Origin of the sequence: Mesorhizobium sp. LNJC405B00 (assembly GCF_000502615.1) — a bacterium.
GTDB lineage: Bacteria > Pseudomonadota > Alphaproteobacteria > Rhizobiales > Rhizobiaceae > Mesorhizobium.
This window is the reverse complement of record NZ_AYWC01000001.1, coordinates 395,961-508,988: the sequence shown is the minus strand read 5'-3', so window position 1 is coordinate 508,988 and position 113,028 is coordinate 395,961. Positions and strand designations below refer to the sequence as shown.

Here is a 113,028-nt window from a genome sequence, read left to right as displayed (position 1 = left end):
CTTTGGTTGGTTGGGCGGCGGCTTTACCACAGATTTGCGGCTCCGACGATATCGACCGAACCGTCAGAGCACAGCGCCCAGGGCGCAAAACCGCAAAACGTATGTATTCGGCCCTGCTAAACATTGCCCGGCAGGCGAATGGGTCTAACTATCGCTAGGAAACGGGGGGAATCACGTGGCTGCCAATCGTCGAAACGACATCTCATCGTCCGAGCGAGGGCTAGGACGGATTCTTGCGGCAGGCAATGCCCATCCGCGCACAGCTCTGCCTACCGTGGCAACCATCGTCACGACAGTAGCTGCGCTGTATTTCGGTCGTGAGGTGTTCCTTCCCATTGCCATCGCGCTGCTTTTGACCTTTGCGCTGGTGCCGATGGTCTCCGCACTGAAGCGTGTCGGCTTGCCTCGGCTGCCCGCAGTGCTTCTGAGCGTGATTGGCGCATTCGCGGCTCTGGGCCTGTTCAGCTTCATTGTTGCGACCCAGGTAAGCGAGCTTGCTCAGAACATTTCCGTCTACCAGACAAACATTTTGACCAAGGTGCGTTCCCTCAAGGAGACGGGCGTTGGTGGCGGCATAATTGCCAGGCTGAGCGGGGTGATCGAGCGCGTCGGTCAGGAGATCGACAAGCAGGATGTGGCGCCGCCTGCGGCCGACAAGCCCCGGCGCGAGCCTGTTCCCGTCGAGATCGTCGCCCGCGAGAGACCTCTGGAGGTATTGCAGAACATCATCGGACCGTTGATCAGCCCGCTGGCATCAGCTGGCCTGATCATCATCGTCGTCATCTTCATGTTGCTTGAGCGCGAGGATCTGCGCGACCGGTTTATCCGCCTCGTCGGCTATGGCGACCTCCATCGCACAACGCAGGCATTGCAGGATGCCGGCAAACGGGTTGGCCGCTATCTGATCATGCAATTGGTGGTCAATATCGTCTACGCGATACCAATCGCGATTGGCCTTTGGGTGCTCGGCATTCCCAACGCGCTGCTGTGGGGGTTGCTGGCACTGGCGCTGCGCTTCGTTCCCTATATCGGCCCTGTTATCGGCATGCTGCTGCCCTTGTTTCTGGCCTTGGCGGTTGCGCCCGGCTGGTCGCTGGTGCTGTGGACCGCCGCACTGTTTGTCGTCATGGAATTGGTAACCGGCAACGTCATCGAACCGTGGCTCTATGGCTCGCGCACGGGACTTTCTCCTTTGGCAATCATCGTTGCGGCAATTTTCTGGACATGGTTGTGGGGGCCGCTCGGCCTGGTCCTTTCGACGCCGCTGACAGTTTGCCTCGTCGTCCTCGGGCGACATGTTCCGCAGTTCGAATTTCTCGACGTCCTGTTTGGCAACGAGCCCGTCCTTGAAGCTCACGCCCGGCTCTATCAACGGCTCCTGGCCGGCGATCCCGACGAGGCAACTGACCATGCCGAGGAGATCCTCGAGGAGAAGTACCTGATCGATTTCTACGACACTGTCGCCATTCCTGCTCTCCTGTTAGGCGAGCAGGACCGCATGCGTGGCGTGATGGGCGATCAACAGCGAAGGCAGGTGGCGGCGAGCGCCCAAATTCTTGTGGCAAATCTTGCCGACGATGCACAGGAAGAGGCAAGCGAGGAAGATGCGCCGACAACCACCGCGGAAGGGAGCGCGAGCAGGGAAACAGATGGCGTCGAAGAGGAAGAGATCGAGCTGCCCGACGGCAAGGACATGTCGGTGCTTTGTGCCGGCGGTCGCGGCGAACTCGACGATGCCGCTGCCGCCATGCTCGCTCAGGTGCTGGAGGTGCAAGGTGCGACGGTGGCGAAGGCCAGTTTTGTCGATATGGAGCCGGCAGGTATTCGTCGTCTCGAACTAGAGGCGATCGACACCGTCGTGGTCGGTTTCCTGAACCGGGATTCGCTCAAGCATGCCCGCTTTCTGGTCCGGAGACTGAAGCGCGCCAAGGCAGGTTTGAGAATTGGGATTGTGTTCTGGTCAGACGCGGAGCAGGGCGATGTCGGGCAAGAAAGGCAAGCTTTGGCCGCCGACATCAGCGCCGATTTCGTAGCGCACGGCATGGTCAACGCTGTGCTTGGCGCACTTTCTCCAGCGCCGGCCGTTCCCCTCAAAGTCGTTTCGAAACGCCGCGATCGACGCCGTCCGGCCCCTCGAAAACGGATCCCGGCCCAGGCAACGGCCGCAACAGCCTAGCCGCACCGCCATGTCTCAGATTGCCGCGCCGGCGCTGGAATGCCTGGTGAGACGGCAAGATCGTCCCCCACTCGCAAGCCATGGAACAATCTCGCGGCCTTGCGGTTCCTAACATCGAAGGAGACCCCCCATGCTTAGATTCCTTATCCGCCTTGGCGCGATCTATGCAGCGTTCCAGATCGGCAGGGAGTTCGGCCGCAAGGAGACCGAAGTCGTGCTCCTGCCGCCGCCCGTTGACTATGAGCGGCACCCGACGTCAAGAAACGAAACCGAGTTCGGAGAGACATAGGACTGCTCAATCTGCCTGGTCGATCTGGCCCATGCTGGCGCCGTCCCTGCGCGGGGCGCATTATCGTGCGAACGGACCGGCCTCTTGGCTGTGCCAGGATGGATCCGGGTAATGCAAATTGAGCCGCTATCTCCGCCGCTCAAACGCGGCACAAAGAGGTTGACCGTGCGTCGAGGAATGAGTCTCTCGCAGATCTTGGCGTTGAGCCGATGGAGAAGGCATGATCAGCACAGGCAAGGCACGACCCTAAGAATGTGGAAGGGAAGAAGCACTGGTGCTGTCAATTGCCAGGGAGACCGGCATCACCGAGGATCACGGGCGCGACCTTGTTCGCCTGATCGGCACCGGCCGCAATTCGCTGCTCCGTGAGGCGCGGCAGCTGCTCCGGCAGCGCCTGGCTAATTTAGACCAAAGGTGCTCAGAGCACGGCTATCCCGTCGCCTTCTGCTGCCCGGCGGTCATCGCTTTGAGAGCCCGGACCACCTCTGCAGGTCCGGCGGGTTTCATCACTCTTACGCCAGACGAGAACGCTTCGGGGGTTTCCTCGAGCCCCAGGCCGGAATAGACGATGAAAGGAACCGCCCGCCCTGCCAAGGTTTTTGCCGCGTCAACAGCCTCGCCGTCCGACAGCCTGACGTCCAGGATCGCTGCGGCGGGGGTATGGTCCGCAAGAAAACGTTTCGCCTGGGAACATGTCGCCGCCAATGCCACGGCAAAGCCCGCCTCCGAAAGAGTGGACTCCATATCCAGTGCTATCAAGGCTTCGTCGTCGACGACAAGGACCAAGGGTTTGCCCATGCGCGGATGATCGCACGTTTGTAGATGGAAGACGAGTCGAGGCTACGACCCTTTTAGGGTCCGGTTCCCGTACGCAGCGGGTCGAGATCCCGAGCGATGGGAACCAAGTGATCCAAGCCGCATTATATTTGGTTGGACTGAACAAGGTGTTTGGGATGCATGAAGCAACACAGGCGAATGTTGTCGCCTTCGAAAACCCGGGGGTGTCCAGCAATGACGGTCTGGATTTCGATTACAAGGATTTCTTCGAAAACGGCGCCGTTGCCCTGCATCTGGTGAACGCAGACGGCGTGATCGTGCATGCCAACCAGGCTGAGCTCAACCTTCTCGGCTATCCCGCAGAGGACTACCTCGGTTGCCACATCGCCGAGTTCTATCCCGACCGGGACGTCATAGAGGACATTTTGGGTCGCCTTGCCAATGGCGAGAAGATCGTAAGATATCCGGCGCGATTGAGGGCCAGCGATGGATCGATCAAGCACGTCGAAGTCACCTCAAGCGGACATTTCCGGGACGGCAAGCTGATCAACACCCGGTGCTTCACGGTCGATGTAACCGACTTGGTACACACCCGCTCGGAGCTCAGGCAGCATGACAGTACCTATCACCAGATACTCGACGGCCTACCCGTCGCCATCTACACGACCGATCAGGATGGGACGATCACCTACTACAACCGCGCCGCGGCCGATCTGGCAGGCAGGGAGCCTGAAATCGGCAAGGATAAATGGTGCGTGACGTTCAAGCTGTTCACTGCCGACGGCAAGGAATTGCCGCACGATGAATGCCCGATGGCCATCGCGCTCAAGGAGAATAGGCCGGTCCGCAATCAGCAAGCTGTTGCGCAGCGTCCCGATGGATCGTTTTTTCCGTTCCTGCCCTACCCGACACCGCTGCGGGACGAGCACGGCGCTCTGATCGGCGCCGTCAACATGCTGCTGGACCTGACGGACCGCCAACGCGCGGAAGAAACCAGGCAGCACCTTTCAGCGATCGTGGAATCCTCATTTGACGCTATCGTCAGCAAGGATCTCAACACCATCATAAAAAGCTGGAACCAGGGCGCCGAACGGCTTTTCGGCTACACCGCCGAGGAAGCGATTGGCCGGTCGGTGACCATGCTGATCCCCGAAGACCATCAGGACGAGGAACCCCGCATCCTCCAACGTATTCGCCGCGGCGAGCGCGTCGAACCATTCGAAACGACCCGCCAGCGCAAGGATGGCAGCCTGGTTCCGGTTTCACTGACGATATCGCCCGTGCGTAACGCAACCGGGCAGATCACCGGCGCATCGAAGATAGCGCGAGACATCACGTCGACGAAGGAGAATGAATATCGCATCCGCATGCTGATGCGCGAGGTCAACCACCGGGTGAAAAACCAGTATTCGGTCATCCTGTCGATGATCCGGGAGACCAACAAGCGATCGGAGACGCCAAAACAATTTGAAACCCAGGTGCGCGAGCGCATCATGGCGTTGTCACGATCTCACGACCTGCTTGTATCGGCGGATTGGAAGGGTGCCACGATCAGCGACCTTTTGGCGGCCCAGGTCGAGCCTTTCCCGCGGGGGGATGTGATCGAAATGTCGGGCCCATCATTGGTGCTCAGTCCCAACGCAGTTCAGTATCTCGGGATTGCCTTCCACGAACTGGCGACCAACTCGGCCAAATACGGGGTTCTCTCAGGGGACAAGGGCCGGATCTCGGTCACATGGGGCATCACCGGTTCCGGTGCTTCGAGGCTCTTTCACCTCACCTGGGTCGAAACCGATGGGCCGCAGGTTCAGACTGTCGGACAAGGTGGCTTTGGAACCGTGGTGCTGAAGCGGGTCGCGCCCGCAGCGGTCAGTGGGCAGGGAATTCTCGAACACGGTCCGCATGGCATAACATGGAGCCTGGAAGCGCCTTCGGTTTCCGTGGCAGCTTCTGTCGTCCAAGAAGCTTAGAAGCAGGAAGCAGCCCTGCAACGAGCATTCGTCAATTGGAAGCCCTTGATGCGGCCTTTGCCGAGCGAAAACCCCGTTTCCGCTAAAGATCGCCAGAGCCATTGCTAAAGTCGGCAGAGCAAATCACCGGCAGAGGGCGCATTTCGTTGCACGGAACGGGACAGGACCGGCGTAGCCAGAGGCGAGGTAACTATGGACATCGACGAGTTCCGTGCGACCCTTCAGGGTGTAGAGCCCCCGGCGAATCTTGGGATGGCGCTCCACGCTCTATGGTGGGATAGACAGGGCGATTGGGAGCGGGCGCATGAGTGTGTGCAGGCCAACGAATCTGATCCGGCCTCTGTATGGGTTCATGCCTATCTGCACCGCAAAGAAGGCGACCTTTCTAATGCAGCCTACTGGTACCGCCGCGCCGGGCAGCCTGTGGCAACTGGCAAGCTAGACGCAGAGTGGGAGTCGATTACAGAATCACTTCTTGCAGGATAGTGAGGGTCGCCCAAGGGGCAGCCTAGCGCCTCATCGCCCCCGTAGAGGCGAAACTCACCTCCGCCCGATGGGATCGGCTGGGCCCAGGAGGTCCGAACGTTTCCGCATAAATTCATGCAGCGAGATTGTTCTCGCGATTCCGTAAGGTCTCTGTTTAATAAGCTATATCTAATATTGGCTACTTTCTGTCGCTCAAAAGTCGCAGACTTCATTTTACTGATCACCGTTAGCTTCTTGGTAGCTCTCATGACTATAAACTTCTTGCGGGCGAATAGCTTTCATGCTGCCGTCGCGCACTCAGGAATCAGGGAGCTTAGGCATGGCGGAGCGGATTGCGCGTGATGGGTTTTGGGTTTTGCATCTCGCGCGCTTGCCGCAAGTCGTGTCGCTTCGCTCCAGCACTTCCGCCTTGACGATCCTAACTGTTGCCCTTGCGCTGAGCGCCGCGCCGGCTCGGGCCGATGGCGGCAATGGTAGCAGCGCAGGCGCTGGACAAGGTGGCGTTGACGGCGCGCTCGCGAGTGCCACGGGTCAGAATGCCGCCAATGGCGCGACCGCTGGTGGCGGTGGTGGCGGCATTGACCTCACGACGGGTGACGGGGCGCCAGGAGGATCGGGAGCGGTAAGTGGGACAGCCAACAACCCAAATGGCGTTGCCGGTGCCACTGGTGCTACGGGTCTGGTCATCTCGACAGACGGGACCATTGCAACCAGCACCAGCGGCGGGGCCGGCGGTTTGGGCTCCCCTGGCACGAATGGCGTCGTCAGGAGCGGCGGCGGTGGCGGTGGCGGTGTGGGCGTCAGTGCCACGGCCGACGTTACAGTCACTGGCACAGGATCGGTGAGTGGTGGCACTGGCGGCCGAGGTGGGACCAATGGCAACAGCGGCAGCGGTGGTGGCGGCGTCGGCATATTCTCGTCCGCAAACGTGTTTGTAGAGGCGGGCGGCAGCGTTACCGGCGGCACGAGTCTCTCCACAATTGGGGTCCAAGCAGGTGGTGGCGGCGGCGCAGCTGCCATCGTCCTGATGGGCGGCGGGACAATCCAGAACAGCGGGAATCTGCTCGGGGGTGCCGGTGGAAGAACAGTTCTCGGCGGCGGTGGGGACGGTGGCGCCGCTGTTCTGCTGCTTTCAGGTGGAACCGTCATCAACAAGCTAGGTGCGACGATCGTTGGCGGCAGTGGCGGTCAGGGCTCCTTGGCAGGCGGCGATGGCGCCGCAGGGATCAAGGGCGCCAACATCGCGGTCATCAATGCGGGTACGATCAGCGGCGGTGCCGTCGGCACCGGTGGCGGAACGCCGGCAGCCGGCAAAGCCATCCAGTTCACCGGCGGCGTCAATTCGCTGGAGATTCAGGCCGGCTCCACCATCACAGGCAATGTGGTCGCTTTCAGCGCCGCGGATACATTCAAGCTGGGTGGCGATATCAGCGCCAGTTTCGGTGTGTCGCAGATCGGCGCTGGCGCCAAATATGACGGGTTTGGGTTCTACGAGAAAACCGGAAACAGCACCTGGACCCTAACGGGGACGACAACTGCCGTCACGCCTTGGACCTTGTCCGGCGGGATCCTGCAGATTTCGAACAATGACAATCTGGGCGCCCTCTCGGGCGGCTTGACCTTCGACGGCGGCACGTTGCGCACGACCACCAGCTTCGCCACCAATCGCAATGTCCTGATCAATTCGACCGGCGGATTCGACACGGTGGCAGGCACGCAGTTGGACGTGTCAGGCCAGGTGACCGGCACCGGCACACTGGTCAAGAGCGGCGCCGGCACCCTCAACGTCACCAATTTGTCCAACAGCTATACGGGTGGCAACATCGTCAATGCAGGAACGCTTGCCGGCAACACCGTGGCGATCCGTGGCGACATCCTGGACAACGGCGCTGTCTCGTTTCTCGACCTCGGCCCCCACACCTTCGGCGGAAATATCTCCGGCTCGGGCAGCGTCGACATCGAAGGCTTCGGCACGCTGACGCTGACCGGTGCCAACACCCACAGCGGCGGCACGAAGGTCGGGACCGGCAAAAGCATCTCGGTCGCGTCGGACCAGAATCTGGGTGCCGCAACGGGCCTGCTGACACTCGACGGCGGCGAACTCGGCACGACAGCAAGCTTCGCCATGAGCCGCGATGTCAACCTCACTTCCGCCTATGGCTACTTCCGCGCGGCGGCGGGTACGACGCTGACCGCCAATGGCGAGCTGAGCGGCGTGGGCGGCGTCTACAAGGAGGGCGCCGGCACCCTGGTGCTCAAGGGCGACAGTACCTATTCCGGCCGCACCACCGTCGACAGCGGCAAGCTTATCGTCGAGGGCTCGCTCGGCAGCACCGAAACGACGGTCAACAGCGGCGGCACGCTGGGCGGCTCCGGCTCGATCGGCGGCGCGGTGATCGTCGCCGATGGCGGTGTGCTGGCGCCGGGGTCCAGCCCTGGCACGCTTACGGTCGGATCGCTCAGCCTGAGCTCCGGTTCTATGCTCGACTACGAGCTCGGCCAGGCGGGCATTGTCGGCGGCGGTGTCAACGACCTGATCGAGGTGACCGGCGCGCTGACGCTGGACGGCAGCCTCAACATCACCGATGTCGGCGGCTTCGGGCCTGGCGTCTACCGGCTAATCAATTATGGCGGCGCACTCACCGACAATGGTCTCGAGCTCGGCAATCTGCCGGCCGGTGTCACGGCCGCCGACCTGACGGTGCAGACCTCCGTCGCCAACCAGGTCAATCTCGTCAGCAGCGTCGGCACCGACTTGCTCTTCTGGGATGGTGACGCGGCCGGCAATGCCAACAATGATCTGGTCGACGGCGGCAACGGCACGTGGACGGCGACAAGCCTGAACTGGACGACGAGCACCGGCCTGGTAACTGGCGCGATGAAGCCGCAGCCCGGCTTCGCCATCTTCCAGACGCTCGGCGGCACCGTCATCGCCGACGGCAGCGCCGGCGCGCTTGCGATTACGGGCATGCAATTCGCCGCCGATGGCTACCGCATCGAAGGCGACGCCATCACGCTTGATGGCGCTGGCGGCGAGAGCATCATTCGGGTCGGCGACGGCACGGTGGCCGGAGCAGGTTACACCGCCACCATCGCCTCCGTGCTAACCGGGACCAGCAGCCTGACCAAGACCGATGCGGGCACGCTGGTGCTGTCCGGCGCCAACACCTACACGGGCGGCACCACCGTCCTGGGCGGCGTGCTATCTGTTTCAGCCGACAACAATCTCGGCGTTGCCGCTGGCGGCCTGACGCTCTCCGGCGGGACGCTGCGCAACACAGCGGCGTTCAGCTCGGCGCGCGACGTCACGCTTTCGTCGGCCGGCGGCACCTTCGACACTGTGGCCGACCTGACCTTGTCCGGTGCGATCTCTGGCGCTGGCAGCCTTGCCAAGACCGGCGCCGGCACGCTGACGCTTACGGGAACGAACAGCTATGGCGGCAACACGTTGGTCAGCGCTGGCACGCTGGTCGGCGATGCAACCTCGATTCGTGGCGACATCGGCAATTCCGGCACTGTCGTGTTCGACCAGGCGGCGGACGCCAGCTTCGCCGGCGATATCTCCGGCACCGGCGCAATGATGAAGGATGGCTCCGGCGTGCTGACGCTGTCAGGCACGTCGCTGCTGGACTGGACCGTCAATCAAGGCGGCCTCGTCTCGGCAGCCGAGCGCTTCGGTGGCGATGTCGCGATCGGCGCCGGCGCCTCCTTCACATTCGACCAAGTCGCCTCCGCCAGCTATGCCGGCGTGCTCTCGGGCGCCGGTACGTTCATCAAGGACGGCCAAGGCACGCTGCTGCTTGCGTTGGACAACTCAGGCTTTATCGGCGCCACTACGGTCAGCGGCGGCACGCTTGCCGCGGGCGCTGCGAACGCGTTCAGTTCCTCCTCGCAGTTTTCCGTCGCCTCGGGCGCCACGCTCGATCTTGCCGGCACGTCCCAGACGATTGCGGGGCTGAGCAACGCCGGAACGGTGCGCATCGCGGGTGGCGTCCCAGGCGACACACTTACCGTAAGCGGCGACTATGTCGGCAATAGCGGCGCCGTCGTTCTCAACGCTGCGCTCGGTGGTGACGGTTCGCCGACAGACATGCTGGTGATCGCCGGCAACACGTCAGGGACGGGTACCCTTCAGGTCGTCAATTTCGGCGGGTCGGGCGCCCAAACGGTCGGAGGCGTCAAGATCGTCGACGTCGGCGGCGTCTCGAACGGCAGCTTCTCGCTCGACGGCAATTATACCTTCGAAGGCGATGCAGCGGTCGTCGCGGGCGCCTATGCCTACAGGCTTTACCAAGGCGGCGTCAGCACACCGGCCGATGGCGATTGGTATCTGCGGTCGGCCCTGGTCAACGGCGATCCCGATCCGCAGCCGCTCTATTCGCCCGGCGTGCCGCTGTACGAGGCCTATGAAGGGGTGCTGCAGGCCTTCAATGAACTGGGCACCATGCAGCAACGCATCGGCAATCGGTCGTGGGGCGAGGGTGCTACGCCGCAAGGTGCGGACCTGCCAGGCCAGGGCGCGGTCGACGGCAAGGCGATATGGGCGCGCATCGAAGCTGCCCATGCCGAGATCAAGCCGGAGACGTCGACCTCCGGCACGAACTATGACGTGACCACCTGGAAGCTGCAGGCCGGCGTCGATGGCCTGCTGCACGAAAGCGAAGCCGGTACCCTGATCGGAGGGATTACGGCCCACTACGGAACCGCGTCGTCGGACGTGTCCTCGATCTTCGGGGCAGGGTCGATCGCTGCCACCGGCTACGGCGTCGGCAGCACGCTCACCTGGTTCGGCAGCGGTGGCTTCTACGTCGACGCGCAGGCTGAGGCGACATGGTATGACAGTGACATCCGGTCGGCCACGCTAGGCACCACGCTTGCGGACGGCAACAACGGTTTCGGCTACGGGCTGAGCATCGAGACCGGACAGAAGATCGCCCTCAACGGCAACTGGTCGCTGACTCCGCAGGCCCAGCTTGCCTATTCGTCGGTCGACTTCGACACGTTCACCGACCCGTTTGGCGCCGTCGTGTCGCCCGGCAGCAGCAACAGCCTCGTTGGCCGCCTCGGCCTCTCCGCGGACTATGAAGACCAGTGGGTGGACGATGCCGGGCAAGTAAGCCGCACCCACATTTACGGGCTCGGCAACCTTTACTACGACTTCCTCGACGGAAATGATGTCGATGTCTCTGGCACGAAGCTGGTCAGCGAAAATCAGGCGCTATGGGGCGGTGTCGGCCTTGGTGGCTCGTTGAGCTGGGCGGACGGCCGCTACGCAGTCTTCGGAGAAGGGACAGCGCGGACAAGCCTCAAGGATTTTGGCGACAGCCACGCCCTGGGCGCCAAGCTCGGGTTCGCTGTGAAATGGTAGCCGCGATCGAGATGGACATGTCAACCTTGGCTTGAGCGTCGTGTCCGGCAAGGCTGTGGAATCCGGACTTGCGGGCCACCCGGCTCGTCGGCCCTCGGACGTTTCCTTACCGGCTGCCGGCATCAAGTACCAGGCTCGAATCCGAAGCACCCTGGCGCTCGATCACAGGGATGCTAGCGCGCTGGACATGCGCTCCAACCCTTGGCGCAACAGAGGACGCGGGCAGCCGACATTCAGGCGGATGAAGCCTTCGCCGCCAGGCCCGTAGACGCGGCCATCGTAGAGATTAACCTTGGCCCAATCGACAAAGAACTTCTGAATTCCACCCACTCGGCCATCGAGCGCGCACGCGTCCAACCACACCAGAAACGATGCGTCGGGCCGCATGGGCGTGATGCCTGGAAGGTGTTTACCGGCGAACTCGCAAACCAGATCGATGTTGCCGGCGATGTAGCGCGTGAGTTGGTCGAGCCATGGCGCGCCGCTGCTGTAAGCAACCTCCAGGGCCAGGCGGCCGAAAAAGTTCGCATTCACCATGAATGACGCCTGCATTGCGGCAAGAAGCGCCTCGCGGCGCTTTTTGCTGGCTACCGAAATCGTTGCCGAAGGAACCCCGGCAAGATTGAAAGTCTTCGTTGGAGCGGTGCAGATGAACGATTTCTCCGCAGCATCTTCCGAGATGGAGGAGAAGACGATGTGGGGACGATCCGACAACCTTATGTCGCAGTGAATGTCGTCGGATATGACCAGGATCCCATGGCGCTCGCAGATGTCGTTGAGCGCCGCCAATTCTTCGAGGGTCCAGGCCATTCCGGCAGGGTTGTGAGGATTGCACAGCAGGAATGCCTTGGCGCCGCCGGCCGCCAGTTTCTCGAAATCCTCGAAATCGAGCTCATATCTGTTGTTCTGCAGCCTCAGCCGGTTCGTAAGCAGAACCCGCCCGTTTCCCTGAACAACTTCGAAATAGGGCGAGTACACGGGCGACTGCACAATGACGCCGTCACCGGGCTTGGTGAAGGTTCGCAGTATCGCAGCCACAGACGGCATGATCGCCGGCGCGGGAAGCAAGGTCTCCAGTTTCGGCGACCAGTTGTGCCGGTGCGCGAACCACGATTGCACGATCTCATAGTGGCGCGGATCGCGGCGTGTGTAGCCGTAAATGCCATGCTCCGCAGCCTCGCGCAGTCGCGCGATGACGGTTTCCGGAGCGCGGAAGTCCATATCCGCCGTCCACAGCGACAGCAAGTCCTGGCCCTCGACCTGAGGCGAGAACTCGTCCCACTGGTTGGCCCATTTGACGGATCCGAACTGCTGACGGTCGTGGATCTGGTCGAAATCTATTCCCGCGATATGTCGCTGCCCAAGCGCCGATGCGGGCGTGTCTGCACAAGCCATTTGATAGTCACCTTGCCGCGGGCATTGCTTGTGGCATCATCATCGCCTCCTAGGATTTGTGGCCACGCGCCAATTGGCGCTCCATAGATTGCGAGTAACGCGACATGCCGAAGCAAAAGCTCCAGTAGACCAACCCCGCAAAGAGGTAGCCGGTTGATGAGATCGTCGGGCCTGCCCAGTTCGGATCGAAGCGCGCCGTTTCGACGGCCTTCAGGAAATCCGCGATGCCGACGATGGCGACCAGAGTCGTGTCTTTGAACAGACCGATGAAGGTCGAGATGATGCTCGGTATGACGATCGTCAACGCCTGAGGGAGGACGATCAGGCGCATCATGTCGAAGTAGCCGATGCCGAGAGCCTTGGCCGCTTCGTGTTGGCCCTTCGGGATCGCCTGAAGGCCGGCTCTCACGACCTCGGCCATATAGGCGGACGAGAACAACGCTATCGCGATGAGCGGGCGCAACAGACGATCAGGTGTCAGATAATCCGGGACGAAGAGCGGCATCATGAAGTTCGCCATGAACAACACTGTGATAAACGGCACGCCGCGGACGACTTCGATGAACGTGACGCAAACCGTCTTGACGAAAGGGAGTTCCGACCTGCGTCCAAGCGCCAGGATAACCCCGATCGGTAGCGAGAAGACGATACCCACGATCGACATCAGCAACGTGATCAAGAGACCGCCCCAGACCGTCGTATCGATGACAGGCAAATGAAGCCAGGCAACGCCGCGCACGAGAACGAACGCGGCCACGGGGTAGACGAGGAAGAACAGCAACGCCGCCACTTTGCGCCGCGGAGCCTTCGTCCACAGGAGCCAAACGATGAGGATGGCGCCGATCGCCTGCGCAAGGTCCACCCGCCACCGCTCGGAAACCGGATACGCGCCGTATCGCAGGTAGTCGAACTTCTCGGCGATGAAAGGCCAGCAAGCCCCCTGGCTGTTCGTACGGCAAGCTTCGTGGCCGCCGCTCCAGACCGCGTTGAAGATCGCAAAGCTCAGGAAGTGATGCAGCAGCCACGCGGCGAGGAGGACAAAGCATATTGTCAGCGCGCCTGAAGACGGCGTCGAAAACAGGTTCTTTTTCATCCAGCTCACTGGACCCGGTCGAACGTCCGCGGGAGGCGCCATGGCTGGTATGAGCGCGCTGATCACAATTGGCGAACGCATGGACTGATCGCTCACCCGTCACCTCTCAACGATTGCAAAATGTTGGTTGCACGCGTTCATGGCCAACGACGTGGCAAGGGAGATAACGAGATAGACCGACAGGGTAATCGCCATGACCTGGACGGCGGCTCCGGTCTGGTTGAGCACCGTGCCGGCAAAGATCTGAACGAGGTCGGGATAGCCGATGAACACGGCAAGCGACGAGTTCTTGATGAGGTTGAGATACTGGCTTGTCAAAGGGGGAATGATGATGCGCAGCGCCTGGGGAACGACGACCAGACGAAGCGTCTTGCCCGGCGCCAGCCCCAACGCATGCGCAGCCTCGGTCTGGCCCTTTGGCACTGCCTGAATTCCACCTCGCACGATCTCGGCGATGTATGAACCGGTGTAGACCGACAGACCGATTAGGAGAGCGGCAAACTCCGGATAGAGCTGATGCCCGCCTTGAAAATTGAAACCCCGTAGCTGCGGGGCGACGAACGAGACCGGCTCGCCAGCCGCCAGGAACACGACCAGCGGAAATCCTATCAAGGTCGCCAGACTGACCAGAAGCACCGGCAGCTGCTTGCCCGTCCGTCTCTGGATGCTCCTGGCCCGAAACCAGAACGCAACGCAGCAGGAAATGGCCGCAACGAATGCCAGGCCCACCAGACCCGCTCCCGGATGCAAATGAATCTCCGGAACGATGAGGCCGCGATTGTTGAGGTAGATGCCGCCGGGAATGGCGATGGACGCCTTCGGCGAGGGCAACGGCTTGAGGACGGCGTTGTACCAGAACAGCAGCTGCAGCAATAACGGAACATTGCGCACAAGCTCGACATAGGCGGTCGCCACCTTCGAAACGATCCAGTTCGGCGACAGGCGGGCAACGCCGATGACGAAGCCAAGCAACGTCGCAAACAGGATTGCGAGGACACTGACGTAGAGGGTGTTGACCACTCCCACCCAGAACGCCTGACCGTAGCTGGACAATGCATCGTACGGTATCAGGGTTTGATTGATGTCGAAGCCGGCAGACTCGTTCCAAAAGTCGAATGAGAGCGGAATCCCCCGGACCCGCATATTCGATGCAGTCTGCATGCCGATGCCCAGGGCCAAGGCCAGCAGGCAGCCGGCGAGCAAGAGCTGGTAGAAGATGCCCCGCACCTTCGTATCGTGCAGCGACAACCTCCTGCGCGACGGCGCGGGAAGCGACAAATGGGACATGGGCTGTTCCTATCGGGTCCGTGCAAGGCACTGACGGTAACACGCCAGCGCCTTGCAACCATGCCTTTGCCTAAGCGCGTCGGGTTTGAACGGACTCAGGCGACGCGCTTTAGGGTCTTCGGTATGCATGTCGTTGTCTCAAAACCGGGGCCATTTTTGAGCGACATGCATTAGCGGATCGGCGGAGCGTACTGAACGCCGCCTTTGTTCCAGAGCGCGTTCATGCCGCGCTCCATTTTCAGCGGCGAATCCTTGCCGACATTGCGTTCGAACACTTCGCCGTAATTGCCGACCTGCTTGATCACCTCGACCGGCCAGTTATCGCCGAGCCCGATGTCCTTGCCTATGCTGCCTTCCACGCCAAGCAGGCGGCGGATGCTGGGATTGTCAGACGATTTCATGGCATCGACGTTCTTGGAGGTGACGCCGTATTCCTCCGCAGCCACCATGACGTAGAGCGTCCACTTCGCCACATTGAACCACTGGTCGTCACCCTGCCGCACCGCCGGGCCAAGCGGCTCCTTGGAGATCAGCTCGGGAAGAACAATGCTGTCGTCCGGCTTGGCCATGCGAAGCCGCGACGCGTTCAAGGTGGAGGTGTCTGCGGACAAGACGTCGCAACGCCCCTCCTCATAAGCCTTCACGACAGCTTCCTCGTCTGCGAAACCAACCGTCGTGTACTTGATCGACTGCGAGCGAAAATAGTCGGCAAGGTTCAACTCGGTCGTGGTGCCTTGGGTGACGCATATCGATGCGCCGTCAAGTCCCTTGGCTGACGTGATATTGTCCGCCTTGCGCACCATGAACCCCTGGCCGTCATAGAAATACGTGCCGGCAAACAGTATGCCTAGCGACGTATCGCGGGACGATGTCCAGGTTGCGTTGTGGGCGAGAAGGTCGATCTCTCCCGACTGCAAGGCGGTGAAGCGATCCTTTGGCGTCAATGGGATGAACTTGACCTTTTGCGCGTCCCCGAGCACGGCAGCGGCCACGGCGCGACAATAATCGACGACAAATCCGGTCCATTTGCCTTCATTGTCGGGAAGGCTGAAGCCAGCCGTGGCCGAATTCGTGCCACAGGTCAGCACGCCATTTTTCTTGACATTGTCGAGGGTTGCGGACCACGCCGAGGAGGCGGTGCACGCGATGGCGAGGGCAAGAAGGCCCTTGAACGTTGATCTCATTTCGGCATTCCCCTGTTATTGTTGAAAGGGAATGTGCTCTCCAGCCCAAGTATTCGTCAAATCGATTGTTCTCATGGTGAAAATGAGCGCTGCTCATAGTTTCGAAGCACTCCCAGCTGAAAAGCGGTTGAGTGGTGAAGCAGCGCGCGCGACCTATTTTACGGCCGACCCCGGTGCTCCGACGGTGCCTTGGTGTCTCTTGCTCCGCGATTCGTTGTAGATTCCCACGATGATTTCCCGGAGCCACCTGGTTCCCGGGTCATTCGCCATCTGGCGGTGAACAATAAGCCAGGCATTCACATTCGCTATCGGAAGGGGTGGCGGGACCAACGTCACCTCACTCCTCTCATCCAGCATTTGCAGGATGGCATCACCGCAATGGGTAATCAGTTCAGTGCCGCGAAGCGCCCAGGGCAGCACCGGATAGTTCGAGATGGTCGCAACGACATTGCGGCGAAGACCCATCTGTTTGAGGGCGGCATCCGCGAGGCCTTCCGCCAGGCCATCTGCGGAAATCTGGAGGTGGGAACTGGCCAGATAGGTTTCCAGCGTCATTGCGCTTCTGGCGATCTTGCTTCCGCTCCACACTGCGCAAAACAATCGGTCCTGGCCAAGCTCCACCTTCAAGAGACCTGGGTCGTCGCGTATCGCTGCTCCCGTCAGCGCGCAGTCAACTTGTCTCAGATAGACCGATGAACCGATTTCGGGTCCGTTTGCGGGAATGACGTTCAGCGTCGCGCCAGGAGCTTGCCTGGAAAATTCTCGAATGAGGCCCGGGATGAAAACCATGGCATGATAATCTGTAAGTCCAACGCGAAAGTTGCGCCGCGTCGTTGCTGGATTGAAGATCTGATGCCGGTCGATCGATGCGCGGATCGTTGCGAGTGCGGCGGAAATATTCGACAGCAGCTCAACTGCCCGGGGAGTTGGCCGCATCTCGCCGCCATCTCTGGTGAACAATTCATCCTGCAATAGATACCGAAGCTTCGACAGGGAGTGGCTTACAGCTGATTGTGTTCTGCCCAATTCGGTAGCCGCCCGCGTCACGCTCCTTTCCCGCATCATCACGTCAAAGACCCGCAATAGATTGAGGTCGATATCGTTATAATTCATGGAATTACCTCATCTGCGACCTGAGACCGCACCAGGCGGCACTAACGCGTTGGTTGCGACGGTGACAGATGGGGCACGAAGAGTGAAGACAGAGGTCCGGCTACGCCTTTGAAACTCTGGCGGTTGAACAGGTGACGGCGACCGCCGGATCGCTCCGCGGCATTTCTGAGCCTGGCTTGGCGAGCAAGCCGGCAATCCGCCATGAACCCAGGGCGAGCATGTGAAGTAAAGTCAGCCGCACCCGCTGGGTGGGAAATCGCAGGCGGTTTCATTGGCTTGATAATGGCGGAGAGAGCGGGATTAGACGCCAAACAGCCGTATGCCCTTGAAATAGTTGATTATGCTTGGTAATCGCCCCTTGGAATTGGTCTAAGTGGATGGTCTAAGCATGGCAGGTTTCAAGGGCAGAGCGCGGCGGCACCTCTCGCTGAGGGGGCGAACGTGGTGGTTCAAGATGGCGATACCGGAGGCGGCTCGCCATGAGTTCAAGCGCCGCACGGCCATCGTGGAAAGCCTCGAAACCGGGGACATCCGGGTTGCAATGGAAAGGCGAGACGCGAGAGAGCGGACAGCCCTCGACCTATTCAAGGCCATCAAGGCCGGGGAAGCGGTGACACCGGAGCAGATCGACGCGACCTCGCGGGGTGCCATCGTTCGGGAAGCGATCAAAACCCTTCAAGATGCAGGAGATACCGACGCGCTGCACGACGCTGTGAGCGCCGCCGAGGACGAGCGTGACCATTACAGGGGCAAGGAACGGAAGCTGTTCGATGCTGCCGTGTCTGGGAAGGTGCCCGTCGATCAGCACCTTGAGGCATACCTGAAGGAGGCCAAGCTCGCCGATAAGACCACCGCTGAGTGGCGAGGACTGGTCAAGCGGTTTGCCCGATGGTGCGCCGAGAAGGCCCTCAGGCTGGCCGACATCGACCGCAAGAACGCGGGCCGGTACGTCTCGGAGGAGATCGCCGAGATGCACCCGAAGACCGCCAAGAAGCACCTTTCGGCGGTGCGGGGTTATTGGGACTATCTGGCGCGGCGCGGCCTCGTCGACACCGAGCAGAGCGGCAATCCATGGGACCGCCAGCTACAGCCCCAGCGGCGCAAGAAGGGCTCTGCCGAGGCCACGCAGGGGGAACGACCATTCACCCCGAAGGAATTGAACGCGGTGCTGTATGGTGAGCAGCTCGACAGTGGCGACAGGGAGGCGGGACAATTCGACCACCAGCTTCAGGACGCGGCGTTGATCGGGGCGCTGTCTGGAATGCGCCTGGAGGAGATCGTGACGCTTCGGGTCGGGCAATGCGCCGGGGGATGGTTCGACATACGGGACGCGAAGACACAGGCCGGGGTGCGGCGGGTGCCGATACACTCGGGGCTGACCAAGCTGGTCGGGAGCCGGACGAAGGACAAGAAGCCCGGGGATTGGCTGTTCCATGAATTGGCCAACGAACGGGACGCGGCGGCGGTGACGACCAAACGGTTCACGCGCTACCGGGTGGCTTGTGGTGTCGACGACAAGCGGGACGGCAGGCGCAGGAGCTTGGTCAACTTCCATTCGTTCCGGCGCTGGTTCGTCTCTCAGGCAGAACAGGCGGGCATACCTGAGACAACCGTGGCGGCTGTTGTCGGGCACGTCGAGGGACGCAAGTCGATCACCTTCGGGGTTTACTCGGGAGGACCGAGCGATGAACAGAAGGTGGCGTGCGTGAAGGCCGTGAAGTTGCCGCCGCCCGGGAGCGCTATTTCGACAGCGCGGCAAGGAATAGAAGCTCTTGCACCACAACTCGAATTTCAGGCAGCAACTGTTGCACGTCCGAAACCTGAGCAATGAACCTACGACTGTGGGCGGACTTGTCACCGACGTCCTTGAGACGCGGCAGTGCTGCTTTGCAGTTTCGTCCGAGGTTCCACGTCTGCTCCTTCAACGCCTTCTCGATCATGTCACGAAGAAACAGGAAATCCCCGGATGGTCCCTTGATCCGATCAGCGATTTTGTGTGCCTCGAACGCCTCGATGATCAGGGTCTCAAGTAGTCGCCTAATCATTACCGCGCTCGCGTCGTACCAGCCATGCTCGTAAGTGCCGTTGATTTGGTTCGCCACCTTCTCGATGTAGCCCCGAGTGCCCCTAACAAGTGACATCGGCACGACAAGCTGGCGTTCTGACGGGAGGCCGGTCTCGGGCGGTCCCAAAACAGCGTCAATCTCGCTTGTAATGCCCTTCGCAAGCCGGATCGAATTGGTGACGTCGGCAGCCATTAAGAGGCAGTTCCGTATAGGTGCTTTGCCATACTCGAAAAGACCTTGTCGATCTGTTCGAGGGAGGCATCGGATGAGATGTGGACCTGAATGTCGATGTGAAGGGAGGGCGAAGCCGGGTTGGGCCGCTGAAGTTGCGCCGGGGCGGCGGAAGCAGGCTGGCGCTTTGCCGGTGTATCATGGCCGGGGTGGTCTTGAGGCTCAGCCGCGTCGTCAAAATCGGCCTCCTCAACGAGCGTTTTGAACGTGCTTACGGTCTTGGAGATTGCCTGCTTTCCCACCGACGAACTTGAGGCGAAGACATTTTCCAGTTCCGCATTGCTTCTTTTGTTGGCATCCGGGTAGACGGCAAATAGTTCGGAATAGCCAGACTTAATTCCTCCCCCTAAGACCGAACGATGCTTAGATGTTCGGTACTCGGACCACTTGGGTGTGGGGACGGCATGGCCGTCGATCAGGCCGGCAACGCGCAAGACGGGGATCAGCGTTCCATCGTTGCTGGAATTGAACCCAATCCCCTTGAGCCACTTCTGAGTAACCTTTGAGGGGACACCCGCTCCTCTGATTTTTGTCAGAAGGGTTTTGATTTTTCCCGGTACTGTCGTGTAAACAATGTCAACCATTCATCCCTCCGTCCCATCTTGTTTGCACAGTTCTCTTTAACTCAGAAGACTGCAAGCAGGGATGATCACAATCCCCCGGGAATATTTGGTAGAAAAATGTGCGCGGGAGATCGGATAACTGGCACGCGCCAGGACCCCCCGTCCCCCCTTCGGTTCGATTACACCGCCGGGAGGCTGCCCGCTGGTGGAGTGAACAAAGGTATTCTTTTTCTCACAGCGCCGTTGACATGTGAACTTAGCGTGAGGTAATGGTCGTGAACATTGGCTCTTAGGAGATAGTTCACATCATGGCAATCGTTGGTTACGCCCGGGTCAGCACGACCGACCAGAACACAGCAGTCCAGATCGACCAGTTAAAGGCGGCAGGGGTGACCGATGACCACCTGTTTCAAGACCGGCTGTCAGGGCTAGACAATGACAGGCCGAAGCTGGCCGAGGCGCTGAGGTTCGTTCGGAAGGGTGACACGCTGGTGGTCAGCAAGGTCGACCGACTGGCGAGATCAGCGGCGCACCTCCACCAGATTGTGGAAGACCTCGACAAGCGGGGGGTCGGGTTCCGGGTGCTGAACGACCCGTCGCTCGATACGACCAATCCGCATGGCAAGCTGATGTTTGGCATCCTCGCCAGCATCGCAGAGTTTGAGACCGCCCTCAGGAAGGAGCGGCAGATGGAAGGCATCGCCAAGGCGAAGGCCCGAGGGGACCACCTTGGCAGGCCCAAGACGGTGACCCAAGAGATTGAACAGAGAGTACGTGGCATGAGGGCGGAGGGAGCATCCCTGAGGGCCATTGCCGCCGCCGTGGGATACTCCACAGCGACCGTGCAGAGCGTGCTCAAGGAAACAGCCTCAGCGGCAATAGCACAGGAGAGAATGCAGTGACGAAGGGAAGGAAGTTCCTTGGCGGTAAGTCAGGGCGCTATGAATACGCCGGACCGAAGCGGTTCCAGGCGGGATGGGAGCATGACGGCTGGGACTTCAAGGATGTCGTGAAAGCCAAGTTCCCAAAGACCGGAGAGGAAAGCCGCGCGGTGAAACGCGAGCGGATACGCAAGGCGCTCCGTTATTGGGCACGTGGGCAACTTCGGGCATGGCGCGCCGACTGGGAAGTCTACAAGCCGATGATGGTCGAGATTGACGAGATGGTGAAGGCCAAGCGGTCGGCGGGTGCCATCCAGATCATGGTGATGGAGCGAGTAATGGCGCGGAGCTTCTCGGCGGGAACCTCCGAGTATCAGACATGGGATGGAAGACAGCCGGGGATGGGCGATAGCATCGATGAAATAGAGGACCATTTCCTCCCAGAAAGCAGGCCAGATGAAGGGAAATACGTTCAGAAGAGCAAGGAAGAATTGGACGACGAACTGCAGGAAATCTTCAGGGATGCTCAGATGGGCCGATAGAGGTTACTTGGGCGGATAAGCCCCACCTGTTCGGAAAGAAACACCCTCTCCTCACGGCTTCTCACCTACCGATCTGTCAAGCGTTCTCCCGCTGCCTGCTCTGTTCCCTTCCGGGGTCGTGGCGCGCGGTGGCTGTGGCCGGTCGGTAGATGTGAGGCCGTGTGTGCCCCTATCTGTCCTCCCCTTTTGGACTGGACGGTTCAGGGTGGCGGGTTCCCTCATACAACAACAATCTGAAAGGTGAACATGATCACAGGAGCGGCTGAGGCATTGGCCGGCCTCATAGAACTATCAGGGTCCCGCCAGGACAACCTCAGCAGGCCCGACAGATTGCCGCTTGGTGGCGTGAGGGTGCTGCCAGACCTATTCCAGCCACGCGGCGGGATGGATGAGCGGCATCTATCCGACCTTGTGAAGCTCCTCAGGAGCCGGAAGGACCTCGACCCGGTGACCGTGATGGTTGCCGGGGACGGCTATGTCCTGATCGACGGGCACCACCGGCACGAAGCGTACCAGCGGGTGGGCAATGACAGCATCCCCACGGTGTACTTCGAGGGAACCCCCGAGGAGGCCGTTCTGGAGGCAGGCAAAGCGAACGCCAAGGCCAAGCTGCCGATGTCCTCCAGTGAGCGGCAGGACTTCGCATGGCGGCTTGTCGTGCTGGACCGATACAGCAAGGCCGAGGTTGCGGAGGCGTCGGGGACCTCGACGTCACAGGTGGCCACCATGAGGAAAGCCAAGAAGGCATTGGGGGTGGTGGACGCCGGGAACTACGTGACGTGGTTCAAGGCGAGGAAAGCGGCGGAAGGGAAAGACATGAACGGGGTGGACGGATTGGACCCTGAAGAATGGAAGCAACAGGTAGCAGATCGGTTTGCCGATACGCTTGCGAAGACGTTCTCGGGGCGACTGTTACGAGACCCCGAGATTGCCGCTATGGCCCTCGCTACGTACTTCGGAAGGCGGCTTCCTGAGGTGGTCGGGGAACTGCAAGGGTTCCTGCCCAAGGAGACCGACGAGGAGTTCTAAGGGACCCTCAAGTGTACAAACACTACGGTGTACAGATTGTACAGGCTGGACCCTGAGAGGCCCGGCCACAGCATCAACACGACAGCAGAAAGGACCTGAGAAATGCAGGACGAAGCAACGCGCCGGCAGTGGCGTGAACACAAGCGCAAATGGCGTGAGGCGAACCGAGAGCGCAACCGGGAAATCGACAATGCGGCCTATTACCGGAACCGCGACACCATCAACCAGAAGCGGAAAGACATGCGGACGCTGTTCGCTGAGTGGCGGAAGGAAGTCAGGGCCAAGGCGGAAGGCAGTCAGGCCAATGGCTGAGGCCATCCGCAAGATCACGTCGGCAATCCGCGTTGTCGAGACAGACCGTGAGTGGATCATTCAGGCGGTCGAGACCAAGCGGACCCGCAGGCGCGGCACCAGCCCGACCGGCGAATGGACCAGCCGCGCGTACATCACCAGCCGTTCGATGCTGAACATGGAACTGAAGCGGCTGGTCGGCAAAGACGCGGAAAAGGCCGGTCTCGGCGGGAATGTCGAACAGGACGCGCTGGATTGGCTGAACGGGTTGCCGGTTCGGCATCCGTCGCGCGACTGCCCCACGGTACTGGACATGCTGGAGGCATCAACAGCCGGCAGCGAGCATGGCGAAACGTTCCACGACCATCTGCCGCTAATCGTGAAGCACGGGCCGCTAACGTGGCGCAACGACCGGAATGCCCGCTTTGACCCTTGACGACATCAGGCGGCGGGACTGGGTGGCGACCTATCCCACGCGGGAAGCGGCTCTGGCTCTGGTCGAATGGATCAAGGCCGACGACTGGGAGACCGTGTCGCAACTCGACCGCAGGCTGCTGGGGATCGGCATCGAATGGACCCAGAGCTTCAACACGGCTGCTGAACGATGCTTTGAAGTCTATGGCTATCCCGAGCTTGAGGCTGTGGCAGTCGCACGGCGTATTGCCGAGATGTCTGTGAGACCCACAGCGCCGCGTGGAAGGGTCGCCGGAGGCAGCGATGGTCTTACCGGAGCAACTGCCCCAACCGGCCTTAGCGCGCGTCCTGAAGGCCCGCAGACGATGACCTTTGGGTTCACGCCAAGGCGCTGACCCAGCCACCACCAAGACCGACATACCGCACCCGGAGCAATGACGCGCCGGGGCGATCCATCACGACCAGAAGGAACGAACACCATGAACGATTTCAGCAAGGCCTCCGGGCTCCAGATCAACAGCAACCAGATCGACATTCGCGGACAGGAAGCACGGGACCGACAGGGCCTTGAAGACCGCGTGGACCAGATGCGGCGCGACCATGAGCAGGCCGAGAAGGACCGGCAGGAGGCAGCGTTCCAAGAGCGGATCGCGGCCCAGACGGAGGCCGGACTTCGGGCCAATCAGCAAATGCAGGCCAAGCGAATGGGCATCAACACCGGGCAGGCGCTAAACGACGGCCAGAAGGCACAGGTAGCGGCAGCAAGTGCAGGCGCATTCAACGCGGCACCGCAAGCCCTTGTCGACCAGCTTCCGGTGACCATCGGCGGCATCCAGCTTGGACCACAGCAGGCCAAGGACATGCTTGCCCGTGGCGAAATCGGGCGGGCGGATTACGTCGCGGCTGTAAATGTGGCGCTGACGCCATACGGCTCGTCTTTCAGGTAACCACGGGGGCCGAGAGTGACGGGGCGGGTGATGCCGCTCCGTTGCCTACCGTGGCTGACGAGGCCAACGATACCGAGGAACTGACCGAGGACCAGAAAGAAGAGAAGCAACATGCCGAGTTTGTGCGCATGGCCGATCAGAGCCTTGACCGCTTCAGGGACACCCATAGTGACACCCAGCAGCAATTCATCGTGGACGCCTACGTCGCGACCGGAGAGATACCTGTGGGTGAAGCCTTCGGGATCGAGGAGGTTGAGGCGGCTGTGGTCGAGACTGCGTTCAGTCAGCACCTCGATAGGAACGTGCTGCGGCAGCATGGGCTGAACCTTCAGACCTACTTCGAGCATGTCGACGAGGCGGATTACCCGGCGCTCCGCAGGGCTGCCGCCAAGGGTGAATGGCACGTGTTCCATGGCCACGCCCAAGCCATAGCTGCCGCTCGTAAGGACGGTTCGGCCTACAGCGACTAACCCTTTCCTGCTCCCGATGCATCGCCCCAAGAGGTGCGTCGGGGGCGGGTCCGTTGAGACAGAAATCGCTCCACTGGTGGGACAGTCCCGCTAAGGGAATAGTTCCGCTAACGCATTGAATTTATTTGATTTGACGACTTCGCTAAGGGCTCCCTATTTCGGGGGCGTCCAGAGACGAGATAGGAGCAAGCCCGATGACGACCATCGACTACAGCACCCTTCAGGCCGACGTGGCGGTATGGCTCAAGAGCCACCTTGAACACGTTCGCGAGACCTTCGGGGAAGGCGAGGCATACGCAGCGGCGGTGGAATTGGAGGGCGACCCTTGGATGGCCCTTCAGTGGTACGTCGAGGATGTAAGGAAAGCCGCCTGAGCAATGAGGCCAGATTGGTCTAAGTGATTGGTCTAAGCCACCAGCAGGCTATCCTCTAAGGTACTGATTTTGCTGGAGAAATACGACTATTCTGTGGGATGGCGGAGAGAGCGGGATTCGAACCCGCGTTACGGTCTCCCGTAAACACACTTTCCAGGCGTGCGCCTTCAACCACTCGGCCACCTCTCCGTCCTTGCATTCGCGCCGGCCGGTTTTGCCACGCGGGTTGGGGAGATGCATCCCTTTGGGATTTGCGGGAAGACCCGCTTGATGGACACCGCCAACCAGCGGATGCCCTTCCCGGCGCCCGTCAATCAAACAGGCGCGGGGCTCATCTAGTCGATCCGGCGCCGAATGCCAAGCCATAACGGCAGTCTATTCGCTTTGCCGGCCATGCATCGTTTCGCGGGGCGTTGAACGGCTCCGCTTCTAAGGCGCTTCGGTTCTGAATGGTGTGCACGGGCAAGGCGGCAGGGCCGGCCGCGCTTGACTTCGCCCCTCGCCACCTGTCGAGTGCGGCGGAGGCTTTGCGGGGGCAACGTCCAGACATGACATCGAGCAATGAACAGCCGGCCAGCGGAACGCCGGCCGGAGGCATGCCAGGCGGGCTGACGCCCGCAGGGCCTCCGGACAGCGGGCTGTCCTTCGTGCCCGTGGTCTGGCTCCTCTTCGTCATGGCATGGTCGGTCTACTGGCTGGTCTCGGCGCGGTGGCTGTTGGAGAGTTCCGGCGTGCCGGACAGGATCTTCTATTTCGTGCTTGGCGGACTGGCCTTCGACATCGTCACCATCGTGTGGGGGCTTTATCTGCTCGGCCTCGCCTTAAGCCGTTCCGCGCGCTTTCCGCGTCATTTCACCATCTGGCAGATCACCACCATCGCCTGGCGGCTGGCCGAGCAGGTCTATGCGCTGACCGTGCCCGATTTCACCGTCTCCGCCAGGGAGCTTGCGATCGCCGCCACCGAAATCGTCATCGGCCTGTTTTGCATTTACCTGCTGCGCCGCTGCGACGAGGCCAAGGCCTTTTATGCAAGGCCGGAAGCGCAGGCACCGTCAGCCTTTAGTTCGATCGTCGCCGCGCTGGCCGGCATCACCCTCGGCGCCGTCGTCGGCGCCGTCGCCGGCTTCGCGCTCGGCGCGGGGATCGCCGAAGCCACCGACATCAGCTGTTTCGAAGGCGGCTGCGGCTACTTCGCGGTGTTCATCGGCCTTGCCGGGCTGGTGGTCGGGGCCATTGGCGGCGGCGTCCTCGGCGTCTGGCTCGTCCATCGGCGGAGCCGAAAGGTTTCCATATAGGCGGGCGATAGGCTTCAAATTCGCGTATGGCGATTGCACGCCGGGCGTGCGCATTCTATTCCTCGCCTTGACCGGAAGGTCCTCGGGAGGAACTTGAGGATCGGGGAAGATTTTTCGATGTTGCGTTTTTTGTTTCGCCTCGCGGCCATGATCGCACTCTCGGTCGCCGTCATCATGGCCGTGCTCGACGCGACGCGCTCGGTGGCGGCTTCCGCATTGGTCATGACGCCGCTGAATTCGAGCTGGCTGGCGGTTTCGCCCGACACCCGCGCGGCCTTCGAGACCTTCGTGCGCGCCAAGGTCAATCCGGTGATATGGGATGGCGGCATCGCCTGGGTGCTTGCCCAGCCGGGGTTTGCCGTGTTCGCGCTGCTTGCCTTCATCCTCTATGCGATCGGCTACCGGCGCCGGCGGCGCGGCGGAGAATTCGCGCCGGGCTGATGGGTTGTGCCGGCGGACTTGCGACGACAACGCGGCAATCGTCCACAGCTGTCACCGCATTGGGCATGTTTTTCCAACGGGGGGCATGCTTTTCCAAAAGGTCAAAATTCCGCGTGAATTTTGTTTCGGGCCGTGCCAGATTGCCTTGAGCGGGAGGGGAGTACACTCCTGGCTGATGCCGCATGCCTGCCGGAGAACCGGGCAGGCGGACGGCGCGTAACGGAAAAAAATAACCGACAGGGTGTGGATCACATGAAACGTATCGTTCTCGGCCTCCTGGCCGCAACCGCAATGGTTCTTCCGGCTTTCGCCGCGGATGTCCAGCCGGCCATCCTCTACGATCTCGGCGGCAAGTTCGACAAGTCCTTCAACGAGGCTGCTTATCACGGGGCCGAAAAGTTCAAGACCGAGACCGGCACCGCCTATGTCGAGTTCGAAGTTTCGAACGCCTCGCAACGCGAGCAGGCGCTGCGCCGCTTCGCCGAGGACGGCCGCAACCCGATCGTCATGGCCGGGTTTGCCTGGGAGGATGCGCTGAAGGTGGTCGCGAAGGAATATCCCGATCTCAACTTCGCCATCATCGACGATGCCGTCGACATGCCCAATGTCCGCTCGCTGGTCTTCAAGGAAAACGAAGGCTCCTATCTCGTCGGTATCCTGGCGGCGATGGCCTCGAAGTCCAAGAAGGTCTCCTTCATCGGCGGCATGGACATTCCGCTGATCCGCAAGTTCGAATGCGGCTATGTCGGCGGCGCCAAGGCGGCCGGTGCGACCGATGTCATCCAGAACATGACCGGTGACACGCCCGCGGCGTGGAACGATCCGGCCAAGGGCGGCGAGATCGCCAAGACGCAGATCGACCAGGGCTCCGACGTCGTCTATGCCGCGGCCGGCGGCACCGGCGTCGGCGTGCTGCAGGCGGCGGCGGATGCCGGCAAGCTCGGCATCGGCGTCGATTCCAACCAGAACGGCCTGCAGCCCGGCAAGGTGCTGACCTCAATGCTGAAGCGCGTCGACGTTGCGGTCTACACCGCCTTCATGGACGGCAAGAACGGCACCTTCAAGGGCGGCCTGCAAAATCTCGGCCTCAAGGAAGGCGGCGTCGACTACGCCATGGACGACAACAACAAGGCGCTGGTCACCGACGAGATGAAGGCTGCCGTCGAAAAGGCCAAGGCCGACATCATCGCCGGCACGATCCAGGTGCACGACTACACCGCCGACAACGCCTGCCCGTATTGATCTGTATCCATTAGAGTTGAAACCGCCGGGCGAGAGTCCGGCGGTTTTGTTTTTGGGTTTGACGGGGGCCGCAACTTGAGAGGCGAGAGTGAAGCCGACCATCGGACCGATGACCGAACGCGATGTTGATGCAGTGGCGCGACTGCGCATCGCCGCCTTTTTCGAGGGCAGCGCAAGAACGCTGAATGAGGACGTCGCCGGGCTTCGCGAGTTGCTCAACGGAGATGGCTTCGAGGCGGCGCTTGTGGCGCGGATAAGGGACGTCCCGGTCGGGACCTGCCTGCTGGTTCGCCACGAACTTGAACCCGCGCATGAGCTGACGCCTTGGCTGGCGGGATTGGTCGTCGATAGCGACCACCGCGGCAAAGGGATCGGCCGCGCGCTGGTTGCAGCCATCGAAGCGCATGCAACCGCGATCGGTGTGGAGAGGACCTACCTCTATACGTGGGTGGCGCGAGACTTCTATGCCGGGCTCGGTTGGGCAGTGGTCGAGTCGTTTGAGCAGGACGGCTACCCGATGCTGCTGATGTCGCGCGAACTCGGCCTATAGCTGTCCGACGAGATAACCCAGCGCGAATACCATGATCAGCGCGATGGCGATGACGGCGCCGCGTCGGCCACCGAGCGAATGCACGCCGACGACGCCATAGGGCTTCCGCTCCAGTCTGCCGATCACCGGCTTCGCTTCGTCCTGGCCAACCACACGCATCTGCGGCAGTTCGGCGATGCGTTGCGAGATCAGCCGCCAGCGATCGCTGCCGCCCGATGGCGCACCACGGTCGAGGACATGCATGCGCTCGGCCAGCCGCATCACCGTGTCGCGGAAGGCGGGATCGACCTCCAGGTCGCGCTCGGCACGTTCGCGGTCGCGATCGTTCATCAGGCCAAGCACATAATCGCCCGCCCGCGCAACGCGGTCGCTTTCACCGGCCATAGGCTTCTCCTTGCTACCAGTGCGGCGGTTTGGTTATCGGCACGTCGGGTGCCGATTGTTCCTCCAGAGCCATGAAGCGCCCGGTCAGGGCATCGAGCTTGCGCTGCATGCGTTCGATCGCCGTCCACTGTTCGGCGATCTGGCCCGACAGTTCCTCGATGGTCTTTTCCTGCTCGGCGGCGCGGATTTCCAGCGTCGTCAGCCGGTCGACAGGCATGATCATTCGAAACTCCCGGTCCTGGTGCACGCAGTTGCAGCATGATGCGACTGTTGAGCCTTGCATATTAGTGAATGTGAAGGTCTGCGGCCACGTTCGAAATTGACAAGCGCACCGGGATTTGTCGAGAGTGGCCACTGCGCCGCCAATTGGCACGGGTGGGGCATCATGCTAGGCGTTTTGACCAAGCGATAAAAAAATAAGAGTGGGACAGGCTGCATGGCGCAAGCCGCAATCGAACTGATCGGCATCAACAAGAGTTTTGGCGCCGTTCGCGCCAATCGCGACATCAATCTGGAGATCGCACGCGGCACCATCCATGGCATCGTCGGCGAGAACGGCGCCGGCAAGTCGACGCTGATGTCGATCCTCTATGGCTTCTATCAGGCCGACAGCGGCGAGATCCGCGTCGGCGGCAAGCCGGCGTCGATCAAGACCTCCAACGACGCCATCGCGCTCGGCATCGGCATGGTGCATCAGCACTTCATGCTGGTCGACAATTTCACCGTGCTGGAAAACATCATCCTCGGCGCCGAAAGCGATGCGCTGTTGAAAAAGAGCATCGCCAAGGCGCGCTCCGAACTGGAGCGGCTCGAGCGCGAATACGGGCTGGAAGTCGATCCCGACGCCATCATCGAGGAATTGCCGGTCGGCCTGCAGCAGCGTGTGGAAATCCTCAAGGCGCTTTATCGCGGTGCCGAAATCCTGATTCTCGACGAGCCGACGGGCGTGTTGACGCCGGCCGAGGCCGACCATCTGTTCCGCATCCTCAGGCAATTGAAGGACCAGGGGAAAACGGTGGTGCTGATCACCCACAAGCTGCGCGAGATCATGGCCATCACCGACAATGTCTCGGTCATGCGCCAGGGCACGATGGTGGCGACGCGCGAGACCAGCAAGACGACAGTCGGCGAACTGGCCGAACTGATGGTCGGACGGCGCGTGCTGCTGCGGGTCGAAAAGGGCGAGACGGAGGCCGGCGCGGTCAAGCTCGCGGTCAAGAACCTGACGGTGAAAGACCAGCGCGGCGTCACCATGGTCGACGACATCTCCTTCGATATCCACGCCGGCGAGATCGTCGGCATTGCCGGTGTCGCCGGCAACGGCCAGTCCGAACTGCTCGAGGCGATTTCCGGCATCAGGCGCGCGGTTTCCGGCTCGGTGATGCTCGATGGCAAGCCGATCGACCTGACCGGGGCCGCCGATCCCGGCGAGTTGCGCGACCGTGGGCTCGCCCATGTGCCGGAGGACCGCCATCATGTCGGCCTGGTGCTGGCCTTCGAGGAGAACGAGAATTCGATCCTCGGCTACCATGACGACCCGCGCTACCTCAAAGGGCCGTTCTTCAACATCGACGCCATCATGACCGATGCCAAGGACAAGATCGAGAAATACGACATCCGTCCCGGCAATCCGCGTCTGAAGACGGCGAATTTCTCCGGCGGCAACCAGCAGAAGATCGTGCTGGCGCGAGAAATGGAGCAGGATCCCGGTGTTCTGATCGTCGGCCAGCCGACGCGCGGCGTCGATGTCGGCGCCATAGAATTCATCCACAAGCGGCTGATTGCCATGCGCGACCAGGGCAAGGCGGTGCTGGTGGTGTCGGTCGAGCTCGACGAGATCCGTTCGCTGTCGGACCGCATCCTGGTGATGTTTGCCGGGCGCATCGTCGGCGAACGTGGCCCGGAGGCGACCGAGGGCGAGCTTGGCCTGCTGATGGCAGGCGTCGATCGCCAGGAGGCGGCAGAGTGAGCACGCCTTACGCCAAACTGCCGGCCTGGGCCGATTATGGGCTGATCCCGCTGATCAATCTGTCAGTGGCTTTCATCGTTGCCGGTTTCGTCGTCATGCTGGTCGGCGAAAACCCGTTTCGTGCCGCCGTCATCCTGGTCGAGGGCGCTTTCGGCAAGGGAACCGGCATTGCCTTCACGCTGTTCTATGCCACCACCTTCATCTTCACCGGCCTGTCGGTGGCGGTGGCCGCGCATTGCGGCCTGTTCAACATCGGGACCGAGGGCCAGGCCTATATTGCCGGCCTTGGCGTGGGCGTGGTCTGCCTCGCCTTCGACACTGTGCTGCCGTGGTGGCTGACCTTTCCGCTGGCGATCGTCGCCGGAGCCGCCGTCGGTGCGCTGTGGGCGCTGATCCCGGCCTATCTGCAGGCCAAGCGCGGGTCGCACATCGTCATCACGACCATCATGTTCAACTTCATCGCAGCCTCGATCATGGTCTACCTCCTGGTCGGGCCGTTGAAGCCGGCGGCGTCGCAGGCGCCGCAGACGCGCAACTTCCTCGCCGGCGCCGAACTGCCCAAACTCAACTGGATCATCGAACTGTTCGGCGCCAAGATCCGCTCGGCGCCGTTCAACATCTGCTTCCTGCTGGCGCTGCTCATGGCATTCCTGGTCTGGCTGCTGATCTGGCGCACCAAGCTCGGCTACGAGATGCGCACCTATGGCCACAGCCCGAAAGCGGCGCGCTATGCCGGCATTTCGGAGACCCGCATCATCATCATCGCGATGATGATTTCGGGCGCGCTGGCCGGCATGATGACGCTGAACCCGGTGATGGGCGACCAGCACAATGTGGCGATCGATTTCGTCTCCGGCGCCGGCTTCGTCGGCATCGCCGTGGCGCTGATGGGCCGACTGCATCCGGTCGGCATCGTGCTGGCGGCGATCCTGTTCGGCATGCTCTACCAGGGCGGCGCCGAACTTGCCTTCGAAATGCCGGCGATTTCCCGCGACATGATCGTCATCATCCAGGGTTTGGTCATCCTGTTTGCCGGTGCGCTGGAGCACATGTTCCGGCCCTACGTCCAGGCGCTGTTCGCCTCGTTCAGTCCAAGGTCGGTCGGCATCGAAGCGGTCAAAGGGAAGGGCGCCTGAGATGGACGTCTTCATCGCCATCGTGCAGATCCTGGACTCGACCATACGCCTGTCGGTGCCGCTGCTACTCGCTTGCCTCGCCGGCCTCTATTCGGAACGCGCCGGCGTTTTCGACATCGGGCTGGAAGGCAAGATGCTGGTCGGCGCCTTTGCAGGTGCGGCCGCCGCTTCGGTCTTCCATTCGGCCTTCCTCGGTCTCGGCATGGCGATCGTGATGTCGGTCGCCTTTGCCCTGGTGCACGGCTTCGCCTCGATCACCCATCGCGGCAACCAGATCGTCTCCGGTGTGGCCATCAACTTCGTCGCCGCCGGCTCGACCATCATTCTGGGCCAAGCCTGGTTCCAGCAGGGCGGGCGAACGCCGGCGCTGCAGCCGGGCGAGCGTTTCGAGGCCATCACTCTGCCTGGTGCTGCCGCGATCCACGACGTGCCGATCATAGGGCCGATCTATTCCGAGCTGCTCTCTGGCCATTCGATCCTGGTCTATCTCGCTTTCGCCATGGTGCCGTTCACCTGGTGGGTGTTGTTTCGCACCCGCTTCGGCCTGCGCCTACGCGCCGTCGGCGAGAACCCGGCCGCCGTCGACACCGCCGGCATTTCGGTCGCTTGGCTGCGCTACCGGGCCCTGATCTGCACCGGTGTGCTGACCGGCATTGCCGGCGCCTACCTCTCGATGGTGCAGAATGGCGGCTTCGTGAAGGACATGACCGCGGGCAAGGGGTACATCGCACTGGCGGCGCTGATCTTTGCCAAATGGCGACCGGTCAACGCTATGTTCGCCTGTCTTCTGTTCGGCTTCCTCGACGCGGCGGCGATCCGCCTGCAGGGTTCGCCGCTGCCGTTGATCGGCAAGGTGCCGGTGCAGTTCATGCAGGCGCTGCCCTATGTGCTGACCGTGATCCTGCTTGCCGGCTTCATCGGCAAGGCGATCCCGCCGCGCGCCGGCGGCGTGCCGTATGTCAAGGAACGTTGATCCGGGCGCCCAGGAGCACTGAGTCGAGCATGCGGCTGGTGCTCGAAAGGCGCCACGAAAACGCAAAGCGCCGGGTTTTGACCACGATCGTCGGAGAGAACACCTGAATGTCGCATGATCTGTTCGAAGCCGCGCAGGAGGCCATGGCCAAGGCCTACGCGCCCTATTCGAAGTTTCCGGTGGGTGCGGCGTTGCGCACCGAAGACGGCCGTGTCTTCACCGGCGCCAACATCGAGGTCGCGTCCTATCCGGAAGGCTGGTGCGCCGAGACCACGGCGCTCGGCCATTACATCATGGGCGGCGGCGGCAAGATCGTCGAGATCGCCGTCATTGCCTCGCGCATGGCCAAATGCTCGCCCTGTGGCGGCTGCCGGCAAAGGCTGGCGGAGTTCTGCCGGCCGGACACGAAGCTCTATCTTTGCGACAACACCGGCGTGGTCGAGACCGTGACGATGGGCGACATGCTGCCCTACGGGTTTCGTGGCGACATTTTGAAGTGAGAGTTGGCTGATATGAAGGAAGCTCTGGACCACCTCGTCGAAAGGCTGGACGGGTTAGCGCCGACAACGGCGATGGTGCTGGGGTCGGGCCTTGGCGGGCTTGTCGACCAGGTCGAGAATGCCGTGCGCATCTCTTATGCCGACCTGCCGGGTTTCCCCCGCAGCGGGGTGACTGGCCATGCCGGCGAGGTGGTCGCGGGGCTTTTCGCTGGCACGCCGGTGCTGATGCTGTCCGGCCGCGCCCATTACTACGAGCACGGCGTTGCTGCTGCAATGCGGCCGGCGCTGGAGGTGCTTGCCGGCATCGGCATCACCAAGCTGATCCTTACCAATGCCGCCGGCTCGGTCGATCCCGACATGCTGCCTGGATCGGTGATGCTGATCACCGATCACATCAATTTCTCCGGCTCCAACCCGCTGATCGGCGAGCCGAGCGACCGCCGCTTCGTCGGCCTGACCGAAGCCTATGATGCCGGCTTGCGCGCGGCGATCGAACGGGCGGCGAAGGCGACAGGGACGGCGCTGCACAAGGGCGTCTATATGTGGTTTTCCGGTCCGTGTTTCGAAACCCCTGCTGAAATCCGCATGGCCCGCGTCATGGGCGCCAAAGCGGTAGGGATGTCGACCGTACCGGAGGTCATTCTCGCCCGCTTCCTTGGGCTTCGCGTAGCCGCCTGTTCGGTGATCACCAATCTCGCCGCCGGGATGACCGGGGCGGAACTGTCGCACCAGGAGACCAAGGACATGGCGCCGATCGGCGGCGCACGGTTGGCGACGATCCTTGCGCATGTGTTCCAGGATGGGTTGCCGGAGCCGAAGGGCGCCGCCTGATGCTTCCGCAGGAAATCATCCGCCGCAAGCGCGACGGCCAGAAACTGTCCGCACAGGAGATTTCGGCTTTTGTCGCGGGCGTGACTTCGGGCAGCGTCTCGGACGGCCAGGTCGGCGCCTTTGCCATGGCGGTGTTCTTCAACGGCATGAACCGCGACGAGGCGGTGGCGCTGACGCTCGCCATGCGGGATTCAGGCGATGTGCTCGACTGGTCGGACCTGCCGGGTCCGGTCACCGACAAACATTCGACCGGCGGCGTTGGCGACAATGTCTCGCTGATGCTGGCGCCGATCGTCGCCGCTTGCGGCGCCTATGTGCCGATGATATCCGGCAGGGGCCTTGGCCATACCGGCGGCACGCTGGACAAGATGGATGCCATCCCGGGCTATACCAGCCAGCCGGATATCGCGCGCTTCCGCAAGACGGTGCTCGAGACCGGCTGTGCCATCATCGGCCAGACCGCCGATCTCGCGCCCGCCGACCGTCGCCTCTATGCGATCCGCGATGTGACCGGAACGGTGGAATCGGTGCCGCTGATCACTGCCTCTATCCTGTCGAAGAAACTCGCGGCCGGCCTGCGGTCGCTGGTGCTCGACGTCAAGGTCGGCAATGGCGCCTTCATGGAGAAGTCGCGCGACGCGACAGCACTGGCCAACAGCCTGGTCGAGATCGCCAACGGCGCCGGCCTGAAGGCCTCGGCGCTGGTCACCGGCATGAACGAGCCGCTGGCGTCGGCGGCCGGCAACGCGGTCGAGGTGCGCAACGCCGTCGATTTCCTCACCGGAAGGTTCCGCGACAAGCGACTGGAGGATGTGACGCTGGCGCTGGCCGCCGAGATGCTGCAATCGGCAGGGCTGGCGTCGTCCAATCAGGACGGTCTCAGGCGCGCGGCCGAGACGCTGGCCGGCGGCCGCGCGGCAGCCGCCTTCGCGCGTATGGTCGCAGCCCTTGGCGGTCCCGCCGATTTCGTCGAGAAGCCGGAAAAATATCTGCCGAAAGCGGCGGTGGAGTTTGCGGTCAAGGCGGCAGGCAACGGCTTTGCCACCGGCATTGCCACCCGCGATATCGGCCTTGCCGTGGTCGGGCTCGGTGGCGGGCGTACGCGGCCGGACGACAGGATCGACCATGCGGTCGGCATCACCAGGCTGCTGCCGCTCGGCGCCGAGGTGCGGGCCGGCGAGCCGCTGGCGCTGGTCCACGCCCGCACGCAAGTGGAGGCCGAAGCGGCCGCAGCCGCCGTGCTTTCGGCCTATACGATCGGGGCGTCGAAACCAGCCGCCGACAAGACTGTCATCCGGCGCGTGCTGCCGCGCGGGTAGCGGAAGGCGCTACTGCACCAGCAACAGTGTGCCGTTTTCGACCTGGTATTTTGCCAGCCGCTGCAAAAAGCTCATGCCGATCAGGTTGGTGCGCAGCGCCTTGTCGTCGAGGACCACGGCCTGGATGTTGTCGACGCTGATCTTGCCGATCTGCAGGCGGTCGATGTTGACCACAGCGGCCCTGATCGCGCCATTGGCGGTGTTGACCTGATGGCTGAAATCCGACGGGTTGAGCGAGATGCCGATGCGGCGCGCCGTCGAGGTGTTGATGGCGACCAACGTGGCGCCGGTGTCGATCATGCCGTCGATCTGGCGGCCGTTGAGCTTGAAGGCGGAGGTGAAATGGCCGCGCTCGTCGGCCGCCACCAGGACCTTGCGACCTGTGGGCAGCGGTGCGGCCGGCTTGTCGGGAACCGAGGCGAGGCTCAGCTCGGGCTGCGGTTGCTGCTTGCCGGCGACGGTCGACTTCAACAGGTTGTCGAGAATCTGCGGGTTCGACTGATAGACGATCGGGATCGATGCCGACGTTCCGGCGAACACGCCCAGAATGAGAAGCTTGCGCAGCATGAACGGACCTTCGTGAAGGCCCATTCTCGTGCGCACATGGTGTTTGCCGCTTTAACGCCAACCCGAAACCGCGGCTTTGCGTAAACGGGCGGTAAACGACTGGATGCCAGCTGGCCTTGCCAGCCGCCGTCATTTGGTTCCGTACATGCGGTCGCCGGCATCGCCGAGGCCGGGCATGATGTAGCCCTTCTCGTTGAGCTGGCGGTCGATGGAAGCGGTAAAGACCGGGACATCCGGATGCGCCTTGGTGAAGCGCTCGATGCCTTCTGGCGCCGCCAGCAGGCAAAGGAAGCGGATGTTGGTGGCGCCGCGCTCCTTCAGCTTGTCGATGGCCGCGATGGCCGAGTTCGCGGTCGCCAGCATCGGATCGACGACGATCACCAGCCGGTCGGCGAGATCGCTCGGCGCCTTGAAGAAATATTCCACCGCCTCCAGCGTTTCGTGATCGCGGTAGAGGCCGACATGCGCGACGCGGGCCGCCGGGACCAGGTCGAGCAGGCCTTCGAGCAGGCCATTGCCGGCGCGCAGCACCGAGGCGAAGACCAGCTTCTTGCCCTCCAGCGTCGGCGCTTCCATGGTTTCCATCGGCGTTTCGATGGTCGTCGTCGTCAGTTCGAGGTTGCGGGTGACCTCGTAGCCGAGCAGCAGCGAGATCTCGCGCAGCAGCCGACGGAAACCGGCGGTCGACGTCTCCTTCTTGCGCATGATGGTGAGCTTGTGCTGGACAAGCGGGTGGTCGACGACGGTGACGCCCTGCATGGGTTGCTCCAGTGAATGGTGAATAGTGAATAGTGAATAGTGAGCAGGTTTGCGAGTCCCGATGGATCGATCATTGCCGTTGACAGGCCGAACCGCCGGCAAACCAGTCACCAGTCACCAGTCACCAGTCACCAGTCACCTCTTCGCATCGAGCCGGGCAAGCAGCGCGCTTTTCGTCTTCCTGTCGACGAAAGCCGCTTCGATCGCCGTCCTGGTGACGGCGGTCAAAGCTTTTTCATTCATGGAGAAATGCTCGGCGGCGATGTCGTATTCGCGCTTCAGCGAGGTCCAGAAATAGGGTGGGTCGTCGGAGTTCAGCGTCACCTTGCAGCCGGCCGCCTGCAGGGCAGGCAAAGGGTGATCGGCGAAACTGTCGTAGACTTTGAGCGCGATGTTGGAGCCGGGGCAGCATTCGAGCACGATGCCCTCATCGGCGATGCGGCGCACCAGGTCGGGATTTTCGATGGCGCGCACGCCATGGCCGATGCGCGAGGGGCGGATGTGGTCGAGTGCGGCCTGCACCGTCTCCCAGCCGGTCAACTCGCCGGCATGGATGGTGATACCAAGACCCGCTTCACGGGCGATCTCGAAGGCCCTGACATAATCCTCCATCTCGCCCATGCGTTCATCGCCGGCGACGCCGAAGCCGGTGACCAGCGGATTTCCGCAGCGCGCCGCAAAACGCGCCGCCTGCTCGATCGATTCGACGCCGACATGGCGTACGCCGGTGACGATCATGCGGCCCTCTATGCCGGTCTTGGCTTTGGCGCGCAGCATGCCTTCGCCGAGCGCATCGGTGTAGGCCTTGGGCGACAGGCCGGCCCTGACGGCATGGTCGGGCGAGGTGAAGACTTCGGAATAGATGGCGCCGTCGCGGGCAAGGCTGGTCAGATAATGGTCGGCGAGGCGGGCATAATCCTCCTCGGAGCGGAACAGGTCGGCGGAAAAGTCGTAAGCCGCGAGGAAAGAGGTGAAGTCGTGCCAGACGAACGAGCCGTTCTGGATATAAAGCGAGGTGTCCTTGCCGTATTTCTGCGCCTGGCGGACGACGAGTTCGGGCGCCGCTGCCCCCTCGATGTGGCAGTGCAGTTCCGCTTTCAAAGGCATGCAGTTATCCCGTCTCATCAGTCCAGGCCGTAAGCCCACCACCTGGGAGCGCGGCCGAACACCGCGCCTTAAACAATAGCGCCCGCACCATCGATCGGCTATGGTCCCGCCGGTTTTATGACGGATCAAAATAATGTCAGTTGAGAGAACCACGGCCGCGGGCGGCATGGAAACCTCCTATGGTTTCAAGAAGGTAGGGCCAGGCGACAAGCAGCCTCTGGTCAATGAGGTTTTCCACAAGGTGGCGAACCGCTACGACCTGATGAACGACCTGATGTCGGCCGGGCTGCACCGGCTGTGGAAGGATGCCATGGTGACATGGCTCAATCCGCCGAAACGTCCGGGCTGGAAAGTGCTCGACGTGGCGGGCGGCACCGGCGACATCGCCTTCCGCATCGTCGACGCCAGCCATGGCAACACGCATGCCACGGTGCTCGACGTCAACGGCTCGATGCTCAGCGTCGGCCGCGACCGGGCAGAAAAGAAGGGCCGGTCCGGGAATACCGATTTCGTCGAGGCCAATGCCGAGGAACTGCCTTTCACCGATAGCACCTTCGACGCCTACACCATCGCATTCGGCATCCGCAACGTGCCGCGCATCGATGTCGCGCTGACGGAAGCCTTTCGCGTGCTGAAGCCCGGCGGACGGTTCCTGTGCCTGGAGTTTTCCGAGGTCGAGATGCCGCTGCTCGACAAGGTCTACGAAGCCTGGTCGTTCAACGCCATTCCGCAGATCGGCAAGATGGTGACGGGCGACGGCGAGCCCTATTCCTATCTGGTCGAATCGATCCGCAAATTTCCCAACCAACAGAATTTTGCTGCCATGATCACCCGCGCCGGCTTCGAGCGCGTGTCGTTCCGCAACTATTCCGGCGGCATCGCAGCGCTTCATTCGGGCTGGAAGCTTTGAGGCCGGACAGTTTGCAGCAGCAGGGTAGACGATGAGCAGCGTCGGCGCCGCCTTTCGGCTCGCGCGGGCCGGCTGGGTGCTGGTCCGCGAGGGCGTGATCGCAGCATTGCCGGGGGACGAACTCAGCGGCCTGCCGAAATTCGGCTGGCGCATGGCCCGGCTGTTCACCCGCCGCCGCGCGCTCGCTTATGAGCGCAGCGACCGGCTGGCCAAGGCGGTGGTCCGGCTCGGACCCTCTTATGTCAAGCTCGGCCAGTTCCTGGCGACGCGGCCCGATGTCGTCGGCAACGACATGGCGCTCGACCTCGCCATGCTGCAGGACAAGATGCACACTTTTTCGCAGGCGGAAGCGGTGGCGGCGATCGAGGGCTCGCTCGGGCGCAAGATCGGCGAACTCTATACGCAGTTCGGCGGGCCGGTCGCGGCGGCCTCCATCGCCCAGGTCCATCCCGCGCAGGCCATGCATGACGGTGTCGATACCAAGGTGGCGGTGAAGGTGATCCGGCCTGGCGTGCGCCGCCGCTTCTTTCAGGATCTCGAAAGCTATTTCCTCGCCGCCCGGCTGCAGGAGAAATACATCCCGTCGTCGCGCCGGCTGCGGCCGGTCGAGGTGACCGAGACGCTGGCGCAGACCACCAAGATCGAGATGGATCTTCGCCTCGAGGCGGCCGCACTTTCGGAACTGGGCGAAAACACCAAGGACGATCCGGGCTTCCGCGTGCCGTCGGTCGACTGGGAGCGCACCGGGCGCGATGTGCTGACCATGGAATGGGTCGACGGCGTCAAGATGAACGACATCGCCGGCCTCGCGGCGGCGGGGCACGATCTGAAGGCGATCGCCACCAACCTGATCCAGTCGTTCCTGCGTCACACGCTGCGCGACGGCTTCTTCCATGCCGACATGCATCCAGGCAATCTGTTCGTCGAGGCCAATGGCAATATCGTCGCCGTCGATCTCGGCATTGCCGGACGGCTCGGCAAGAAGGAGCGCCGGTTCCTCGCCGAAATCCTCTACGGCTTCATCACCCGCGACTATTTGCGCGTCGCCGAGGTGCATTTCGAGGCCGGCTACGTGCCGCGCCAGCACAATGTCGCGGCTTTCGCGCAGGCGANTGCCGGACGGCTCGGCAAGAAGGAGCGCCGGTTCCTCGCCGAAATCCTCTACGGCTTCATCACGCGCGACTATCTGCGCGTCGCCGAGGTGCATTTCGAGGCCGGCTACGTGCCGCGCCAGCACAATGTCGCGGCTTTCGCGCAGGCGATCCGCGCCATCGGCGAGCCGATCCACGGCCAGCCGGCCGAGACCATTTCGATGGCCAAGCTTTTGACACTGCTCTTCGAGGTCACCGAACTTTTCGATATGGCCACGCGGTCGGAACTGATCCTGTTGCAGAAGACCATGGTGGTGGTGGAGGGCGTCGCGCGTACGCTCGACCCGGCCTTCAACATGTGGAAGACGGCCGAGCCGGTGGTCGGCCAGTGGATCGCCGGCAATCTCGGGCCGAGCGGCCTGCTGATGGACGCGCGCGACGGCGCCAAGGCGCTGCTGGCGCTCGCCCGCCAAGCGCCGGACCTTGCCGCTCGCACCGAGCGGCTGTCACGCGAGATCGATTTTATGGCGGAGCACGGCCTCCGCTTCGACGAGGCGACATCGCGCGCCATCGGCAAGGCCGAAGCCCGTTACACCCGCTCGGGCCGGCTGGCGTTATGGGTGATCGCGCTGACGCTGGTTTACATCGCGTGGAAGTTGCTCTGATCGCTTGCAACGCTAGCAATTGTGGTGCTAGCGTTGCAGTCGCACTATTGATGTCGCGGAGCAAGTCATGGGCACCATTACTGTCCGCAATCTAGCTGACGACGTGAAGCAGAAATTGCGTGAGCGCGCTGCGGCGCGCGGGGTGTCGATGGAGGAAGAGGCGCGTGATGCGCTTGCCAAAAGCGTGCTGTCGGCGGAAGCCGGCATGCCCGAGAGCGAAACCCTCCATGCAACAATCCGCCGCTTGGTTGAGCCTCATGGAGGTTTTGACATCGATCTGCCCCAGCGTGGTCAATCCACAAAAACGCACAAAACCCTCGACGGCAAGCGCATCCTGCTGATCATCGGCGGCGGCATCGCCGCCTACAAGGCGCTGGACCTGATCCGCCGGCTGCGCGAGCGCGGTGCGGCGGTGCGCGTCGTGATGACATCGGCGGCGCAGGAGTTCGTCACCACGCTTTCGGTCGGCGCGCTTTCGGCCGACCATGTCTTCACCGAACTGTTCGACCGCAATGACGAGCACGATGTCGGCCATATCCGACTGTCGCGCGAGGCCGACCTTCTGGTGGTGGCGCCGGCCACTGCCGATCTGATGGCCAAGCTCGCCAACGGCCATGCCAACGATCTGGCCTCGACGGTGCTGCTCGCCACCGACAAGAAGGTGCTGATGGCGCCGGCGATGAACCCGAAAATGTGGTCGCATGCCGCGACGAGCCGCAACCGGGCGACGCTCGCCAAGGATGGCATCGCCTTCGTCGGCCCGGCCAAGGGCGAGATGGCGGAAAGCAACGAGGCGGGCGAGGGCCGCATGGCCGAGCCGCTGGAGATCGTGGCAGTGATCGAGGCACTGCTCGACAGCAGGCCGAAGCCGCTGGCCGGCCGCAGGATCATCGTCACCTCGGGGCCGACGCATGAGCCGATCGACCCGGTGCGCTACATCGCCAACCGCTCTTCGGGCAAGCAGGGCCATGCGATTGCGGCAGCGCTGGCAAGACTGGGCGCGGATGTACGCCTGATCTCCGGTCCGGTCAGCATTGCCGATCCGGCCGGCGTTGTGACGACACATGTCGAGACCGCGGCCGAGATGAAGGCCGCCGTCGAACAGTTGTTGCCGGCGGACGCCGCGGTCTTCGTAGCTGCCGTCGCCGACTGGCGCACCGCTGGCACGGCCGGCGAGAAGATCAAGAAGGTGGCGGGCCAGGGCCCACCGGCGCTGCAAATGGTCGAAAACCCCGACATTCTCGCCGGCGTCGGTCATCACCGGCAACGGCCGGGGCTGGTTGTCGGCTTCGCCGCCGAGACGCAGGACCTGATTGCGAATGCCGAGGCCAAGCTGAAGAAGAAGCGCGCCGATTTCATTGTCGCCAACGATGTCTCGCATGAAAGCGGCGTCGGCCCCACCGGCGTCATGGGCGGCGACCGCAACAAGGTGCGCATCGTCTCGAAGGACGGTGTCGAGGAATGGCCTGAGATGGGCAAGGGCGAGGTGGCGGCGCGGCTCGCCGCGTTCATCGCCGAGCGTTTGCAAGCCTGAGCGGCCGCCGGTTCTGCAATCGGGCAGGCCATGGTCTTGCAAGCAGCCTTGTGGCCGAGGGCATTTGACGCCGACAGCGCCGGCGGAATGCTGTCGCCAAATTCTCGATCGGCCGTGCCCTCAGCCTGGCGCCAGTTGCGGCCGGCGTGCCTCCAAAGCCATCTTCAACGCCGCCAGGCAACCGACAATGCCGAGTGGCACGAAGGCCAGGTACAGCCAGCCGGCGACGTGCGCTGCTGCCTCGCGGTTCAGTCCGTCCGCAAAGCCGCTGGCATTGGCGATGATGCCGGCCATGGCGGCGCCCACGGCGTAGCCGATGCGCTGCATGGTCGGCACGGCGGCCGAGGCGATCGTCTGCTCGCCGTCGCGGGCCGAGGCGACGATGATGCGGGTCAGGAAGGGCCATGACACGCCGAAGCCACCGCCTTGCAACAAAGCGCAGAGCAGGATCACCGGGATCGAGCCGGCGGGGATGGCATAGGCGAAACCGGCGAGGCCGGCTGCAATCATCAGCGCGCCGATGACGAGGATCTGCCGTTCGCGCTGCAGCGGCGCATTGGCGACGGCGATCGACAGGATCGACCAGGCGATCGATTCGGCGGCGATGATGTAGCCTGTGGTCAGGATCGGGATGCCGTGCAGCGTGGTAAGCAGAAGCGGCCCGTAGATGGAAAAAGAGACTGTCGCCACCGAGAAGGCGGCAACCATGCTCATGCCGCTGCCGACCGGCGAGCGCCATGAGAACAGGCCCGACGGGAACAGTCGCGATTGCGGCTTCATGGCGTCGACGAAAACGAACAGCGCCAGGCCGGCGAGGCCGAGGGCCAGCAGCAGCGACGAGCGCAGCAAGGCGACGTCGACGCCTGCGGTGGCGATCAGCACGACGGCGATGGCGAGGCAGCCAAGTGCTGCATAGGGGAAGGGCGGCGAGGTGCCGGCGGCGGCTTGCGGCTTCGTCGCTTCCGGCGTGTTCAGGACGATGAAGCTTGCCGATGCCATGGCGATGCCACCCAGCACGAAGACGCCGAAGGCCCAGCGCCAGGACAGGAGCTCGACCATGATCGCGCCGAGCATCGGGCCGCTGAACGCGGCGACGCCCCAGATCGCCGACATTATGCCGAACAGCTGTGGCCAGATGTTGCGGTTAAACAGCCGCTCGACCGAGACGAAGGCCAGCGACACCAGCGCACCGCCGCCGAGCCCCTCGACCAGACGGCCGGCAAGAAACACCGGCATGGACGGCGCGGTGGCGCAGATCAGGGCGCCCACGGCATAGAGCAGGGCGGCGACCGTGACGTTGGAGCGTAGAGCGACATAGCTGACCAGCCGCCCCGCCGCAGCGCCGGCGACAATGGCGCCGAGCTCGTAGACGGCCAGCGACCAGCCGACGAACTGCACACCGGCGAGGTCCCCGACCATGGCCGGCATGACCGTCGCCACCATCGTCTCGTTGGTGGCGTGCAGCAGGATGCCGAGGCTGATGAAGCAGAAGCGCGCGAGGTCGCCGCTTGCCCACAATGCCCGCCAGTCGACCTTGTTGCTGGTGATTTCAGTCATTCTTTTACCCTGCCTTTGCATATCTCGATGCCGGCGCATGGCGCCAGAAGCCAGTCGGGCTTTCCGGCGGGGCCATGCGCGCTGTTTCAGTCAGGCGAGTTGTAAAACCTCAAGCGCAGTTGAGCTCAAGTGGCTTTTTATCGAAGTGCAAACGGTCGAGATTGGCCGGAAGCCTCTCCGCTTGATGCGCCGGTCAGTTCTCAATGCTGCGCAGCTGAAACTGGCTGACGCCGATGGCAATGTTGATACCGGTCTGCGTCTGCAGGCTGAGCGGCTGCAGGGTGAAGGCCTGCGAGGAGCCGCCGACCAGGAGATTGGCGCCGGCGCCGACCGCCGCCGTCACTTCGGCGCTGGCCCCGATATAGTCGCCGGCCAACGCGCCGGGCGCATAGATGTTCCTCAGCGGCGTCAGCACCAGCCATTGCATGACGGTCTGCTTGGTGGTGCCGATGTCGAGCCCGTATTTGTTGACGGCGCCGAAATAGGCTTCCGGCGAAAAGCTCTTGTCGGCCGGCGTGAAGGTGCAGCTCAGATCCTTGCTGGAGCCGAAGATGAACCCGGTGCCGCCGCCGATGGCGCAATCGAGCACACCGAGTTCGATGCCCTGGTCTTGCGCCTGGGCCTGGGCGGTACAGATGATGGTGATAGCGGCGGCGATGGCTGGTTTCAGCACGGCGGATCCCCCAAAAAGCATGCGGCGCGAAACAGTAACCTGTTCCGCGCCGCGCGTAGAGGGATCAGTCGATACTTATTTGCCGATGCTTATTTGAACGAGTGGATCAGCTCCAGGGAGGTCACGGCGACCGCTACATTGACGCCGGTCTGCGCCTGGACGCTGAGCGGCTCCAGCACAAAGGCGCCGTCGAGCCCGCCGACCAGCAGATTGGCGCCGCCGCCGGTCACCACGCTCGCCTCGGCGTTGACGCCGTAATAATGGCCGGCAAGGTCGCCCTCGTCATGGCCGCGGGTGGCGGCCAGAACCGCCCACACCAGCTGGCCCTGATGCGTCTGGCCGAGATCGACCCCGAGCTTGGAGATCATCCCCGTGTATTTCTCGGACGGCCCATGGTGATAAGGGCGGAACGTGCAGTCGACGCCCTTGTTCGACGTGATGACGTAACCGACGCCGCCGTCGATGGTGCAATCGAGCGTGCCGAGCTGAAGCTTGCCGGCGCTGGCGGGAACGGCAAGCAGCGTCGTGGCAAGTGCCGCGGCACAGATGATTTTCTTGATCATGGGTCAGTCCTTTCGAAAATGCCTTCAACAACGGTTGAATGGCCCGGAGCGTTCCGCTGAAAACTTGGCGCGATCAAGGCAGGGGTTAGCGCTTTGCCCCCGGTGGTTAAGATTGGGTGATAGTGGGGTTTTCTGGATACGCAATCCCTAGGGGAAGGGCTCTGCGCTTTCCCTTGGGAGAAACCGCTCACGCGGCGCACTGCATCAGGAATGGAACGTTGTATAAAAGGCCGCCGATGGCGGCGCGCCGGCCGCATCTCAGCCGGCCGTGGCGCCCGATGTGCGCGACAGGCCGTCCTTGGCCGGCTGGTAGGTCGGGTCGAGATGGACGGCTTCGCGGTAGGCCTTCGAGGCCTTGACCTTGTCGCCGCGGCGCTCGTAGATCAGCGCCTGGTTGGACCAGGCTTCGGCGTTCTTGCCGTCGAGCTTGATGGCCATGTTGAAGTCGGAGAAGGCGTTGTCCTCGTCATTCATGGCGAGATAGGAGAGGCCGCGGCCGTTGTAGGGTTCGGCGGCGTCCGGCGCCAGCGAGATGGCGGTCGAGAAATCCTCGATGGCAAACTTGTGCTGGCCTTGGCTCTGATAGATCAGGCCGCGATTGTGGTAGGCACGGGCATCCGTGGTGTCGAGCTGGATCGCCTTCTGGAAATCGTTGAAGGCCTGCTGGGTCTGGCCGGCCTTGCGATAGAGGTTGCCGCGGCCGATATAGGCGGCGTCATAATTTGCATTGATCTGGATTGAGCGGTTGTAGTCGGCAAGGGCGGCCGCCTGGTTGCCGAGGAAGCGCTGGATCAGCGCCCGGTTCGAATAGGCCTGGTAGAAATTCGGGTTGAGCTGGATGGCGGTGTCGAAATCCTTCAGCGCCGCCTGATACTGGCCGCCACGGCCATAGGCCGAGCCGCGCACATTGTAGCCTTCCGGATCCTGCGGATTGCGCTGGATCACCGCCGACAGCGAGGAGATGTTCTCGCTCGAGCCTTGCGCCTTGTCAATGTTGTTGAATTCGCCGGTCGGAACGCTCTGGCAACCGGCCAGCACCAGGCCGGACATCAGGGCTGCCGCCAGGGCCAAACCGCGCATTGTGGTTCTGCGCTCTACGCCGATTGCGTTCATGTCTGCCCTGTCCTCACTTCAGCCGCGCCGTCCAGGTCCCCCTCCGGGCCGGGTCACAGATTGTCGTAACAAAATCTAGAACGCCGTTTGCGCGTTCAAGGGAACGGCCTCCAACAGAATGGCGCGCTCCAAACAAAAAGGTGGCGGCGATTCCGCATCGCGCCACCTCAGAGTATCCTTCGAAAAGGACGAAAAATTGGCGTCAGAACCGCGGCGGACGCGGAGCACCACCAGGACCACCGGCGGCGCCGGCAGCAACCGGGCGCGGCGTCATCGGCAGCAGGCCTTCGCGCTGGGCGCGCTTGCGGGCCAGCTTGCGGGCGCGGCGAACGGCTTCGGCCTTTTCACGGGCGCGCTTCTCGGAAGGCTTCTCGTAATGGCCGCGCATCTTCATTTCGCGGAAAATGCCTTCGCGCTGCATCTTCTTCTTGAGAGCGCGAAGCGCCTGATCAACGTTATTGTCGCGGACGAGTACCTGCACGGGCAATCCTGTCTTTCGGGTTTGATATCAACAGGCAAGTGGCCATAGCCACATGCCTCCGCGGCGCTTTACACCACGAATTGTGGCGGCTGATAGCAGAATCAGGCCGCGCTGTCCACACTGAAAATGAAGGACAACCGCCAATTTGCCACGGCAGCCCCGAGATAGGGCGCCAACTAGGCGCTGGCCAGATGGAGCCGTGCGAAATCCTCGAAGAATTCGCCGTAATCGCAGGTAATTTCCTCGCCGGCTGATATATCTCGAGTGGCGGTGGCGCCGCCATATTGCGAAAAATCCGTGTTCGGCCGCTCGGCGTGGTTCATGAAGCGGCCATTATCGACTTCATAGACCATGAAGCCGGGACGGTCGGGGCTCGGATAGGCATAGCGGTCGAGCAATTCCTTGAGGTGCGGCGGCGCCGCCTCGTATTTGTCCATCGGGATCAGCCGGTCGAAATCCGGATCGAGCCGCCATATCGAGGCGCCCTTCCTGATCGGCTCGGCGGCGAACACGCCGACGCCTTCGATTGCGCTCTGGGCGACATAGGTCCTGATCAGCAGCATGTCCGTCCTCCTCACCCGAAACCGAATCGCCAAATCGCGTGGAAAAAGCAAGTCCGGTTTCGGGTTCTATGGCTGATCGGCGCGGGCGATGACCCGCGAAATGCTTCACGTCCGGGTGATCGAGACGCCGCCATCGGCAAACAGCGCCGATCCTGTGGTGAAGCTCGACGCATCCGATGCCAGGAAGAGCGCAGCGCGGGCGATCTCTTCAGGCACAGCGACACGTTTCAAGGCATGCAGGTTTTCCACGAAAGCGCGTGATTCCGGCGTCTTGAATGTTGCCGACGGGGTGTCGGTGCCACCCGGCATCAGCGCGTTGACCCGCACGCCCCTGGGGCCGTATTCGGCGGCCAGTACCTGCGTCAGGCCGATCAGTCCGGCCTTGCTCGCGGCATAGCTGGTCATGCCCGGCATGCCGACTGTGTGACCGACGAAGGTCGAGGTGAAGATCAGCGATCCGCCGCCGCGTTCGACCATCGCCGGCACCTGGTATTTCGCGCCGAGAAAGGCGCTGGTCAGATTGGCGTCGAGCGTCTCGCGCCATCCGTCCAGCGACAGTTCCGAAATCGGACCCATCGTTCCGACGGAGCCGACATTGTTGAAGGCGATATCGAGCCCGCCGAATTTTTCGACGGCGAGATCGACGAGGGCTTTTGCATAGGCTTCGTCGCGGACATCGCCGGCAAGCGCGACTGCCGTGCCGTCGGCGTCCTCGATTTCGACGACCAGCGCATCGAGTTCGGCCTGGCGGCGGGCGGCGATGACGACCCTGGCGCCTTCTTCGGCGAAGAGTTTTGCGGTGGCGCGGCCGATGCCGGAACTGGCGCCGGTGACGATCGCTATTTTATTGGTGAGTGCGAACATTTTTTTACATCCTTTCATCGCGCCGGCTGTGCCGGCAACCGGGATGTTGATCGCAGTTCGGGACGGTGCTAGCCACCCGATACGTGCTCGACTTGCTGAATGGCTTCGCAGCGGCACAAGCGCCGCGCGCCGGACTATTGCTTCAGCAGCCAGCCGAGGCGATCGAGCGAAAATGCGTAGCTGATGGCGATGAGCAGCGTGATGACAACGCCCGTAGTCGTGTGACCGGCGGCATAGAATCCGGCTGCACCGCCAAACAGGATGGCCAGTTCAAGCACCAGCCTGACTGCGCCTGGTACAGGAACCGGCGCGCGTCCGGACCGGCTCGGATCGCCGCGCACCGCGAAGGTTCCCCACAGCGCAGCTGCAATGAACGGCAAGGCCAAGGCGAAGAGCCAGCGCCACCATCCGCCGGAGAGGCTCCAGCCGGCAAAGCCGAGGCCAAGCAAGGCGGCAAGTTCCAGCAGGAAACGCAAGGTCAGATTCCACCAGGCGTTGCCCATATTCGTCCTCCAGAGTCTCGCGATCGCCAGTGTGTCCGAACGCAGCCATGCCTGCCAGCCCGGGCAGGTCTTTTCCACCGCGGCGCAAAACGGCAAGCGCCGTCGCAAACAGCGCAAGGGTGGAAGCGCCGTTTCGCTAGTGATACACCTCGCGCGCCGGGGCTGCGTAAAATACCCCATCGCCATTTTGCGAGGCTGGAACGTTGAAAAAATATTCGGTATTCGCCATCGCCCGCGAGGCCATGCGCGGCCACAAGGGCTGGGAGGAACAATGGTCCTCGCCGGAGCCGAAGAAGGAATATGACGTCATCATCGTCGGCGCCGGCGGTCATGGCCTGGCCACCGCCTACTATCTCGCCACCGTGCACGGCATCACCAATGTCGCGGTGCTGGAAAAGGGCTGGCTAGGCGGCGGCAACACCGGTCGCAACACCACCATCATCCGCTCCAACTACCTCTACGACGAGAGCGCCGGCATTTACGACCATGCGCTGAAGCTGTGGGATGGGCTCTCCCAGGAACTCAACTACAACGTCATGTATTCGGCGCGCGGCGTCATGATGCTGGCGCACAATGTGCACGACATCCAGGTGCTGAAGCGCCATGTCCATGCCAACCGTCTCAACGGCATCGACAATGAATGGCTGACGCCTGAGCAGGCGAAGGAATTCTGCCCGCCGCTCAACATTTCCAGGCAGGCGCGCTATCCCGTCGTCGGCGCCGCCTTGCAGCGGCGAGGCGGCACGGCGCGTCACGATGCGGTGGCCTGGGGCTATGCGCGCGGCGCTTCGGCGCGCGGCGTGCACATCATCCAGAATTGCGAGGTCACCGGCGTCAAGCGGGCGGCCAATGGCGCGGTCATGGGCGTCGACACGACGCGCGGCTTCATCGGCGCCAAGAAGGTCGGCGTGGTGGCTGCAGGCCACTCCTCGGTGATCATGAACATGGCCGGCGTGCGCATGCCGCTGGAAAGCTATCCGCTGCAGGCGCTGGTGTCGGAGCCGGTCAAGCCGGTGGTGCCGTGCGTGGTTATGTCGAACACGGTGCACGCTTATATCTCGCAGTCCGACAAGGGCGAGCTGGTGATCGGCGCCGGCACCGACCAGTATGTCTCCTATTCGCAGACCGGCGGCCTGCATATCCTGCAGCACACGCTCGACGCCATCTGCGAGATGTTCCCGATCTTCACCCGCATGAAGATGCTGCGCTCGTGGGGCGGCATCGTCGACGTGACGCCCGACCGTTCGCCGATCCTGGCCAAGACGCCGGTGCCCGGCCTCTACGTCAATTGCGGCTGGGGCACGGGCGGCTTCAAGGCAACGCCCGGCTCAGGCCATGTCTTTGCCCACACGATTGCCAAGGACGATCCGCATCCGATCAACGCGCCCTTCACCATCGAGCGCTTCCGCACCGGGCGCCTCATCGACGAGGCAGCAGCGGCGGCGGTGGCGCACTGATGATGGTGGAACTGGCTGTAGCGGTGCCGCTGGTGCTGGCGGGGGAGCAGGACCTGTTCCATTTTCCGTCACCGGACGAGGTGCGGACGCAGCCGATCAGCCGCGCCGGCAACGAAGCCAATTGGCCGTTTTCGATCGACGCCGGCATTCTGGCATGCGTGTGGAGCGGTGGCCAGAAGGTGGTCATCTTCATGGAGAACAGGCCCTCCGATCTCGGCGAGGACGACACATTCGATGCGCGCAGCGTCATCGTGACGACCGATCCGTTTCAGCTCACGATCGGCAACATGGCGTATCGCGAGCTGTTTCGCCCCGCCGCAAGCGTGGAGGAGCGCATTCGGCTCGTCGCGCCTTTTGCGGCGATGGGCCAGAGGCTTTGCAACCAACCGGCCGGCGCGCATGTCGGCCACGGCGAATTGTAGGAACGAACGATAATGCTTCTCATCCGCTGCCCCTATTGCGAGGAAGAGCGCCCGGAGCTCGAGTTCCGTAACGCCGGCGAGGCGCATATTGCGCGTTCGGCCAACATGGCGGGCGAGAGCGACGACGACTTCGAAAAGTTCTTCTTCATCCGCTCGAACCCCAAGGGCATCATCTATGAGCGCTGGCGCCACATCCATGGCTGCGCGCGTTTCTTCAACGCGGTGCGCGACACCGTCACCGACAAGTTCGTCATGACTTACAAAGCCGGCGAGCCGAAACCGTCCAAGCTGCCCAAAAACTCCAACGAAATGGCTTCCAAATGAGCGGCGCGTTCCGCATTCCGAGCGCCGGCCGTCTCAGCCAGGCCAAGACCGCGCGGTTCTCTTTCGACGGCCAGTCTTACACCGGCATCGAAGGCGACACGCTGGCCTCGGCGCTGCTTGCCAATGGCGTGCATCTGGTGGGACGTTCGTTCAAGTATCACCGTCCGCGCGGCTTCCTGTCGGCCGGAGCGGAAGAGCCAAATGCGCTGGTCGAGGTCAAGCGCGACGCGGCACGCAAGGCGCCCAACATCCGCGCCACGGTGCAGGAGCTCTATGACGGGCTCGTCGCCAACTCGCAAAACCGCTGGCCGTCGCTCGCCTTCGACGTCGGCGCGGTCAACGATCTGGCATCGCCGCTGTTTTCGGCCGGTTTCTACTACAAGACCTTCATGTGGCCGAAGGCGGCCTGGAAGAGTCTCTACGAGCCGAAGATCCGCGCCGCGGCGGGTCTCGGCGTTTCGCCCGACAAGCCAGATCCCGACCATTATTCCTCGCGCTATGCGCATTGCGACGTGCTGGTGCTGGGCGGCGGTGCGGCCGGCATCGCGGCAGCGCTTGCCGCTGCCGAAACCGGCGCGCGTGTCATCCTCGTCGACGAGCAGGCCGGCTTCGGCGGCAGCCTGCGTTTCGAGAGCGGCGCCAGGATAGACGGCCATGACGGCTTTGGCTGGGCGCAAGCAGCGGTAGCCAAGCTTGCCGCCATGGACAATGTCCGTGTGCTCTCGCGCACGACGGCGTTCGGCTATTACGCGCAGAATTTCGTCGGCCTGGTCGAGCGGGTCAGCGACCATCTGCAAAACCCCGGCCACGATTTGCCGCGCGAGCGCCTATGGCAGGTACGCGCCAAGCGCGTGGTGCTGGCGACCGGCGCCATCGAACGCCATATGGTGTTTGCCGACAATGACCGGCCCGGCATCATGCTGGCCTCGGCGGCGCGGACTTATCTCAACCAGTACGGTGTCGCGGTCGGCAAAAATGTCGGCGTCTACACCGCCAATGACTCGGCCTACTCCGCCGCGATCGACCTGAAGAAGGCCGGCGTCAACGTGGCGGCGATCGTTGACCTGCGCGACCATCCGACCGGACCTGTGATCGACGAGGCGAGGGCGCTCGGGATCGAGGTCAATTTCGGCCGCGCGGTGATCCGCGCCGGCGGCAAGTTGCGCGTGACCTCGATGACGGTGCAGCCGAAGAATGGGGGCGGCGAGCGCACCATTCCGGTCGACGCCATCCTGATGTCGGCCGGCTGGACGCCGTCGGTGCATTTGTTCTCACAGTCGCGCGGTAAGGTCGCCTTCAATGACGAGACCAAGCGCTTCGTGCCGGGCATCTATGCGCAGGACTGCGTTTCGGTCGGCGCCTGCAACGGTACGGATGGGCTCTCGGCGTCGATCGACGAAGCCTATGCGGCCGGCGCCAAGGCGGCGAAGGATGCGGGCGGCAAAGTGGCCAAGGGCGTTAAGCCGAAGGTCGACGCGTCGGAAAGCTGGTCGCGCGGCATGCTGGGCGCGGCGCCCGGCGCCGGGCCGGACAAGACGGTCAAGGCCTTCGTCGATTTCCAGAACGACGTCACCGCCAAGGACATCCGCCAGGCGGTGCATGAAGGCATGCGCTCGATCGAGCACGTCAAGCGCTTCACCACCAACGGCATGGCGACCGACCAGGGCAAGACCTCCAACATGCACGGCCTGGCGATTGCCGCCGAGACGCTGGGCAAGCCGATCCCCGAGGTCGGGCTGACCACGTTCCGCGCACCCTATACGCCTGTCACTTTCGGCGCGATCGTCAGCCATTCGCGCGGTCCGCTGTTCGACCCGACACGCAAGACCGCGATCCATCCCTGGGCGGAAGCTCAAGGCGCGGTGTTCGAGGATGTCGGCCAGTGGAAGCGCGCCTGGTATTTCCCCAAACCCGGCGAGGACATGCACAAGGCGGTCGACCGCGAATGCGTCGCTGTGCGCAGCAATGCCGGCCTGTTCGATGCCTCGACGCTGGGCAAGATCGAAGTGGTCGGACCGGATGCGGCCAGGTTCATGGAACTGCTCTACACCAATCCATGGGAGAAGCTGGAACGCGGCCGCTGCCGCTATGGCATCATGCTGCGCGAGGACGGCTTCATCTATGATGACGGCGTCGTCGGCCGACTGGCGCCGGATCGTTTCCATGTGACGACGACAACCGGCGGCGCGCCGCGCGTCATGAACCACATGGAGGACTATCTCCAGACCGAGTTCCCGCATCTCAATGTCTGGCTGACGTCGATCACCGAACAATGGGCGGTCATCGCCGTGCAGGGGCCGAAGTCGCGCGACATCATTGCACCGCTGGTCGAAGGCGTCGACATGTCGGACGAGGCGCTGCCGCATATGTCGGTGCGCGAAGGCAAGATCTGCGGCGTGCCGACCAGGCTGTTTCGCATGTCGTTCACCGGCGAGCGCGGTTTTGAAGTCAACGTGCCGGCCGATCACGGCCAGGCCGTCTGGGAAGCGCTGTGGGCCGAGGGCCAAAAGCATGGCGCGACTGCCTACGGCACCGAGGCGATGCACGTGCTGCGCGCCGAAAAGGGCTACATCATCGTCGGNAAAGCATGGCGCGACTGCCTACGGCACCGAGGCGATGCACGTGCTGCGCGCCGAAAAGGGCTACATCATCGTCGGGCAGGACACGGACGGTACGGTGACGCCGAACGATGCCGGGCTCGACTGGGCGGTCGGCAAGAAGAAGACCGATTTCGTCGGCATTCGCGGCCTGACGCGGCCCGATCTGGTCGCCAAGGGCCGCAAGCAGCTGGTCGGCTTGAAGACCAAGGACCCGAAAGTGGTGCTTGAGGAAGGCGCGCAGATCGTCGCCGACCCGAAGCAGGCGATCCCGATGAAGATGATCGGTCACGTCACATCCAGCTACTGGTCGGAAAATTGCGGTCGCTCGATCGCGCTGGCGCTGGTTGCCGGCGGGCGCGACCGGATGGGCGACCCGCTCTATGTGCCGATGCCGAACGGGATGATCGAAGTGGAGGTTACCGGCATGGTGTTCTTCGACGAGACGGGAGGGCGCCTCAATGGCTAAGGCTGCTGCAAAGAAGACGGCCCCAGCTGCAGCGCCGTCGGTCGAGCGCCGCCCGGCCCTGGCTGAACGCGTCGTTTCCGCAACGGATGTCAAGGTCGAGGTGCTGCCGCCGGCGGAGCGCATGTCGCTGCGCGCGCCGGAGGCTTCCGTCGCGGCGCTGTCGAAGGCGCTCGGCCTGACCTTGCCGAAGCAGCCGAAAACTTCGGCGTCGAAGACAGGGCGCACGGCGCTGTGGCTTGGCCCTGACGAGTGGCTGGTTATCGATGAGGCTGGCAAGGATCCGCTGGCCGATCGTGCTGGGGTTGCCGCATTGCATTCGGCGGTCGGCATCTCGCACCGCAACGTCGCCTTCGCCGTCACCGGCCCGGCGGCTGCCGCCGCGATCAATGCAGGCTGCCCGCAGGATTTGTCGCTCGAGGCTTTTCCGGTGGGCGCGGCGTCGCGCACCATTCTCGGCAAGTGCGAAATCCTGCTGTTGCGCACGGCAGCCGACGCTTTCCGGGTCGAGTGCTGGCGTTCCTTCTCGGACTATGTCTTTACTTTCCTGTCGGAAGCAGCCAGCGACGCGGCGGCGTAGGAACGTTTGACGGGTCAAGCCGTTCTGCTTCCCCCATCAGGGAGAACATACGATGCCGTCGAAAGCGCCGCCGAAGTCAGCTGGCAAGACGTCCGCCGTGCGCTCACTCGAACATGAGCAGCATCACGAGGTGACTGCCGAAGAAGAGGAACTCGAGGAAGGCCTCGAGGACACGTTTCCGGCCAGCGATCCGGTGTCGATCACCTCGACCGCCATCCCAGGCGCGCCGGCAAGACCCGGCAAGGCCAAGACGGTGCCGGGTCGCAAACCGCGCAAGAAATAACCCGTTCGGCTACGCCAGGTTTGAACTCAGGAAAAGCCGGCTTGCGCTGAGGAAATGGGGGCGCTGAGGAAAAAACGGGCGGCCGGGATTATCCTGCCGCCCTTAAATTAATCGTTGTGCTGTGGTCGAGCCCGATCAACTTAGAACGTGCTCGGCACGATCCATGGGTTGATCTCGATGCCGAGACGCGGGCTCTTGGCCTTGACGTCGGACTTTTCGACCGAGCCGGTCACGGCGCAATCGAGCTTGGCATTGGTCGTGGTGTCGACGCAGGTGGCGGCGGGGGCCTGCTTGGTCGAGTGTGTGTTGTTGGCGGCGAAAGCCGAGCCGGAGAGAGCCAGCACGGTGGCGAGAGCGAGAAGGGTCTTGTTCATGTCTGTCTCCATCGGTTAAATTCTTTTCGTACATGTACGATACAACGTACACATACGCCCACCGAGATGGGTTTTCAAGTCGAAAAGCGTACGCGTACGACAAATTTTTTTGAATGCCGAAAATTGCGGCGCACTGACACAGCCGAAGCTGTCAGGCCGGACGTTGAATTGGAGGGGCGGGGATGCTCAGCAGTCGACCGGGGTCTCGGTCAGCGGCGGCACATTCTGAGTGCTGAGCGTGGCGAGTGTGAAATCGCACATCCGCGTCACGAAAGCCTGCGGATCCCCGAAGGGGTAGAACGGGAACGTGATCAAAAGCGAGATGGTGCCGTGGCCGACTGCCCAAAGCATGGTGGCGATGGCGCGCGGATCGCCCTGCAGCTTGCCTGCAGCAACGCAGGCCTCGACCCTGGATATCAGCGCTTTCATCGCCGGGTTGGCCTCTTCCATGTCCTCATAGCTTCTGCCTTCCGGCAGCTTGGTCTTTTCGGTCATGAACACGGTGCGGTATTCGTTGGGGTTGCCGAGCCCGAAGGCGGCATATTCGGTCATCACCGCACGCAAGGCCTCGATCGGATCGTCGGAAGGATGCTCCTCGATGCGGCGGGCAAGTGTTTCGAAGGCATCCTCGGCCAGCGCAAACAGGATGTCTTGCTTGTCGGCGAAGTAGGAATAGACCGACATCGGAGCATAGCCGACCCGCTTGGCCAACTTGCGGATGGTCAGGCCTTCATAGCCCTCTTCCTTGACGAGCTTGTGGGCTGCGTCGAGCAGTTCGGAACGCAGTTCGGCCTTTTGTTTCTCGCGGCGTTTCTGAACGCTCAGTGGCAAGATCCGGTGCCTTTGGTTGGTTGTGCATGACTGAATATATACGCTGTACGGAAACGGGCAAGGGCGCTGTCAGGGACATCAAAAAGCGACCTCAAGCTTTCTCTCGAATAGTCGTGCCCGTCTGGTCCATTTCGCCGGCATCTATGTCACAGCATGTGTAACCTGGGCGCACGCAGGCAACATCGGACTGTTACAAACAAAGCCTATTTGGCGGCTCTGCGAGAAATTTCGGTTTTCGGGGGCCTCTATGGCTGCGATAGAGCTTTCGTCCGGGCTGCCGGGCGCACATCCACTTTCTCATGGCGCAAGGCTGGCGCTCAGGCGAGTCGTGATAGTCGCATGGCTGGCGATCGCAATCGGCTTCGCCATGGAAGCGCTTATTCTGACTGCCGGATTTGCGGCAGGTTCGCACCCGGCCCCGACCCAGGTTCTGATAGACTTGGCGCAAGGCGTGACCTGGTCATTCTTCGTCTGCGCCGGCGTCAGCCTCGGCACGGCGATCACCAAGGTGCGAGCCTCGCTTGGCGGCCTTATCGCCATGATCTCGGGGCCGCTGGCCATGGGCATCGCCAAAGGTACGCAAAAGGTGATGGTGAGCGCGCTTGATGTATCGGCAAAGCCCGTGATCCTGTCGCTCACCACGCTCGGTATGTTGCGGGCGATCGAGTATGGCTTGCTGGGCTGGATGCTGGCTTCGCTGGCATCCAAGGAAAAACCTCGCTCGCTGCATTTCATGCTGGCGGGTGCCTTGGCCGGCGCGGTGTTCGGCGGCGGGATCACGGCGCTGACGATCGAGACCGCCGCAGCCAAGGACATTGCGCTGGCATTGCCGCAGGCTGTCGCCACCGGCCTCATTGAGATCGTGTTTCCGATCGGATGCTCGCTGGTCGTCTACATCGCCCTGCAAGTCAGCCGGCACATGAAGTTCATTTCCAGCGATGCGCGCTAGAGCCGGATGATTTCAGGTCGAATTGACCTGAATCTGAATCCGGCTCTAAATCAAATAGATAGAGCATGATGTCGTCCGAAAACCGCTTCACACTTTTCGGCATCATGCTCTGTCTACAGACGGTGATCGGTTTGCGTCCTGTTTCCAGGCCGGTTGCCACCGCCTCCGTGTGGGCTTGCTCCCCGGTCGGGGAACGGAACTGATCCGATCTGTCATCAAATCGCGCCGACCACACTATCTCATTGTCTACTCAGGTTCGGTCGATCAGCTTGGCGGCAAGGTGCGACAGCAGCTTCACCGCTTCGCCATAGGTCCTGGCCTTTTCGGGATTGGAGGCGTTGCCGTCGAGCGCCCGTTTGTAGACGCCCTGACAGATGGCCGCCAAGCGGAAGAAGGAGAAGGCGAGGAAGAAGCTCCAATTGTCGATGCCGCCCAGCCCGCGCCGCCGGCAATAGGCGGCGACGTACGCGTCCTCGGAAGGAAGGCCGAGGGCGGCGCGGTCGACGCCGCCAAGACCGCGAAAGCCCGAGGCGTGCGGCAGGCGCCATTGCATGCATTGATAGGCGATGTCGGCGAAGGGATCGCCGAGTGTCGACAGTTCCCAGTCGAGCACGGCCAGCACTTTCGGCTCATTGTGCGCGAAGATCATGTTGTCCAGCCGGTAGTCGCCATGCACGAGAGATTTTCGGCCGTCATCGGCCGGAATATGCGTCTCCAGCCACGCGATCAGCAGGTCCATGTCGGCGACCGTGCCGGTCTCCGAGGCGCGGTACTGGCTGGTCCAGCGTGCCAGCTGGCGTTCGAAGTAATTGCCGGGTTTGCCGAAATCGCCGAGCCCGACCGCCTCGACATCGACGTCGTGCAGGGCGGCCAGGGTGGCGTTCATGGCATCGTAGAGGGCGGCGCGCTCATCGTTGCCAGCGGCCTCCGGCACTGCCGGATCCCAGAAGATGCGGCCGTCGAGAAAATCCATGACGTAGAACATGCGGCCGATCGGCGTCGCCTCCGCCGACAGATGCAGCATCGCCGGCACCGGCACGGCGGTGCCGGCCAGCGCCTTCATGACCGTGAATTCGCGGTCGACCTGATGCGCCGATTTCAGCAACTGGCCCGGCGGCTTGGCGCGCAGGACATAGCGGCCGCTGGCCGCGGTCAGCAGATAGGTCGGGTTCGACTGGCCGGATTTGAATTTTTCGATTGCGGAAAGCCGTGCAAAACCAGGGATGTGCGCCTCGAGGTAAGGGGCTAGCGCTGTCTGGTCGAGCGTATTGGCGTCGCTCATGCGGTCTCCGGCTCACGCTCGATCAGCGTCAGCGTCAGCCAGCGCGCGGTCAGCGCCGGCTTCTTCGAGCCTTCGATCTCGATGGTCACGTCATGCGCCGTCTGCACCCAGCCCGACGGCCTGACCTTGACGTCGGCCAGCACGAAGCGGGTGCGGATGCGCGCGCCGGTCTTCACCGGCGCCAGGAAGCGCAGCGAATCGAAACCGTGGTTGACGCCCATCTTGCCCTTTTCCAGCGGCGGCATGGTCTCGAAGGTCATCGCCGAGAGCAGCGACAACGACAGGAAGCCATGCGCGATGGTGCCGCCGAACGGCGTCTCGTTTTTGGCCCGCTCGGGGTCGCAATGGATGAACTGGTGGTCGTCGGTGGCGTCGGCGAACTGGTCGATCATGGTCTGTGTGACCTCGCGCCATGGCGAGACGCCGACTTCCTTGCCGACGCTGGCCAGAAGCACATCGAGACTGATCGGTTCCACTGCGGTGTCCTCCCCTTGCCGCCGACCGCGGCTCATTCCTTGAACAGTGTCAGCCCATGCTGCACCGACTGCCCGCCGTCGATCGGCAGGATGGCGCCGGTGACATAGGAGCCGGCGCGGCTGCACAAATAGAGCGTTGCGCCGCCGATGTCATCCGCCACGCCGATACGTCCGATCGGCACATGGCTGCCGACATGTCTGGCCTTTTCTTCGGTGCCGGTGGCAAAGGCGGTCATCCGGCTCTGGAAGGGGCCGGGCGCGAAGGCGTTGACGGTGATGCGCCGCGCCGCGAGCTCGATCGCCAGCGTGCGCGTCAGGTGGTGAACGGCGCCTTTGGACGCGGTATAGGAATAGGCGTCGTCGGCCAGCGGCTGCGTGCCCATCACCGAGCCCAGATTGATGACGCGGGCCGGATCGGCATCGCTCGCGGCGGCTTCCAGCAGCGGCAGCAATTCGCGCGTCAGATGGAAGACGGCGGTGACGTTGACGGCGAACACCTTGGCCCAGCCGCTATAGGGAAAATCCTCCAGGGAGGCACCCCAGGATATGCCGGCATTGTTGACCAGAATGTGCAGCTTCTCGGTGCGCGCCTTGACCTCGCTGACCAGCGCGGCAATGCCGGCTTCGCTCGAGACGTCACCGGCGAAACCTTCGGCACTGCCGGAGCCGCCGAGCCCGTTCAACTCAGCGGCGACCTTGATGCAATCCTTGCCCTTGCGCGAGGCGATCATCACGGTAGCGCCGGCCTGGACCAAAGCGGTCGCAACCATGCGGCCGATGCCGGTCGCGGCTCCCGTTACCAGCGCGGTCTTACCCGCGACTGAGAACAGTTCTTCCAGATAGCTCATCGCAATTCCTCCGCGCCTTTCTGCTCACGGTCCGGGGCGAAAGGGCTCGCGTTGACAAGGCTAACCGAAGTACGGTCATCCTTGCCACGGGTAAAGTGCCTGGATGCGTGAAAGGGTTGGAGACCGATGGCGGACATCAATCTCGGCATGACCGAGCGGCTGAAGCCGATCCACGCCCGCGTCGCCGCTATGGTGCGCGACGAGATCATGCCGCTCGATCATGAGTTTTTGAGCGAGGTCGGCAAGGGCGGCGACCGCTGGGTCTATACCGCGCGGCAGACCGAAATCCTCGAAGGGTTGAAGAAAACGGCCAAGGATCGCGGCCTGTGGAATTTCTGGCTGACCGGCTCCGAGCGCGGCTATGGGCTGTCAACCGTCGAATATGCCTATCTGGCCGAGGAGATGGGCAAGGCGCATCTCGGCGCGGAGACCTTCAATTGCTCAGCGCCCGACACCGGCAATATGGAGGTGCTGGAGCGCTATGGCTCGGAGGACCACAAGCAGGCATGGCTGGCGCCGCTGCTCGAGGGGAAAATCCGCTCGGCCTATCTGATGACGGAGCCGGATGTCGCCTCCTCCGACGCCACCAACATCGCCATGCGCTGCGAAAAGCAAGGCGGCGACTATGTACTCAACGGCGAGAAATGGTGGGCGTCGGGGGCCGGGGACCCGCGCTGCGCCATCTACATTGTCATGGTTCGCACCGGCGAAGCCGAGACGCAGCACCGCCGCCATTCGATGATCCTGGTGCCGTCCGGCACCAAGGGCGTGACCAAGCTGCGGCCGATGCAGGTCTATGGCGACGACGACGCGCCGCATGGCCACATGCATCTTCGCTTCGACAATGTCAGGGTGCCGGCCGGAAACCTGATCCTCGGCGAGGGCAGGGGGTTCGAGATCGCCCAGGGGCGGCTTGGCCCCGGCCGCATCCACCATTGCATGCGCGCCATCGGCCAGGCCGAAATGGCGCTGGAGCTGCTGTGCCAGCGCTCGGTGCGCCGCGAGGCCTTCGGCCAGCCCTTGGCCAAGCTCGGCGCCAATTTCGACATCATCGCCGAATGCCGCATGGAGATCGAGATGGCGCGGCTGCTCTGCCTCAAGGCGGCGTGGATGATCGACCAAGGCGATGCGCGCGCAGCCGCGCCCTGGATCAGCCAGATCAAGGTCATCGCACCGCGCGTCGCGCTCAAGGTCACCGACGAGGCCGTGCAGATGTTCGGGGCGCAAGGCATCAGCCAGGACACGCCGCTGGCACGCTCATGGACGCATCTGCGAACCCTGCGCCTCGCCGACGGGCCGGACGCCGTGCACCGCCGGCAGGTGGCGCGTACGGAGCTCAGGAAATACACGCAGGAAAAGGTCTGAGCGGATGAAGGCCATTATCGCCCGCGATTTCGCGCCGCTCGGCCAGCTCGTCCATGCCGACAATCTGAAGGAACTGGTCGGCTGGCATCTCGCCGGCAAGGTTTGGCCGGTCATCGAAGGCACTTATCCGCTGGCCGATGCCGCCGCCGTGCTGACGCGCGTGCTTGGCCGTGGCGCATCCGGCAAGCTCATCCTCAAACGTTAAGGAGCCCCGCCATGGCGATACCTTCAGACATGAGAGCACTGCTGCTGATCGGCGACGGCTACACCAGGACGCCCTCCGGCAGCGTGCTGGAGGCGATGGAGCCGTATCTCACGCTGGGCAGCATCGGCGTGCCGACGCCCGGACCGAGCCAGGTGCTGATCAAGGTCAGCCTCGCCTCGATCAACCCGTCCGACGTCATGTTCATCAAGGGCCAGTACGGTCAGCCGCGCGCCAAGGGCCAGCCGGCCGGCTTCGAGGGTGTCGGCACGGTCGTTGCCAGCGGCGACGAGCCCTATGCGAAAAGCCTGATCGGCAAGCGCATCGCCTTCACCACCGGCGTCACCAATTGGGGCGCGTGGGCGGACTATGCAGTTGCCGAAGCTGCCGGCTGCATTCCGCTGCTCGACACGGTCCGCGACGAGGATGGCGCGGCGATGATCGTCAACCCGCTCACGGCGCTCGCCATGTTCGACATCGTCAAGCAGACGGGCGAAAAAGCCTTCATCATGACCGCCGGCGCCAGCCAGCTTTGCAAGCTGATCGCGGGTCTCGCCAAGGAGGCTGGGTTCCGGCCGATCGTCACCGTGCGCCGCGACGAGCAGATTCCGCTGTTGAAGGAGATCGGGGCTGCCCATGTGCTCAACGAGAAGGCGCCGGATTTCAAGGCAGCACTACGCGATGTGGTCAAGGCCGAGCAGCCGCGCATCTTCCTCGATGCCGTGACCGGGCCGGTGGCCTCGGCGGTCTTCGACGCCATGCCGAAGCGCTCGCGCTGGATCATCTATGGACGGCTCGATCCGGACACCACTGTCATCCGTGAGCCCGGCCAGATGATCTTCCAACAAAAGCACATTGAAGGCTTCTGGCTGGTCGAATGGATGCGCCAGTTCCGCGACAAGCGCGGCCCGGCGATCATGGAAGCACAGAAGCGCTTTTCGGATGGGCGCTGGTCAACCGACGTGACGGCGGTGCTACCGCTGGATGAGGCGATGGCGAAGGCCCCGGCGGAGCTGGCCAAGCCGAGCGGGAAGGTGTTTATTAGGCCGTGACTTTCTACCCTCCCCCTTGTGGGGAGGGTCGACGAAAGAGCAATTTTGCTCGTTCGTCGGGGTGGGGGTCTTGGCTCCACCTCTGTTATTCGCGGGAGCGCTGGACCGACGTTAGTTGGCGCTGCACCCCCACCCCGGACCCGCGGTCCGACCCTCCCCACAAGGGGGAGGGTAAGCGGAGCTACTCCGCCGGCTCGACATTGGCGTACGCCGCTTCCTCAAGCTCCCGCTTCAGCCTCGCTTCCTCATGCGCCTTCGGCGTCACGAAGCGGCCGAGCAGGAGGTAGGCGACCGGGGTCAGGAACAGCGTCGAGACGGTGGCGAGACCCAGCCCGCCGACGATGACCCAGCCGAGCGCGATGCGCGCTTCGGCACCGGCGCCGGCGGCCAGCACCAGCGGGACCCCGCCGAGGATGGTGCAGATCATCGTCATCATCACCGGCCGCAGGCGGATGATCGAGGCCTGCTCGATCGCCTCGCGCACGCCGAGGCCGCGGTCGCGCAGCTGGTTGGCGAATTCGACGATGAGGATGCCGTTCTTGGCCATGACGCCGACCAGAAGCACGAGGCCGATCTGGCTGTAGGCATTGAGGCTGGTGCCTGACAAAAGCAGCGCAAAGATTGCGCAGGCAAGGCCGAGCGGGACCGTCGCCATGATGATGACGGCGCTGACGAAGCTTTCGAACTGGGCGGCAAGCACCAGGAGGATGATGACCAGCGCGAAGCCGAAAATGGTGATCATGGCACTGTTGGTCTCGCCGAGCGTCGCGGCTTCGGCCAGCGGCAGGACGTGGCTGCCCGGCGGCAGCAGCGGGGCGGCGATCTGCTCGGCAACGCCGAGCGCGTCACCCAGTGCGAAATTGCCGTTCAGGTTCGAGGTGATCGCCACCGAAGGCTGCTGCTGTTCGCGGGTCAGCGACGGCGGCACGGCGCGCTCGGTCAGCGTGGCGATGGTCGACATCGGCACGAAGCGGCCGTCGGCGGTCTTCAGGAAGATGTTTTCCAGATCGGTCGGATCATTGATCGGGTTGGTGGTCGAGACCAGCTTCACGCCATAGCTGCGGTCGGCGATGTAGACATCGACGACATCGTTGCCGTCGAGCATCGCCTGCAAGGTGTTGGCGAGCCCCGATATGTCGATGCCGAGATCGGAGGCGCGCTCGCGGTCGATGGCCACCGCCAACTGCGGCTGCGTCGGGTCGATGGAAAGCCGCGGCGTCTGGAAGCGCGGATCGGCCTGCATCCGGGCGATGATCTTCACCGCCGCGTCGCCGAGCGCCTTGCGGTCGTTGCCGACCAGCGCGAATTGCAGGCCGTTGCCGGCGCCGCGAATGCCGAGGCTATTGGCCTGCACCGGGAAGATGCGCACGGATGGCACCTGCCGGGTCAGCTGGCTTATCTGCGCCATGATCTCCTGCTGGCTGCGCGTGCGCTCGTCCCACGGCGCCAGCGTCATAACCATGAAGCCTGAATTATAGGCGCCGTTCTGGCCGGCATTTTCGAAGGTCGAGACGATCTCGCCGGAATCGCGCAGCGGCTGGATCAGCCGCTCGATCTTCTGCATTTGCTGGGTGGTGTAGTCGAGGCTGACGCCTTGCGGCGCGTTGATGCGCAGAAGCACGACGGCGCGGTCCTCGCTCGGCGTCAGCTCCTGGCGGATGGTGCCGAACAGCATGAAGGCGATGCCTGCAAACAGCACCGCGACCAGCAGCACGATCCACGGCGCGCCAAGGCAGGCATGCAGGGCGCGTTTGTAGGCCGCGTTCAGCGCACCGCCGATGCGCGCGCCAATGTCGTGACCGCCTTCATGGTGGAGCGATGCGCCGGTCAACATGCGCGAGGCCAGCATCGGGCACAGCGTCAGCGCGACCACGCAGGAGAGCAGCACCGACATGGCGAGGACGAAGCCGAATTCGCGAAACAGGCCGCCGGTCTGTCCCGGCAGGAAGGAGATCGGCACGAAAACGGCAACGAGCGTCAGCGTCGTGGCGATGACGGCGAAGAACACTTCCTGGGCGCCGAGCACGGCGGCGGCACGAGGCCCCATGCCTTCGTTGCGCCGTCGCACGATGTTTTCCAGAACGACTATGGCGTCGTCGACGACAAGGCCGGTTGCCAGCACCAGCGCCAGAAGCGTCAGGATGTTGATCGAGAAGCCGGCGAGATAGATGGCGGCGATGGTGCCAATCATGGCGACCGGCATCGACAGACCAGGGATCAGCGTCGCGCGCCAGTCGAGCAGGAAGATGTAGATGACGATCAGCACCATGGAGATCGACAGGCCGAGCGCGATCTCGACCTCGTGCACGGCGCCGTTGACGAAGACGGCGTCGTCGCTGGTGATCTTGATCGACATGCCCTTGGGCAGGTTTTCCTGCAGCTTGGCGACGGCTGCCTTCACTCCGGTGGAAATATCCAGCGTGTTCGATTCCGCCTGGCGGATGATGCCAAGGCCAATGCCGGTCTTGCCGTCGGAGCGCAACGAGGTCTGGCCGATGTCGGGGCCGAGCGTGACGGTGGCGACGTCGCGGATGCGCGTCGTGCCGCCGATGATGATGTTTTCGAATTCTTCCGGCGTCGTCACATCGGCCGTGGTGCGGACGATGAGATCCTGGTTGGTGGTGGTGATCGAACCGGCCGGTGAATCGAAAGCCACCGAGGCAAGCGCTGCCCTCAGATCGGCGACAGTGAAGCCGAGGCTGGCGAGCTTGTTCTGGTCGACATCGATGCGGAAGATCTTGTCGCGGTCGCCATAGACCTGAACGTCGGCGACGCCGGGCACCGCGGCCAGTTCGTCCTCGATCTGGTCCTGGACGATCACCGTCATGTCCTGCACCGACATGGTGTCGGAGGTGACGGCCAGTCGCATCACGGCATCGGAATTGGCATCGGCCTTGACGATGCGCGGCGGATCGGCGGTCTCCGGTATCATGTTGGCGACACGGCCGACCGCGTCGCGCACGTCGGAAGCGGCGACGTTCAAATCGACGCCGTCGTTGAACTCGATGGTGACGCGGCTCTGGCCGAAGGAAGAGGTCGACGAGATCGACTTGACGCCGGAGACGCGGGCGACCGCGCCCTCGATGGTGTCGGTCAGTTCACGGTCGACGGTTTCGGCGGCGGCACCCTCGAAGGCCGTCGACACGGTGACCACGGCGCGGTCGACATCGGGCAGTTCGCGGATTTCGACGCCATAGAAAGCGGCAAGGCCGGCCACTGCGATCAGCGTGTTCAGCACGAAGGCCATAACCGGCCTGCGGATGAAGAGTGCGGTGAAGCCGGTTTCGCTGGCGGTGCTGACGGGTGCAGTCATGAGCCTTCGGCAGCTTCCGCGGCGCGCTGATCCTGGCCGGCGATGCGGACCGCGCCGCCTTCGCTGACGCTCTGGGTGCCTTCGGTGACGACCATGTCGCCATCCTCGATCTCAGCGTCGATCAGCACCGTCTCAGTGTTGCGCTGGATGATGCGCACGGGAACGCGCCTGGCCTTGCCGTCCTCGACCTGCCAGACATAGGCGCCGTCGGAACCCCACAGGATTGCCAGCGGGCTGACGGCCGGATAGGTGTCGCCGGGGAAGCGCATGGTGATGCCGAACGACATGCCGGCGCGCAGCGAATCCGCTGGATTGGCGATTGCAGCCTTGACCAGCAGAGTGCGGCTCTTTTCGTCGATGTGGTTGTCGATGGCCGACACAGTGCCGGTATAGGCATTGCTCGGATTGGCGATCGGCGTCGCCGACAGTTGCGCGCCGACCTTGACGGCGGCGGCGAAGCGCTCGGGCACCAAGAAATCGACCAGGATGGAGGAGCGGTCGTCAAGCGTGGCGATCGCCGACTGGCTGGTGACGTAATTGCCGGCCGATATCGGCAGGATGCCGACCGTGCCGGCGATAGGGGCGACGATCGAACGACGCTGCAAGGCGAGTTCGGCATCCTGCAGCGCCAGTTTGGCGCCGGCCAGCACCACTTGGGCATCGGCGACGGCGACCGGGGTCGCGGCGTTGGAGGCCCTCAATGATTTCACCCGCTCGAGCTTGTCCTGGGCATCCTGCAAGGCGAGCTTGGCACGATCCTGCGAGATCACCTCGGTCTCGGAATCGAGAACAGCGATGATCTGCCCCTTGTCGACGCGGGTACCGGACTGGACGAGGAATTCAACCAGCCGGCCGGAGCTGTACGGGTTGACCGTCACCGAGGCATTGGCGCGGCCGGTGCCGATCGCCTGCAGGCGATCGTTGATGGTGGCCGTGCCCGCCGGCAAGGCAACGACATTTGCCGGCCGGCCGGCAGCGTTGCGACCGCCTGCCTGTTTCGTCGTGTCGACCGCGCCGGTTGTGGCGGGCGCCGAAGCATAGGTCCAGTCGATGCCCCAGCGTGCCAGAACCTCCGGCGCGCCCGGGAAGAATCGCGCCCAGGCGAGGACAGCCGCGACCAGGATCACAAGCGCAAAAACGATCTGTTTCCAGGCGACCATCGACACTCCGGTTGGCAAAACGTCTACCGGTTTCGCCAAGCAAAAAAACGCGCAGCGACGCACCCGGTATGTGCGAAGCCGCCGCAATATCATGGCTTTATGGCAATTCTGCCGCTTCCATGCACATTAAATCTGCGTAATTTTGCGCACCTGCGGCGGGGATTGAACGTGTCAGCGCAGGCTTTCGAGGTCGCGGATGCGCCTGGCGCTGTCGGCCTCGAGCTGCCTCGTGACGGCGCCGATCAGCGTCTCGGCGACAACGAACAGAGCGGCGGAAGAGTCCCACGCCGAAGGCACGGCGGTGCGTCCGGCAATGACATGGCGGGCGAAGCGGGCGATCGGCGATAGCCACTGGTCGGTGAACAGCACGATCTGAACGCCGCGCTGATGCGCGGTCTGGGCAAAGCGGACCAGACTGTCCTGATAGCGCCTGATGTCGAAGATCACCAGCACGTCGCGCTTGCCCATGTCGATCAGCCGGTCGCGCCAGATGCTCTCCTGGCCGGCAAGGTGATAGACATCGGGCTGGATGATGGCGAGATGGGCGGCCATGTAGCGTGCCAACGGATCGGTGAAGCGGCCGCCGATCAGGAATGTCTTGCCGCGCCGGTCGGCAAGCCTTGCGGCGATGTCGGCAAGCTGTCTGTCGGAGAGATGCCTGAAGGTCTCGCGCATATTGTCCAGCGTCGCCTCCAGCATTGGCGATACTGCACCGCTTGGGGAGGCCGGGTTGAGCGTGCGCGATGCCGGCGACTGCAATTGCGCCGCCAGTTCGTCCTGCAGCGCCGACTGGAATTCGGGATAGTTCTGGAACCCCAGCCTGGAGACAAAGCGCAGGATGGTCGGCGACGATACGCCGGCGGCGGCCGAGAACTCGGCGACCGTCTTCAGCCCGATCAGCGGATAGTTCGCAATCAGTGTCTGCGCGGCGCGGCGCTCGCCGGCCGGCATCGTGCCGATGCGGTCCGAAATCAGTTCGGCAATGCTGGAAATCATCGTTTTCCCCACCCCTGAGCCCGTCCAGACCGCTTCCCCGAAATCGCGTTTGACAAAGCCGGACAAACTGTATGAAATCATCCACAGGGACGCAATGAGGCAAAATACGTAACATAAGATACAGCGCTCCCCAGGGGACGGCAGACTATGGAGAGAGCACGGCCCGCCAGCCTTGCATCGTCTGATACCGTAGGGGTGACGAACCCCGGCGGGTCCAGCCCTTTCGTGCTGACCTGCGATCACGCTTCCAACTTCCTGCCATCCGAATTCGGCACGCTTGGCCTGCCGGCCGAGGACCTCTCCCGCCACATCGCCTGGGACCCCGGCGCGCTGCCGGTGGCCCGCCGCATCGCGACCGCCCTCGATGCGACGCTCATCGAAACCCGCATCTCGCGCCTGATCATCGACTGCAACCGTCCGCTCGACGCACCGGACCTGGTGCCGCCGGTCAGCGAGAGGACGGCCATTCCGGGCAATGCCGGCCTGTCGGACAGTGAGCGCGCCGAGCGCATCGCTTTGTCGTGGCGGCCGTTCCACGACACGATCGCATCGATCATCGACGACCGGCAGGCGCGTGGGCAGGAGACCCGGCTGGTGTCGGTGCATTCCTTCACCCCGGTCTACAAGGGCAAGAACCGGCCCTGGCATATCGGCATCATCCATGATGACGACCGCCGGCTGGCGTCGCCACTGTTAGCGGCGCTGCAGCGGCTCTCCGGCGTCACTGTCGGCATCAACGAGCCCTATTCGCCGGCCGACCGCGTCTATTTCACTTTGGAGCGCCATGCACGCTCGCGCGGCCTTGCCTGCGCAATGATCGAAATCCGCAACGACGAGATTTCCGGCGAGACCGGGCAGCGGAAATGGGCGGATCTGCTCACAGGCATTTTTTCTGACCTGGAACCCGAGGAGGCCAAGGGTTCCCGGCGACAAGCAATGGGAAAGTCAGTTCAATCGGCCAGCTAGAAAAACAGGGGACGAAAATGGCAGGACCGGACAAATCAGACGCTGAAAGATCGGAGGATGTAAAAACCCTTCATAGCATGGGCTATGCCCAGGAGTTGGCTCGCCGCATGAGCGGCTTCTCGAACTTCGCAATTTCCTTTTCGATCATTTGCATTCTTGCGGGCGGCATCACGTCCTTCCCGCTGGCCATGGCGACCGGCAGCGGCTTCGAGGCGACTGTCGGCTGGGTCATCGGCGGCGTCTTTGCACTTGTCGTTGCCGCGTCACTTGGCCAAATCGGCTCGGCCTACCCAACGGCCGGCGGTCTCTACCACTGGTCGTCAATTCTCGGCGGGCGCGGCTGGGGCTGGGCCACGGCCTGGATCAACCTGCTCGGCCTGGTCTTCGTCGTCGCCTCGGTCAATGTCGGCGTTTATGCGCTGTTCAAGGACCTTGTCTGGTCCGGCGTGTTCGGTCACGACGTATCCGCGTGGGGCTATCAGGAGCAGGTGATCGGCGTTGTGATCATCACGGTCGCGCAGGCGCTGATCAACCATTTCGGTATCAGGCTCACCACCATGCTGACGGATTTCTCGGGCTACCTCATTCTGGTCGTCGCCGTCGTGTTGACCGCGATGTTCCTGATCTGGGGCGCAAGCTGGGATTTCTCGCGGCTCACCACCTTCGTCAACAACACCGGTGATCCAGGCGCAGGCTACGTTCCGACCGCACGGACGGCACTCGTCGCCTTCCTGATCGGCCTGCTCTACCCACTCTACACCATCACCGGCTTCGACGCTTCGGCCCACACGTCCGAAGAGACCCACAATGCCCGCGTGGCGGTGCCGCGCGGCATGATCCATTCGGTTCTGTGGTCGCTGGTGTTCGGCTTCGTCATGGCCGTTTCGTTCGTACTGGCCAGCCCCGATCTGGCAGCGACGGCCAAGGATGGCGCCAATGCCTGGTTCAATCTCTTCAACAATCTGCCGGCGCCATTCCTGCTGAAGAGCATCATTGCCATCGCGATCGTGCTGGCGAATTTCATCTGCGCGCTCGCCGGACTGACGTCGACCTCGCGCATGATCTTTGCCTTCGCGCGTGACGGCGGCCTGCCCGGTTCGTCGGTGTGGAAAACCGTCAGCCCGACATGGCGCACGCCGGTGGCGGCAATCTGGCTCGGAGCGGTGCTCGCGGTCGCAGCGACATTGTACTCGCCGGCTTTTGCCGCACTGGCGGCCGGCTGTGCATTGTTCCTCTACGTGTCCTACGCCATGCCCGTGGCCGCCGGCCTGCTTGCCGAGGGCAAGAGCTGGACCGAATTCGGCCCGTTCCGCCTCGGCATCTGGTCCAAGCCGTTCGCCGTCATCACGGTGCTTGGCGTTCTGGTGCTGATGTATGCCGGCATCCAGCCGCCCTTCGACATCCTGATCAACTATGCCATCGGCCTGATCGTTCTGCTCGTGGTGCTGTGGTTCGGCATCGAATCGCGCCGCTTCAAGGGCCCGCCGATCGGCGCCGACATTGCTCGCCGCGCTTCGGAGATCGCGGCCGCGGAAGCAGCCGTCGGCCAGACGGCAGGCTAACAGCAAAGACTAGATGCTCCGGCCGGCGCAAGCCGACCGGGGCAGGGCCGGCCAGCTAAGAATGCAAAGGGGACTACAATGGCAGCACCGGGTTATTCAGACACAGACAAGGCGGAAGACGTAAAGCACCTCCATTCCATGGGCTACGCCCAGGAACTTGAGCGGCGGCTAAGCCGCTTCTCCAACTTCGCCGTTTCCTTCTCCATCATCTGCATCCTGTCGGGCGGCATCAATTCGCTGGCGCAGGCAACGTCGGGCGCCGGCGGTATCGGTATCGGCATCGGCTGGCTGGTCGGCTGCTTCGTTTCGCTCACCTTCGCGGTCGCCATGTCGCAGATCAGCTCGGCCTATCCGACGGCCGGCGGCCTCTATCACTGGGGTTCGATCCTTGGCAATCGCGGCACCGGCTGGGTGACGGCCTGGCTCAACCTGCTCGGCCTGATCACCGTGCTCGGCGCCATCAATGTCGGCACCTGGACGTTCTTCATCGGCGCCTTCGGGCCGACGCTCGGCATCGAGGGTACGCTGACCAATCAGATGATCTTCCTGGTCATCATCACTGGCGCCCAGGCGCTGATCAACCATCTCGGCATCAAGCTGACTGCGAAGTTGACCGACTTTTCGGGCTACCTGATCTTCTTCGGCTCGATCCTGATTGCTGTCGTCTGCCTGTTCTCCGCCGAGACCTGGGATTTCAGCCGGCTCTTCACCTTCCACAACTACTCGGGTGAGGCCGGCGCCAGCGTCTGGCCGTCCGTCTCGAACGCCTGGGTGTTCGCTCTCGGCCTTCTGCTGCCGATCTACACCATCACCGGCTACGATGCTTCGGCACACACTTCCGAGGAAACCATCAAGGCGGCCTCATCGGTGCCGCGTGCGATGGTGATGTCGGTTATCTGGTCGGCGGTCTTCGGCTATTTGTTCCTGGCCGCCTTCGTGCTGATGATCCCCAACATGGACGACGCCGCCAAGCAGGGTTGGAACGTGTTCTTCTGGGCCTTCGACCAGCGCGTCAGTCCCGGCCTCAAGGAGTTCGTCTACCTCGTCGTGTTCATCGCCCAGCTGTTGTGCGGCCTCGCAACCGTCACCTCGGCTTCGCGCATGATCTTTGCCTTCTCGCGTGACGGCGGCCTGCCGGGCTCGTCGGCACTGGCCAAGGTCAGCCCGACCTATCGCACGCCGGTGGCGGCGATCTGGACGGCGTCGGTCCTGTCGGTGCTGTTCGTCTGGGGTTCGACGCTGGTTTCGGTCGCCGGCACTTCGGCCTACACCATCGTCGTGTCCTGCACCGTCATCTTCCTGTTCCTGTCCTTCACCGTGCCGATCGTGCTCGGCATGCTGGCCTGGGGCACGCCGAAGTGGGACAAGATGGGACCGTGGAACCTGGGCCGTGGCATCTTCATGCTGTTCGGGGTCCTTTCCATAGTGTCGATGATCCTGATCTTCATCATCGGCATCCAGCCGCCGAACGACTGGGCGCTGTACATCACCGTCGGCTTCTTCATCCTGACGGCGATTGTCTGGTTCGCCTTCGAGCGCAATCGCTTCCAGGGCCCGCCGCTGGGCGACATCATCGCGGCGCGTCAGGCAGCGATCAAGGCTGCCGAACAGGCTGTCGGCGAAACCGGCCACTGACGTCACCATCATGGCCATGGCCGGCGTGCAGCCGGCTATGGTTTCGTCCTCAACGACCAAGCACTGGAGTGCCAAAGGAATGGCCGGAAATTTCTCGTTCGATCAGTTGAAGAAAGCGGTCTCCAATGGCGAGATCGACACGGTGCTGGCCTGCATCGTCGACATGCAGGGGCGGCTCGCGGGAAAGCGTTTCCTGGCGCAGTACTTTGTGGATTCTGCTCATGACGAGACGCATGGCTGCAACTATCTGCTCGCCGCCGACATCGATATGGAGCCGGTGCCGGGCTACAAGGCGGCAAGCTGGTCGAAGGGCTATGGCGACTTCGTCATGAAGCCGGACCTTGCGACGCTGCGGCGGATTCCGTGGCTGGAAAAGACCGCGCTGGTGATCTGCGACGTGCTCGACCACCACACCCATGACGACCTTCCGCATTCGCCGCGCGCGATGCTGAAAAAGCAGGTCAAGCGGCTCACCGAACGCGGCTATATCGGCTACTTCGCCTCCGAGCTCGAATTCTACCTGTTCAACGAGACCTACGATTCCGCCCGCAAGAAGCACTGGCAGGGGCTCGACACCGCGTCGCCCTATATCGGCGACTACCAGATCGGCATCACCACCAAGGAAGAAGGCGTCATGCGCCGGCTTCGCAACGAGATGGAAGCGGCGGGCATTCCGATCGAAAACTCCAAGGGCGAATGGGGCCCGGGCCAGGAAGAGATCAATGTGCGCTATGCCGAGGCGCTCGACATGGCGGACCGCCACGTCATCCTGAAGAACGGCGCCAAGGAGATTGCCGAGTCCGAAGGCAAGTCGATTTCCTTCATGTCGAAATACAATTACGGGCTCGCCGGTAATTCCAGCCACATCCACAATTCGCTGTGGAGCGCCGATGGCAAGACGCCATTGTTCTTCGACAAGAAGGCGGACTGGACTTTGTCCACGCTTGGCCAGCAATGGGCGGCTGGGCAACTGAAATATGCCAGGGAGTTTACCTGGTTCCTGGCGCCCTACATCAACTCCTACAAGCGCTTCCAGGCCGGCACCTTCGCACCGACCAAGATCATGTGGAGCGAGGACAACCGCACCGCCGGCTTCCGCCTGTGCGGTGAGGGCACCAAGGGCATCCGTATGGAATGCCGCATCGGCGGCGCCGACCTGAACCCCTATCTCGCTTTCGCGGCGCTGATCGCCGCCGGCCTTGCCGGCATCGACGAGAAGCTCGAACTGCAGAAGCCGTTCGTCGGCGATGCCTACCAGGCCTCGCGCCTGCCGGAGATCCCGAAGACGCTGCGCGACGCCACCGAGACGCTGGCCAAGTCGAAGATGCTGAAGCAGGCGCTCGGCGACGATGTGCTCGAACATTATGTCCACACCGCAAAGTGGGAGCAATTCGAATACGACCGCCGCATTACGGATTGGGAACTGCACAGGGGGTTCGAGCGGTATTAAACTTTATACAGCTTTAATGTTGACACTGTAGTGAAGTTAGTACCATATGGTACCTGTAAACTGCAGTGCGCTACATTGAGGAGTTTGCAATGTCCAAATATGCGCCGCTCAAGGACTTTCTCATTGCCCAAAATGTCGATCGCGTTCCGATGTCATTCGCCGAAATCGAGAGAGTGCTCAATCTGCCGCTGCCCGCATCGAAGCAATACCCTGCATGGTGGAGCAACAATCCGAGCAACAATCCCATGACAAGGGAGTGGCTTGAGGCTGGGTTCGAGACCGAATCCGTCAATATAGGGAGTGGGAAACTGGTATTTCGCCGCGTTCGCAAAGTGCCCATTTCGGCGCCGCCCAGTGGTAGCGTGCCTGCCGCGCCAAAGGAGGCGCGCGCGGATCGCCACCCCGGTTTTGGTTTCATGAAGGGCCTGATAACAATCGAAGCCGGATTTGATATCACCAAACCTTTCGATGACGAGCCATGGGACCGGGGCTATCTGGGCGGTGAGGGTGACGCGCGTGACGGCAAACTTGCGGTGCGTAAATGAGCGAAGGGCCAAACCTGCTTCTGGATACATGTGCGATGATCTTTGTCGCCAACGATAGTCTGATCGATCCGCACGCAAGCCGGGAGATTTCGGAAGCGGCCTATGACGGCCGTCTGTATCTTTCGCCGATGTCGGCATGGGAGATCGGAATTGGCGTAGCCAAGGGCCGGCTCAATCTGCCATTGGCGCCACTCGACTTCGTGGAGCGATTCATCGAGCGAATGTCGGCAAAGCTCAGCGCTATCTCACCAGCCATTCTGATTGCGTCATCCAACCTGCCCGGTCCGCCTCATGGTGATCCCATGGATCGGATACTGATGGCAAGTGCGAGAGCGTTGGACATGGTTCTGGTGACGCGTGACGAGCCCATCCTTCGCTATGGCCGCAATGGCCATCTGCGCACCCTAGCCTGCTAACTTGGAGTATCCTTTGGAAACCGTAAAACTCAAGTCGCCCATCGATGGTTCCATTTACGCCGAGCGGCCAATCGTGACCGACCAGGCGATCAATGCCGCGGTCGAGCGCGCCAAGGCGGCGCAGGAGAAGTGGGCGCTGACGCCGATCGTCGAGCGCGGCAAATTTATGCTGGCGATGCTCGAAGCGCTGGTCGCGATGACCGACGAGATCGTGCCGGAGATCGCCTGGCAGATGGGGCGACCGGTGCGCTATGGCGGCGAGTTCGGCGGCGTCAGGGAACGCACCAATTACATGGTCGAGATCGCTGAAGCCGCGCTGAAATCCGTGCCGGCATCCAACCCGAAGGACGGCTTCCGACGCTATGTGAAGAAGGATCCGCTCGGCGTCGTCATGGTGATCGCGCCGTGGAACTATCCCTATCTGACCGCCGTCAACACCATCGTGCCGGCACTGATGGCCGGCAATACCGTTATCCTCAAACATGCGGCGCAGACGCTGCTGGTTGGCGAACGGTTCCAGCAGGCGTTCGACAAAATTGGGCTGCCCAAGGGCGTGTTCCAGAATGTCGTGCTGAACCATGCCCAGACCGAGAAGCTGCTCGGCTCGGGCAAGATCGACCATGTCAATTTCACCGGTTCGGTCGGCGGCGGCCGCGCCATCGNTCGCCAAGCCGCAGCGGCAGAAGGCGGCGGCCGGCACCTTCATGACGCTCGGGCTCGAACTCGGCGGCAAGGACCCGGCCTATGTGCTGCCCGACGCCAAGCTCGACCATGCGGTGGCCAATCTGGTCGACGGCGCCTTCTACAATTCCGGCCAGTGCTGCTGCGGCATCGAGCGCGTCTATGTGCATGAGAAGGTCTACGACCAGTTCGTCGAAGGTTTCATCGCCGAGACGAAGAATTATGCCGTCGGCAATCCGCTAGAACAGGCGACGACAATGGGGCCGATGGCGCAGGCGCGCTTTGCCGACCTGATCCGCGAGCAGAAGGCCGAGGCGCTGCGCAAGGGTGCAATCGCACACATCAATATGAAGGTGGCTAACGACAAGGCTGGCTCGCCCTATCTGGCGCCGGAAGTGCTGACCGGCGTCGACCACCAGATGAGCGTCATGCGCGAGGAAAGTTTTGGCCCGATCGTCGGCATCATGAAGGTGCGCAACGACGAGGAGGCGATCGCGCTGATGAACGACAGCCCCTACGGGCTGACCGCTTCGATCTGGACCGACGATATCGAGCATGCGGTGGCGATCGGCGACCGCGTCGAGACCGGCACCGTGTTCATGAACCGCTGCGACTACCTCGATCCGGCGCTGGTCTGGACCGGCGTCAAGGACACCGGCAAAGGCGTCGCCCTTTCGGCGCTCGGCTACGACAATCTGACCCGGCCGAAATCCTTCCATCTGCGCGAAGCCATCTGATTTTTTGAAAGACAAGACATGTCCAAGCTGATCTCCAAATGGAACTACCCGACCACCGTCCGCTTCGGCGCCGGGCGCATCAAGGAACTGCCTGAGGTGCTCGCTGCCACCGGCATTAAGCGGCCGCTATTCGTCACCGATCCGGGGTTGGCGAAACTGCCGGTCGTCGCTTCGACGCTGAAAATCCTCGACGACGCCAAGGTATCCTATGGCGTGTTCTCCGAGGTGAAGCCGAACCCGGTCGATTCCAACCTCACCGCCGGGATCGCCGTGTTCAAGAAGGGCAAGCATGACGGCGTCATCGCCTTCGGCGGCGGTTCAGCGCTCGATCTCGGCAAGCTGATCGCGTTCCAGGCTGGCCAGACGCGGCCGATCTGGGACTTTGAGGATGTCGGCGACTGGTGGACGCGCGCCAATTCGGATGCCATCGCGCCGATCATAGCCGTGCCGACCACTGCCGGCACAGGCTCGGAAGTCGGGCGTGCCGGCGTCATCACCAATGAGGCGACGCACACCAAGAAGGTGATCTTCCATCCGAAGCTTTTGCCGGCAATCGTCATTGCCGATCCGGAACTGTCGGTCGGCATGCCCGGCTTCATCACCGCCGGCACCGGCATGGATGCGCTGGCGCACTGCCTCGAAGCCTATTGCGCGCCGGGCTATCACCCGATGGCCGACGGCATTGCGGTGGAAGGTGTGCGCCTGGTGTTCGAGAACCTGCCCAAGGCCTACGCCAACGGCAAGGACCTTGTCGCGCGCGCCCACATGATGAGTGCGGCCGCCATGGGTGCTGCCGCCTTCCAGAAGGGTCTTGGCGCCATCCACTCGCTGTCGCATCCGATCGGCGCGCTCTACGACACCCATCACGGCATGACGAATGCGGTGTTCATGCCCTATGTCTTGGCCTTCAATCGCGACTCCATCGAGGAGCGGATTGCCCGGCTCGCTGCCTATTGCGGCATCAAGGGTGGCTTCGACGGCTTTGCCAAAGCGATCATCAAGCTGCGCAAGGAATTGAAGGTGCCGCATGCGCTGCCCGATCTGATCAAGGGGCTCGACATGGACAAGAAGCGCAAAGGGCTGATCGCCGACATGGCGGTGGTCGATCCGACCGCCGGCGGCAACCCGGTCAGGCTGACCAAAAAGGCGGCGCTGACGCTGCTCGAGAACACTATCGCCGGCACTGTCTGAGGCGGTTTCTGCGCCGGACGTGATCTAAAAACGAAGGGAAAGGAAGGGCAAGGGGGCAAAAAGCAAGGCAATAAACCATTAGCCGGGAAATTAAGTCGAGGCTAATTGCTACAGCCGGTTAAAAAGAGTTAACTTTTCGTACCGCCGGGGGCCAGTTTCAAAAAGCTTTCATCTGGCTGTCATATGAAACCGATACCGCATCGCAGGCGTCCAGGACGCCAGTTCAACGGAGAGAACACATGTTCAAGTTCACAGGGAAAGTGCTTTCCCTTTCGGCCGTCGCCCTCATGGCGACCTCTGCTATCTCGTCGGCCCAGTCCATGGATGAACTGGTTGCCGCAGCGAAGAAGGAAGGCCAGCTCACCACCATCGCGCTGCCCCATGACTGGTGCGGCTACGGCGCCGTCATCGACGGGTTCAAGGCGAAGTATCCTGAGATCACCATCAACGAACTCAACCCCGATGCCGGCTCCGGCGACGAGGTCGAGGCGATCAAGGCCAACAAGGACAACAAGGGCCCGCAGGCGCCCGACGTCATCGACGTTGGCCTGTCCTTCGGCCCGACCGCCAAGGCTGACGGCCTGATCCAGCCCTACAAAGTGTCGACCTGGGACTCGATCCCCGACAGCGCCAAGGATGCCGATGGTTACTGGACCGGCGACTACTATGGCGTGCTATCCTTCCTGGTGAACAAGGACCTCGTCAAGGAAGCGCCTGCTGACTGGGCTGACCTGCTGAAGCCGGAATTCGCCAACACCGTGGCGCTTGCCGGCGACCCGCGCGCCTCGAACCAGGCCATCCAGGCCGTCTACGCGGCCGGCATTTCCGGTGGTGCGGCTGCCGGCGAAGCTGCTGGCACTGCTGGTCTCGACTTCTTCAAGAAGCTTAACGCCGCCGGCAATTTCGTGCCGGTCATCGGCAAACCGGCGACCCTGGCACAAGGCCAGACGCCGATCCTGGTGACCTGGGATTACAATGCACTTGCCGGTCGCGACACGCTGAAGGGCAATCCGCCCGTCGACGTCGTCGTGCCCAAGACCGGTGTCGTTGCCGGCGTCTATGTGCAGGCGATCAGTGCTTTCGCACCGCATCCGAACGCTGCCAAGCTCTGGCTGGAGTATCTCTACTCCGACGAAGGCCAGATCGGCTGGCTGAAGGGCTATTGCCACCCGATCCGCTTCAACGATCTTGCCAAGAACGGCAAGCTCCCGGCGGACGTGATGGCCAAGCTGCCGCCGGCCGAGGCTTACGCTGCCGCGGTGTTCCCGACGCTGGACGAGCAGGGCAAGGCAAAGGAAGCCGTCACCAAGAACTGGGATGCCGTCGTCGGCGCCAACGTCAAGTAAGGCTTGAAACCAACCGGGCGGCCTCGCGGCCGCCCGGTGTTCCTCGGAGACGGTAGCCGGCGCATGACAGATATCTCGCTTTCCGATCACGCAGTTGCCGGGAAGACCGCGCCCCCCAGCGAGGCGCGTGCAATGCGACTGCCGACGCAATGGCTCGGCGTTGCGCCATTCTTCATCTTCGCCATCATGTTCCTGATCCTACCCACGCTCTATCTGATGCTGGGTGCATTCCAGAACGATGCCGGCGAATTCACGTTCGAAAACATAGCAGCACTGGCGCAGCCATCGATTGTCGCCGCCTACTGGATCTCGCTCAAGGTCAGCCTTTCCTCGTCGCTGATCGGCGCCTTCGCAGGTCTCGGCATCGCCATCGCCATCGTGCGCGGCGGCCTGCCGGAGTGGATACGTTCGGCGACGCTGACATTCTCCGGCGTGGCTTCCAATTTCGCCGGCGTACCGCTGGCCTTCGCCTTCATCGCCACGCTCGGACGCCTCGGTCTCGCCACGGTGCTGCTCAACACCGTGTTCGGCCTCAACATTTATGCGCACGGCTTCAACATCCTATCGTTCTGGGGCCTGACGCTGACCTATGTCTATTTCCAGATTCCCCTAATGGTGGTCATCATCACGCCGGCGATCGACGGCTTGAAGAAGGAGTGGGGCGAGGCTGCGGCGACGCTTGGCGCCACCCAGACGCAATACTGGCGCATGGTGGTCATCCCGGTGATCTGGCCGAGTTTCCTCGGCACGGTCATCCTGCTCTTCGCCAATGCCTTCGGCGCCATCGCCACCGCCTATGCGCTGACCGGCTCTTCACTCAACATCGTGCCGATCCTGCTCTATGCGCAGATACGCGGTGACGTGCTGCACAATGCCCATCTCGGCTATGCGATCGCCTTCGGCATGATCGTCATCACCGGGCTGGCCAATGTCTTCTACATTTGGTTCCGGACGCGCTCGGAGAGGTGGCTGAAATGAAGTCCGGAAAATTCTGGGCCTGGGTCGTCTTCGGGCTGGGCGCGGCCTATTTCTTCATTCCGCTGATCGCGACGGTGGAATTTTCCTTGCGCATGCGGCGCGGCGCTTATTCCTTCGACGCCTATCAGATCGTGCTTGGCGACCCTCGTTTTCAGGCGACCTTTGGCTACTCAGTGCTTGCCGCCATCTTCACCATCATTCTGGGCGTGTTGATCGTGGTGCCCGCCGCCTACTGGATTCGACTGCGCCTGCCGCAACTGCGGCCGATCGTAGAGTTCATCACGCTGCTGCCGCTGGTCATTCCCGCCATCGTCATCGTCTTCGGCTATATCAGGATGTACGGTTCGAATTCGCCGCTGCCGTTCCTGGCGACCGACATGGGCACAAATGCCTTGCTGGTCATCGGCTATGCAATGCTGGCGCTGCCCTACATGTATCGCGCGGTCGATACCGGACTGCGCACCATCGACGTCAGGACGCTGACCGAAGCGGCGCAGATCCTTGGCGCCGGTTGGGGCACGATCATTGGTCGTGTGATCCTGCCCAATGTGCTGATCGCCGTGCTGTCGGGCGCCTTCCTTACCTTCGCCATCGTCATTGGCGAATTCACCATGGCCAGCTTGCTCAACCGGCCCGCCTTCGGCCCCTATCTGCAAAACGTTGGCGCCAACCGCGCCTATGAGCCGGCGGCGCTTGCCATCATCGCCTTCGCCATCACCTGGGGCTGTATGTCGCTGATCCAGATCCTGTCCCGTTTCGCGCCGAGATCGGCGAACCGCCCGAACTGATCGACAAAGTACTGATCGAAAGAAAAAGCCATGGCCGAACCATTCCTCTCCATCCAGCATGTGCGAAAATCCTTCGGCGCCACCACCGTGGTCGAAGATTTCAATCTTGATGTCGAGCCGGGCGAGTTCGTTTCCTTCCTTGGGCCATCGGGTTGCGGCAAGACCACCGTGCTGCGCATGGTCGCCGGTTTCGAAGAGCCGTCGGCGGGCAAGATCGTCGTCGCAGGCAAGGACATCACGAGGCTAAAGCCCAACCAGCGCAATGTCGGCATGGTGTTCCAAGCCTATGCGCTGTTCCCCAACCTGACGGTGGCGCAAAACATCGGCTTTGGCCTGAAGGTCGCCGGCATGCCCAAGGCGGACATCGACAGACGCGTGGCCGAGATGCTCGACATCATCAAGCTGCCGCAGATGGCCGACCGCTATCCCTACCAGCTCTCCGGCGGCCAGCAACAGCGCATCGCGCTGGCCCGCGCCATCGCGCCGAAGCCGAAGCTGCTTTTGCTCGACGAGCCGCTGTCGGCGCTCGACGCCAAGGTGCGCGTCTCGCTGCGCGAGGAAATCCGCTCGATCCAGAAGAAGCTCGGCATCACTACCATCTTCGTCACACATGACCAGGAAGAGGCGCTGTCGATCTCGGACCGCATCGCGGTGATGTATGGCGGCAAGGCCGAGCAGGTCGGCACCCCGTTCGAGATCTACAACCGGCCGGCGACCAAGTTCGTCGCCAATTTCGTCGGCACGCTGAACGTGCTCGAAGGCACTGTCACCGATGCCGCGTCCGGCAAGGTGCGCGTCAACACGCAGGAAGTCTCGCTAATGGGCAAGCTCAACGGCTCGAAGTCCGGTGACACGCTGTCGCTGGCGCTGCGACCGGAGGCGATTTCGCTCGGACGCCAACCCGGGCGCGATTCAAGCCTGTCGGGCGAAATCTCCGAAGTGCACTTCCTCGGCTCAGTCATTCGCGTTCGCGTCGGCATCGGCGGCAACACGGTGTCGCTCGACACCTTCAACAGCCCGGCAACGCCACCGCCCGCGGTCGGCGAGAAGGCCGACATATCGTTCTCATCAAGCGATATGCTGGTGCTGCACTAGCAAGCAGCATTTTGGCGCGACCGAGGCGGTCGATTCGAGCTGGCGCGATGAACGGCCGTATCATTGCCGGACCCCGAGTGCTGGATAATCAACAGCATCTTGCCATCCAGCCACTGCCCATGATGCCGCTTCGCCGCTACGATAGGCCATGGCGCTATTCGAACTTACCCTCATCCTGCTTCTGGCTGCCGTCGCGCTGACGGCGCTGTCGCGGCGGCTGGAAATTCCCTATCCGTCCCTGCTGGCTCTGGCCGGGGTCGCGATCGCCTTCGTACCCGGTGCGCCGACAATCGAGATCGATCCGGAACTGGCGCTTGCCCTGTTCATCGCGCCGGTGCTTCTCGACGCCGCCTATGACACGTCGCTGCGCGACCTCAAGCGCTACCGGCTGTCGCTCGCGCTGCTGGCGCTAGGCGCCGTCGTCTTCACCACCGTGGTGGTTGCCTTCGTCGGCTGGAAGATGGCCGGCCTGCCGATCGCGGCGGCAATCGCGCTTGGCGCCATCGTCGCGCCGCCGGATGCGGTGGCCGCATCCGCCGTGCTCAGCCAGTTCAAGGTACCGCACCGCATCACCGCCATCCTGCAGGGCGAGAGCCTGCTCAACGATGCCACGGCGCTGCTGATCTACCGGCTGGCGGTTTCGGCGGCGCTTGGCACGATCATGCTCAGCAACGCCGTTCCGGTGATCCTGCTGGCAACGATCGGCAGTGTGATCGCGGGCTATCTGTTTGGCCGCGTCTCGCTGCTGGCGCTCGGCCGCATCGAGGATGCGGCGAGCAGCACGGTGGTGCAGTTTGCCGGAACCTTCGCCGTGTGGATCATCGCCGACAGGCTGGGCCTTTCCGCCATCATCACCATCGTCGTCTATGCCATGACCATTGCGCGCAGGGCGCCGCGCCAGTCGTCGGCGAGACGCCGCGTCAGCACCTATTCGGTCTGGGAGTCGGCCGTGTTCGTGCTCAACGTGCTGGCTTTCGTGCTGATGGGCCTGCAGGCACGCACGATCGTTGGCAGGATGGCCGGCGACGGGCAAGGCGAAGCATTCCTTTTCGCCGCAACGGTGCTGGTCGTCGTTATCGTCGCGCGCCTTGTCTGGGTGGCGAGTTACGTCGCGATCATCCGGTGGCTTGCCCGCTTCGGCAGCCAAGAGGCAAGGCGGGAATTGCCGACATTCGGCGGCGCCGTCATTGTCGGCTGGTGCGGCATGCGTGGGTTGGTGACGCTGGTGGTCGCCATTGCGCTGCCGGCCGATTTTCCCGGCCGCGACCCGATCGTGCTTGCCGCCTTCGCGGTGGTGCTGGGCACGCTGGTGCTGCAAGGCATGACGCTGAAGCCGCTGCTGCGCTGGATCAACTTCGACCCCGATAGAACCGTCGACAATGAGGTGGCGCAAGCGCGCGTCGCCATCATGCAGGCAGCACTGGACGTGCTGAGCCGCAAGACATCTGCGGCCGCCGCCGTCGTGCGCGAACAGTATGAAGCGCAGCGCCTGATTGCGGAAAACCCGGAGGACGCTCAGGCCGCGACCGAATACGACCGGCTGCGCCTCTATGCCATCAACCGCCAGCGCGACACGCTCGAGGAGTTGCGCAGCAACGGCACGATCGGCGACGAAGCCTACCACCGGCTGGAGGAAGAGATCGACTGGGCCGAACTGGCGGCATCGCCGGCGGGCCGGTTCCAGCCGCTGACCACATCATAGACGCTGGCCCAGTTCCGCCGTCGTGCCGGTACATTGCAACCCATCTGCCGAACCGCTACTGCCAAAGCGAAATTGAGCCGGATAAGCAATGAAGCTGGTCAGCTACAACATCCAGTACGGGTTCGGCGGCGATGGCCGTTACGATCTTTCGCGCTGCACCAAGCTGGTCGACGGCGCCGATATCATCGCGCTGCAGGAGGTCGAGCGGCATTGGCAGCGCACCAATGAGGACGACCAGCCGGAGGTCCTGTCCAAGCTGCTGCCTAGCTATTACTGGGTCTATGGCCCGGCCTTCGACATGGACGCCAGTGAGCAGCGCGACGGCCGGGTCGTCAACCGCCGCCGCCAGTTCGGCACCATGCTGCTGTCGAAGCTGCCGATCGCCTGGTCGCGGCTGCACGCGCTGCCCATGCGCCGCACGCTGCGGCCGCTCAACACGCGCAACGCCGCGCTCGAATGCATGATCCGCACGCCGGCCGGACCGGTAAGGGTCCTGTCGCTGCATCTCGCCCATATCGCGGCGGAGGAGCGTCTGGAGCAGATCGACTATCTCTTGGCCGAGCATCGCCGCGCGCCGTCCGAGGGCGGCCCGTGGAGCGGCGCGGACGATGAGCCTTCGCGCAACTGGACCAGTGGCGAGGCCGAGCCGGAAAACCCGACAGCTGCGATCTGGATGGGCGATTTCAACATGGAGCCGGGCAGCGCCGAATACAGCCGCATCGTCGGCAGCACGCCCTATCATCGCGGGGCAGCTTATCTCGACGGCTTTGTTGATGCCGCTGCCGTCGCTAGCGAGCCGGCTGCCGATTTCCACACCCATGTGAAAACGATCGACGGGAAAGTGGCAAAACGCCGGCTCGACCATTGCTTCGTCGGCGGTATGTTCGCGGACCGTGTGCGCTCGGTCAGTGCCGATATAGGCGAGATCGCTTCAGACCATTTTCCGGTCCGGATCGATATCGATCTCGAAACGCCTTTGAGCTCGGGAGATCGGTGAGCCCTCAATGACGCTTTTCGTCTTTTTCGCGGTGCTTGCCGCCGCCGCCATGCACGCGATCTGGAACGCGCTGGTCAAGGTGCATCTCGATCGCTTCCTGTCGATCACGCTGATGACGCTGGGCATGGGTTTTGCCGCACTGTTCGTGCTGCCCTTCGTCGAGTTTCCAAAGGCCGCGGTATGGCCCTTTATAATCGCCTCGGTGCTCTTTCACATGGGCTACCGGACCTTCCTGATCGGCGCCTACAAGGCCGGCGATTTCGCCCAGACCTATCCGCTGGCGCGCGGCACGGCGCCGCTTTTGACCGCCCTCGGGGGCGTTGTCGTGGTGCAGGAGATGCCGGCGCCGTTCGCCATCCTCGGCATCCTGCTGCTGTCGGCCGGCACGCTGGTGATGTCGTTTCGCGGCGGCGCGCATCTGGAGCGGATCAATGTGCGCGCGGTCGGCTTTGCGCTCGGCACTTCGATTTTCATATCCAGCTATACGCTCTCCGACGGCAGCGGCGCGCGGCTGGCCGCAACGGCAACGAGCTATGCCGCATGGCTGTTCATCTGCGATGCCACGTGGGCGCTGGTGCTGTGCCTCATCTTTCGCGGGCCCAAGGCGCTGCCCGTGCTGGCGCGTGACTGGAAGGCAGGCCTGTTCACCGGCGTGCTCAGCGGCGCGGCCTACTGGATCGTCATGTGGGCGATGACCAAGGCGCCGATCGCCTCGGTGGCGTCGTTGCGCGAGACGTCGATCCTGTTTGCCATGATGATCTCGGTTTTCGCGCTCGGCGAGAAGATGACAGGCTGGCGCGGCGCCGCCGCGCTCAGCATCGTCGCCGGTGTCGTGGCCCTCAGACTGGGCTGAGAGCCTGATACTTCAGCCGAGCACCGTCATCACCTGTCCGCGCCGTTCCGGACTGAAGCGGATGACGACGATGATGCAGACGGCGACCACGCCTGCAAACAGCGCCAGCGCGTAGCCATAGCTGCCTCCAGACGCCTCGGCGATGCCGGCCTGGTAGGGACCGCCATAGGACGCCGCGAGATTGCCGGCCTGGTAGATGAAGCCGGGCAAGGTTGCCCGCACCGCGCCGGGCGACAGCTCGTTAAGATGCACCGGGATGACGCCCCAGGCGCCCTGCACCGCGACCTGCATGACGAAGGCGCCGATGGCCAGCATGAACGGTGTCGAGCTGAAGGCCCAGAGCGGAATCGAGGGCAAGGCAATCAGGCAGGCGAGCGTTATCGCGTTGACGCGGCCGATCTTCTCCGACAGTGCGCCGAACGCCAACCCGCCGACGATGGCGCCGATATTGGCGACGATGGTGATCCAGCTCACCGTGTGCGGGTCGAAGCCATGCTGCTTCTTGAGGAAGGTCGGGTAGAGGTCCTGCGTGCCGTGGCTGAAGAAATTGAAGAACATCATCAGCACGACCGCATAGACGGCGACGCCCCAGTGCTTCCGCAGCGTTTCAAGAAGGCCAGGTCTGACGGATTTCTGCGCCTCGACGAAGGCCGGCGATTCCGGCACATGCGAGCGGATGAAGAGCACGATCAGTGCCGGCAGGAAGGAGAGCAGGAACATGGCGCGCCAGCCGATCGTGTAACCACCGATCGTCTGCTGGTAGAGCACGCCGTAAACCACGGCCGCCAGAAGGTAGCCGGTAGGATAGCCGCATTGCAGGATGCCCGAGACCATGCCGCGGGCACTGGACGGAATGGACTCCATGGCGAGCGAACTGCCCAGCCCCCATTCGCCGCCCATGGCGATGCCGAACAGAGCGCGCAGCGCGAGGAAAATGCCGAGATTGGGCGAGAAGGCAGCCAGCGCGCCGACCACCGAATAGCTGACGATGTTGAGCATCAGAATGGGCTTGCGCCCATATTTGTCGGCCAGCCTGCCGAAGAAGAAGGCGCCGATGAAGCGTGTCGCCAGCGTCAGGAACAACGCTTTGGAGACTGCCGGAACGTCAGTGTTGAATCCGGTTGCGATATCAGTGAGCAGGAACGTCAGAAGGAAGAAATCAAAAGCGTCGAGCGTCCAGCCGAGGAAGGAGGCAAGGACGGTTTTCTTCTGTTGCGCGGTGAGAGCCACGACGTTCCTCCTAAGCGCCCCGGGGAACGATATGTTCCTTGGGGCGCAAAAGAGAACAGGCGTCAGCCGGCTTTCGAAAGAAGCGCGGTCACTTTTTCGTAATGTCGAGATCGAACACCATCAGCCCGTCGGTGCCGCCTTCGAGCGCTGCGACCAATCGGGCGCCGGCGCGCTGATGCGCTTCATGCACGAGATAGGCGTCGCGGGCGGCGGCATCGCGGAAGTCGATGGTGAAGGCATGGCTGAAGCCGCGCGCGAACGGCTCCGGGCTGACATTGGTGCTGAAATGGACCGTGTCCATGCCGTCGACAACGGAGCGCAGTGCTTCGAGATCGGCGTGGATTGCGGTGCGCTCGGTGGCGGGCACATCGCTGCGGAAGCGTACGAAGACGCAGTGTCTGATCATTGGTTCGTTCTCCCAAGTGGCTATGCGGCCCGATTGCCGGAGAACACCGCCGGCGGCAGCGGCTCGCGGCCGAGGATGATGTCGGCGCCTTTTTCGCCGACCATGATGGTCGGCGCATTGGTGTTGGAGGAAGGCACGCGCGGCATCACCGAGGCATCGCAGACGCGCAGGCCCTCGATGCCGCGCAGGCGCAGGTCCGGTGTGACCACCGCCATATCGTCATGGCCCATGCGGCAGGTGCCCACGGGGTGATGGTCGGTCTTGGCGGTGCGGCAGGCATAGTCGATCAGCTCGTCGTCGCTGGCGAGCGATGGTCCGGGCAGCACCTCGCGCAACACGTAAGGTGCAAGCGCCTTCTGCCGCATGATCTCGCGCGCAAGCCTGAGGCCCTTGATCGACATGGCGCGGTCATAAGGGTCCGACCAATAGTTGGGATCGATCAGCGGGTGGTCGGCCGGGTCGGCGCTGCTCAGCCGCACCGTGCCGCGCGAGCGCGGGCGCAGGAAGGCCGAGTTCAAGGTCACGCCGGGGTTCTTCAACCTCTCGACGCCGGCCTCGATGCCGGAGCCGAGTCCCAGATGGAACTGGATGTCGGGCGAGGCGGCGGTCGGATCGGCGTACCAGAAGCCGCCGGTCTCGAACAGGCTGGAGGCGACCGGCCCTTTCTTCAGCAGCAGATACTGCAAGCCGGCCCACGCGGTGCGGTGCAGCTTGGCGTAGTTGTCATAGGTGTGGTCGCCGGTGCATTCGGCGATGACGAACAAATCGAGATGGTCCTGCATGTTGGAGCCGACACCGGGCAGATCATGCACCGGCGTCACGCCGACCGATTTCAGGTGATCAGCCGGGCCGATGCCCGACTGCATCAACAGCTTCGGCGAACCGATGGCGCCGGACGAGACGATCACTTCGCGCTCGGCGCGCATGATGGTCTTCTCGCCGCCGGGTTTGTCGACGATCTCGACGCCGGTGGCGCGGCCTTTCTCGACGACGATGCGGGTGACCAGCACATCGGTTCGGACCGTCAGGTTCTTGCGGGCGCGGATGGGCTTCAAATAGGCGACCGAAGCGGATGAGCGCCGGGCGTCCTTCTGGGTCAGCTGGTAGTAGCCGACGCCTTCCTGGCTAGCGCCGTTGAAATCCGGGTTGAAGGGGATGCCCATCTCTTGGCCGGCGCGGAAATAGGCTTCGCAAATCGGCAGCGGCGAAATAGGGTTAGACACGCCGAGCGGCCCCTGGTCGCCGTGAAAATCGTTGGCGAAGCGCTGGTTGTTCTCGGCGCGCTTGAAATAAGGCAGCACGTCGCGATAGCCCCAGCCCGCGAGGCCCTCTTCCTTCTCCCATGCGTCGTAGTCGCGAGCGTTGCCGCGCGTGTATATCTGGGCATTGATGGACGAGCCGCCGCCGACCACCTTCGCCTGCGTATACCAGAAGACGCGGTCCTGCATGTGCCTCTGCGGCACGGTCGACCAGCCCCAGGAAGCGATGCCCTTGGTCATCTTGGCAAAGCCCGCCGGCATGTGGATGTAGGGGTGCCAGTCCTTGCCGCCGGCCTCGAGCAGCAGCACGGAATTCGCTGGATCCTCGCTCAGCCGGTTGGCCAGAACGCAGCCGGCCGGGCCGGCACCTACGATGATGTAGTCGGTCATAACCCTATCCACCTACAGTCGAGGCACGGAGAGCGCGCCGTCGACATTGATAATCGAGCCTGTGGAAAAGCCGAGCTTGCCGGCGGCAAGCGTCGCCACCACGGCGCCGATGTCCGATGCTTCGCCCCAGCGTTTTGCCGGCACCAGGCCGCTGTCGATAAGCGCGTCGTATTTGGCTGATACGCTCGCGGTCATGTCGGTGCGAATGATGCCCGGCCGCAGTTCGAACACGCCGATGTTTTCCGGCGCAAGCCGTAGCGCCAGGTTCTTCACCCACATCGAAAGGCCGGCTTTCGAGATGCAGTAGTCGGCGCGTTCCGGCGAGGCCATATCGGCGCTGACCGAGGTGATGGTGATGATCGAGCGCGGATGATTGCTGGGAGCCGCCAGCATCGCCTTGGCGACGGCCTGGCTAAGGAAGACTGTGCCGCGCAGATTGACGTCCAGCGCACGGTCGAAATTCTCGGGCTTCAGCTCCAGCAGATCGCCGCGCACCACGGCGCCGATGCCGGCATTGTTGACGAGGCAGTCGATGCGGCTGAAGGCACGTATGGCGGCGTCGACGAGGGCCGTGTGATCCTCGAGGTTGGCGATATCACAACGGACATAGGCGAACTCCGCACCCCGTGCGGTGATGTTGGCGGCCAGTTCGTCCGGCGCTTGTTCGGCAAGGTCGGCGATCAAAATGTCGAAGCCGTCCCCGGCCAGCGCCTCGGCGCAGGCGAGCCCAATGCCGCGCGCACCGCCGGTGACGATTGCTGCGGGGCGGGTCATGCCGCGAGGTCCGTTCGGCGAATATGCTCGGCCACGCGCAGCGCCTGTGCCGCAATCGACAGCGCCGGATTCACGGCGGCCGAGTTCGGCAAAAAACTGGCGTCGACAACGAACAGGTTCGGGTGGTCGAAGGCGCGGCAGAAAGGGTCGAGCGGCGACGTCCCCGGATGGTCGCCCATTTTCACCGTGCCGCACTGGTGCGAGGGCGTGCGCTTGTCGAAGGGACGCGACAGCACGATGGGATAACCGCAGGCGCGGAAGTTCTCACGCATCACCCTGGTCAGCCCGTCCAGCGACTGCATGTTGGAGCGCCGCCATTGCATGACGATGTCCTTGCCGTCGACCATGATGCGGCTTCCCGGATCGGGTAGATCCTCGCACATCAGATACCAGTCGACGGCGTGACCGGCCATGTAATCGAGCGCGAATTTCGGCACGCGTTTGACGTTGGCCTTCAACATGTTGCCGTCGATCTTGCCGAGCAGCTGGACGTTGCCGAGCGGCTTGCCGCCTTTGCCGTCGGAGAGATAGTAGTCATTCAGCATCAGCGTCTTCTGGTAGACGCTGTCGTTCCTGCGGCGCGGATCGATCGCCAGCATGGCGCTCGAATTATGGTTCATGAAATTGCGGCCGACCTGGTCGGAGCTGTTGGCGAGGCCTTTGCCGTCTGATGACGGCGAGCGCAGCAGGATGACGGCGGAATTGACCGCGCCGGCGGACAGGATGACCAGCTTCGGCGCGACTTTCTTCAGCTCGCCATTCTGACGGTAGTGAACGGCAGCGATGCTTTTGCCGTCGGACGACGCTTCGAGATATTCGACATGGCAGCCGGTTTCGAGTCGGATATTGCTGTCCTTGAGTGCAGCCGTCAGCGGTCCGGTCTGCGCATCGACCTTGCCCTGGGCGGTATTGGGGAATGCGTCCCAGCCGGTCTTGCCCTCTTTCAGCCAGGTGTCGATGTCGACGCCGAGCGGCAGCGAGGCCGGATGCAGGCCGAGGGCTTTCAACTCAGCGCGGGCGCGGGCAATCGGCGCTTCGTCGGGCACCGGCTTGAAAGCATAGGGGATCGAGTGGAACGGTTCGGTCGGGTCTTCGCCGAGCGAGCCGCGGACGCGAAACAGCTGCTCGGCTTTCGAATACCAAGGCTCGAATTCATCGTAGGAAAACGGCCATGCCGGCGAGACGCCACCGAAGTGCTCCATGGCGGCGAAATCCTCTTTGCGGTAGCGGATCAGCACCGCGCCGTAGAATTTCGAATTGCCGCCGACATAGTAGTAATTGCCGGGGTTGAAGGCCGCACCGCCGGCCTCGCGCCACATCTCCTTCGGACGGTAGTGGCCGTCGACGAAGATGGAGCGCGTGTCGCGGGCATGCGGCGTTGCCGTCAAGGGCTCACCGCGCTCCAGCATCAGGATCGAGGCACCGCTGCCCGCCAGACCGGAGGCGATCGTAGCGCCGCCGATACCGGAGCCGATGATGACGATATCGGGGCTGACCATCTCGATCAGCGGATGCGGTGTTCGGTCGCCGGATCGAAGAACACGGCCTTGGTCAGGTTGAAGGCGAGCGGCGTGCTGGTGCCCGGCTGGATGTTGGCGTCGGCCCGCAACCGCGCCACCACGCCCTTGCCGCCGAGGTTGGTCACCGCGAACGTGTCGGACCCTGCCGGCTCGACCACTTCGATGTGCAGGTCGGCAGTGGCAATGTTGGAGGCGTTGCGTTCCGCACCTTCCGGATCGGTCAGCGCTTCCGGGCGCACGCCGAAGATGATCGGCTTGCCCTGGAATGCCGAAAGACCCGCCGGCGCGTTGGCCATCGGCAGCGTGATCGGCTCGCGCGCCTCGCGCTCCAACACGACGGACAGCGCATTGCCCGACGTGGCAATGGTCGCCGGGATCAGGTTCATCGCTGGCGAACCCATGAAGTCGGCGACGAACAAATTGGTCGGGTTGTTGTAGATCTCGGCCGGGGTGCCGAACTGCTGCACCTCGCCGTCGCGCATGACGGCGATCTTGGTAGCCAGCGTCATCGCCTCGATCTGGTCGTGGGTGACGTAGACGATGGTTGTGCCGGTGGTGGCATGCAGGCGCTTGATCTCGATGCGCATGTCAACGCGCAATTTGGCGTCGAGGTTGGACAAAGGCTCGTCGAACAGGAACAGCTTGGGGTCGCGCACCAGCGCCCGGCCCATGGCGACGCGCTGGCGCTGGCCGCCGGAAAGCTGGCTCGGCTTGCGCTGCAGGAGGTGGCCGATCTGCAGGACCTTGGCCACCTTGTCGATCGCCTTTTGGCGTTCGTCGGCCGGCACGCCGCGCATCTCCATGCCGAAGGAGATGTTTCCGGCCACCGTCATGTTCGGATAGAGCGCATAGCTCTGGAACACCATGGCGATGTCGCGCTTGGATGGGTGCAGATCGTTGATGGCGCGGCCGTCGACGCGGATTTCGCCCTCGGTGATCTGCTCCAGGCCGGCAATCGTGTTGAGCAAGGTGGACTTGCCGCAGCCGGACGGGCCGACCAGCACCAGGAAGCCGCCCTTTTCGAGCTCGACATCGATGCCCTTCAGGATCTCGACATTCCCGAAGCGCTTCTTCAGCCCATCAATTTCCAGAAAAGCCATGGTCGTTCCTTCCGAATTGATCAGCCCTTGACCGCGCCAGCCATCAGCCCGCGCACGAAATAGCGGCCGGCGACGACATAGACGATCAGGGTGGGCAGAGCCGCGATCATCGCGGCCGCCATGTTGACGTTGTATTCGACGACGCCGGTCGAGGTGTTGACGACGTTGTTGAGCGCCACCGTCATCGGCATGGAGTCGCCTGTGCCGGCGTAAGCCGAAGCGAACAGGAAGTCGTTCCAGATGTTGGTGAACTGGTAGATGACGGTGACGACGAAGATCGGCATCGAGTTCGGCAGCATGATGCGGCGGAAGATCTGGAAGAAGGAGGCGCCGTCGACCTGTGCGGCCTTGATCAGCTCGTTCGGGAATGCCTCGTAATAGTTGCGGAAAAACAGTGTGGTGAAGCCGATGCCGTAGACGACATGGACGAAGACCAGGTTGACCGTCGGATTGCCGAGACCGAAACTCGTACCCGTCGCATTCTGCAGCTTCACGCCGAAACGTCCCAGGCTGCCGAGGATGGTCGCCATCGGCAGCAGCACCGACTGGAACGGAATGAAGCAGGCAAACAGCATCAGCCCGAACACCAGCGTGGCGCCGCGAAAACGCCATTTGGTCAAGACGTAGCCGTTGAGCGCGCCGAGCATGGTCGAGATCAGTACGGCTGGAACCACCATCTTGATCGAGTTCCAGAAATAGCCCTTGATGCCGGCGCAGGTGAGGCCGACGCAGGTCTCGCCCCAGGCCTTCAGCCACGGGTCGAAGGTCGGCGCCGTGGGCAACGCCAGCATGTTGCCGTTCTGGATCTCGTCCATGGTCTTGAACGAGGTCACCAGCATGACGAACAGCGGCATCAGATAGAACAGCGCAAACAGCGCCAGAAGCCCGTAGATGACGATGCGGTTGAGGGTCTTGGTGCTGATGCCGCCGGAGGCCTGCCGGGAAGCAGCGGGGCGGGCAGGGGTGGCGACAGCGCTCATCGCGGCTTCTCCCGCAGTTCGGAATAGAGATAGGGCACGATGATGGCGACGATGGTCATCAGCATGATCACGGCACTGGCCGAGCCGACGGCCATTTCGTTGCGCTTGAAGGTGTACTCATACATGAAGTTGGACGGCAGCCAGGCCGAGCCACCGGGGCCGCCGCTGGTCAGCGCCACCACGAGATCGTAGGACTTGATGGCAAGGTGCGCGAGCACGATGAAGGCCGACAGGAAGATTGGCCGCAGCAGCGGAATGACGATGCGGCGGTAGAGCTGGAAGGTGGTGGCACCGTCGATCTGCGCCGCCTTCATGATCTCGCCGTCAATGCCACGCAGGCCGGCCAGGAACATCGCCATGATGAAGCCGGAGGCCTGCCAGACGCCGGCAATGACCACCGTGTAGATGACGAAATCCTTGTTCTTGATCCAGTCGAAATGGAAGCTCGTCCAGCCCCACTGATGCAAGGTCTGCTCAAGACCGAGGCCGGGGTCGAGGAACCATTTCCAGGCGACGCCGGTGACGATGAAGGACAGCGCCATCGGGTAGAGATAGATCGGCCGCAACACGCCTTCGCCGCGAATCTTCTGGTCGAGCAGGATGGCCAGGAACAGGCCGAGCGCCAGGCAGATGGCGATGTAGAGAAAGCCAAAAATGCCCATATTGACGATCGACGTGTACCAGCTCGATGGCGGGTCGGAGTCGAACGTCCAGCCCCACAGCCGTAGATACGCGCGTGGTCCGGTAATGACATAGGACGGGAAGGTCTTGGAATTGGTGAAGGACAGATAGACTGTCCACAGGATGAAGCCATAGACGAAGACGATGGTGATGGCGAAGCTCGGCGCCAGCACGATCTTCGGCAGCGCGTCCTGCAGTCGCGCGCGCACGGAGGGGCGAGACCGCTCGGGTGTCAGCTTGATCTGGGTCGTCGCTACACTGCTCATGAGGCTCCTCCCGTTCGGGTCGTCCGTGCTCTGCCGTCAGGCGGCAAGGCGGCCCCGTGCATACGGGTCTCTGGTCGGCATGGTGTTCAAGAGTGCTTTCACCGTTTCACGGAAACGGCGAACCTCTCTAACTCTTTCTTTTACGCAATTCCGGCCGGAAAACCGCTCACACTTTTCTTGGAATTGCGCCAGCTGGCCAATCCTTAGGTGACACCTTCCCCGCCGAAGCGGGGAAGGTGTGTTTCTGGCCAGCGCTTACTTGGCGTCGTCGATTGCCTTGACCAGTTCGGTCACGGCTTCGTCCGAGGTCTTGATCTGACCGTGGACGAACTTCGAAACGACGTCCTTGTAGGCATTGGCGACCGCCGGAGGCGCGCCATAGCCCTGGGCAAGCGAGCCGAACAGTGTGCCGCCTTCGTTGGCAGCCTTCAGGTCGGCGATGCCCTTCTTGCCGCACGCGTCGAAGTCGGTGTCCGGAACGTCGGTACGGGCGGGAACCGAACCCTTGACGACGTTGAAGGCCGACTGGAAGCTCTTCGACAGGGTGGCGGTGGCCAACGCGACCTGGGCGGCCTTGCGGTCGTCCGGAACGTTGAACATGCCGAACATGTCGGAGTTGTAGACCACCGAGCCTTCCGTGCCCGGGAAGCGATAGCACAGGAAGTCGGTGCCCGGCGTTTTCTTGGCGGCGTTGAACTCGCCCTTGGCCCAGTCACCCATCACCTGCACCAGGGCATCGCCCTTGATGACCATGGCGGTGGCAAGGTTCCAGTCGCGGCCCGAGAAGTTCGGGTCGACATAGGTGACGAGCTTGGCGAGGTTGTCGAACGACTTCTTCATCGTGTCCGACTTGAGGGACTCGTCGTCGAGGTCGTTGAAGGCCTTCTTGTAGAACTCAGGTCCGCCGGTCGACAGCACAACCGAGTCGAACATGGTGGCTTCCTGCCAGTTCTGGCCGCCAAGGGCGAGCGGAATGACGCCAGCCGCCTTGGCTTTGTCGAGCAGGGCGACGAAGTCGTCGAAGGTCTTTGGCTCGGTGCCGCCGATCTTGTCCATCACCGCCTTGTTGATCCACAGCCAGTTGACGGAGTGGACGTTGACTGGAGCAGCGACCCACTTGCCGTCATAGACGGAGAACTTCTGCAGGGCTGCCGGAACCGACTTGTCCCAGCCTTCCTTCTTCGCCGTTTCGGTCAGGTCGCCCATCACGCCGGCCGCCGCATAGTCGAGCACGGTGTAGCCGAGCATCTGCGACGCGGTCGGGTAATTTCCGGCCGCGACCATCGCCTTCAGCGCAGTCATGGCGGCGTCGCCGCCACCACCGGCCACCGGCACGTCCTTCCAGGCATAGCCTTCCTTGGCAAGGTCGCCCTTGAGGACGTTGAGAGCAGCCGCTTCGCCGCCCGACGTCCACCAATGCAGCATCTGCACTTCCTTGACGTCCTCGGCATGGGCCGAGAAAGCAAAGGCCGTCGCAAGAGCCGTTCCGATAAGCAGTTTGCGCAACATGTACTACCTCCCTTGTTGCATTACACGACCGGTGGAAGCCCACCGGGTTCTTCCAAACTCAGCCGACCCACCAACCGGTGCGCTGGCCGCGATGAAACTGGATTGTCTTTTCCTCGGTATAATCCTCGACAGCGCGTTTGCCGAGTTCGCGTCCGATGCCGGACTGCTTGTAGCCCCCGAATGGCAACTCGGGAAAGCCTTCCATGAATGTGTTCACCCAAACGGTCCCCGAACGCACACCACGCGCCACCGACATACAAGTGTCGATGCTGGCGCTCCACACCCCTGCAGACAGACCATAGGGCGTGTTGTTGGCGATGTGCAACGCCTTTTCAATCGATCCAAAAGTCAGCACGGAGAGCACCGGGCCAAACACTTCCTCGCGCGCAATAGCCATGTCTTCGGTAACGCCGCGAATGATGGTCGGATCGAGGTACTGGCCGGCATTGGACGCCAATTGGCCGCCACCGCTATAGACATTGCTGCCGTCTTTTGCTGCTGCCGCGACGTAATCTGCGACCTTGGTCAGATGGTCGGCGGAAATCATCGCGCCAACCTTGGTTCGGTCGTCGAGTGGGTCGCCGACCGTTACCTTGGCGGTCAGGGCCTTGACAGTGGCGAGGAAATCGTCGGCGATGGCTTCATGCACGATCAGCCGACTGCCGGCATTGCAGCATTCGCCGGCGTTGAAGAAGCCGCCGAACACTGCTGCGTCAGCGGCCGCCTCGAGATCGGCATCGGGGAAGACGATCTGGCCGTTCTTGCCGCCGAGCTCCATCGAGACTTTCTTCAGCGACTGCGCGGCGGAAGCCATGGTCATCTTGCCGACGCGGGTCGAGCCGGTGAACGACACCATCTCGACGAGCGGATGGCTGACCATCGGCCCCCCGACATCGGCGCCGAGGCCAGCCAGGATGTTGACAACGCCCGCGGGCAGGCCGGCCTGCATCAGGATGTCACCGAGCACGAAGGTCGAGGCCGAGGTCATTTCGCTCGGCTTGACCACCGCGGTGCAGCCGGCGGCGAGCGCGAAGGGCAGTTTCTGGCTGACGATCAGGAACGGGAAATTCCACGGGGTGATGATCGAGACGACGCCGATCGGCTCGCGCAGGACCACGCCCAGCATGGCGTCGCCGAGATTGGCGTAGCTTTCGCCGTGCAGCGTGCGGGCGAGCGAGGCGGCATAGCGCCAGATGTCGATGGCGCCGCCGATCTCGCCGCGCGCCTGGGCGATCGGCTTGCCGGATTCCAGCGCATCGAGTCGGGCGATGTCTTCGCGCTGGGCCTCGATCAGGTCGGCCGTCTTGAGCAGGATGGCGGCGCGCTCGGCCGCCTTCGTGCGCGGCCACGGGCCGGTCTCGAATGCCTTGTGCGCGGCCTGCATGGCCGCCTCCACCTCGGCCTCGCCGGCCTGCGCATAGCGCGAAACGGTGAAGCCATGGCCGGGGCTGTTGCGCGCAATCGTGCGGCCGTCACGGGCATCGACATGCTTGCCGTCGATCAGGAGCTTGTAAGCCTTCGGCGCCTTGGACGCCTCGGCTGGCATCGAAATGTTGAGCGGTGCGTTCATCATGCTTTCTCTACGATCTTGAAAAGGCCGGCTTCTGCTTGGCCTTGAAGGCGCTCACGCCGGCTTTGAGGTCGCCGGTCAGCGCAACGAAGCCGCTGGCGAGCGCCTCGGTGGCGGCCGCACTTTCCTCGCCTTCGGCGACTGCGATCATCAGCTTGGCGGCTTCGGTTGCGAGCGGCCCGCGCCCGGCGATTTTTTCGGCCCAAGTCCTGGCCTCTGCCAGCGCCTGGCCGGTCTCGACCACGCGGTCAACGACGCCGAGGGCAAGCGCGTCGGAGGCGGCAAAGAGCTCGCCGCCGAGTGCCATGCGGCGCACGATCTGGGCCCCAAAGCGGCGCACGGCGCGCTGCGTGCCGGACCAACCGGGGACGACGCCGATCGATGTCTCGGGGAAGCCGAGCTTCACCTGCGTTTCGGCGACACGGAAGTCGCAGGCGACCGCCAGCTCCAGCCCGCCACCCAGCGCATGGCCGGAAAGCACCGCGATGGTCGGCTGCCGCAGCCGCGCCAGTCGGTCGAAGACACGGTGGCCGTAGCGCACCCATTGCACCTGAAAGTCGGCAGCGCTCATTTGTGCCCAGGCCTCGACGTCGCCGCCGGCGCAAAAGCCTTTGCCTTCGCCGCGGATCAGCACGACGCGCACGCCTTCAGCCATTTCGGCTTCGTCGAGCGCTGTCTCGAGCGCGCGCAGCATCGGAATGTCCAGCGCGTTGAACTTCTCCGGCCGGCGCAGCGTGACGATGCCGATGGCGCCGTCCTGCTCGAAGGTGACGAGGCGCTCAGCCATGCGCGCCTCCGAGAGAAGCGCCACCATTCAGCGACAGGCCGATCGGCCGGTCCTGATAGAGAGCCGCCGGCGTGAACTTGAGATCGTTGGCGATGCCGAGCGGAATCTCTGACTGCGCCAGCACATCGCGTTCGAGGTCGATGCCGGGCGCCAGTTCCGTCACCATCAGACCGTCCGGCGTCAGCTTCATCACGCAGCGCTCGGTGACGTAGGTGATGTCCTGGCCTTGCGCGACGGCGCGCTTGCCGGAGAAGGAGATGTGTTCGACCTCGTTGACCACCTTCTTGACCTTGCCTTCTGCATCGATGCGGATGCCGCCATCGGCGAGCGACAGTTTTGCGCCGGCATTGAAGAAGCCGGAGAAGACGATCTTTTTCGCCCGTGCCGTGATGTCGACAAAGCCGCCGGCCCCGGCGGTGACATGTGGCCGGGCCGAGAGTTTCGACACGTTGACGGAGCCATGGCGGTCGATCTGCAAGAAGGAGAGCAGCGAGGCATCGAAGCCGCCGGCCTGGAAATAGATGAACTGGTGCGGCGAGGGCATGATCGCCTCGGCATTGGAAGCGCAGCCGAACTTGAAGTCGAGCAGCGGCACGCCGCCGACCGCGCCCTGCTCGATCACCCAGGTGACCTTGCCGTGCTGGCCTTCCTCGAGAAGGATACGCGGCACATTGGCCGAGATGCCGAAGCCGATATTGACGGCGATGCCATCGCGCAGCTCCATGGCGACGCGGCGCGCGATTACTTTCTGGACGTTCATCTCGGCGTTGCGAAAGCTTGACAGCGGGCGGAAGATCTCGCCCGAAATCGCCGGGTCGTAAGGCGTCAGCGTCGTCTGCAACTGGTCCGGCGCCACCACGATGTGGTCGACCAGCACGCCGGGCACGCGCACGTCATGCGGCTTCAGCGTGCCGTTCTCGACGACGCGCTTGACCTGCGCAATGACGATGCCGCCATTGTTGCGGGCGGCGAGCGCCTGTTCGAGGCCGCCCAAATAGGCGCCTTCATGCTCGTAAGTGAGGTTGCCGCGCTCGTCGGCGGTGGTGGCGCGGATGATCGAAACGTTGGGCACGATCGAGCGGAAATAGAGCCATTCCTCGCCGTCGAACTGCTGCACCGAGACGATCGGCTCGCTTGCAGCCTCATTCATGGCGCAGCCCTGGTGGCGCGGGTCGGCAAAAGTGTCGAGGCCGACCTTGGTCAGCACGCCCGGCCGCTTGGCGGCGGCCTCGCGGTGCATGTCGAACAGGATGCCGGAGGGCACGTTGTAGGCGGCGACCGAATTGTCGCCGATCATCTTCCATATCTGCGGCGGCTCGAACGAGGAGGGGCCTGAGGGATAGGAGCCGCAGAGCGTGCGCTTCAACAAGCCGGGCTTGGCCAGATGGTCGATGCCCTTGATGCCATACATGTCGCCGGCGGCGATCGGGTGCAGCGTGGTGATGTTTTTCGGATGGCCTTCGGCGTCGAAGCGCCCGCCGATGGCGGCGAGCACGGCGTCAGGGCAGCCAAGGCCGCTCGACGACGAGACTGAGACGGTCATGCCGTCCTTGATGAGGCTGGCGGCCTGCTGTGCGGAGACGACCTTGCTCACTTGGCGCTCCCGAGTTTCGGCTCGATGGCAACCGCCTTGCCGGATTTCCCGGACAACAACGCTGCTTCGGCGGAGGCTAGTGACCAGACACCGTCCTCGCCGGTTGCGGAGGGCTGGCCCGCGCCGCTGATAGCGGCATGGAACTGGCGCAGCGACCTGAGGTAGAGGTCTTCGCGGTCGAAGCTCAGCTCTTCCTCGCCTTTGGCGGTGCGCAGCAGCACGGTACCAATCGGCTTCTGCGTCATCACATTTTTTGCGATCAGCGAGCCTTCGGAACCATGCACCTCAAAGCCGGTATCGGCGAACTTGGTGGTGAAGCCTTCATGCGACTGGGCAATCACGCCAGACCTGAAGCGCCAGATGCACATGGCGCCGTCTTCCAGCCCGCTGCCGGCCATGCCGGCCGACTGGGTGAAGGCGGAGACCTCGACCGGGTCGTCGCCGAGCACGAAGCGCAGCGTGTCGGCATCGTGCACGGTGATGTCGAGCACCACGCCGCCGCCGGCTTCCGGTCTGGTGATGCGCCAGCCCTGCAGGTTCTCCGGCAGATAGACGGAATGGAACACACGCGCGGCGATCGGCTTGCCGATGCGACCCGCCGCGATGGCGTCGCGCATGGCGCGGTGGGCGCCGGCATTGCGCAGATGATGATTGGTGCCAAGCACGACACCGGCTTCCTTGGCGGCGGCGACCATTGTGCGCGCGTCGGCGCTGTTCAGCGCCAGCGGCTTTTCGCACAGAACATGCTTTCCCGCCTTGATCGCAGCCAATGCCTGTTCGAGATGCAGTTCATTGGTGGTCGAGATGTAGACGGCGTCGATTTCGGCGCCGAGCAGGTCGTCCAGCGTCGAGACGGCAAGCGGAATATTCTGTTCCGCGGCATAAGTCTTGGCGCGCTGCGGACTGGAGCTCATCACCGCCGCGATCTCGCCACCCTCTTGCGCGCGGATGGCGTTGATCATGAACTGTTTGGCGATCGTGCTGGCGCCGATCAGTCCCCATTTGACGCTCATGCCGCGTCTCCCATTCCTGCTGATGTGTCCTGGGCGCCGCGATCGGGACCGCAGCTGTCCCTGACGACCAGATTGACGGCGCCGATATGGTCCTCGGCATGCGTGATGCGCGACTGGATCATCTTCAGCATGACATGGGCGGCGCGTTCGCCGAGGCCGGGTGTGTCCACCGAGACGCTGGTCAGCGCCGGCATATAATGCTCGGCCTCGACCACGTCGTCGAAGCCGACGACGGCGAAATCCGCGCCGGGCTCCAGCCCGCGCTTGCGCAGCGCCAGCATGACGCCGAAGGCGACGGCGTCGTTGAAGCACAGCGCCGCCGTCGGCGGCTCGGCCATGGCAAGGGCGGTTTCCAGGCAGGCGATGCCGCCCCTGCGGCTGGTCTCGCCTTCGACGACAAGCACGTCGCGCCTGGCGATGCCCAATGTCTCGCAAGCTTGACGAAAACCGCCCAGGCGCTCCTGATAGACGACCAGGTCGGAGGTGCCGCCGAAGAAGGCCAGCCGGCGATGGCCCTTGCCGATCAGATGGGCGGCGGCGAGATACGCGCCGCGATGATTGTCAGGCGCGATCACCGGGATGCGGCTGTCCGGCAGGCGGCGCATGGCGAAGACGACCGGCACGCCCGCCATCTCGAGGCGACGGAAAGCGCCCGGCGTGGTGCCGCGTGCCGGTGACACGATCAGGCCTGCGACGCCCTGTTCCATCAGCGACTTCAGCACTTCTTCCTGGCGCACCGGGTTCTCCGCCGTGTTGGCGATGAAGGGCACTATGCCGGCCGACTGGAAGACGCGCTCCATGCCGACCGCCAGCTCGGCGAAAAAGGGGTTGGTGAGATCGTTGATGACCATGCCGATGACGTTGGAATGGGCTTTGCGCAGATTGGCGGCGCCGCGGTTGTAGACATAGCCGACATCCTCGATCGCCTTGCGAACCTTGACCGCGGTTTCAGGCCGGATCAGCCCTGAGCCTTGCAGCACAAGCGACACCGTCGATTTGGACACACCAGCCTCGCGGGCGATGTCCAGGATCGTTGCCTTGGCCCGGCTGGCCATGTCGGTGGTTTCCTCCGCCTGAATGAGCAAATTTATTGGAACGTTCTAATCGCTCTGCCAAACGAGAGTCAATCGGGATTCTTGCGGAGATCGAAAAGGTGATGAGTGTGGCTCTTAGCCAGGACTCTTAGCCTTCTTCAGCCTTTGGACCGGTTCAATCGCCGGAATCATAAAGTTTCTTGATTTATTGGAACGTTCCATTTATAGGATGCCGAAAACGGAGGTTGCCATGGATATCACCCTGCCTACGCAGAATGGCGGCCGCGTCAGCTACAAGCTCGCGGGCAGTCCGGTCGAGCCCGTAATCGGTGCGGTTTTCCCGCGCATCGCCTATGCCGCGGCCCATGTCGTCGCCGACCCTTTCGCGATGACCGACCCCTGGTCGAAGCCTGCGGTCGATTGGGACAAGACGATGGCGTTTCGGCATCATTTATGGCGGCTTGGCTTCCGCATCGCCGAGGCGATGGACACCTCCCAGCGCGGCATGGGTTTCGACTGGGCGAATGCGCAGGAATTGATCCGCCGCTCGATCGCCGAGGCGCGCAGCGTCGAAGGCGCAGACCTCGCCTCGGGCGCCGGCACCGATCATCTCGCGCCGGCCAATTCGAGATCACTCGAAGATGTGATCGCCGCATATGAGGAGCAGTTCGCTTTCATCGAAGGCGAGGGCGGCAAGGCGATCATGATGGCAAGCCGGGCGCTGGCAGCCGTGGCCAAGAGCTCAGATGACTATGTGCACGTCTACGATCGCATCCTCAGCCAGGCATCCGGCAAGGTCATCCTGCATTGGCTGGGCGACATGTTCGATCCGGCACTGAAAGGTTATTGGGGCAGCGGCAATTTCGAGGCCGCGCTCGACACCGTCGTCGCCATCATCGAGCGCCATGCCGGCAAGGTCGAGGGGATAAAGATTTCCCTGCTCGATGCCGGCAAGGAAGTTGCCTTGCGCAACCGGCTGCCGGAAGGCGTCGTCATGTTCACCGGCGACGATTTCAACTATCCCGAACTGATTGCCGGCGACGGGAAGCGGCACTCGCACGCCTTGCTCGGCATATTCGACGCCATCGCGCCGGTCGCCAGCGCGGCGCTGGCGAAACTCGCTGACGGCGACCGCGCCGGCTATGACGCGCTGATGGCGCCGACAGTGCCGTTGTCGCGCAAGATCTTCGAGGCGCCGACGGAGTATTACAAGGCCGGCATCGTCTTCATGGCCTGGCTCAACGGCCATCAGGACCATTTCGCCATGGTCGGCGGCATGCAGTCGGCGCGCGGCATCCTGCACTATGCCGACATCTTCCGCCTTGCCGACCAGGCAGGGTTGCTCCCCGATCCCGAGCGTGCGCTGGCCAGGATGAAGCATTTCTGCGCGGTTGCAGGTGCCTGAGAACGACACAATCGCTGGCTGAAACCTGTCCCCCGTATGGGGGATTTGCGTTCTCGCGCCAAATCTGTATTCGGTTGCCGGGATTGGATGCGGACGGAGCGGCAATGACGGAAAAAGTGGCGCTCATCACCGGGGTTACCGGGCAGGACGGGGCCTATCTCGCAGAATTGCTTCTGCAGAAGGGCTATATTGTCCATGGCGTCAAACGCCGCTCGTCCTCGTTCAACACCGAGCGCGTTGACGACATCTATGTCGATCCGCACGAGCGCGGTGCGCGTTTCTTCCTGCATTATGGCGACCTGACCGACGCGACCAACCTTATTCGCCTGGTGCAGGAGACACAGCCCGGCGAGATCTACAATCTCGGCGCCCAGAGTCATGTCCAGGTGAGTTTCGAGACGCCGGAATACACCGGCAATGCCGATGCGCTGGGAACACTCAGGCTGCTCGAGGCGATCCGCATCCTGCGCCTGGAGAAGTCGGTGCGCTTCTATCAGGCATCGACGTCGGAGCTTTACGGCAAGGCGCGCGAGGTCCCGCAAAGCGAGGCGACGCCCTTCCATCCGCGCTCGCCCTATGCCGCGGCCAAGCTTTACGCCTACTGGATCACGGTCAACTACCGCGAGGCTTACGGCATGTTCGCCGCCAACGGAATCCTGTTCAACCACGAAAGCCCGACACGCGGCGAAACCTTCGTCACCCGCAAGATCACGCGGGCCGTCGCCTCGATCCATCACGGCCTTCAGGCCACGCTCTATCTCGGCAATCTCGACGCCAAGCGTGACTGGGGCCATGCGCGCGACTATGTGGAGGGCATGTGGCGCATTCTGCAGCACAGTGAAGCCGACGATTTCGTGCTGGCGACCGGTGAGGCGCATTCGGTGCGCGAATTCGTCGAACTGGCTTTTGCCGAGACCGGACGCACCATCCGCTGGCAAGGCGAGGGTGTCGATGAAGTCGGTGTCGATGCCGGTTCGGGCACTGTCCTGGTGCGCATCGATCCGCGCTATTTCCGGCCGACCGAGGTCGACCTGCTGCTCGGCGACCCCGCCAAGGCCAAAGCCAGGCTGGGGTGGTCGCACACGACCGGCTTCAGGGATCTGGTGGCGGAAATGGTGCAGGCCGATCTGGCGCGCACCGCCGGCGGCACGCGGCAGAACAGCCGTTCTGCGTGAGGCAGGTTCATGGACGCGACATTTGATCTGAAAGGCAAGCGTGTCTTCGTCGCCGGGCATCGCGGCATGGTCGGTTCGGCCGTCGTGCGCCGGCTGGCGAGCGAGGACTGCGAGATACTCACCGTATCGCGCGACGGGCTCGACCTGCTCGACCAGGCAGGGGTGCGGCGCTGGATGGCCGAGCACAGGCCGGATGCGGTGGTGATGGCGGCCGCCAAAGTCGGCGGTATCCTGGCCAATGACCGGTTCCCTGTCGATTTCCTGCAGCAAAACCTGGTTATGCAGGGCAATGTCATTGACGGCGCCTTTCGCAGCGAGGTCGGCAAGCTTTTGTTTCTCGGCTCGTCCTGCATCTATCCAAAGCTCGCGCCACAGCCGATCAGGGAAGACGCCCTGCTGACCGGTCCGCTCGAACCCACCAATGAATGGTATGCGATCGCCAAGATCGCCGGGCTCAAACTGTGCCAGGCCTATCGGCGCCAGCATGGCGTCGACTACATCTCAGCGATGCCGGCCAACCTTTACGGTCCTGGCGACAATTTCGATCTCCAGTCCAGCCATGTCGTGCCGGCCCTGATGCGAAAGGCGCATGCGCTGGCGCTGAGCGGCGGCAACAGCCTCGAGGTCTGGGGCTCGGGCACGCCACGGCGTGAATTCCTGCATGTCGACGACGCCGCCGATGCCTTGGTCTGGCTGTTGAAGAATTATGCCGGCGACAGCCACGTCAATGTCAGTTCGGGCGAGGATGTCACCATTGCCGAGCTTGCCCAGACCGTCGCATCGGTCGCCGGCGTCGAGGCTGATATCGCCTTCGATACGACCAAGCCAGATGGCACCCCGCGCAAGTTGATGGATGTTTCGCGGCTGTTTGCGACGGGATGGCGCCCGCGCTACGCGCTTCGCGATGGATTGGAACAGACATATGCGTGGTTTCTCAACCATATTGAGAAGGGTGATGTCCGCCTCGGCGCGGCCTGATTCCAATTTTCCTTGAACCATTTCGCTGCCGCCCGCGACCAAGCGGTGTGTAGCAAACACGGTCCATCAAGGAGAACGTCAATGTTTATCACTTCAAGAAACGCATTTCTCGCCGCCATCGCGGTTTCGGTGCTGGCAGGGTGTCAGACGGCACCGCCGAGGGAATGCGAGAAGACCAAGCCCGGTGTCACCTACAACGGCAAATGCTGCGGCATCGGCACACCGTGCCGTGAAGGCAACAACACCCCTCATGACAAGCCCGACAGGCCCGATCCGCGGCCACAGTGATCCGCGAGCCAGAAACGTCCCGGCACGTGCCGGGACGTCTCGCCCCCGACAGGGTGGATTTACGGATCGGAAGGCCGCTACCCGGCGGGGCAGTAGACGATGCGGTCGCGCAGATCGCGCGAAAACTTCCCGCCGGATCTGTACTTCAAGGGGCTGTTCGACTGTTCGAAGGGAAGGTCCCGTAGAAACTCAGATTTCGCTTTCCGTCGATGCGAAGGATGCTACTAAAAAAAATTCGAGATGCTCTTGAACTCATTTGGGGCGCCTCCTAATTCGATTTCCGCCAAGGCCATAAGGCTCGGCAAAAAATGGCGGCGCCGCACGGGGCGGCGTCCTTGTACCCATGTTGCTTCAAGGAGGATGTGGCTATGAGAACCTTTGATACCCTCTATCGGACCACCGTCGGTTTCGACCGGCTTTTCGACATGCTCGACAGCGGCACGCGTCCAGACTGGCCGCCCTATAACATCGAGAAGGTCGACGAGAACGATTACCGTATCTCGATGGCCATCGCAGGCTTCAGCCAGGATGAGGTTGAGCTGACCCAGCATGGACCCGAACTGGTCGTGGTAGGCCAGAAGGCTGATGATCAGAGCGGACGCCAGCTGCTGCACCAGGGCATCGCCTATCGCAGTTTCAGGCAGACGTTCAAGCTTGCCGACCACATGAAGATCAAGGCAGCCAAACTGGAGAATGGCCTCCTCTCGATCGACATCGTCCGTGAGATTCCCGAAGAGCTGAAACCGCGCCGCATTAGCATCGGCGTCGGCGACACGCCGACGGCCGCCACTCAGATCACGCAAGACACGGACCGCGCGCGTAAAGCCGCGTAATCCTGTCGATCTGTCACACTTTGAACTGCGGGTCCGCCTCCCGGTTCCGGCCGGGAGGCTGTGATTGCGGAGAAACGAAGATGATCACTGCAGGACGTACTGGCGCGCCTCTGTCGCGCGCCTGCAGTTGGCCTGGACCGCGCAAACCATGAAACTCAATGGTTCGTTCAATTTGGAGGATCATATGAACGATCGGATGTTTGACAGCGCCGTTTTCGTGAAAAGCGGCGACAACCTTGTTCAGGAAATCACGTGTCTCGAGGACGCTCTGGAGTTCCTCTATGAATGGCCGAAGGACAGGCGCGGCCCCATTCACCAAACGGCATTGCGGGCCTGCCAGCGAGCTTTCGATAGCGATTATCCGCTTTCCGCAGCCAGAGACGCGTTCAGCGGTTTTGCGAAAGCAGCCAGAATCCTTGAGGAAGTATCCACGACAATGCCGTGGATGATGGGCAGAGGTGGCGAAGGCGGAGGAGTGACTGCCTAAAGCGCGTCGCGAAACGGATTCATGCGACACGCTTTAAGTCTTTGTTTTGATGCATGTCGTTGTCCCAGAACCGCGGCATACTTCTGGGTGACATGCATTAGGAAAGGAGGTCATGATGCTATCGAAACCTTTTGAAAAGCCAGTCCGGGTGTGGGTGGGATTGGGCTTTCCCCGCCAACTCAACACGGTCGCGGATGCCTATCAATTCGCATCCGAATGGTGTGGCAACAGCCCGGAGCAGAGAGCTGCTATTCGCGCTTGCAAAGCCGCTCTGATTGGCGATGTGGAACCCGAGACAGCACGAGGCGTCTTCGTCGCGTTCGCTCGCAAGAAGGATATTCTTATGGAGGACGGCATCGAGCCTGCGCCTTCAAGGACGCTAAGCCCGCACCACGTCTAAAGCGCGTCGCGTTTGAACGGACTCAGACGACGCGCTTTAGGTCTTTGTTTTTATGCATGTCGTCGTCTCAAAACCGGGGCCACTTTTGAGCGCCATGCATTAGAATGTCCACAAACCCGAGGCGGCTGCCACAAGCGGTGGCCGCCTTACCGGCTAAGTCGTCGAAGGGGTCAGCCAAAAACGGGCTTGGCTAAGTTATTGAAAGGATGGTGGGCGTGACAGGGATTGAACCTGTGACCCCTGCAATGTCAATGCAGTGCTCTCCCGCTGAGCTACACGCCCATCCGAAGCCGCGCATACACCATTTTTGGTCCAGCGCGTCAATAGCCGGAAAAGGGAAAGAAAGGCTCGTTTTGTCGCGCCGCCGACGAAGCGGCGAGATCACACTGTGCGCGCTTCAGGCGGCCTGCAGCATTTTTTCGACCTCGTTGACGAGATCGCGCAGGTGGAAGGGCTTGGACAGCACCTTGGCGTCTTTCGGCGCCTTGGAATCGGGGTTGAGCGCGACGGCCGCGAAACCGGTGATGAACATCACCTTGAGGTCGGGATCAATCTCGGTGGCGCGGCGGGCGAGTTCGATGCCGTCCATCTCGGGCATGACGATATCGGTCAGCAGCAGGGAGAAAGGTTCTTCGCGCAGCCGCTCGTAGGCGCTGGCACCATTGTCGAAATCGCTGACGTGGTAGCCGGCCCGCTCCAGTGCCTTGACCAGGAACCGGCGCATGTCGTCGTCGTCTTCCGCCAGCAGAATGCGTGCCATCTTGTCCCGTCCGAATCACCCCAGCCAAGCCTGCCGTCCGGCAAGCCCGTTAACCATCCTGTATATGAGGAGCTGACGGTAAACATCAAGTGAACGTTGGCGGCATTAATCCTGATTTGACGGGGTTCCTGACATGCCGAAATGCTGGACATGCGGCCGATGAGGTGGCAGTTTCCCATCATGATGCATTGCTGTTTCCGGGTTCGTTCAAATTGACGACGGCAGCCGAAGATTTTTCGGTCGTTCCACCCTTCGAAATCCGATCGGGCGCCGAGCAGCGCGTTCCCTTCGTCTTCAACTCACCGCATAGCGGCCGCTATTATCCAGACCGCTTCCTGGCCATGGCGCGGCTCGACCGGAACGCCATCCGCCGCTCCGAGGATTGCTATGTCGACGAGCTGTTCGGCAGCGCGGTGGCGCTGGGCGCGCCGATGCTGGCGGCGAATTTTCCGCGCGCCTATCTCGACGTCAACCGCGAACCCTGGGAACTCGACCCGCGCATGTTCGCCGAGCCGGTGCCGTCCTTCTGCAACATCCGCTCGGCGCGCGTCGCCGGCGGGCTCGGCACCGTGCCCAAGCTGGTGGGTGAGGGGCTCGACATCTATTCCGGCCGTCTGCCGCTGGCGGAGGCCGTCCAGCGCATAGAGGCGGTCTACAAACCCTATCACGAGACGCTGAAGCGGCTATTGACCAGAACCCATGCCAGGTTCGGCTATGCCGTGCTGATCGACTGCCATTCGATGCCGGCGAGCATCAGGGTGGGCGACAGCGGGCTGCGGCCGGATTTCATCGTCGGCGACCGTTTCGGCATCTCGGCCACGGCAGCCCTGACCGAGACGGCGATCGGCCTGCTCATCGGCATGGGCTACACCGTCGCGCACAACAAACCCTATGCAGGCGGCTTCATCACCGAGCATTACGGCCGGCCGGCGCGCCATCTGCATGCGCTGCAGATCGAGGTCAATCGCGGCCTCTACATGAATGAGCGGACGTTCCAGAAATCGGCCGGCTTCGATGCGCTGGCCGACGATATGGCGCGCTTTTCGGCCGACCTGATGGCGATGCCCGACCACCACTTCGTCGACCTGCCGCTGGCCGCCGAATGACGCCGGAGCGGCGGCTGTTCATGAGATCCCGCGCTGGCCATCCCGCACGTAAAAAAAGACCGCATCGTTTGCACGACACGGTCGAAGTCTAGGGAGGAAACGCCCAAGGAGGGCATGGACAGGAAAACCTGTCCGAGAACAAATTTATTGTGCGATGCACAAATGTCAATCGATCCCACGCTTTTTTAATTCACTCTGATGTGAAAATGCGTTTCGATGGGGCCGATGTGTGGCATTTCGGCAACGTTGATGTCTCTGATAAATCGATAAACCGGCTTGTTTTGGCGGGAAAGTGCCGGCAGACCGGGTTGGCACTCTGCAATGCGGGAGAATCACGTGGACATCAGCATCGATTTCATGCGCCGGATCGCGCAAGCGGCGGCGGCTGAAACCTTGCCGCGTTTCCGCGCACAGGGCGCGGTGGCCAACAAGGAAAAAGGCAGTTTCGACCCGGTCACCGAGGCCGACCGCGAGGCCGAGCGCGCCATCCGGGCGCTGATCTCGGCTGAGTATCCCGGTCACGGTATCCTCGGCGAAGAACATGGTAGCGAAAACATCTCCTCAAGGCATGTCTGGGTGATCGATCCGATCGATGGTACCCGCGCGTTCATCTCAGGCCTGCCGGTGTGGGGAACGCTGGTCGGATTGACGGTCGACGGTGACGCCGTCGCCGGTATGATGGCGCAGCCCTTCACCGGCGAGCTGTTCTACGCCAACGCTTCCGGCTCCCACTACGAAGGCCCCGGCGGGCCGCGGAAGCTGTCGACCCGCAAGACGACGAAGCTTGACGAGGCGACCTTGTTCACCACCACGCCGGCGCTTTTCAAGGGCGAGGCGCGCACCCGCTACGACGCGTTCGAGAAACAGATCCAGCTCGCCCGCTACGGAGCCGATTGCTACGCCTTTGCCATGATCGCGTCCGGCAGCGTCGACATCGTCGCCGATCCCGGATTGAAACCCTACGACATCGTGGCGCTGATCCCGATCATCGAAAAGGCCGGCGGCGTCGTCACCACATTCGAGGGCGGTCCGGCGGAAAAGGGCGGCGACATCCTGGCCGCCGCAACGCCGGAGCTTCACGCGGCTGCAATGGCAGCCTTGCGCGGCTGATAGTCGACCCGATCAGCGCGGCTTGATCGAGCGCTGGAATTCCGCCGGCGTTCGCCCGTAGACCTGCCTGAACGCTGAGCTGAAATGACTGTGGCTGGAGAAGCCGAGGTCCAGGCCGAGCGTGGTCAGATTGTCGTAGCGGCCAAGCAGGTCGAGCGCGCGCGCCAGCCGCAGGCGCAGATGGTAGCGATAGAGCGGCATCGCCTCGACCTGCTGGAAAACCTGCGTGAGATAAACCGGTGATACCCCGACTTCAGCGGCGATCTCGGCCAGCGTCCAGCGCCGCGAAAGATCCGAGGACAGGACGAGCTTGGCGCGGTCGACCAGCTTCTGCCGGCCAGCGCTTGCGCCGGCGGCATGCGAGGTGCGCTCGCCGAGGGAGCGCCGCACCAGCGTCAGCGCCAGGGTTTCGGCCTCCAGCGTTTCGGCAATGTTGCGGCTCAGGCTGTGGCGCAGCACCGCCACCAGCGCTTGAGCCCGCGGGTCGATGCGGCGGCGCTGACGACGAAACGCCACGGCGCTGCCCAAGCGCAACTGCTCCTTCGGCGTCAGCTCCTGCATTTGCGCCTCCTCGACAACGAGATCGAGGCAGGAATCGCCACCCTCGACGGGATGGCTGATCCGGTAGCCTTCGGCGTTGTTGAAGAACAACAACTGGTTGGCTTCGGCGACCGCATCGTTGCGGCCGACATGGCGCACGAAGACGCCGCGATAGGGAAACACAAGATGCGTGGCAGCGGTGCACTCTTCTTCGCTCTTGTGCCGGCATTCGCCGCTGCAGAGGACATCCCTCACCCTGACGGTGCCGGTGTCCAGAAGCGTCTGTACCGTGAACTGCGACATGGTGAGCTGAGACATGGCCGTTGCATTCTACCCTTGCACCGAAAGCTGCTCCGGCACATTTAGGCGATTGGCTTGTCCAAACCTGTCAGGAGACTTCACCTGTCGGGCCCTTCGTAACGGCCATGGCTCAGTCCCACAAACGGCGCATGTATTCGCAGTGAGCGTCGCTGCGCGACAGACCGATGTCCTTGAGCTGTTCGTCGGTCATTTCGAGCAAGGCAAGGCGGCTTCGGCGCCTTTCCAGTTGACGGCCGATCCAGTTGGCCGCCGCGATGCCTTGTGTCCGCAAGGACCGCCGGAACGTCGCGGTTTGAGTTGTCGGCTGATGTGCGAGGCATTGCGCCGCCGCTGCATGATCGGGGCGCATCGCTCAGGCTTCCCCGTTGCCGGCCACTGATGCGCCGGCCACTGAGGCGCCGGCTTCGTTCAGCGCAATCGCGCATTCCTCGCAGCAGACCTCGACGGTCTTGCCGCCGACCTTGACGCGGATCGGGTTGGCGTCCAGCTGACAATCGCAGGCAGCGCAGGTTTTCTCGGTCATGACGTCATCTCCTTGGCGTTCAGTATGCGAAGAGATGAGCATTCCGGGGCGGCACCGGCTGTCAGAATCTTTAGCTCTTTGGGTGCTGCCGGCGCTGCTCCTGACAGAAGGCTGTCAGCAGGCGCAAGCTCAAGGCGCCGCAACATGCAGCGCCGGCGGCATCAGGCTGTCGGGTCGTCGTTGCCGGGTATGAAGGCGTCGAAGGCGGCGAGCAACTGCTCGCGATAGACATCGGCCTCCTGCAGGATCTCGTGTTTCGAGCCATCGATCATCAGCAGCGAGCCGAGGCGCAGACGCCTGGCATAGGCTTCCACGGCCTTGGTCGAGACGACCTGATCGGCGCCGGCGGCGATCATCAGCAGCGGCACCTGGATCCTGGCCATGAAGTCGGGCCCACTGATGGCTTCGCCTGCCTTGATTGCCGCCTGCAGCCAGCGGATTGTCGGCCCGCCGAGCGCCAGTTGCGGATAGTGCTCGTAGATTTTCGTGTTGCGCTGATAGCGCCCGGGGTCCGATGTCACCTTGTTGAGGGCGAAGGGCAGGGTTTCCCTGGGACGCGGACCCCAGGCGGCGTAGAGCCGGCCGAGGCCGAGAAAGCACAATATCGAGCAGGCGCGGCGCGCGGTTTTTGCCGACACGGGCGAGTCGGGCACCGTCAGGAAAGGCGCAATCAGCACCATGCGACGCACCCGGTTGACCATCGACGGCGCCGCGAGCAGCGCGATCACGGCGCCCATCGAATGGGCGAGGATGTAATACGGGCCGCGGCAGTCGGGCAGCACGATATCCTCGAAGAACTGTTCGAGGTCGCCGGTGTAATCGTAGAAAGAGCGGACATAGCCGCGTTGCGGATCGGCGATCAGCCGGTCGGAATCGCCCTGGCCGCGCCAGTCGAGCGTGGCGACGCCGAGGCCGCGGTCGGTCAGGTTGCGGATGGTTTCGAAATATTTCTCGATGCACTCGTTGCGGCCGGGCAGCAGCACGACGGTGCCTTTCAGCGGCCGGGTGACCGCGGCAAACAGGCCGTAGCGGATCTTCTTGCCGTCGCGCGTGGTGAAAAAGCCGCCGGCGACATTTTGCGGCGGCGGATTGCCTGGCGTGGGATGGAAGAGATCCGTCATTAGGCGCTTGCGTCTTCGTGGTGTCTCACCCGGCAGGGCGTCGGCATGGTGATAGACGCCAATGGATGAAAAGCAAAGGGAGGACGCCAAGGGGGCGGACTAACAACAAGCAAGGCCGGAAGCAGCCTGCGGCGGCGTGCTTCCGGCCTCTGTCGATCCGGGAGGAAGGGACGTTACACCCGGTCGGCCTCGTCGCGGCGCTTTCATCCGGCGCCGCCTGGTTCTTTATCCTGGGGGCACTCTAGCGCCGGCCGGCTGAACGGGCGCCGAAGCGGCGGTTCATCTGCCGTTCATCGACGCCTCGATTGGTGCTCTTCAAAAATCCTTGAAATGCACTTTTGCGCTCCCCAAATGTCGGATGCAGCCGCCGATGTCGGGGCTGCTGGTCCACCCGAAACGCCTTTCCAGGGTTTCGCACCGGCCACACGCAAACATGTTGCTCAACAGGAGAACACCTCATGCGTCACGTTGATTTTTCCCCGCTCTATCGCTCGACCGTCGGCTTCGACCGACTGTTCACCATGCTCGACTCGCTGGCCCAGCCCGATGGCGCGCAGACCTATCCGCCCTACAACATCGAGCGCACCGGCGAGGACGCCTATCGCATCTCGATGGCGGTTGCCGGCTTCTCGGACGAAGAGATTTCGATCGAAGCCCACCGCAACGTGCTGACCGTCAAGGGTGAGCGCAAGGAAGAGGGCAATGGCGAAGGCTCCGAGCTGCTCTACCGCGGCATTGCCTCGCGTTCGTTCGAGCGCCGCTTCCAGCTTGCCGACCATGTCGAGGTCGTCGGCGCCACCCTGAAGAACGGCCTGCTTTTCGTCGACCTTAAGCGCAACATCCCCGAGGAGCTGAAGCCGCGCAAGATCGCGATTACCGCCTCTTCGGCCAACGCCAAGCAGATCGAGGCCAAGAACGCCGCGTGATCAAGACGGCGGCGTCACAACGCCCAAGGTTAAAAGCGTTTCCTCCCGAGACGAAAGCGGCGCCGCGAGGCGCCGCTTTTTTTTCGCCGCAGCCTCTGTCACCCCAACCGAAGAGTTCTGGCTCTTTTGCGGCGGGCGCCGTCTTCCCATGAAGGGCGATGTCTGATCTCTCGGCTGATTTTTCCCTGGCCCTAACGGCAACCATTGCGGTGACCTTCCTGCTGGCCGGCATCGTCAAGGGCGTTACCGGTATGGGACTGCCGACGTTGGCGATGGGGCTGCTGGGCACAATCATGCCGCCGGTCGCCGCGGCTTCGCTGCTGATCGTGCCGTCCTTCGTCACCAATATCTGGCAGCTGTTTGCCGGCCCGAGCTTCGGATGGATCCTCAGTCGGCTGTGGCTGATGATGGTCGGCATCGTCGCCGGCACGCTGGCCGGCTCATGGCTGCTGGCCAGCGACAATGTCAAATGGACGACGGCCGGCCT

At 62.8% G+C, this 113,028-nt stretch carries 110 protein-coding genes, 2 tRNA genes and 2 pseudogenes (1 of these 114 cut by a window edge); 64 read left to right on the top strand and 50 right to left on the bottom strand.

Annotated elements, in window-relative coordinates:
• Positions 1-175: 175 nt before the first annotated feature.
• Positions 176-2,176, top strand: coding sequence for an AI-2E family transporter (locus tag X756_RS162685; protein WP_023728466.1), 2,001 nt, complete (start codon positions 176-178; stop codon positions 2,174-2,176).
• A gap of 130 nt (positions 2,177-2,306) precedes the next feature.
• Entirely contained in the window at positions 2,307-2,465 is a 159-nt protein-coding gene (locus X756_RS1000000169240; RefSeq protein WP_023726519.1) for a hypothetical protein, read from the top strand.
• A gap of 429 nt (positions 2,466-2,894) precedes the next feature.
• Here X756_RS1000000169240 and X756_RS162690 read toward each other — a convergent pair whose 3' ends face one another.
• A complete protein-coding gene (locus tag X756_RS162690) occupies positions 2,895-3,263 on the bottom strand; it encodes a response regulator (protein ID WP_023671108.1) in 369 nt (122 codons plus the stop codon).
• 155 nt (positions 3,264-3,418) lie between these two features.
• Here X756_RS162690 and X756_RS162695 point away from each other — a divergent pair, with 155 nt between their 5' ends.
• The 3 genes from X756_RS162695 to X756_RS1000000166520 all read left to right on the top strand — a co-directional run bounded on the left by X756_RS162695 (position 3,419) and on the right by X756_RS1000000166520 (position 11,066).
• The gene (locus X756_RS162695; RefSeq protein WP_023728465.1) at positions 3,419-5,212 is read left to right on the top strand and encodes a PAS domain S-box protein; all 1,794 of its coding nucleotides are present in this window, start codon (positions 3,419-3,421) and stop codon (positions 5,210-5,212) included.
• A 192-nt stretch (positions 5,213-5,404) separates the two neighbouring features.
• On the top strand, positions 5,405-5,698 hold the full coding sequence (locus X756_RS1000000166995) for a hypothetical protein (RefSeq protein WP_023704064.1): 294 nt from the start codon (positions 5,405-5,407) through the stop codon (positions 5,696-5,698).
• 409 nt (positions 5,699-6,107) lie between these two features.
• Positions 6,108-11,066 carry an autotransporter outer membrane beta-barrel domain-containing protein gene (locus tag X756_RS1000000166520; protein WP_156941319.1) on the top strand — a complete coding sequence of 1,653 codons (4,959 nt, stop codon included), beginning with the start codon at positions 6,108-6,110 and terminating at the stop codon, positions 11,064-11,066.
• A gap of 162 nt (positions 11,067-11,228) precedes the next feature.
• Here X756_RS1000000166520 and X756_RS162700 read toward each other — a convergent pair whose 3' ends face one another.
• The 5 genes from X756_RS162700 to X756_RS162720 all read right to left on the bottom strand — a co-directional run bounded on the left by X756_RS162700 (position 11,229) and on the right by X756_RS162720 (position 17,138).
• Positions 11,229-12,461 carry a MalY/PatB family protein gene (locus X756_RS162700; protein ID WP_050589207.1) on the bottom strand — a complete coding sequence of 411 codons (1,233 nt, stop codon included), beginning with the start codon at positions 12,459-12,461 and terminating at the stop codon, positions 11,229-11,231.
• Between the two features lie 49 nt (positions 12,462-12,510).
• A complete protein-coding gene (locus X756_RS162705; RefSeq protein WP_027049787.1) occupies positions 12,511-13,635 on the bottom strand; it encodes an amino acid ABC transporter permease in 1,125 nt (374 codons plus the stop codon).
• A gap of 18 nt (positions 13,636-13,653) precedes the next feature.
• Positions 13,654-14,841 carry an amino acid ABC transporter permease gene (locus X756_RS162710; RefSeq protein ID WP_023728461.1) on the bottom strand — a complete coding sequence of 396 codons (1,188 nt, stop codon included), beginning with the start codon at positions 14,839-14,841 and terminating at the stop codon, positions 13,654-13,656.
• Positions 14,842-15,011: 170 nt separating this feature from the next.
• Positions 15,012-16,025: an amino acid ABC transporter substrate-binding protein gene (locus X756_RS162715; RefSeq protein ID WP_023728460.1), complete on the bottom strand. Its 1,014-nt coding sequence runs from the start codon at positions 16,023-16,025 to the stop codon at positions 15,012-15,014.
• Positions 16,026-16,178: 153 nt separating this feature from the next.
• Positions 16,179-17,138 (bottom strand): LysR family transcriptional regulator, encoded by a 960-nt coding sequence (locus tag X756_RS162720; protein ID WP_023686474.1) that lies wholly within the window; start codon positions 17,136-17,138, stop codon positions 16,179-16,181.
• 388 nt (positions 17,139-17,526) lie between these two features.
• Here X756_RS162720 and X756_RS162725 point away from each other — a divergent pair, with 388 nt between their 5' ends.
• The gene (locus X756_RS162725; RefSeq protein ID WP_050589206.1) at positions 17,527-18,969 is read left to right on the top strand and encodes a site-specific integrase; all 1,443 of its coding nucleotides are present in this window, start codon (positions 17,527-17,529) and stop codon (positions 18,967-18,969) included.
• Here X756_RS162725 and X756_RS1000000166990 read toward each other — a convergent pair.
• Together X756_RS1000000166990 and X756_RS1000000166515 are read right to left on the bottom strand one after the other, a co-directional pair.
• On the bottom strand, positions 18,878-19,396 hold the full coding sequence (locus X756_RS1000000166990) for a DUF4145 domain-containing protein (protein WP_031237723.1): 519 nt from the start codon (positions 19,394-19,396) through the stop codon (positions 18,878-18,880). The two genes, X756_RS162725 and X756_RS1000000166990, sit on opposite strands and share 92 nt — an antisense overlap.
• Positions 19,396-20,019 carry a DUF5343 domain-containing protein gene (locus tag X756_RS1000000166515; protein ID WP_023728458.1) on the bottom strand — a complete coding sequence of 208 codons (624 nt, stop codon included), beginning with the start codon at positions 20,017-20,019 and terminating at the stop codon, positions 19,396-19,398. The genes X756_RS1000000166990 and X756_RS1000000166515 overlap by 1 nt, the downstream gene beginning before the upstream one ends.
• A 287-nt stretch (positions 20,020-20,306) precedes the next feature.
• Here X756_RS1000000166515 and X756_RS162730 point away from each other — a divergent pair, with 287 nt between their 5' ends.
• The 9 genes from X756_RS162730 (at position 20,307) to X756_RS162770 (ending at position 24,946) form a co-directional block, all read left to right on the top strand.
• A complete protein-coding gene (locus X756_RS162730; RefSeq protein WP_023728457.1) occupies positions 20,307-20,900 on the top strand; it encodes a recombinase family protein in 594 nt (197 codons plus the stop codon).
• Entirely contained in the window at positions 20,897-21,421 is a 525-nt protein-coding gene (locus tag X756_RS162735) for a hypothetical protein (protein WP_023728456.1), read from the top strand. The genes X756_RS162730 and X756_RS162735 overlap by 4 nt, the downstream gene beginning before the upstream one ends.
• A gap of 246 nt (positions 21,422-21,667) precedes the next feature.
• Positions 21,668-22,450, top strand: a complete 783-nt coding sequence (locus X756_RS162740) for a ParB/RepB/Spo0J family partition protein (RefSeq protein WP_023728455.1) — start codon at positions 21,668-21,670, stop codon at positions 22,448-22,450.
• A 102-nt stretch (positions 22,451-22,552) separates the two neighbouring features.
• On the top strand, positions 22,553-22,762 hold the full coding sequence (locus tag X756_RS162745; RefSeq protein WP_023728454.1) for a hypothetical protein: 210 nt from the start codon (positions 22,553-22,555) through the stop codon (positions 22,760-22,762).
• Complete coding sequence (locus tag X756_RS162750; RefSeq protein WP_023728453.1) at positions 22,755-23,177, top strand: hypothetical protein; 423 nt, start codon at positions 22,755-22,757, stop codon at positions 23,175-23,177. Before X756_RS162745 ends, X756_RS162750 begins: the two co-directional genes overlap by 8 nt.
• Positions 23,158-23,550 carry a hypothetical protein gene (locus X756_RS162755; protein WP_023728452.1) on the top strand — a complete coding sequence of 131 codons (393 nt, stop codon included), beginning with the start codon at positions 23,158-23,160 and terminating at the stop codon, positions 23,548-23,550. Before X756_RS162750 ends, X756_RS162755 begins: the two co-directional genes overlap by 20 nt.
• 39 nt (positions 23,551-23,589) lie before the next feature.
• Positions 23,590-24,102 (top strand): hypothetical protein, encoded by a 513-nt coding sequence (locus X756_RS162760; RefSeq protein WP_156941318.1) that lies wholly within the window; start codon positions 23,590-23,592, stop codon positions 24,100-24,102.
• A gap of 50 nt (positions 24,103-24,152) precedes the next feature.
• Positions 24,153-24,572 carry a hypothetical protein gene (locus X756_RS162765; protein WP_023728450.1) on the top strand — a complete coding sequence of 140 codons (420 nt, stop codon included), beginning with the start codon at positions 24,153-24,155 and terminating at the stop codon, positions 24,570-24,572.
• A gap of 194 nt (positions 24,573-24,766) precedes the next feature.
• Positions 24,767-24,946 carry a hypothetical protein gene (locus tag X756_RS162770; RefSeq protein ID WP_023728449.1) on the top strand — a complete coding sequence of 60 codons (180 nt, stop codon included), beginning with the start codon at positions 24,767-24,769 and terminating at the stop codon, positions 24,944-24,946.
• A 99-nt stretch (positions 24,947-25,045) separates the two neighbouring features.
• Here the strand turns inward: X756_RS162770 and X756_RS162775 are convergent.
• A tRNA-Ser gene (locus X756_RS162775) sits at positions 25,046-25,135 on the bottom strand.
• A 359-nt stretch (positions 25,136-25,494) separates the two neighbouring features.
• Here X756_RS162775 and X756_RS162780 point away from each other — a divergent pair.
• The 4 genes from X756_RS162780 (at position 25,495) to X756_RS162795 (ending at position 28,474) form a co-directional block, all read left to right on the top strand.
• Entirely contained in the window at positions 25,495-26,241 is a 747-nt protein-coding gene (locus X756_RS162780; protein WP_023728448.1) for a hypothetical protein, read from the top strand.
• 117 nt (positions 26,242-26,358) lie between these two features.
• Positions 26,359-26,682 carry a hypothetical protein gene (locus X756_RS162785; protein ID WP_023728447.1) on the top strand — a complete coding sequence of 108 codons (324 nt, stop codon included), beginning with the start codon at positions 26,359-26,361 and terminating at the stop codon, positions 26,680-26,682.
• Between the two features lie 252 nt (positions 26,683-26,934).
• Positions 26,935-27,924, top strand: a complete 990-nt coding sequence (locus tag X756_RS162790) for a BMP family ABC transporter substrate-binding protein (protein WP_023683177.1) — start codon at positions 26,935-26,937, stop codon at positions 27,922-27,924.
• Positions 27,925-28,012: 88 nt separating this feature from the next.
• Positions 28,013-28,474 (top strand): GNAT family N-acetyltransferase, encoded by a 462-nt coding sequence (locus X756_RS162795; RefSeq protein WP_023704058.1) that lies wholly within the window; start codon positions 28,013-28,015, stop codon positions 28,472-28,474.
• Here X756_RS162795 and X756_RS162800 read toward each other — a convergent pair.
• Both X756_RS162800 and X756_RS162805 read right to left on the bottom strand, forming a co-directional pair.
• Entirely contained in the window at positions 28,469-28,858 is a 390-nt protein-coding gene (locus X756_RS162800; RefSeq protein ID WP_023728446.1) for a hypothetical protein, read from the bottom strand. The genes X756_RS162795 and X756_RS162800 overlap by 6 nt on opposite strands.
• Before the next feature lie 13 nt (positions 28,859-28,871).
• On the bottom strand, positions 28,872-29,078 hold the full coding sequence (locus X756_RS162805) for a SlyX family protein (protein WP_196813821.1): 207 nt from the start codon (positions 29,076-29,078) through the stop codon (positions 28,872-28,874).
• A gap of 216 nt (positions 29,079-29,294) precedes the next feature.
• Here X756_RS162805 and X756_RS162810 point away from each other — a divergent pair, with 216 nt between their 5' ends.
• The 6 genes from X756_RS162810 to deoA all read left to right on the top strand — a co-directional run bounded on the left by X756_RS162810 (position 29,295) and on the right by deoA (position 35,586).
• On the top strand, positions 29,295-30,827 hold the full coding sequence (locus X756_RS162810) for an ABC transporter ATP-binding protein (protein ID WP_023728445.1): 1,533 nt from the start codon (positions 29,295-29,297) through the stop codon (positions 30,825-30,827).
• Positions 30,824-31,963: an ABC transporter permease gene (locus X756_RS162815; RefSeq protein ID WP_023686470.1), complete on the top strand. Its 1,140-nt coding sequence runs from the start codon at positions 30,824-30,826 to the stop codon at positions 31,961-31,963. The genes X756_RS162810 and X756_RS162815 overlap by 4 nt, the downstream gene beginning before the upstream one ends.
• A gap of 1 nt (position 31,964) precedes the next feature.
• Positions 31,965-32,936, top strand: a complete 972-nt coding sequence (locus X756_RS162820) for an ABC transporter permease (RefSeq protein ID WP_023683182.1) — start codon at positions 31,965-31,967, stop codon at positions 32,934-32,936.
• A 107-nt stretch (positions 32,937-33,043) separates the two neighbouring features.
• A complete protein-coding gene (cdd, locus tag X756_RS162825; protein ID WP_023683183.1) occupies positions 33,044-33,436 on the top strand; it encodes a cytidine deaminase in 393 nt (130 codons plus the stop codon).
• A gap of 12 nt (positions 33,437-33,448) precedes the next feature.
• The gene (locus tag X756_RS162830) at positions 33,449-34,267 is read left to right on the top strand and encodes a purine-nucleoside phosphorylase (protein WP_023707594.1); all 819 of its coding nucleotides are present in this window, start codon (positions 33,449-33,451) and stop codon (positions 34,265-34,267) included.
• Complete coding sequence (gene deoA / locus X756_RS162835) at positions 34,267-35,586, top strand: thymidine phosphorylase (protein WP_023728444.1); 1,320 nt, start codon at positions 34,267-34,269, stop codon at positions 35,584-35,586. The genes X756_RS162830 and deoA overlap by 1 nt, the downstream gene beginning before the upstream one ends.
• 9 nt (positions 35,587-35,595) lie before the next feature.
• Here the strand turns inward: deoA and X756_RS162840 are convergent, their stop codons facing one another.
• The 3 genes from X756_RS162840 to X756_RS162850 all read right to left on the bottom strand — a co-directional run bounded on the left by X756_RS162840 (position 35,596) and on the right by X756_RS162850 (position 38,019).
• Entirely contained in the window at positions 35,596-36,153 is a 558-nt protein-coding gene (locus X756_RS162840) for a TIGR02281 family clan AA aspartic protease (RefSeq protein ID WP_023728443.1), read from the bottom strand.
• A 129-nt stretch (positions 36,154-36,282) separates the two neighbouring features.
• Positions 36,283-36,912 carry a uracil phosphoribosyltransferase gene (upp, locus tag X756_RS162845; RefSeq protein WP_023671129.1) on the bottom strand — a complete coding sequence of 210 codons (630 nt, stop codon included), beginning with the start codon at positions 36,910-36,912 and terminating at the stop codon, positions 36,283-36,285.
• A 135-nt stretch (positions 36,913-37,047) separates the two neighbouring features.
• A complete protein-coding gene (locus X756_RS162850; RefSeq protein WP_023683187.1) occupies positions 37,048-38,019 on the bottom strand; it encodes an adenosine deaminase in 972 nt (323 codons plus the stop codon).
• A 133-nt stretch (positions 38,020-38,152) separates the two neighbouring features.
• On the opposite strand from X756_RS162850, the gene ubiE reads away from it, so the two are divergent.
• From ubiE to coaBC, 3 genes are all read left to right on the top strand, one after another.
• Positions 38,153-38,929, top strand: a complete 777-nt coding sequence (gene ubiE / locus X756_RS162855) for a bifunctional demethylmenaquinone methyltransferase/2-methoxy-6-polyprenyl-1,4-benzoquinol methylase UbiE (protein ID WP_023728442.1) — start codon at positions 38,153-38,155, stop codon at positions 38,927-38,929.
• Between the two features lie 31 nt (positions 38,930-38,960).
• Positions 38,961-40,685, top strand: coding sequence for an AarF/UbiB family protein (locus X756_RS1000000169665; RefSeq protein WP_023728441.1), 1,725 nt, complete (start codon positions 38,961-38,963; stop codon positions 40,683-40,685).
• Positions 40,686-40,752: 67 nt separating this feature from the next.
• Positions 40,753-42,219, top strand: a complete 1,467-nt coding sequence (coaBC, locus tag X756_RS162860; RefSeq protein WP_023728440.1) for a bifunctional phosphopantothenoylcysteine decarboxylase/phosphopantothenate--cysteine ligase CoaBC — start codon at positions 40,753-40,755, stop codon at positions 42,217-42,219.
• A gap of 120 nt (positions 42,220-42,339) precedes the next feature.
• On the opposite strand, the gene X756_RS162865 is transcribed toward coaBC, so the two are convergent.
• The 8 genes from X756_RS162865 to X756_RS162900 form a co-directional block, all read right to left on the bottom strand.
• Positions 42,340-43,776, bottom strand: a complete 1,437-nt coding sequence (locus X756_RS162865) for an MFS transporter (protein ID WP_023728439.1) — start codon at positions 43,774-43,776, stop codon at positions 42,340-42,342.
• A 193-nt stretch (positions 43,777-43,969) separates the two neighbouring features.
• A complete protein-coding gene (locus X756_RS162870) occupies positions 43,970-44,449 on the bottom strand; it encodes a DUF992 domain-containing protein (protein ID WP_023683192.1) in 480 nt (159 codons plus the stop codon).
• 89 nt (positions 44,450-44,538) lie between these two features.
• On the bottom strand, positions 44,539-45,012 hold the full coding sequence (locus X756_RS162875; protein ID WP_023671136.1) for a DUF992 domain-containing protein: 474 nt from the start codon (positions 45,010-45,012) through the stop codon (positions 44,539-44,541).
• A gap of 258 nt (positions 45,013-45,270) precedes the next feature.
• Entirely contained in the window at positions 45,271-46,125 is an 855-nt protein-coding gene (locus tag X756_RS162880) for a tetratricopeptide repeat protein (protein WP_023714058.1), read from the bottom strand.
• A 202-nt stretch (positions 46,126-46,327) separates the two neighbouring features.
• Positions 46,328-46,606 (bottom strand): 30S ribosomal protein S21, encoded by a 279-nt coding sequence (gene rpsU, locus X756_RS162885; RefSeq protein ID WP_023671138.1) that lies wholly within the window; start codon positions 46,604-46,606, stop codon positions 46,328-46,330.
• 176 nt (positions 46,607-46,782) lie between these two features.
• Positions 46,783-47,169: an SET domain-containing protein-lysine N-methyltransferase gene (locus X756_RS162890; protein WP_023671139.1), complete on the bottom strand. Its 387-nt coding sequence runs from the start codon at positions 47,167-47,169 to the stop codon at positions 46,783-46,785.
• A gap of 105 nt (positions 47,170-47,274) precedes the next feature.
• A complete protein-coding gene (locus X756_RS162895; RefSeq protein ID WP_023671140.1) occupies positions 47,275-48,033 on the bottom strand; it encodes an SDR family oxidoreductase in 759 nt (252 codons plus the stop codon).
• A 134-nt stretch (positions 48,034-48,167) separates the two neighbouring features.
• Positions 48,168-48,536, bottom strand: a complete 369-nt coding sequence (locus X756_RS162900) for a YrdB family protein (RefSeq protein WP_023671141.1) — start codon at positions 48,534-48,536, stop codon at positions 48,168-48,170.
• A gap of 203 nt (positions 48,537-48,739) precedes the next feature.
• Between X756_RS162900 and X756_RS162905 the strand changes: the two genes are divergently transcribed.
• The 6 genes and pseudogenes from X756_RS162905 to X756_RS162925 all read left to right on the top strand — a co-directional run bounded on the left by X756_RS162905 (position 48,740) and on the right by X756_RS162925 (position 54,665).
• Positions 48,740-49,993, top strand: a complete 1,254-nt coding sequence (locus X756_RS162905) for a sarcosine oxidase subunit beta (protein WP_023683196.1) — start codon at positions 48,740-48,742, stop codon at positions 49,991-49,993.
• Positions 49,993-50,415, top strand: coding sequence for a hypothetical protein (locus X756_RS162910; RefSeq protein WP_023686459.1), 423 nt, complete (start codon positions 49,993-49,995; stop codon positions 50,413-50,415). The genes X756_RS162905 and X756_RS162910 overlap by 1 nt, the downstream gene beginning before the upstream one ends.
• Positions 50,416-50,427: 12 nt before the next feature.
• Positions 50,428-50,739: a sarcosine oxidase subunit delta gene (locus X756_RS162915; RefSeq protein WP_023683197.1), complete on the top strand. Its 312-nt coding sequence runs from the start codon at positions 50,428-50,430 to the stop codon at positions 50,737-50,739.
• Positions 50,736-53,805, top strand: a pseudogene (locus X756_RS01000000165100) (sarcosine oxidase subunit alpha). The gene X756_RS162915 and the pseudogene X756_RS01000000165100 overlap by 4 nt, the downstream one beginning before the upstream one ends.
• Positions 53,798-54,382: a sarcosine oxidase subunit gamma gene (locus X756_RS162920; RefSeq protein ID WP_023691852.1), complete on the top strand. Its 585-nt coding sequence runs from the start codon at positions 53,798-53,800 to the stop codon at positions 54,380-54,382. The pseudogene X756_RS01000000165100 and the gene X756_RS162920 overlap by 8 nt, the downstream one beginning before the upstream one ends.
• Positions 54,383-54,434: 52 nt before the next feature.
• Positions 54,435-54,665 carry a hypothetical protein gene (locus X756_RS162925; RefSeq protein WP_023691851.1) on the top strand — a complete coding sequence of 77 codons (231 nt, stop codon included), beginning with the start codon at positions 54,435-54,437 and terminating at the stop codon, positions 54,663-54,665.
• A gap of 140 nt (positions 54,666-54,805) precedes the next feature.
• Here the strand turns inward: X756_RS162925 and X756_RS162930 are convergent, their stop codons facing one another.
• Together X756_RS162930 and X756_RS162935 are read right to left on the bottom strand one after the other, a co-directional pair.
• A complete protein-coding gene (locus X756_RS162930) occupies positions 54,806-55,039 on the bottom strand; it encodes a DUF680 domain-containing protein (protein WP_023671148.1) in 234 nt (77 codons plus the stop codon).
• Positions 55,040-55,225: 186 nt separating this feature from the next.
• Positions 55,226-55,870, bottom strand: a complete 645-nt coding sequence (locus X756_RS162935) for a TetR/AcrR family transcriptional regulator (protein ID WP_023671149.1) — start codon at positions 55,868-55,870, stop codon at positions 55,226-55,228.
• 247 nt (positions 55,871-56,117) lie between these two features.
• On the opposite strand from X756_RS162935, the gene X756_RS162940 reads away from it, so the two are divergent.
• Positions 56,118-56,819 carry a hypothetical protein gene (locus X756_RS162940; RefSeq protein WP_023691850.1) on the top strand — a complete coding sequence of 234 codons (702 nt, stop codon included), beginning with the start codon at positions 56,118-56,120 and terminating at the stop codon, positions 56,817-56,819.
• Positions 56,820-57,069: 250 nt separating this feature from the next.
• On the opposite strand, the gene X756_RS162945 is transcribed toward X756_RS162940, so the two are convergent.
• Genes X756_RS162945 through X756_RS162955 form a run of 3 tightly spaced genes read right to left on the bottom strand, consistent with a single transcriptional unit; the run spans position 57,070 to position 59,425 of the window.
• Entirely contained in the window at positions 57,070-58,101 is a 1,032-nt protein-coding gene (locus tag X756_RS162945; RefSeq protein ID WP_023728438.1) for a phosphotransferase family protein, read from the bottom strand.
• On the bottom strand, positions 58,098-58,613 hold the full coding sequence (locus X756_RS162950) for a MaoC family dehydratase (protein ID WP_280790513.1): 516 nt from the start codon (positions 58,611-58,613) through the stop codon (positions 58,098-58,100). The genes X756_RS162945 and X756_RS162950 overlap by 4 nt, the downstream gene beginning before the upstream one ends.
• Positions 58,610-59,425 carry an SDR family oxidoreductase gene (locus X756_RS162955; RefSeq protein ID WP_023695624.1) on the bottom strand — a complete coding sequence of 272 codons (816 nt, stop codon included), beginning with the start codon at positions 59,423-59,425 and terminating at the stop codon, positions 58,610-58,612. Before X756_RS162955 ends, X756_RS162950 begins: the two co-directional genes overlap by 4 nt.
• A 126-nt stretch (positions 59,426-59,551) precedes the next feature.
• On the opposite strand from X756_RS162955, the gene X756_RS162960 reads away from it, so the two are divergent.
• The 3 genes from X756_RS162960 to X756_RS162970 are packed head-to-tail and all read left to right on the top strand — an operon-like array spanning position 59,552 to position 62,044.
• Positions 59,552-60,790 carry an acyl-CoA dehydrogenase family protein gene (locus X756_RS162960; RefSeq protein ID WP_023686451.1) on the top strand — a complete coding sequence of 413 codons (1,239 nt, stop codon included), beginning with the start codon at positions 59,552-59,554 and terminating at the stop codon, positions 60,788-60,790.
• Positions 60,693-60,995 carry a zinc-binding dehydrogenase gene (locus X756_RS1000000169235; protein ID WP_084558271.1) on the top strand — a complete coding sequence of 101 codons (303 nt, stop codon included), beginning with the start codon at positions 60,693-60,695 and terminating at the stop codon, positions 60,993-60,995. Before X756_RS162960 ends, X756_RS1000000169235 begins: the two co-directional genes overlap by 98 nt.
• A gap of 11 nt (positions 60,996-61,006) precedes the next feature.
• A complete protein-coding gene (locus X756_RS162970) occupies positions 61,007-62,044 on the top strand; it encodes a zinc-binding dehydrogenase (protein ID WP_023728437.1) in 1,038 nt (345 codons plus the stop codon).
• Between the two features lie 181 nt (positions 62,045-62,225).
• Here the strand turns inward: X756_RS162970 and X756_RS162975 are convergent, their stop codons facing one another.
• The 3 genes from X756_RS162975 to X756_RS162985 form a co-directional block, all read right to left on the bottom strand.
• Positions 62,226-65,357 carry an efflux RND transporter permease subunit gene (locus tag X756_RS162975; protein ID WP_023728436.1) on the bottom strand — a complete coding sequence of 1,044 codons (3,132 nt, stop codon included), beginning with the start codon at positions 65,355-65,357 and terminating at the stop codon, positions 62,226-62,228.
• The gene (locus X756_RS162980) at positions 65,354-66,517 is read right to left on the bottom strand and encodes an efflux RND transporter periplasmic adaptor subunit (protein WP_023728435.1); all 1,164 of its coding nucleotides are present in this window, start codon (positions 66,515-66,517) and stop codon (positions 65,354-65,356) included. The genes X756_RS162975 and X756_RS162980 overlap by 4 nt, the downstream gene beginning before the upstream one ends.
• A gap of 171 nt (positions 66,518-66,688) precedes the next feature.
• Positions 66,689-67,513 carry a MurR/RpiR family transcriptional regulator gene (locus X756_RS162985; protein WP_023725208.1) on the bottom strand — a complete coding sequence of 275 codons (825 nt, stop codon included), beginning with the start codon at positions 67,511-67,513 and terminating at the stop codon, positions 66,689-66,691.
• Between the two features lie 147 nt (positions 67,514-67,660).
• Between X756_RS162985 and X756_RS162990 the strand changes: the two genes are divergently transcribed.
• The 15 genes and pseudogenes from X756_RS162990 (at position 67,661) to X756_RS163055 (ending at position 84,455) form a co-directional block, all read left to right on the top strand.
• On the top strand, positions 67,661-68,479 hold the full coding sequence (locus X756_RS162990) for an N-formylglutamate amidohydrolase (RefSeq protein ID WP_023728434.1): 819 nt from the start codon (positions 67,661-67,663) through the stop codon (positions 68,477-68,479).
• 17 nt (positions 68,480-68,496) lie between these two features.
• Positions 68,497-70,041, top strand: coding sequence for an amino acid permease (locus tag X756_RS162995; RefSeq protein ID WP_023686444.1), 1,545 nt, complete (start codon positions 68,497-68,499; stop codon positions 70,039-70,041).
• Between the two features lie 78 nt (positions 70,042-70,119).
• Positions 70,120-71,676, top strand: a complete 1,557-nt coding sequence (locus X756_RS163000) for an amino acid permease (RefSeq protein WP_023671163.1) — start codon at positions 70,120-70,122, stop codon at positions 71,674-71,676.
• A gap of 79 nt (positions 71,677-71,755) precedes the next feature.
• A complete protein-coding gene (locus tag X756_RS163005) occupies positions 71,756-73,126 on the top strand; it encodes a glutamine synthetase family protein (RefSeq protein WP_023671164.1) in 1,371 nt (456 codons plus the stop codon).
• Between the two features lie 89 nt (positions 73,127-73,215).
• Positions 73,216-73,671, top strand: coding sequence for a hypothetical protein (locus tag X756_RS163010; protein ID WP_023728433.1), 456 nt, complete (start codon positions 73,216-73,218; stop codon positions 73,669-73,671).
• Entirely contained in the window at positions 73,668-74,087 is a 420-nt protein-coding gene (locus tag X756_RS163015; RefSeq protein WP_023804693.1) for a type II toxin-antitoxin system VapC family toxin, read from the top strand. Before X756_RS163010 ends, X756_RS163015 begins: the two co-directional genes overlap by 4 nt.
• A gap of 13 nt (positions 74,088-74,100) precedes the next feature.
• Positions 74,101-75,505 (top strand): annotated as a pseudogene (locus X756_RS01000000165095) (aldehyde dehydrogenase family protein).
• Between the two features lie 18 nt (positions 75,506-75,523).
• Positions 75,524-76,696, top strand: coding sequence for an iron-containing alcohol dehydrogenase (locus tag X756_RS163020; RefSeq protein ID WP_023683212.1), 1,173 nt, complete (start codon positions 75,524-75,526; stop codon positions 76,694-76,696).
• Between the two features lie 239 nt (positions 76,697-76,935).
• Positions 76,936-78,042 (top strand): ABC transporter substrate-binding protein, encoded by a 1,107-nt coding sequence (locus tag X756_RS163025; protein ID WP_023671169.1) that lies wholly within the window; start codon positions 76,936-76,938, stop codon positions 78,040-78,042.
• Between the two features lie 63 nt (positions 78,043-78,105).
• Positions 78,106-79,020 (top strand): ABC transporter permease subunit, encoded by a 915-nt coding sequence (locus X756_RS163030; protein WP_023671170.1) that lies wholly within the window; start codon positions 78,106-78,108, stop codon positions 79,018-79,020.
• Complete coding sequence (locus X756_RS163035) at positions 79,017-79,808, top strand: ABC transporter permease (protein ID WP_023671171.1); 792 nt, start codon at positions 79,017-79,019, stop codon at positions 79,806-79,808. Before X756_RS163030 ends, X756_RS163035 begins: the two co-directional genes overlap by 4 nt.
• 30 nt (positions 79,809-79,838) lie before the next feature.
• On the top strand, positions 79,839-80,903 hold the full coding sequence (locus X756_RS163040) for an ABC transporter ATP-binding protein (RefSeq protein WP_023701013.1): 1,065 nt from the start codon (positions 79,839-79,841) through the stop codon (positions 80,901-80,903).
• Between the two features lie 148 nt (positions 80,904-81,051).
• Positions 81,052-82,605 carry a sodium:proton antiporter gene (locus X756_RS163045; RefSeq protein ID WP_023728432.1) on the top strand — a complete coding sequence of 518 codons (1,554 nt, stop codon included), beginning with the start codon at positions 81,052-81,054 and terminating at the stop codon, positions 82,603-82,605.
• Positions 82,606-82,693: 88 nt separating this feature from the next.
• Complete coding sequence (locus X756_RS163050) at positions 82,694-83,602, top strand: endonuclease/exonuclease/phosphatase family protein (protein ID WP_023671173.1); 909 nt, start codon at positions 82,694-82,696, stop codon at positions 83,600-83,602.
• Between the two features lie 7 nt (positions 83,603-83,609).
• Positions 83,610-84,455 carry an EamA family transporter gene (locus X756_RS163055; protein WP_023683217.1) on the top strand — a complete coding sequence of 282 codons (846 nt, stop codon included), beginning with the start codon at positions 83,610-83,612 and terminating at the stop codon, positions 84,453-84,455.
• Between the two features lie 12 nt (positions 84,456-84,467).
• Here X756_RS163055 and X756_RS163060 read toward each other — a convergent pair whose 3' ends face one another.
• From X756_RS163060 to X756_RS163125, 14 genes are all read right to left on the bottom strand, one after another.
• Complete coding sequence (locus X756_RS163060) at positions 84,468-85,685, bottom strand: MFS transporter (RefSeq protein ID WP_023728431.1); 1,218 nt, start codon at positions 85,683-85,685, stop codon at positions 84,468-84,470.
• 88 nt (positions 85,686-85,773) lie between these two features.
• Positions 85,774-86,091 carry a Dabb family protein gene (locus X756_RS163065; RefSeq protein WP_023683219.1) on the bottom strand — a complete coding sequence of 106 codons (318 nt, stop codon included), beginning with the start codon at positions 86,089-86,091 and terminating at the stop codon, positions 85,774-85,776.
• A gap of 20 nt (positions 86,092-86,111) precedes the next feature.
• Positions 86,112-87,740, bottom strand: a complete 1,629-nt coding sequence (locus X756_RS163070) for a choline dehydrogenase (RefSeq protein WP_023671177.1) — start codon at positions 87,738-87,740, stop codon at positions 86,112-86,114.
• A gap of 12 nt (positions 87,741-87,752) precedes the next feature.
• Positions 87,753-88,514, bottom strand: a complete 762-nt coding sequence (locus tag X756_RS163075) for a 3-ketoacyl-ACP reductase (protein WP_023671178.1) — start codon at positions 88,512-88,514, stop codon at positions 87,753-87,755.
• Positions 88,511-90,013: a GMC family oxidoreductase gene (locus X756_RS163080; RefSeq protein ID WP_023728430.1), complete on the bottom strand. Its 1,503-nt coding sequence runs from the start codon at positions 90,011-90,013 to the stop codon at positions 88,511-88,513. Before X756_RS163080 ends, X756_RS163075 begins: the two co-directional genes overlap by 4 nt.
• 5 nt (positions 90,014-90,018) lie before the next feature.
• Entirely contained in the window at positions 90,019-91,134 is a 1,116-nt protein-coding gene (locus X756_RS163085) for an ABC transporter ATP-binding protein (RefSeq protein ID WP_023671180.1), read from the bottom strand.
• Between the two features lie 20 nt (positions 91,135-91,154).
• The gene (locus tag X756_RS163090) at positions 91,155-92,114 is read right to left on the bottom strand and encodes a carbohydrate ABC transporter permease (RefSeq protein WP_023728429.1); all 960 of its coding nucleotides are present in this window, start codon (positions 92,112-92,114) and stop codon (positions 91,155-91,157) included.
• Complete coding sequence (locus tag X756_RS163095) at positions 92,111-93,061, bottom strand: sugar ABC transporter permease (RefSeq protein WP_023671182.1); 951 nt, start codon at positions 93,059-93,061, stop codon at positions 92,111-92,113. Before X756_RS163095 ends, X756_RS163090 begins: the two co-directional genes overlap by 4 nt.
• Positions 93,062-93,316: 255 nt before the next feature.
• Positions 93,317-94,570, bottom strand: a complete 1,254-nt coding sequence (locus tag X756_RS163100) for an ABC transporter substrate-binding protein (protein ID WP_027049809.1) — start codon at positions 94,568-94,570, stop codon at positions 93,317-93,319.
• 58 nt (positions 94,571-94,628) lie between these two features.
• A complete protein-coding gene (locus tag X756_RS163105; RefSeq protein ID WP_023728428.1) occupies positions 94,629-96,140 on the bottom strand; it encodes an aldehyde dehydrogenase family protein in 1,512 nt (503 codons plus the stop codon).
• 10 nt (positions 96,141-96,150) lie between these two features.
• The gene (locus X756_RS163110) at positions 96,151-96,927 is read right to left on the bottom strand and encodes an enoyl-CoA hydratase/isomerase family protein (RefSeq protein WP_023671185.1); all 777 of its coding nucleotides are present in this window, start codon (positions 96,925-96,927) and stop codon (positions 96,151-96,153) included.
• The gene (locus tag X756_RS163115; RefSeq protein WP_023728427.1) at positions 96,920-98,521 is read right to left on the bottom strand and encodes an acyl CoA:acetate/3-ketoacid CoA transferase; all 1,602 of its coding nucleotides are present in this window, start codon (positions 98,519-98,521) and stop codon (positions 96,920-96,922) included. Before X756_RS163115 ends, X756_RS163110 begins: the two co-directional genes overlap by 8 nt.
• Positions 98,518-99,534, bottom strand: coding sequence for a Gfo/Idh/MocA family oxidoreductase (locus X756_RS163120; RefSeq protein WP_023728426.1), 1,017 nt, complete (start codon positions 99,532-99,534; stop codon positions 98,518-98,520). The genes X756_RS163115 and X756_RS163120 overlap by 4 nt, the downstream gene beginning before the upstream one ends.
• Positions 99,531-100,589 carry a LacI family DNA-binding transcriptional regulator gene (locus X756_RS163125; protein ID WP_023728425.1) on the bottom strand — a complete coding sequence of 353 codons (1,059 nt, stop codon included), beginning with the start codon at positions 100,587-100,589 and terminating at the stop codon, positions 99,531-99,533. The genes X756_RS163120 and X756_RS163125 overlap by 4 nt, the downstream gene beginning before the upstream one ends.
• Before the next feature lie 229 nt (positions 100,590-100,818).
• Here X756_RS163125 and X756_RS163130 point away from each other — a divergent pair, with 229 nt between their 5' ends.
• From X756_RS163130 to X756_RS163155, 7 genes are all read left to right on the top strand, one after another.
• On the top strand, positions 100,819-101,973 hold the full coding sequence (locus X756_RS163130) for a dihydrodipicolinate synthase family protein (RefSeq protein WP_023728424.1): 1,155 nt from the start codon (positions 100,819-100,821) through the stop codon (positions 101,971-101,973).
• 104 nt (positions 101,974-102,077) lie between these two features.
• Positions 102,078-103,148 (top strand): GDP-mannose 4,6-dehydratase, encoded by a 1,071-nt coding sequence (gene gmd / locus X756_RS163135; RefSeq protein ID WP_023686427.1) that lies wholly within the window; start codon positions 102,078-102,080, stop codon positions 103,146-103,148.
• A gap of 9 nt (positions 103,149-103,157) precedes the next feature.
• Positions 103,158-104,126, top strand: coding sequence for a GDP-L-fucose synthase (locus tag X756_RS163140; RefSeq protein ID WP_023728423.1), 969 nt, complete (start codon positions 103,158-103,160; stop codon positions 104,124-104,126).
• Between the two features lie 81 nt (positions 104,127-104,207).
• Positions 104,208-104,414 (top strand): hypothetical protein, encoded by a 207-nt coding sequence (locus X756_RS1000000166975; RefSeq protein ID WP_023710933.1) that lies wholly within the window; start codon positions 104,208-104,210, stop codon positions 104,412-104,414.
• Positions 104,415-104,782: 368 nt separating this feature from the next.
• The gene (locus X756_RS163145) at positions 104,783-105,247 is read left to right on the top strand and encodes an Hsp20 family protein (RefSeq protein WP_023671192.1); all 465 of its coding nucleotides are present in this window, start codon (positions 104,783-104,785) and stop codon (positions 105,245-105,247) included.
• Positions 105,248-105,311: 64 nt separating this feature from the next.
• Positions 105,312-105,734, top strand: a complete 423-nt coding sequence (locus X756_RS163150) for a DUF982 domain-containing protein (RefSeq protein WP_306413578.1) — start codon at positions 105,312-105,314, stop codon at positions 105,732-105,734.
• A gap of 112 nt (positions 105,735-105,846) precedes the next feature.
• Positions 105,847-106,134: a DUF982 domain-containing protein gene (locus tag X756_RS163155; protein ID WP_031197745.1), complete on the top strand. Its 288-nt coding sequence runs from the start codon at positions 105,847-105,849 to the stop codon at positions 106,132-106,134.
• A 207-nt stretch (positions 106,135-106,341) separates the two neighbouring features.
• Here the strand turns inward: X756_RS163155 and X756_RS163160 are convergent.
• A tRNA-Val gene (locus tag X756_RS163160) sits at positions 106,342-106,416 on the bottom strand.
• A 115-nt stretch (positions 106,417-106,531) separates the two neighbouring features.
• Positions 106,532-106,894: a response regulator gene (locus X756_RS163165; protein ID WP_023671195.1), complete on the bottom strand. Its 363-nt coding sequence runs from the start codon at positions 106,892-106,894 to the stop codon at positions 106,532-106,534.
• A gap of 164 nt (positions 106,895-107,058) precedes the next feature.
• On the opposite strand from X756_RS163165, the gene X756_RS163170 reads away from it, so the two are divergent.
• Together X756_RS163170 and hisN are read left to right on the top strand one after the other, a co-directional pair.
• Positions 107,059-108,000, top strand: coding sequence for an N-formylglutamate amidohydrolase (locus X756_RS163170; protein ID WP_023728422.1), 942 nt, complete (start codon positions 107,059-107,061; stop codon positions 107,998-108,000).
• A 336-nt stretch (positions 108,001-108,336) separates the two neighbouring features.
• Positions 108,337-109,110, top strand: a complete 774-nt coding sequence (gene hisN / locus X756_RS163175) for a histidinol-phosphatase (protein ID WP_023728421.1) — start codon at positions 108,337-108,339, stop codon at positions 109,108-109,110.
• A gap of 12 nt (positions 109,111-109,122) precedes the next feature.
• Here hisN and X756_RS163180 read toward each other — a convergent pair whose 3' ends face one another.
• The 4 genes from X756_RS163180 to X756_RS163190 form a co-directional block, all read right to left on the bottom strand.
• Positions 109,123-109,953 (bottom strand): AraC family transcriptional regulator, encoded by an 831-nt coding sequence (locus X756_RS163180; RefSeq protein WP_023728420.1) that lies wholly within the window; start codon positions 109,951-109,953, stop codon positions 109,123-109,125.
• A gap of 127 nt (positions 109,954-110,080) precedes the next feature.
• Complete coding sequence (locus X756_RS163185) at positions 110,081-110,320, bottom strand: DUF1127 domain-containing protein (RefSeq protein WP_023686421.1); 240 nt, start codon at positions 110,318-110,320, stop codon at positions 110,081-110,083.
• A 3-nt stretch (positions 110,321-110,323) separates the two neighbouring features.
• Positions 110,324-110,494 (bottom strand): hypothetical protein, encoded by a 171-nt coding sequence (locus X756_RS1000000169230; RefSeq protein WP_023683236.1) that lies wholly within the window; start codon positions 110,492-110,494, stop codon positions 110,324-110,326.
• Between the two features lie 161 nt (positions 110,495-110,655).
• Positions 110,656-111,615, bottom strand: a complete 960-nt coding sequence (locus X756_RS163190) for an alpha/beta hydrolase (protein ID WP_023728419.1) — start codon at positions 111,613-111,615, stop codon at positions 110,656-110,658.
• Between the two features lie 458 nt (positions 111,616-112,073).
• Here X756_RS163190 and X756_RS163195 point away from each other — a divergent pair, with 458 nt between their 5' ends.
• Positions 112,074-112,541 (top strand): Hsp20 family protein, encoded by a 468-nt coding sequence (locus tag X756_RS163195; RefSeq protein ID WP_023671202.1) that lies wholly within the window; start codon positions 112,074-112,076, stop codon positions 112,539-112,541.
• Positions 112,542-112,699: 158 nt separating this feature from the next.
• Positions 112,700-113,028 carry the beginning of a sulfite exporter TauE/SafE family protein gene (locus X756_RS163200; protein ID WP_023728418.1) on the top strand. It continues 436 nt past the right edge of the window, so the window shows 329 of its 765 coding nt (coding positions 1-329); it begins with the start codon at positions 112,700-112,702; its stop codon lies beyond the right edge, outside the window.

What these genes read in the sequence shown, in the direction of transcription:
- X756_RS1000000169240 (WP_023726519.1), top strand. Translation starts at nt 2,307, where the DNA reads ATGCTTAGATTCCTTATCCGCCTTGGCGCGATCTATGCAGCGTTCCAG.
- X756_RS162690 (WP_023671108.1), bottom strand. Translation starts at nt 3,263, where the DNA reads ATGGGCAAACCCTTGGTCCTTGTCGTCGACGACGAAGCCTTGATAGCA.
- X756_RS162695 (WP_023728465.1), top strand. Translation starts at nt 3,419, where the DNA reads ATGCATGAAGCAACACAGGCGAATGTTGTCGCCTTCGAAAACCCGGGG.
- X756_RS1000000166995 (WP_023704064.1), top strand. Translation starts at nt 5,405, where the DNA reads ATGGACATCGACGAGTTCCGTGCGACCCTTCAGGGTGTAGAGCCCCCG.
- X756_RS162700 (WP_050589207.1), bottom strand. Translation starts at nt 12,461, where the DNA reads ATGGCTTGTGCAGACACGCCCGCATCGGCGCTTGGGCAGCGACATATC.
- X756_RS162705 (WP_027049787.1), bottom strand. Translation starts at nt 13,635, where the DNA reads ATGCGTTCGCCAATTGTGATCAGCGCGCTCATACCAGCCATGGCGCCT.
- X756_RS162710 (WP_023728461.1), bottom strand. Translation starts at nt 14,841, where the DNA reads ATGTCCCATTTGTCGCTTCCCGCGCCGTCGCGCAGGAGGTTGTCGCTG.
- X756_RS162715 (WP_023728460.1), bottom strand. Translation starts at nt 16,025, where the DNA reads ATGAGATCAACGTTCAAGGGCCTTCTTGCCCTCGCCATCGCGTGCACC.
- X756_RS162720 (WP_023686474.1), bottom strand. Translation starts at nt 17,138, where the DNA reads ATGAATTATAACGATATCGACCTCAATCTATTGCGGGTCTTTGACGTG.
- X756_RS162725 (WP_050589206.1), top strand. Translation starts at nt 17,527, where the DNA reads ATGGCAGGTTTCAAGGGCAGAGCGCGGCGGCACCTCTCGCTGAGGGGG.
- X756_RS1000000166990 (WP_031237723.1), bottom strand. Translation starts at nt 19,396, where the DNA reads ATGGCTGCCGACGTCACCAATTCGATCCGGCTTGCGAAGGGCATTACA.
- X756_RS1000000166515 (WP_023728458.1), bottom strand. Translation starts at nt 20,019, where the DNA reads ATGGTTGACATTGTTTACACGACAGTACCGGGAAAAATCAAAACCCTT.
- X756_RS162730 (WP_023728457.1), top strand. Translation starts at nt 20,307, where the DNA reads ATGGCAATCGTTGGTTACGCCCGGGTCAGCACGACCGACCAGAACACA.
- X756_RS162740 (WP_023728455.1), top strand. Translation starts at nt 21,668, where the DNA reads ATGATCACAGGAGCGGCTGAGGCATTGGCCGGCCTCATAGAACTATCA.
- X756_RS162745 (WP_023728454.1), top strand. Translation starts at nt 22,553, where the DNA reads ATGCAGGACGAAGCAACGCGCCGGCAGTGGCGTGAACACAAGCGCAAA.
- X756_RS162750 (WP_023728453.1), top strand. Translation starts at nt 22,755, where the DNA reads ATGGCTGAGGCCATCCGCAAGATCACGTCGGCAATCCGCGTTGTCGAG.
- X756_RS162755 (WP_023728452.1), top strand. Translation starts at nt 23,158, where the DNA reads ATGCCCGCTTTGACCCTTGACGACATCAGGCGGCGGGACTGGGTGGCG.
- X756_RS162760 (WP_156941318.1), top strand. Translation starts at nt 23,590, where the DNA reads ATGACGCGCCGGGGCGATCCATCACGACCAGAAGGAACGAACACCATG.
- X756_RS162770 (WP_023728449.1), top strand. Translation starts at nt 24,767, where the DNA reads ATGACGACCATCGACTACAGCACCCTTCAGGCCGACGTGGCGGTATGG.
- X756_RS162780 (WP_023728448.1), top strand. Translation starts at nt 25,495, where the DNA reads ATGACATCGAGCAATGAACAGCCGGCCAGCGGAACGCCGGCCGGAGGC.
- X756_RS162785 (WP_023728447.1), top strand. Translation starts at nt 26,359, where the DNA reads ATGTTGCGTTTTTTGTTTCGCCTCGCGGCCATGATCGCACTCTCGGTC.
- X756_RS162790 (WP_023683177.1), top strand. Translation starts at nt 26,935, where the DNA reads ATGAAACGTATCGTTCTCGGCCTCCTGGCCGCAACCGCAATGGTTCTT.
- X756_RS162800 (WP_023728446.1), bottom strand. Translation starts at nt 28,858, where the DNA reads ATGGCCGGTGAAAGCGACCGCGTTGCGCGGGCGGGCGATTATGTGCTT.
- X756_RS162810 (WP_023728445.1), top strand. Translation starts at nt 29,295, where the DNA reads ATGGCGCAAGCCGCAATCGAACTGATCGGCATCAACAAGAGTTTTGGC.
- X756_RS162820 (WP_023683182.1), top strand. Translation starts at nt 31,965, where the DNA reads ATGGACGTCTTCATCGCCATCGTGCAGATCCTGGACTCGACCATACGC.
- cdd (WP_023683183.1), top strand. Translation starts at nt 33,044, where the DNA reads ATGTCGCATGATCTGTTCGAAGCCGCGCAGGAGGCCATGGCCAAGGCC.
- X756_RS162830 (WP_023707594.1), top strand. Translation starts at nt 33,449, where the DNA reads ATGAAGGAAGCTCTGGACCACCTCGTCGAAAGGCTGGACGGGTTAGCG.
- deoA (WP_023728444.1), top strand. Translation starts at nt 34,267, where the DNA reads ATGCTTCCGCAGGAAATCATCCGCCGCAAGCGCGACGGCCAGAAACTG.
- X756_RS162840 (WP_023728443.1), bottom strand. Translation starts at nt 36,153, where the DNA reads ATGCTGCGCAAGCTTCTCATTCTGGGCGTGTTCGCCGGAACGTCGGCA.
- upp (WP_023671129.1), bottom strand. Translation starts at nt 36,912, where the DNA reads ATGCAGGGCGTCACCGTCGTCGACCACCCGCTTGTCCAGCACAAGCTC.
- X756_RS162850 (WP_023683187.1), bottom strand. Translation starts at nt 38,019, where the DNA reads ATGCCTTTGAAAGCGGAACTGCACTGCCACATCGAGGGGGCAGCGGCG.
- ubiE (WP_023728442.1), top strand. Translation starts at nt 38,153, where the DNA reads ATGTCAGTTGAGAGAACCACGGCCGCGGGCGGCATGGAAACCTCCTAT.
- coaBC (WP_023728440.1), top strand. Translation starts at nt 40,753, where the DNA reads ATGGGCACCATTACTGTCCGCAATCTAGCTGACGACGTGAAGCAGAAA.
- X756_RS162865 (WP_023728439.1), bottom strand. Translation starts at nt 43,776, where the DNA reads ATGACTGAAATCACCAGCAACAAGGTCGACTGGCGGGCATTGTGGGCA.
- X756_RS162875 (WP_023671136.1), bottom strand. Translation starts at nt 45,012, where the DNA reads ATGATCAAGAAAATCATCTGTGCCGCGGCACTTGCCACGACGCTGCTT.
- X756_RS162880 (WP_023714058.1), bottom strand. Translation starts at nt 46,125, where the DNA reads ATGAACGCAATCGGCGTAGAGCGCAGAACCACAATGCGCGGTTTGGCC.
- X756_RS162890 (WP_023671139.1), bottom strand. Translation starts at nt 47,169, where the DNA reads ATGCTGCTGATCAGGACCTATGTCGCCCAGAGCGCAATCGAAGGCGTC.
- X756_RS162895 (WP_023671140.1), bottom strand. Translation starts at nt 48,033, where the DNA reads ATGTTCGCACTCACCAATAAAATAGCGATCGTCACCGGCGCCAGTTCC.
- X756_RS162900 (WP_023671141.1), bottom strand. Translation starts at nt 48,536, where the DNA reads ATGGGCAACGCCTGGTGGAATCTGACCTTGCGTTTCCTGCTGGAACTT.
- X756_RS162910 (WP_023686459.1), top strand. Translation starts at nt 49,993, where the DNA reads ATGATGGTGGAACTGGCTGTAGCGGTGCCGCTGGTGCTGGCGGGGGAG.
- X756_RS162915 (WP_023683197.1), top strand. Translation starts at nt 50,428, where the DNA reads ATGCTTCTCATCCGCTGCCCCTATTGCGAGGAAGAGCGCCCGGAGCTC.
- X756_RS162920 (WP_023691852.1), top strand. Translation starts at nt 53,798, where the DNA reads ATGGCTAAGGCTGCTGCAAAGAAGACGGCCCCAGCTGCAGCGCCGTCG.
- X756_RS162925 (WP_023691851.1), top strand. Translation starts at nt 54,435, where the DNA reads ATGCCGTCGAAAGCGCCGCCGAAGTCAGCTGGCAAGACGTCCGCCGTG.
- X756_RS162930 (WP_023671148.1), bottom strand. Translation starts at nt 55,039, where the DNA reads ATGAACAAGACCCTTCTCGCTCTCGCCACCGTGCTGGCTCTCTCCGGC.
- X756_RS162940 (WP_023691850.1), top strand. Translation starts at nt 56,118, where the DNA reads ATGGCTGCGATAGAGCTTTCGTCCGGGCTGCCGGGCGCACATCCACTT.
- X756_RS162945 (WP_023728438.1), bottom strand. Translation starts at nt 58,101, where the DNA reads ATGAGCGACGCCAATACGCTCGACCAGACAGCGCTAGCCCCTTACCTC.
- X756_RS162950 (WP_280790513.1), bottom strand. Translation starts at nt 58,613, where the DNA reads ATGAGCCGCGGTCGGCGGCAAGGGGAGGACACCGCAGTGGAACCGATC.
- X756_RS162955 (WP_023695624.1), bottom strand. Translation starts at nt 59,425, where the DNA reads ATGAGCTATCTGGAAGAACTGTTCTCAGTCGCGGGTAAGACCGCGCTG.
- X756_RS162960 (WP_023686451.1), top strand. Translation starts at nt 59,552, where the DNA reads ATGGCGGACATCAATCTCGGCATGACCGAGCGGCTGAAGCCGATCCAC.
- X756_RS162970 (WP_023728437.1), top strand. Translation starts at nt 61,007, where the DNA reads ATGGCGATACCTTCAGACATGAGAGCACTGCTGCTGATCGGCGACGGC.
- X756_RS162975 (WP_023728436.1), bottom strand. Translation starts at nt 65,357, where the DNA reads ATGACTGCACCCGTCAGCACCGCCAGCGAAACCGGCTTCACCGCACTC.
- X756_RS162980 (WP_023728435.1), bottom strand. Translation starts at nt 66,517, where the DNA reads ATGGTCGCCTGGAAACAGATCGTTTTTGCGCTTGTGATCCTGGTCGCG.
- X756_RS162985 (WP_023725208.1), bottom strand. Translation starts at nt 67,513, where the DNA reads ATGATTTCCAGCATTGCCGAACTGATTTCGGACCGCATCGGCACGATG.
- X756_RS162990 (WP_023728434.1), top strand. Translation starts at nt 67,661, where the DNA reads ATGGAGAGAGCACGGCCCGCCAGCCTTGCATCGTCTGATACCGTAGGG.
- X756_RS162995 (WP_023686444.1), top strand. Translation starts at nt 68,497, where the DNA reads ATGGCAGGACCGGACAAATCAGACGCTGAAAGATCGGAGGATGTAAAA.
- X756_RS163000 (WP_023671163.1), top strand. Translation starts at nt 70,120, where the DNA reads ATGGCAGCACCGGGTTATTCAGACACAGACAAGGCGGAAGACGTAAAG.
- X756_RS163005 (WP_023671164.1), top strand. Translation starts at nt 71,756, where the DNA reads ATGGCCGGAAATTTCTCGTTCGATCAGTTGAAGAAAGCGGTCTCCAAT.
- X756_RS163010 (WP_023728433.1), top strand. Translation starts at nt 73,216, where the DNA reads ATGTCCAAATATGCGCCGCTCAAGGACTTTCTCATTGCCCAAAATGTC.
- X756_RS163015 (WP_023804693.1), top strand. Translation starts at nt 73,668, where the DNA reads ATGAGCGAAGGGCCAAACCTGCTTCTGGATACATGTGCGATGATCTTT.
- X756_RS163020 (WP_023683212.1), top strand. Translation starts at nt 75,524, where the DNA reads ATGTCCAAGCTGATCTCCAAATGGAACTACCCGACCACCGTCCGCTTC.
- X756_RS163025 (WP_023671169.1), top strand. Translation starts at nt 76,936, where the DNA reads ATGTTCAAGTTCACAGGGAAAGTGCTTTCCCTTTCGGCCGTCGCCCTC.
- X756_RS163030 (WP_023671170.1), top strand. Translation starts at nt 78,106, where the DNA reads ATGACAGATATCTCGCTTTCCGATCACGCAGTTGCCGGGAAGACCGCG.
- X756_RS163035 (WP_023671171.1), top strand. Translation starts at nt 79,017, where the DNA reads ATGAAGTCCGGAAAATTCTGGGCCTGGGTCGTCTTCGGGCTGGGCGCG.
- X756_RS163040 (WP_023701013.1), top strand. Translation starts at nt 79,839, where the DNA reads ATGGCCGAACCATTCCTCTCCATCCAGCATGTGCGAAAATCCTTCGGC.
- X756_RS163045 (WP_023728432.1), top strand. Translation starts at nt 81,052, where the DNA reads ATGGCGCTATTCGAACTTACCCTCATCCTGCTTCTGGCTGCCGTCGCG.
- X756_RS163050 (WP_023671173.1), top strand. Translation starts at nt 82,694, where the DNA reads ATGAAGCTGGTCAGCTACAACATCCAGTACGGGTTCGGCGGCGATGGC.
- X756_RS163055 (WP_023683217.1), top strand. Translation starts at nt 83,610, where the DNA reads ATGACGCTTTTCGTCTTTTTCGCGGTGCTTGCCGCCGCCGCCATGCAC.
- X756_RS163065 (WP_023683219.1), bottom strand. Translation starts at nt 86,091, where the DNA reads ATGATCAGACACTGCGTCTTCGTACGCTTCCGCAGCGATGTGCCCGCC.
- X756_RS163070 (WP_023671177.1), bottom strand. Translation starts at nt 87,740, where the DNA reads ATGACCGACTACATCATCGTAGGTGCCGGCCCGGCCGGCTGCGTTCTG.
- X756_RS163075 (WP_023671178.1), bottom strand. Translation starts at nt 88,514, where the DNA reads ATGACCCGCCCCGCAGCAATCGTCACCGGCGGTGCGCGCGGCATTGGG.
- X756_RS163080 (WP_023728430.1), bottom strand. Translation starts at nt 90,013, where the DNA reads ATGGTCAGCCCCGATATCGTCATCATCGGCTCCGGTATCGGCGGCGCT.
- X756_RS163085 (WP_023671180.1), bottom strand. Translation starts at nt 91,134, where the DNA reads ATGGCTTTTCTGGAAATTGATGGGCTGAAGAAGCGCTTCGGGAATGTC.
- X756_RS163090 (WP_023728429.1), bottom strand. Translation starts at nt 92,114, where the DNA reads ATGAGCGCTGTCGCCACCCCTGCCCGCCCCGCTGCTTCCCGGCAGGCC.
- X756_RS163095 (WP_023671182.1), bottom strand. Translation starts at nt 93,061, where the DNA reads ATGAGCAGTGTAGCGACGACCCAGATCAAGCTGACACCCGAGCGGTCT.
- X756_RS163100 (WP_027049809.1), bottom strand. Translation starts at nt 94,570, where the DNA reads ATGTTGCGCAAACTGCTTATCGGAACGGCTCTTGCGACGGCCTTTGCT.
- X756_RS163105 (WP_023728428.1), bottom strand. Translation starts at nt 96,140, where the DNA reads ATGAACGCACCGCTCAACATTTCGATGCCAGCCGAGGCGTCCAAGGCG.
- X756_RS163110 (WP_023671185.1), bottom strand. Translation starts at nt 96,927, where the DNA reads ATGGCTGAGCGCCTCGTCACCTTCGAGCAGGACGGCGCCATCGGCATC.
- X756_RS163120 (WP_023728426.1), bottom strand. Translation starts at nt 99,534, where the DNA reads ATGAGCGTCAAATGGGGACTGATCGGCGCCAGCACGATCGCCAAACAG.
- X756_RS163125 (WP_023728425.1), bottom strand. Translation starts at nt 100,589, where the DNA reads ATGGCCAGCCGGGCCAAGGCAACGATCCTGGACATCGCCCGCGAGGCT.
- X756_RS163130 (WP_023728424.1), top strand. Translation starts at nt 100,819, where the DNA reads ATGGATATCACCCTGCCTACGCAGAATGGCGGCCGCGTCAGCTACAAG.
- gmd (WP_023686427.1), top strand. Translation starts at nt 102,078, where the DNA reads ATGACGGAAAAAGTGGCGCTCATCACCGGGGTTACCGGGCAGGACGGG.
- X756_RS163140 (WP_023728423.1), top strand. Translation starts at nt 103,158, where the DNA reads ATGGACGCGACATTTGATCTGAAAGGCAAGCGTGTCTTCGTCGCCGGG.
- X756_RS1000000166975 (WP_023710933.1), top strand. Translation starts at nt 104,208, where the DNA reads ATGTTTATCACTTCAAGAAACGCATTTCTCGCCGCCATCGCGGTTTCG.
- X756_RS163145 (WP_023671192.1), top strand. Translation starts at nt 104,783, where the DNA reads ATGAGAACCTTTGATACCCTCTATCGGACCACCGTCGGTTTCGACCGG.
- X756_RS163155 (WP_031197745.1), top strand. Translation starts at nt 105,847, where the DNA reads ATGATGCTATCGAAACCTTTTGAAAAGCCAGTCCGGGTGTGGGTGGGA.
- X756_RS163165 (WP_023671195.1), bottom strand. Translation starts at nt 106,894, where the DNA reads ATGGCACGCATTCTGCTGGCGGAAGACGACGACGACATGCGCCGGTTC.
- X756_RS163180 (WP_023728420.1), bottom strand. Translation starts at nt 109,953, where the DNA reads ATGTCGCAGTTCACGGTACAGACGCTTCTGGACACCGGCACCGTCAGG.
- X756_RS163185 (WP_023686421.1), bottom strand. Translation starts at nt 110,320, where the DNA reads ATGCGCCCCGATCATGCAGCGGCGGCGCAATGCCTCGCACATCAGCCG.
- X756_RS1000000169230 (WP_023683236.1), bottom strand. Translation starts at nt 110,494, where the DNA reads ATGACCGAGAAAACCTGCGCTGCCTGCGATTGTCAGCTGGACGCCAAC.
- X756_RS163190 (WP_023728419.1), bottom strand. Translation starts at nt 111,615, where the DNA reads ATGACGGATCTCTTCCATCCCACGCCAGGCAATCCGCCGCCGCAAAAT.
- X756_RS163195 (WP_023671202.1), top strand. Translation starts at nt 112,074, where the DNA reads ATGCGTCACGTTGATTTTTCCCCGCTCTATCGCTCGACCGTCGGCTTC.